Source organism: Synechococcus sp. W70.1 (assembly GCF_047461515.1).
Lineage (GTDB): Bacteria > Cyanobacteriota > Cyanobacteriia > Thermostichales > Thermostichaceae > Thermostichus.
The window spans coordinates 284,669-386,127 of record NZ_JANSHH010000013.1 but is presented as its reverse complement, the minus strand read 5'-3'; the positions used below and the strand labels follow the sequence as shown (position 1 = coordinate 386,127).

Genomic DNA, 101,459 nt, shown 5'->3' with positions numbered 1-101,459 from the left:
CTGGATCGGGAGCTGGCTGTCGGGAAAGTTGAGGCCCTTTCCCTCCCGCAACTTCTTGCCCTGCGGGGCGACTTTGTCCACCTCCAGCACCACCCCTACCGGCTCGATCCCTACGACACGGGCGCCGATTTTGCCGTCGTCGATCCAGACAGTTGCCCCCACCTGCAGGTGCGCCAAGATCTCTGGCGGGGTGCAAGCCACCTGGCAAGAGGGGTCAGAGGTGACCGGCGGCATGGCTGCCGTGAGCAGGAGGCGATCCCCGCGGTACACCTTGGCTTTGCCGGGGGGCATGGCCACCGGGCCCGTGCGGATCTTGGGGCCGGCCAGGTCGAACAAAATCTTGCAGCGCCGTTGAGTCTGGGCTTCGGCCTGGCGCAAGTGGGCCACCATTTTCTCCCACACCAGGGGATCGTCGTGGGCGCAGTTGATCCGGGCCACGTTCATCCCCCGTTGCAGCAGTTGCAGCAGCAGCTCGGGCTGCTCGGCAGCTTCGCTGGGCAGGGTCACCATGATGCGGGCGCGGCGGTGGGGAGAAGGAGGGCCAAACAGCGCCTCAGCATGCTGCTCCAGCGCCATGTCCCCAGCGTAAAACTCCTCATAGCTGGGCCCCTTGTGGCTTAGGCCCTGCGTGGCTGCCAAAGTGGCGATCACCGCATCCAGGGTCTCTAAGACCCGCGATTCACACCGTCCCAGCGAGGACAGTCCCACCGCAGCCAGCTCCAATTGCAGGTTGCGCAGATCGTGTTGGCGTAGCGCCAGGTAGCGCGCCAGGTTGCAGAGGGCTGCAGGAGGGTTCCCAAGGCAGCCCCAGGCGGCCAGGTAGTTCTGGGATCCCTCGACAACCTGCTGTCGTAGCTCCAGGAGCCGCTCCAGCAAACCCTTGAGATGAAAAGAAGCCATGCTGGAACCCAGCCCAGTTCTCTGCCCGCCTAGGTCGATCGTAGGCGGATTGGATTGAGAAAGGGAGGGAATTAACCTTTTGTTCCCCAAGGTTCCGGTCTAAAGTCGTTAACAGCCTTCACCTCTTGGGCGAAGGGCTTGCTGTCCCAACTACCCTTAGGTTGCGTGAAACTCTCCTCTCCCCCCACTCCTTGTTCGGTCAAGCAGTCTTGCCGCAGGCTCTCCCTCGTCTGTGCAGTAGGCCTGATGGATCGCTACATCCTCTCCGAGATGCTCCTGCCGTTTCTCTTTGGGGTGGGGGCGTTTACCACCCTGGTGATGGCCGTGAGCTCTCTGTTTGAGCTGGTGCGCCTGGTGGTGGAGGCGGGGCTATCGATTTCAGTGGCCCTGCAGGTGTTTCTGCTGCGGGCACCGGGGATCATCGTCTTGACGTTTCCCATGGCAATGTTGTTGGCGACGTTGCTGGCCTATGGGCGCCTGTCTGCCGATAGCGAGATCACGGCTCTACGCGCCTGCGGCGTGAGCCTCTACCGCCTGGTGGTGCCGGCTGTCCTGCTCAGCTTGTTGGTAACGGCGCTAACGTTTCTGTTCAACGAGCTGGTGGTGCCGGTGAGCAATCGCCAGGCAGCCTTGACTTTAAACCGCGCTTTGAACCGGCATCCTGACTTTCGCCGCGAGAACATCCTCTACCAAGAATTTGGCGAGATCCTCACGCCGGAGCCCGATGGCAGCTTTTCCCGACGGCAAGGGCTAACCCGTCAGTTTTACGCCCGCAGCTTCGATGGCCAAGAGATGCGCGGCGTGATCGTCCTGGATGTCTCTAACGAGGCTCTCAGTCAAATTCTGCTGGCGCAGCGGGGGCGCTGGGATCCCCGGGAGAACCTCTGGGTGTTTGAGGAGGGCACCACCTACATCGTTTCGCCCGACGGCACCTACAGCAACATCGCCACCTTTGCCCGCCAGGAGCTGCGTCTGTCGCGGGCGCCGCTGGATTTGGCCCAGGAGGTTCGCAGCCCCGAGGAGATGAACATTCCAGAGCTGCGCCGCTACATTGAGGTTCTTGCCAGCTCAGGGGATCTGCAGCGGGTACGCCGCCTCCAGGTCAACCTTAGCCAGAAGTACGCCATCCCCTTTGCCTGTCTGGCCTTCACCCTGATCGGGGCCCCGCTGGGCCTACGACCCCAGCGCACCAGTTCTTCTTTGGGCTTGGGCCTCAGCGTGCTGATTATCTTTGCCTACTATGTGCTCCTGTTTGTCAGCCAGGCGCTGGGGCAGATCGGGACGCTGGGGCCAGAGGTGGCAGCTTGGCTGCCCAACTTCGTCTGCCTAGGCATAGGGGGGGCCTTGCTCTACCGCGCCAACCGCTAGGCTGGCTAGCGCAGCGGGATGAACTCGGTGCGGCCAATGATCTGTTGGCCTTGATCCGAGAGGGCGTAGTTAATGAAGTCAGCCACCACGGGGCTGGTCTTTCGCGGCACCACCAAGAACACGTTGCGGGCCAGCGGGTAGCGGCCACTTTGAATGGCCTCGCGGGTGGGCATCTGGCCGTCGATGGGCACCATCCTCACCGTTTGCTGGTTCTGCACTTGATCCACGGTGCTGTAGGTGATGCCGTCTTCCCCCAGCGCCCGCAGGAGAGGAGTGGTGACGTCTTGGGTGGCGGTGGTGAAGTAAGGGGGGTTGTCGGGGGCAAAGGGCAGCCCCAGCAACACCAGCTCTTGGAAAACGCTGTAGGTGCCACTCTGGGGAGCGCGGTTGAGAACACGAATCCGCCGATCCGGACCGCCCACCTGGCTCCAGTTGGTAATCCGACCCTGGAAGATATCGGCCAATTGCTGCAGCGTCAGGCCGCCCTTGTAGGGGTTGTTGACCCCCACCGCCACCGCCAGCGCATCCTTGGCCACTGGGATGGCCTGCAAACCCGCCTGCACCTCCGTGGCGTTGAGGGGGCGGGAGCTGGCAGCAAGCTGGATGCGGCCCTCCATCAGCGCCTTAAGGCCAGCATTGGAGCCGTTGGGCTTGCCATCCGGGATCCCGTAGGTAATGGGGATGCTGGGGTTGCGCTGGCTGTAGCCAGACTTCAAGGCCAAGACGATGCGGACCATCGTGACGCTGCCATCCATCTGCAGCACCGCCGGGTTGGGCAGGGAAGTGTCCAGGTTAACGGAGCTGGCAGGGGGATTGGGGGCCTGTGCCTGGGGAAGGTTGGGTGCCGCTGGGGCTTGCGGCTGAGCAGTCGGGCTCCCAGAGGTGCGGCTAAGCCAGGAGCTGAGCAAGCCTGAACGATGGGCATACCAGCCGCCCCACCCCAAGATGGCAATCAGGAGAATATAGACAATCGGCGGCGGGCCAGAAGGTCGTGTGGCCATGGAACTCCTCCTGGGGAACGGGGATAACCCTCCTCTGTTGTATCAGCTACCCCCCTCTTTAGGGAGCAAAGTCTCTTACCTCCCGCAACTCAATCACATCGGCACGGGGATCTGCTTGGAGGACCTCCAACTCAATCCAGGCCCCCAGCGGCACCTGCCGCTCCAAGCGCACCGGCACGCGAAAGGCAATTTCATCCAGCATGGCCATCACCAGGTTCTCCTCCTCGCGCAGATAGCCCAGAACCAATGCCCGCCAAGTCTGCCCTGGTCGCTGGCGCAGGTACTCAATGCTCCAGTAGCGCTTGGACTTGCGCTCCACCTGAGCGGCCTCGGCCGTGCCTGGCTCAATGCCTAGCAACACCTGCTGTACCTCGGCTTCTGTCAAGGGCAGGGGATCCCCGCGCAAAAAGGCCTTGATCTGGTAGTGCGCCACCAGATCCAGGTAGCGGCGAATTGGGGAAGTTACCTGGCAGTAGGCATCAAGGCCCAGGCCCGCGTGCCGCTCGGGCTGCGTGGCCACCTCTGCCCGCGACAGACACCGCATGATGGCAAAGGACCTGACCGGCCCCTGGGGGTACAGCTCCAAAACTTCCGGCGGGGGCAGTTCGGGAGCAGGCTGCAGGCGGTAGGGCACTGGGATCCCATGCTGGCGGGCAAAGCGAGCGGCTACCTCGCCGGCCAGCACCATCATTTCCGCCACCATCTGCCGCGCCGGTGTATCCTCAATAACGCGCAGGTGGGGGATCTCGTCGATGACCTTGATGTCCTGCTCCGGCAGGCCAATAGGGATCGCCCCTTGCCCAAGTCGCCAGGTGTAGCGCCAGCGGGCTGCCCGAGCAATGGCTGTCAGCTGCGGCTCTGCCTCCAACTCCAGCATCTCGTCGGCATCGTCGTAGGTGAGGCGGTAGTTTACCTGGATTTGGCTAAGGCAAATTTCGTAGTCGCGCACCGCCCCGTCGCCTCCCAGGCGAATGCCAAAGCTAAGGGCAGGCCGCACCTCCCCCTGCACCAAACTCATAGGACCAGTGGACAGCTCTGGCGGGAACATCGGGATCACCCGCTCTGGCAGGTAGACACTGGTACCCCGCCGGCGGGCCTCTAGATCTAGAGGATCCCCCCACTGCACCCAACAACTGGGATCGGCAATGTGGATCCAGAGCTTCGCCTCGTCCTCCGACCAAAACTCGACGCTGAGGGCATCGTCGATGTCGCGAGTGCTGGCGTCGTCAATGGTGTAGGTGTGAAGATGAGTGAGATCCCGACGCCGATGGGACTCCAGGAAGGGAGGGGGGCCGCCCAGCAAAGTTTGGGTGTAGCGCTCCACCTCTTTGGGGAACTGGGTGGGGATCCCCGTAAGGCGCAGGGCCAGGTTCTCGTGGCGGCTCCACAGTCCCAAAGCCACCAACGCCTCAAAAGCTCCCTGGGGCGTGTCGGGGAATCCCAGGAGCCGCAGCAGGTGGGAAGCCCGCTCGCGATCCGAGGGGGTGAGGTTGTGGGAAAGGTCCTCGTAGTTGCGAAGGCTATCGGGTGCTCCCTGCAGAGCTAAGCGCTCCAACAGCTCCAGACGAGCCCGTTCCGCCGGGGTCCAAGTGTACTTTTGCCCAGGCTGGGCCACCGCTGCCTTTAGGCGGGCCTCAAACTCGGCCTGCTCCTGCTGCCGCTGCTGGGCGACAGCAATTTGATGGAGAATTTCCTTTACCTGTGCCGGCGGGCGCGGCTCGTAGCCTTCTCCCTTCTCCTTAAAGTAAATGTAATCCTCGCTCAAAAGGCGGTAGGCTGCATAGGTGGAGACCGGCGAATCGTCGGAAAACAACAACTGCGCCATCTCCGACAGGCTCAGGGGCCGCCGCTCCTCCTGAACCAATTCCCAGGCCAAAGCCAAGCTCTCGGGATCCAGCTTCGCCTGAACCGCCTGCCAAAAGCTGGGGATGTCGGAAACGGTAAAGTTGGAATTGCCGTTCAGGGCAAACGTAATTTGGCGGGGGTGAACGCTGTAAACCTGCCCTGAGGGCACCTCCAACAGCAGGTTCTTTTTGCCCTCCGTGCCCTGAACTACAGCCAATAGCCGCTCGTTATTGTGGCGAAACTCTACCAGCGTACCCTTTTCCACCCTCTCTACCCAGCCAGGCTCACGCTTGCTGCTCTCAACATTCTCCCCTAGCTCTGCCTTCCTTGACTATGGGAAAAACCCGCCAAGCAAACTTACCCTAAAAGGCTAGGTGGAGGCTGCTAGCTGCCAGGGATCCCAAGGCAGAGCTTGCTGAAGCCCCTCCTAGCTGGTTGAAGAAAACCTATACAAGCCAGTGGAAACCATCAGGAGCAAGGTAGAATCTTGGCCGTAGATTCTGGGTCTCTCCATCTCCAAAAGTTTACCTAGCAAGTCCCGGTCATCTGGGCTTGCCAGCAACGACGAGGTTAGCCGTGGACGCCCCAAAGCGCTTACTGGTTGTTGATGACGATCCCAATCTCGTCCTCCTGGTGAAGGATTACCTGGAGTTTCGCGGCTACGAGGTGGTGGCAGCCAGCAATGGTCTGGAAGCCCTGGAGGTGATGCGCCGCTTGATTCCGGATCTCATCATCTGCGATGTGATGATGCCGGAGATGGATGGCTACACTTTTGTCCAGACCCTTCGCTCCGATAGGGCCACGGATTGGATCCCGGTCATTTTTCTCTCGGCGCGGGGGCAAACGGCAGATCGGGTGCGCGGGCTCAATACGGGGGCAGACGCCTACCTGGTCAAGCCCTTTGAACCGGAAGAGCTGGTGGCGCAGGTGGAAGCTACCCTCAAACGCACGGAGCGCCTGTTGCAAATGCAAGGTGCCCCCGTTCAGCCGGTCATCCAGCTAGATCGAGAAGTTGAGCTTACTCCCACGGAAACCAAGGTGCTCCAGTACGTAGCCAGGGGCATGCCCAACCGCGAGATTGCCGAGGTGATGGGGGTGAGCCAGCGCACCATCGAAAGCCATGTCAGCAACATGCTAGCCAAAACCGGCCTGCACAATCGCACCGAGCTGGCCCGCTGGGCCATAGAAAGTGGTTTGGGCAGAGGCTAAGGGAGCTAAGGACTTGGCAGGAGCGCGGATTCTCAACTTCTCTGCGCGCTGTCTGCGGTTTTGGCGGCAAACTGTAAGGAGGTACCCGCCCTCCTGTGTCGGCTAGGGTCTAGACCTTATGGGATCTCGTCCACCGCGTCCGGCTCGGCCCATTCGCTCCGGCCACTATCCAGCCAAAGAGCTGTGTAGCCAGTGCGGCCTCTGCGATACCTGCTATGTCGCCCACGTCAAAGAGGCCTGTGCCTTTTTAAACCAGCAATTTACCCACCTGGAAGAGCAAACCCACGGGCGATCCCGAGAATCGCTGCGCTCCAAGTCAGCTGCTGTCAGCGATACTGACTACTTCGGCGTCTACGAGGCAATGTACACGGCCCGCAAGCGGGATCCGATCCCTGGTGCCCAGTGGACGGGTATTGTCAGCAGCATTGGCATGAAGGCCCTCAGCAGCGGCCTAGTAGAAGGCGTGGTGTGCGTGCAGGCGGATCCCCAGGATCGCTTTCAGCCGCGGCCTATCTTGGCGCGTACCCCGGAGGCAGTTTTGGCGGCGCGGGTTAACAAGCCAACGCTATCGCCCAACTTGTCGGTCTTAGAGGAGGTAGAGCAAAGCGGCCTCAAGCGCCTCTTGGTCATCGGCGTAGGCTGCCAGATTCAGGCTTTGCGGGCGGTGGAGAACAAGCTGGGCCTGGAGAAGCTCTATGTGTTGGGCACCCCCTGTGTGGACAACGTCAGCCGCGCGGGGCTGCAAAAATTTTTGGAAACCACCAGTCGCTCCCCGCAGACGGTAGTGCACTACGAGTTCATGCAGGATTTCCACATCCACTTCAAACACGAAGATGGCTCGGTGGAAAAGGTGCCCTTCTTCGCCCTCAAGACCAAAGAACTCAAGGACGTGTTTGCCCCCTCCTGCCTCACCTGTTTTGACTACGTCAACAGCCTGGCCGACCTGGTGGTGGGCTACATGGGATCCCCCTTTGGCTGGCAGTGGCTGGTGGTGCGCAACTCGCGCGGGCGGGAGCTCCTGGATCTGGTTTGGGAAGAGCTGGAAACCCAACCGGTGATCTCGCAGGGATCGCGGCAAGCGGCAGTGCAACAGGGGATCCAAGCCTATGAGCAAGCCTTGAGCTTGCCCCTATGGCTGGCTCGGATCTTGGGGGCAGCCATCCAGCGCTTTGGGCCCCGCGGCCTGGAGTATGCCCGCTTTTCCATCGACTCCCACTTTGTCCGCAACTATCTCTATGTGCGCCGCCACTATCCCCACAAGCTGGAGCGGCATGTCCCTCCCTTTGCCCGGCGGATTGTGGAGCAGTATCACCTTCCGAAAGACTGAGGCTCAGCAGTAGCGGATCCCGGCCTCGGCCCAGCGGTCGATGGCCTGCCCTATGCGCTCGCAGTCGGCAATGAGGCTAATCCGCACGTAGCCCTCTCCCCCTTCTCCAAAAGCGTTGCCAGGGGTTACGACCACGCCTGTGGACTCCAAAACCCGCAGGGCAAACTCCGTCGAGCCTTCGGGGGTGCCGTCGGCGGTGCGGGGGGTGGGGATCCAGAGGTACATCGTCGCCCGCGGCGGCTCGATCTGCCAGCCCAACTCCGCCAGGCGGGCAATGAGATAGTCGCGCCGGCGGCGGTAGCGCTCTTTCACCTCCTCCAAGTAGCTATTGGGCAGGCGCAGGGCAGTTTCGGCGGCCTTTTGGATAGCTCCAAAAACGCCGTAGTCGAGGTTGGTCTTTAGGGTGCGCAGGCTCTGGATGATCTGGCGGTTGCCCACCACAAACCCTACCCGCCAGCCGGCCATGTTGTAGGTTTTGGAGAGGGTGTGGAACTCTACTGCCAGGTTCTTGGCACCGGGGATCTGCAGCAGGCTGGTGGGCCGATAGCCGTCAAAGGCCAGCTCGGCGTAGCACAGGTCGTGCACCAAGAGCAGGTCGTATCGGCAGGCAAACTCCACCACTTCTTCAAAAAAGGAGCGGGGCGCCACCGCCGTTGTCGGGTTGTTGGGGTAGTTAAAGTAGAGCAGCCGCGCTTGCTTGGCCACCTCCGGCGGGATCTCCTGCAGGTCAATGAGCCACCCTTTTTCCGGACGCAGCAGCAGCGGGTAGATCTGGCCGCCGGCAATCAGGGGGCCGCGAAAATGGGGCGGGTAGGCGGGGCTAGGCACCAGCACCAGATCCCCGGGATCCACATAGGCCAAGGCCAGGTGGGTCAGGCCCTCTTTGGATCCCAGAAGAGGCAGCACCTCGTCATTGGGATCTAGCTCCACTCCATAGCGGCGCCAGTACCACTCGGCAATGGCCTGGCGGAAGCTAGCTGTGCCCTCAAAGGGAGGGTAGCCGTGGTGGAGGGGATCGGCAATGGCCGCCTGGGCTGCTTCCACCACGGGCTGGGGGGTGGGGCCATCGGGGTTGCCCATGCCCAGATCGATCAAATCCAGCCCCTGCTGGCGGGCGCGGGCCTTGAGCTCGTCCAGCCGGGCAAAGACATAGGCAGGCAGCTTGCGCAGGCGTTGGGCAGGGGCAAGGTTCATAAAGCCACGGAATTGGGGTTAACTGCACAGCTTACCGCCAGAGCGGCTCCCAAGGCAATCTAGAGCAAGGCCAGTCTTGGGCGGCAGGAAAGCCAACGGCTAGGATAGAGATCCAGCTTTGGCTTTCTCAACAGCAGCCGTGCCCTTACCTCTAGTAGCTGTTGTGGGTCGCCCCAACGTGGGCAAGTCCAGCCTCGTCAATCGCATGGCGGGGGTACGGGCGGCCATTGTCCACGACGAGCCTGGCATAACGCGGGATCGCCTCTACCAAGAGGTGGAGTGGAATGGGCGCCGCCTGCGGGTGGTGGATACGGGCGGACTGGTCTTTGGCGACGACAGCGAATTTTTGCCCCATATTCGCCAGCAGGCCATGGCAGCGATGGCCGAAGCGCACGCGGTGATCTTCGTGGTGGATGGCCGCGAAGGGCTGACCCCCGCCGACAAAGAATTGGCCGATTGGCTGCGCAAACAACCCCTGCCAGTGGTGGTGGCCGTCAACAAGTGCGAGTCAGGGCAACTGGGCCTGGCCCAGGCGGCAGTCTTCTGGAAGCTGGGGCTGGGCGAGCCGATCCCCTGCTCTGCCCTCCACGGCAATGGCGTGGCAGAGGTGCTGGAGGCAGTGCTGCCCCATCTGCCGGAAGGGGAGGAAGCCGCAACTGAAGCAGAGCCCATTGCCGTGGCCATTGTTGGCCGGCCTAACGTGGGCAAGTCCAGCCTGCTCAACCGCCTAGTGGGATCCGAGCGGGCCATTGTCAGCCCCATCGCCGGCACCACCCGCGATGCCATCGACACCCTGGTGGAGTGGGAGGGGCAGACCTACCGCCTCATCGACACGGCCGGGATCCGCAGGAAAAGCCGGGTGGAGTACGGGGTGGAGTTTTTCAGCATCAACCGGGCCTTCAAGGCCATTCGGCGCTCGGACGTAGTGCTGCTGGTCATTGACGCCTTGGAGGGGGTAACCGAGCAGGATCAGCGGCTGGCTGGCCGCATTGAGGAAGAGGGCCGCGCCTGCATTATCGTCGTCAACAAGTGGGATGCAGTGGAAAAGGATACCTACACCATCAACGAGTACACCCGCGAGATCCGCGAGCGGCTTTACTTCATCGACTGGGCGCCCCTGTTGTTTGTTAGCGCCCTCACAGGGCAGCGCACCCACAAGATCTTCGCCGAGGTCAACACCGTGGTAGCCGCCCATCGCAAACGCATCCCCACCTCCGTGGTCAACGAAGTGCTGCAGGATGCCCTTGCTTGGCAATCGCCCCCCGCCAACCGCCAGGGCAGGCAGGGCAAGATCTACTACGGCACTCAGATAGCAGAGCAGCCCCCCACTTTCCTCCTTTTTGTCAACGATCCCGATCTCTTCAAAGAAAACTACCGCCGCTACCTGGAAAAACACTTCCGGCAAAACTTAGACTTTGCCGGCACTCCCCTCCGCTTTGTCTGGCGCGGCAAGTCGGAGCGGCGGGTGGCCCAAGAAGTGCGCAAGCTGGAGGGATCCCTGGCCTCCCCCTAGGATTGGAGTTAACCAAACCTCAAAAAAGCCTATGGCTGTGGATCCCAACGTCAAAACTCTAGTGGAAAACCGCCGCGCCCGCTTTGAGTATGAGATCTTGGAGACCTACGAAGCTGGGCTCCAACTCACCGGCACGGAGGTCAAGTCCATCCGAGCAGGCAAAGCCAATCTCCAAGATGCCTTTGCGCTCTTTCGCGATGGCGAGGCCTGGCTGCACAACTTGCATGTTGCCCCCCACGGGACTACCAGCAAGGAGTTCAACCACGATCCCACCCGCCGCCGCAAGCTGCTGCTGCACCGCCGTGAGATTGATCGCCTGCGGGGTTTGGTGGAGCAAAAGGGCTTGACGGTAGTTCCCCTGCGCCTGGTGCTCAACCGCGGCTGGATCAAAGCCCACCTGGGCGTGGCCCGCGGCAAAAAGCTTCACGACAAGCGGCAAGCCATTAAGGAACGGGAGACGCGGCGGGAAATCCAGCGCGAGCTCAAGGGGCGCTAAGGCCTGCCAAGCTCTCGGTAGTTCCGATGGGTAGCTGCCCGGCAACTCTCCGTCAATCGGCTGCAGGGAGACCTCTAGGCTCCAGGGAGAGGGAAAAAGCGCTCGGTGGCCTTGACCCGCTCACACCAGGCGCGGATGTTGGGGAAGGGCTTGAGGTCAAATCCGCCTTGCTCCGCCACGTGGGTATAGGTGAAGAGGGCCAGATCGGCGATGGTGTAGCGGTTGCCCACAAAGAATTCTTTCCCCTTCAGATGGCCTTCCATGATCTCCAAGGCCTCCGTGCCCAGTTTTAGGTTCTGGGCAATCAGCTCGGCGTTGGCCTCGGCCTGGCCAGTCCGCACGAGGAAGCGGGTAGTGGCAATGTAGCGAGCAATGCGGGTTTGTTCAAAAAACAGCCATTTCAGGATCTCAGCCCGCTCTAGCCGCGTTTGGCCATAGAGAGGGGTGTCTTCTGCTAGATAGACCAAGATTGCAGCCGACTCGGCCAAGACCGTGCCGTCTTCTAGCTCCAAGGCCGGGATCTGGCCCAAGGGGTTCTTGGCCAGGTACTCGGGGCGGCGGTTCTCGCCGGTGCGGGAGTTCACCTCAACCGTCTCATAGGGGATCCCCAGCTGCCTCAGAAGTAGCTCCACCTTGTAGCAATTGCCAGAGGTGGGGATCCCGTACAGTCGCAGCATGGTTCTTAGCCTTCCACGGGAAGCATTGCCATTTCCATGATTAGCTGCAACCGCCGCTCTGCTCAATCCCTACGTCTCGAGGCGGTAGCCGAAGTCGCGCAGGAGGTGCTCGGAGCGCCGCCAGTGGGGCCGCACCTTGACAAACAGCTCCAGGTACACCTTGCCGGCAATGAGCTTTTGAATCTGAAGGCGGGCAGCCTGGCCAATTTGCTTGAGCCTTTCCCCTCCCTTGCCAATGAGGATCCCTTTTTGCGAGTCCCGCTCTACGTAGAGGGTGGCCAAGACGCGGGTAACCTTGGGGGTTTCCTCCACCTGGTCGATGGTTACGGCCACCGAGTGGGGCACTTCCTCGCGGGTGTGCAGCAGCACCTGTTCCCGGATGAGCTCCGCCATGATGAATCGCTCTGGCTGATCGGTGACCAGGTTTGGCGGATAGTAGTAGGGCCCAGCCGGCAGCAGGTCGACGGTGACTTGGATAAGGGGTGGCAAGCTGCCGGGATCCAGGGCAGACACCCAAACCACCGGCGCAGCGGGCCGCAGGGCCTGGTAGCTCTCCTGGTGAGCTTGGCGCGTGGCAGCGTCTTTGAGGAGATCGGCTTTGTTGCAGACAAGGATGCAGGGGGTAGTGGCAGGGATCCGCTCCGCAATGAAAGCGTCACCGCGACCTGCTGGCACTGAGCCATCCACCACAAAGAGAACGACGTCCACACTCCCAATGGCGGCCTGGGCGTTGTGCACCAAGATCTCCCCCAGTCGGTGGAGGGGCTTGTGGATGCCAGGAGTATCCACCCAGATGATCTGGGCTTGGGGGAGGGAGAGGATCCCGCGCAGGCGGTTGCGAGTGGTCTGGGCCACAGGGGAGGTGATGGCGATCTTTTGACCTACCAGGGCGTTCATGAGAGTGGACTTGCCCACATTGGGCCGTCCAATGAGCGCCGCAAACCCCGACTTAAACCCTGGTGGGGCCGCGGGGAGGGCAGAGGGCTCCAACCCCCTTATTTGAACGGGCTCCAGCGGGGCTGAGATCTCCTGCTCCTCAAGCGGAGGATGGCCGGCATTCTGCTGCTCTGCTGCCATGGGGAACGCTACCTCGGGTGGACGGGCAAGGACTGGTCAGCCAGCGAAGCCTCGGGGAGGGATCCCAGCTTGGCCAGGGTCGTGCCAGGGTAGTAGAAAGCGAGGATCTCGGCTGCATTCAACCCCCGCCGGGCTAAGGTGTAGGCGCCGTACTGGCTCAGCCCCACCCCATGGCCAAAGCCGCCGCCGATAAAGCGGTAGCCCGCTAGCTCCTTGCCCTGTTTTAGGGGCTCGACGCGAAACAAGGTGCTGTAGAGGCGGGGAAAAGCTAGGCGCACCTGATCCTTGCGCAAAACCAGCGAGTGAGATCCTTGGGGCGTCTGCAGGTCCACTTGCAGCGCCTGAACCCGACCGCTGACCGAGCGCTCCAGAACCTGCAGCCCCTGGATGGTCGTCCACTCGGGGAGAGGGATCCCGAGGTACTCTTGGGCAGCCCGCAGCTGGGCGTTGAGCTCCGCCAGGGATTGGGAGAACTCCCAGCGGAAAAGGCGAGATACCCCTGCTTCATGGAAACCTTCCCGCTGCTCCAGAAAAGCCTTGAAGTCGCTCTCCCGCCGCAAATCAAAGGGCTGAGCGGGCTGGTGGGCGAGGTCAGCGCGGGGGCGCAGGTAAGGGCGCGGCTCGCCGTCCCAAACTTCTTCAAAGCCTGCCGAGATGCCGCCGTTGGAGGAAGAATAGACAGCATCCACCAGCTTGCCATTGTAGGTAAGCACCAAGCCGCTGGTCTGGCGAATGGCCTCATCCGCCCGCGGATGGGTTCCCGTCAGCCCCTTGTAGACCTGGCAGTGGGTGTTGGCACAGAGGTGGTAGTCGTCGACCTGAAAGCGGTGCAGGTTCTTGAGGGCGTAGGTGCGCGCCAGAATTGCCTGGGCAGCCATGGCGGCAAAGGGAGCTCTCGGCCCTACTTCGTGGGGCACCACCCCCCGCAGATAGGTTTCCAGCGGCACGGCGTTGACCACGGTGTAGCTGCCGTAGGCGTTAGGCTGAATGGTAATCGAGCCGGCATAGTAGCGGTCGTTTACCCGCAGATAGCCCGCGTCCGAGGTTACCTGAAGCCGGGTGCGGTGGTAGCGAAAGTGGCCATGCACCCAGCTTAGCTGGGGCTGTTGGCGCCGCTGCTGGACCTCAAGCCGCACCTGGGGGATCCCCTTGGCCTGGGCATAGCGCTGAATCTGGGCCAACTGCTGAGGGGTGTAGGCGCGGCTGGCCCACACTTGCCACTCCTGCGGCTGGGCAATCTCGGTGCGGATCCCTAAAGCCTGCCAACGCTTGGCGCTGGCCTCGGCGCTCTCAAAACTTTTGTGGCTGCTGAGAACAAGGCGGTACACGGTTTCTGGAGTGGCCAAGGCGCGGTTGACGATCCCGACAGTTACGCGCGGAGTGCGCTGCCTCTGGGTGCTGCCGTCGGCCTGGGGAAATTCCAGCGTCAGTAGCGACCCGGTTGGCGCTGCCAACTCCACCTGATCCTGTTCAGAGCGACCAAACTGCTGCAGGATGCCCACCCGTAAGATCGGGTTTTGCGGGGTAGCCACCGTGGCCCAGGTTCCTCGGGGATCCCCTGTGGCGCGCAACGCCAAAGCTGCAAGCAGCACACCCCAGCCGAGCGTGCCCTGGAGAGGAAACCGCCGCTGGGTGGGGGGAGGTTGGTAACTGAGCATCGGCGCTTTATGCTGGTAACGCACCCGTTGATTCTACCTGCATCTTTTTGGCCTACCCCAGCATGGAGGCTTTTTTCTCTTCTACCCCCTCTCCTCTCTGCAAGGGATCCGGCTGGCGACTGGGCTGGGATCCCCGGCGCTCTCCTTTTGTGGCCCTTGTGGGAGGAGAAACCTGGGCGCTGGAGCTAACTCAAGAGGAGTGGCAAGCTTTTGGGCAGGGGGTGTACTGCCTGCAGCGGGATATGGAGGCCATAGCCTCCCAACTGATGGCCGAAGAGAGCCTCACCCTGGAGCAGACCTTCCCCTCGCTAACTTTGATTGCCCACGGCAGCCCCGCTGCCTGGGATCTCTACCTACAGTTGCACCAGGGCCGGCGCGGCGAGGGCTTCTGGCCAGCAGAGGCTGTCCCGGGGCTGTGCCGTGCTCTTGCCCAGTTTCGGGAGCACAGATGACCTAGCAGTTGCTAGGATTGGGAGTTGCCCTGGGACAGCGGCCCCCTTCATGTCGACAGCTTTGGATCTTCAGCTGCACGACTGCCAAGTTCATCCTCCCGACCGTCAGCCGATCACCATTGCCCTAGCCAAGGGAGCTTTGCTAGCCGATGCCATCCGCTGTCTGCAGCAGGTAGGGATCGACTTTAGCCGCTTTTTGGATCCGGCCAATCGCCTCCTGCGCATTGAATCCCCTACCCAGCTCAAGGGACAGCGCTACGCGGCGCTGCTGGTGCGCAACCAGGACGTGCCGGTGTACGTGGAGTACGGCCAGGCCCAGCTGGGGATTGTCGGCTACGATGTCCTGCGGGAGCGCTATGCCGGCAGGGAAGCGGGGGTAGCCCACCTGTTGGACCTAAAGTTTGGCTACTGCCGCATGGTGGTGGCTCTTCCCCAAGACAGCCCCTACACCTCAGCAGCCCAGTTGCCGCCCTATGCCCGGGTAGCTTCCAAGTTTGTCCGCTGTGCCCGCGAGTATTTCGACCGCCTGGATTTGCCGGTGGAGCTCATCTCCCTTGCCGGCTCAGTGGAGCTGGCTCCCCTCACGGGCATGGCTGATGCCATTGTGGACTTGGTGGCCACCGGCCGCACCCTGCGGGAAAATGGCCTGGTGGAGCGGGACTGTCTCTTCGAGAGCACAGCCCGCCTGATTGCCCATCCCACCAGCTACCGGGTCAACCAGCAGCCCATCGGTGAACTGGTGGCCCAAATCCGAGAGCACTGGCTGGGATCTCTAGCGGTTAGCCAGCTTTAGTTCTTGCCCAGTCAAGAAACTTTGCTTGGCTTAGCAAAGAGCGGATTGCGATTGCGTACAATGGGGGCACTGGTTTATTTCCCAAGAGATTCAAAACAGGTTTTTCGAGGTTGATTATGCGGTACCGTCCCCTGCTCGCCATCCTGCTGGCGCTTTGTCTAGGCGTCTTCGCCTTTCGGGCTGAGGCAGCCAAGGCCCCTCTAACCTACGACCAGATCCGCAACACGGGCAAGGCGGCTATTTGCCCGTCGGTCTCGGACAATGCCCGCGGCCGCATTGAGGTGCCCCAGGGCGAATCCCTAAAGCTGACCGATGTCTGCTTCCAGCCCGTGCAAATTGAGGTGGAAGAAGAAAAACGGAACGGGGAAAAAGAGTTTATCAAAGCCAAGAACATCATGATCTCGGCCGCTACCCTGGGGCCGATTAAAGCGGAAGTCACTGCCAAAGAGGGCGGCTTGGAGTTCAAAGTGGTGGATGGGATCACCTTCCAGCCAACCACCGGTCAGTTGCCTCGCCGCGAGCTGGTGCCCTTTTTGTTTAGCGTGAAAGACTTGGTGGCCACCGCTCAAGGGTCGGTCATCGATCCCTCAACGGACTTTGAAGGCGAGTTCTTGGTGCCCGGCTACCGTACCAGCAGCTTCCTCGACTCGCGGGGGCGGGGTTCTAGCACTGGCTACGACACGGCTGTGGGGCTGCAGGCGGCCAAGGAGGACTTTGCGGCCAACCGCAAGGTGGACGAGATTTCCCGGGGGAAAATGTCGCTGCGCATTGCTCGCGTAGATTCCAGCACTGGAGAAATCGCTGGCTCCTTTGTGAGCATTCAGCCGTCTAGTACCGAGCAAGGGGCACTGGAACCTCGCACCGTTCGCGTTCAGGGCCTGTTTTATGCCCGTCTGGCGCAGGAGTCCTAAAAAAGCCTGAGGCAGGCCATTCTAGGGCAGGGGCGGATCCCTGCCTGTTTTTGTGTTCCTGGCAAGGGCGGAGCAATTGCCAACCGAGGAGCGCGACAGGCATGGCCAACTATGACTGGATTGTTGTCGGCGGCGGGATCACCGGAGCAGCCCTAAGCTATGAGTTGGCCCGCCAGGGGGGATCCGTTCTTCTCCTTGAGAAGGAGGCGCTGCCCGCCAGTGCCACCCGCTATAGCTACGGTGGCTTGGCTCATTGGGCTGGAAAAACTCCCCTGCTCAAAGCTCTGGGGGAAGAAGGGATCCAGCGCTACCGCACTCTCTCAGAGGAGCTGGAGGCAGATATTCACTTTCGCGAGCTAGATCTGCTCCTATTGGTTGCTCCTGGCTACTCAGTGGAGGCGGTGGAGGCGGATCTAGCCGACTGTCGCATCCCACCCCAGCGGATTCCGGTGGAGACGGCCTGTGAGCTGGAGCCCCTTTTGCAGCCGGCGGCCCTGGAGGGCGTGCTCTGGGCCCGGCACGGCCACATCCACCCCTGGCTGACGACCCTGGCTTTTCGGAGGGCTTTCCAACGCCTGGGGGGATCCCTGCTTTTGCAAAGCGTAACTGGCTTGCGGCGGCAAGGGCAGCGGGTCACCGGCGTAGAGACACCCGCCGACTTCCACGGGGCAGCCCAGGTGGTGGTGTGCGCCGGCGGCTGGACACGGGCTTTGTTGCGTCAAGCTGGCATCTATGCCCCTATCTACTTCACCCACGCCGAATCCCTCGAGCTAGAGCCTGCGGCAGTGCAGCTGAGAACCATTGTCATGAGCGCGCCGGTGCAGCGCCTGGAGCTGGAGCGGCAGGCGGCTCACCCCGACCGGGATCCCCTCTGGGACAAGCCGGGGCAGGAGCTCTGCCCGCCCATCCTGGATGTCGGGATCCTGCAATTTCTAGACGGCAGCATTCGCCTGGGCCAGATCAGTCGGGTGCTGACGGATCCTCAAGCCCAGCTGGATGCCACTAGCGGCGAAGCGCAAATCCGGGCCCAGGTGGGGCGCTACCTACCCCAGGTGGCCCACTTGCCCGGGCGCTGGTGTCACTGCTTGGTGGCCTTCAGCGGCGATCACTATCCCTTGGTGGGATCCCTGCCCGGCTGGGAAGGGCTACAACTCTTTTCTGGCTTCAGCAGCCCTTTGGCCATCCTGCCGGCCTTAGCCCGCCGCTTTGCCCAGCAGGCGTATGGCCAGGCGGATGAGTGGCTCCCCAGTCTCTCGCCGGCGCGCTTCACTGCGCCCTCCCCCCCTGCCCCTTCTCTTGAGGGAGAGCGGACCCGGAACTGCTTAAGTCCACTCCTCCGCTAGCGCTGTCTCCGGCAAATCTTCCAGGTTAAGCTGCACCTGGCGCTGCAAGGCCAAAATAGCCTGATATTCCTGGTGAATGCTGGCCTGGTATTGGGCAGCTAGAGTGGTGTTGCCTTCGGAAAAGGCCTGCTCCCAGAGCTGCGTCCAGTAGCGGTAGCGCTTCTGGCGAATTTCCAGCTCCATGTTGGCTAGAGCAGCCCGCACCACCAGGCGCGGACGCATCAGGGCCACGCGGGTAGTTTCGTCCTGCCAGAGCAGGTGGCTGAGGCGCTCGTTGAGGGCGTCGTCCTGGGCGCAGAGAGTGCGCAGGGCGGTCAAAAGACCCTCCTCCTCGTCTTCCAGTTCCGGCTGGGCCGAGACCAGCTCCAAGATCCGCTGCCACAGCTCCCGGTGAGGACGGAAACTGAATTGCAGCTCCCGCTCCATCAAGGTTTGGCGGATCTCGCGGCGGTACTCGGCAAAATGCAAGTAGATCTGCAGAAGATGGGACTCGGACTGCAAGAGTTTGGATCCCCGGTCGGCAGCAGGTTGCTGGGGTTTTGACCAGCGGTACTGGCGCACGGCGCGGCGCAGATCCTCTTCCAGATTGCGGCTGAGGCGAGCGCTGCCCCGGCTGAGCAATTCCGCCACTTTGTGGATATACAAGGAGCGCCACTGCCCGCCTAGACCGGCCAGCAGTTGCACCAGCGCTTGATAGGCCTGTTGGAAATCGGCGGCCTGGCTGAGATCCCGACCGGCCAGCACCTGTTCAATCCGCCAGTCCAGCCATAGGGGAGCCTGAGCCAGCAGGGCCTCTAGTTGGGAAGCCGGGTGCTGCCGCAGGAATTCGTCGGCATCTTTCCCAGCGGGAAGGGTGAGGATGCGCAACTCGATTTCCCCCCGCCGCGCCTGTTCTTCAACGGCTTGAATAGCCCGCAAGGCGGCATTCAACCCAGCGCGGTCGGCATCGAAGTTGAGGATGACCCGCTTGGACGGCGTGTAGCGCAGCAGAGCCTTGACCTGGTGCGGCGTCAGGGCCGTGCCCATGGCGGCTACCGCATAGGCAATGCCGGCTTGGTGCAGGGCGATCACATCAAAGTACCCTTCCACCACTAAAACTTGGTCGGCTTTGGCGATGGCCTCGCGGGCAAAGTTGAGGCCATAGACCACCTGGCTCTTGTTGAAAAGCTCCGTTTCTGGGGAGTTGAGGTACTTGGGCTGCTCCTCTCCTAAAGCCCTGCCGGCAAAGCCGATGACCTGCCCCTGCAGGTCAAAAATGGGCAGCATGATGCGGTTGCGGAAGCGGTCGTAGTGGCCTCCTCCCTGGCGCGGCACCAGCAGGCCGGCTTCTTCTAGAAGCTTGACCGGCTGGCGCTTCTGGTTAACCAGGTACTCGTAGAGCGACTGCCATCCGGAGGGAGCAAAGCCGATTTGAAACTGTTGACAGGTCTCTTCGCTCAAGCGGCGGCTATGCAGATACTCCCTAGCCGCCGATCCCACCGGGGAGTGGAGGGCGTGCCGGTAGAAGTCGGCGGCCATGGCCAAGACCTCCAGCAGCTTTTCCTGACGCGAGACCTGGCGTTCGTAGTCTGGGGAGAAGGATCCCTTGGGCTCAGGCACATGGTAGCGGCGGGCTAGCCAGCGCACGGCTTCGGCAAAGGAAAGGCGCTCGGTCTCCATAACAAAGCGGATGACATCTCCCCCGGCGCCACAGGCGAAGCACTTGTAGATCTGCTTGCTGGGGCTGACGTGAAAGCTGGGCTTGTGGTCGTCATGGAAAGGGCAGAGGCCGACAAAGTTTTGCCCCCGCTTGCGCAACACCACTTTTTCGGCCACCACCTCAACGATGTCGGCCTTCTGGCGCACTAACTGGATGAACTCCGGCGGCAGACTGCTCATGGCCCTAGGGATCCTCCACCCTATGGTAGCTGGGGGGACTTGACAGGCTGTCTTTTGACGTGGCCTGACCCGCCAGAGATAATGGTCTAGCTTCAAAAACTAGATTTTTCCATGAACAGTCTTTTGCAAATTGTTGAGAGGAAAATGCGGATCGTTAAACTTTTCTTGCTGCTTTTGCTTGTCGGTGCCGCTGTCTTTTGGAGCCCGCAAGTGGCTTCTGCTGAGCCGGATTTGGCTTTAGGAGCCAAGGTCTTTCAGGCCAAGTGTGTGGGCTGCCACTTGAACGGGCGCAACTCGATAGTGCCGGCTAAAAATCTCTCCCTAGCTGCCCTGCACGAGTACCACGTGGATACGCTAGAGCTAATCCAAGCCCAGGTGCGCAACGGCAAAGGGGCCATGCCTGCTTTTGGCAAGCTCCTCAAGCCAGAAGAGATCGAGGCGGTGGCCGCCTACGTCTTGGATCGCGCTGAGCACAACTGGAGTAAGGGCTAATGGCCCAGGACGAAGTGGCCGTGGCACCTCAGGCGCTGCAGGAGCAGGGCCGTCAAGTCCAGGGATCCCGCTGCCAGCTTCTCTCAGTGGGCATAGGGGCCCATGGGCTGGTGGCGGTGGGCATTTCTGCCCATGGGGTGGTAGCCATCGGTGTGGTAACCCACGGCATCCTCTCCATTGGCCTAGTAGCCATGGGCGCTCTCTCCTTTGGGCTGGTGTCCATGGGCTTGGCCAGCGCCGGCCTGGTGTCCATGGGTCTCTCCAGTTGGGGCCAGCACAGCATGAGCCTGATGGAATCCCACGGATCCCATCGCCATCCCTAAAGATTGGAAAAAAGGAGATTGGAAATGGGTCTGCAAAGTTACTTAGCTCTAGCCAGAAAATCTCTGCTGGCTTTGGGCATGAGCTTTCTGCCTCTTTCTTCTGCCTGGGCTCATGTTACCGTCCATCCCCAAGAAGCGCCGGCAGGCAGCTACACCAAGCTCACCTTTCGCGTAGCCCATGGATGTGATGGCTCCCCAACCAAGCGCTTGCGGGTGCAGATCCCAGAGGGATTTGTTTCCGTGAAGCCGATGGTGCACCCTCTGTGGAAAATCGAGACGGTCAAAAGGCCGCTGAAGACCCCATACGAGTCCCACGGGAAGATGATCACCGAAACGGTTGCCGAGGTGATTTGGAGTGGCGGCTCGCTGCCCGATGGCCTCATGGATGAGTTCAGCATCAGCGCCAAGCTGCCGAATCGGCCCGGCGAGGTCATCCCCATCCCGGTGATCCAGGAGTGCGAAAAAGGCATGCACCGCTGGATCCAGGTGGCGCAGCCGGGCGAGGATCCCAAGAGCTTGCCGGAGCCGGCCCCGCTGCTGAAGCTGACAGGTGGAGGTAGTGGACAGGGTCATGGTCACGGCAGTCGCTAGGCGGCCTGCTGGGCAGGATGTCTCGCCCTAGAAGGGTCTTTGCTGGGATTTGGGCTGGGATCCTCGGCTTCTTGCTGTGGACGGCTGGGATCTCGCCCGCTTTCGCCCATGCCAGCTTGCTCTCCACTTTCCCGGAAGATGGAGCGGTGCTCCAGGAAGCGCCGACGCAAGTGCGGCTGGTTTTCAATGAGCCGGTGCAGCTTACGCAGCTCCAGGTTTTGGACGGAAATGGACAGGTATTGCCCCTGGAAAACCTGGTGAGCAGGGGCGAGGCGCTTCAGGGGGATTTGCCCCAGGGAATCCCAGCGGGGGTTTACCTTGTCAGTTGGCGGGCCATTTCCGCTGATTCCCATCCGGTGAGTGGCTCGTTTGTCTTCCAGGTGGGGACTGCAGATCCAGAGCTGGTTCAAGCGGTGAGGGCGGCCCACCTCCGAAGAAGGGATCCCCTATATTGGCCGCTGGTAGGTGTGCGCTGGGGGATCTACCTGGGCAGCCTCTTTGTGGTGGGGGTGTTGGGCTGGTGGCGGCTGTTGCAGGGGCGTTCGAGCGTTTTGGGGGCAAATGGAATAGAGCTCTCTGTTCGCGCCAGCAGGACGGAGTCCTTTAAGGCCTGGGCTTTCGTGGCAGCTTGGCTCACCCTTAGTTTGACTCTGGTGGCCTTCAGTTTGCACTTGGCCCAGCTTTACCCCCACCTCAATGGGCAAAAGCTGCTGAGTGTGATGCTTTCTCCCTACGGCTGGGGTACGGCACTGCGGCTAGTGGGGCTAGGAGTTCTGATCTGGGCCTGCGAGGGAGGTGCCGCCTGGGCCAGCAGTGTGGGCTCGGTGTTGGTCATTGGATCGTTTCTGCCCATTGGCCATGCCCTCACGAGCGAGTATCCGGCAGGAACGATGGCGCTGCTGGGGCTACATCTAGCCGGCTCGGCTTTTTGGCTAGGGGGGCTATGGGGGCTGGAGCGCTTGCTGAGCAGGGAATCTGCTCCCTACCCATCTGTAGGCACTATCCAACGGTTTTCTGACGTAGCCACCTGGGCAGTGCCGGGGCTTATCCTAGCGGGGGTGGGAATGGCTGGGATTCACGGCGGCTGGGACTGGGATCATCCCTATGGGCGATACCTTTGGACCAAGCTGCTGATAGTGCTAATGATGGTGGGGCTGGGCGCCCACAACAAGTTTCGGCTGGTGCCAGCATTACGGCAGGGTGGGCAGGCGGTGGGCCGGTTGCTACGCCAGATCGTCCGCCTGGAGCTGGTGGGACTGATCCTGGTGCTGGCCCTGACCAGTTTTTTGGTAGCTCAAGCTCCGCCTGGACAGGAGAGGAGCTCCCCTGCAGAGCCGTCTTGCCAAGAGGAATTGAGCTGGCCAGAAGGCAGCCTCTCCCTGCGGATCTTGCCCTGTCGACCCGGCAACAACCGGGTTCAAGTGGAGGTTAAAAAGATCCCAGCCCAGGAGCTGAACTTGGCCTTTTCCCTGCCCGAACGCGGGATCCCACCTCTGCGCCGACAAATGCTGCCGAAGAAGCCCGGCCAGTTTGCGGTTGAGAATGTGCCCCTGACATTAGGGGGAGAATGGCAGATTGAGGTGCGACTCTTGATCAGCGACTTTGAGGAGCGGCGTGGGCAAATCAGAGTTGTCCTGTAGGGGCAAGTGAAGGGATCCCTGCCGCTGCTTCCAAGAGCCGTCCGTCGTAGTCCTGCAGCTGGAGAGCCGTTTGGAAGTCCTGGCAAGCTCCCTGCCAATCGCCGAGGGCAAGACGGGCCAGGGCGCGATTGAGGTAAAGCTTGAAGTGGGCGGGATCCAGAGCGATGGCTTGGGTGTAATCCTGGAGGGCCGCTGCAAAATCTCCCTGTTGGGCATGGGCCCAGCCGCGGTTGTTCAGGGCCAAGAGGCGCTCCTGGGGCTCTAGCTCCAGTTGCAGTAGTTGCGTGTAGTCGGCCAGCGCTTTGTCGGTCTCCCCCCTTTGATCCCACAGCAGGGCCCGCCAGAAGAGAGCCTGGCGCTCCTGGGGGTTCAGGAGCAGCGCCTGAGTGTAGTCGGCAATGGCCTGCTCCGGCCGGTTGGCCTGGCGGTGCAGATCCCCCCGCTGACAGTAGGCCAGGGCGGCATCAGCTAGCCCCCAGTCGCAGTTGCAGCTCAAAGCCTGGTCAAGATCGGCTAGCGCTGCCTCTTGGTTGCCCAAAGCCAGATGTACCGCCGCCCGCAGGGCAAATCCCTGAGACGCCTGCGGCTGCTTTTGGATTAGGGCAGTGAAATCCGCTAGGGCCCCTTGCCAGTCCCCCAGCCGTTGCCGCGCCATGCCCCGGCGCAGATGGGCACTGGCTAGCAGCTCTGGTTCAGCTTGGGCTGCCGCCTGCAGCACCTGGGAGAAATCCGCACAGGCTGCCGGCCAATCTTCTCGGTCGAAATGGGCCTGGCCACGGTGGAAATAGAGCTGCAGGTTGTTCGGATCCCGCTCCAGGGCAGCCGTGTAGTCCTGCAGGGCCGCCAAGGGATCCCCCAAAAGCCTGTGGACCTGCCCGCGGCTGCTGTAGGCCCTGGCATCGCTGGGATCCAAAGCAATGGCCTGGTTCAAGTCGGCAAGAGCCGCTTCCAGTTGGCCCAGATCCAGATGAGCAATCCCACGGTTGAGGTAGACCTTGGTCAGCTGGGGATCCAACTCCAGGGCGCGGTTGAAGTCGGCTAAGGCGCCTGCCGGATCTCTCAACTCCTGGCGGGCCAGCCCTCGGTAGAAATAGGCCGGCGCCAGCTCCGGGTTAAGGCGGAGCGCCTGTTCGCAGTCAGCCAGCGCTGCCTCCAGGGCGTTGTTGCCCAGGTAGGCTATAGCCCGCTGCAGATAGAGCTCCGCCTGCGCTGCCATCCCTGCCTCAGAGGCCCCAGCAGGCTGCAGCGCAATGGCTTGGGAAAAATCCTCGATGGCCCCCTGGGGATCCCCCAAAGCTTGGCGGGCTAGGCCGCGGTGGTAGTAGGCCTTAGAGTGGGCGGGATCCCGCTGCAGCGCCTGGGTGTAGTCTTCAATCGCTCCCTGAAAGTCCAGCAACTGCGCCCGCGCCACGCCCCGGTTGAAATAGGCTTCCACATCCTGGGGATCTCGTTGGATGACCTCGGAAAAATCGGCCACAGCCCCTTGCGCATCTCCCAGATGGCCGCGCACCACGCCGCGGTTGAAATAAGCCCGTACTTCCTCGGGATTGAGCTCAAGGGCGCGGGAATAGTCCTCGATGGCCTTTTGGTTTTGCTCGAGCTGCCGGTAGGCGTTGCCGCGGTTGTAGTAGGCCACGGCCCAGTTGGGGTTGAGGTGGAGAGCGTGGGTGTAATCGGCAACTGCCCCCTCATAGTCCCCCAGCCGGTAGCGGGCGATGCCGCGGTTGACATAGGCACGGGCATCCCCTGTCAGTTGAATGGCCTGGGTGAAGTCCTCCACAGCTCCTGCCCAGTCGCCACTTTTGTAGCGGGCACTGCCCCGCTGGCTATAGGCGCGGCCATTCTGGGGATCCAGTTGGATGGCCAACGTGTAGTCGGCAATCGCCCCCTGCAGATCCCCTTGGCGAGCTTTTTCCTGGCCGCGGGTTACCAAGCGCATCGCCAAGAGCTGATCCACCGAAAGCTGGGAAAGAGCAGGCGCTACACCTTCGGTGGGGGTAGGCAGGAGAGGCCGCAGCGCCTCCATTACCTCAGCCGCCGATTGAAAGCGCTCCTGCCAGCGGGGACAGACCATGCGATCCAGAATCTCCGCTAGGGCATCGCTAACCGGTACTAGATCCCGCCAGAGGAGCTGGCCAGTACACGGATCGTCTGGGATCTTGGTGGGGGGACGGCCGGTGAGCGCCTGAATGGCCAGCACCCCAACCGAATAGATATCGCTGCAGGGCTGGGGCTTGCCGCTGAGCTGTTCCGGGGCCATGTAGCCCACTGAGCCAATCACCGTCGCCAACTGGGTTTGGCCAGGGGCAGGGCTGCCTAGCCGTCCCACCTCCTTCACCGCCCCAAAGTCAATCAGCACCAGCTTGCCATCGGCGTCGCGGCGCATCAGGTTGGCTGGCTTGATGTCCCGATGCACAATTTGACGGGCATGGACGTAGTGGAGGATCTCCAGAATCTCCCACAGCAGCTTGACGACCTCCGCCTCGCTTAGAGGCTGGCCAGCCACCAGCTCTTGGCCGAGATCGTGCCCAGCAATGAACTCCTCAACCAGGTAGAACTCCTGATCCTGCTCGAAGTGGGCCAAGAGGCGGGGCACCCGGTCGTAGTTGTTGAGCCGGTTGAGAACCTTGGCTTCCCGCTCGAACAGCTTGCGGGCCGTGGCCAGGGTGTAGGGATCGGTGGAGAGGGGGCGCAGGCGCTTGACCACGCAGGGAGTATTGAAAGTGTCGCGATCCACCGCTTTGTAGGTAACCCCAAAGCCCCCCTGCCCCAAAAGGCCGAGGATTTCGTAGCGTCCCCGCAGAAGGGTTCCCGGCTTAACCTTGTCTTCCATAGCCCAGCTTGCCCCGCTGTGACCTTGGTCACAGCAAGCTGGCTCGATTCTGCCACAAGCTGCTCCCCTGCAGCGAGCTTGCCCCTAGTCCTGCACGTACTCTTCGCCGGAGATGAGGGCCGCCTCTGCCTTCTGGAACTCCCGCCCCAGGTAGGCAGCGTGGCTAAGCTGGGAGACTACCTTCTCGCTTTCCTTTTCAAAGATCTGGACACACAACTCTTTGGCCGTCCGCCCAACGTACACCCGCTGCGGCGGGCGATTGACTGGCCCTCGCGCTGGGATCACCGCTCCAGTCTCCGGGTCAGTGGCTAGACCCCGCTCGTTGATCACGGTGCTGTAGTACTTGGCGCAAATGAGCTGCTGCTGTCGATCCACATAGATGACAAAGTAGCCTGCCGGGTCTAGCTCCAGGGGCCGGCGGGAAAGCTGGTCATCAATGCGGCGCACCTGCTCCCGCAGAGACTCAGAGGAAAAAGACGACATAGTAAAGTTGCCAAGAAGCTAGCAAAACGGGTGCCAAAAACGTAGCCAAGACTACCTTCATTATCCCTATTGTGGCCGAGGAATGGGATCCCTTGCTTCAGGAGAAGTCTTAGGGTTTGCCAGTGCTTTTTCAAGCATTGGCAGTTACTTAAAGCCTTGGCAAACTCAGCGAAAAGGCGGATGCTTGCAGGTGGAAGGTGAGATTACCGTGGAAGCAGTGAGCGAGCGACAGTCTTTGCCAAAATGCACTCGGCTGAAGCTGAGAGGCTTGGGGGGGTTGGGATCCCTGAGGTAACCCCTCCAACGGAGAAAGGGGGAGCTGGTCACCTCCTCATCGTGGGCAATCAGCGCGACAGCCGCCTGTTGCTGAGGAAATTGCTGGAGAGCAGTAGCTACCAGGTCAGCGAGGCGGAAAACGGCCAGCAGGCCCTGCAAATGGTGCAAACCCTGCAGCCGGATCTGATTTTGTTGGATGTGATGATGCCGGGGCTCGACGGATTTGAGGTCTGTCGGCGCATCAAGGCCAATGGGGAGACGCGCTTGATCCCGGTGGTGCTGATGACAGCCGCTAGCGACCGCAAAAATCGCCTGCGGGGCATTGAGGCGGGGGCCGATGATTTTCTCGGCAAGCCCTTTGACGAGGCGGAATTGCTGGCGCGGGTGCGTTCCCTCGTTCACCAGAAGCATTTGAACGAAGACTTGGATCATGCCGCCCAAGCTTTATTTGCCATTGCCCGCATTGTGGAAAGCCGGGATCCCATCACTGGGGATCACTGTGAGCGCCTGGCACAACTGGCCAAAAGCTTTGGCGAGTTTCTCCAGCTACCCCGTCCTCTAATCAAGGTGCTGACCTGGGGAGGCTACCTGCACGATATCGGCAAAGTGGGTATACCTGATGCGATTTTGGGCAAAACGGGCAAGCATACGCCGGAAGAGTGGGAGGTGATGAAATCCCATGTCTTGATTGGAGAGGAGATCTGCCGCCCGCTGCGCACCCTGAGAGATGTGCTGCCCCTCATCCGCCACCACCACGAGCGTTGGGATGGCAGCGGCTATCCCGATGGCCTCAGGGGAGAAGGGATCCCGCTGGTGGCCCGCGTCTTCCAGATTGTCGATATCTACGACGCCCTCACCTCGGAGCGACCCTACAAGCGCGCCTTCACCGTTCAAGAGGCCATGGACATCCTGCGGGAAGAAACAGCCAAGGGCTGGCGGGATCCCTACTTGGTGGAGCGTTTCTTCGAGTTTCTGCAGTCACGGCTGCCCCAGTTGAAGTAGACTAGGCCCAGTAGGCTCCTCAAGGCAAATCCTTTGGCAGGCGCAGATCCTCTACGGCGCTGTGTAGGCTGCCGCCAATTGTTTCCCCGCTCCCAGTTATGGCGGCTGGTTAGGCAATACGACACTCACCAGGTGCTTTTGGGCAGAGGCATGGGTCGTTCTGCCTACCTATGTCGCCGGCTAGAATGCTTGCAGGCAGCCCGGCGGAGGCACCAGATGAGTAGAGCCCTCAAGGCGCCGGTGCCCGACTCGCTGTGGCAACTGCTGGAGCAGGAATTGCTGCGCAGTTCTGAGGCAGAAAGCCTCCAGGAGACATCAGTCCCAGAGGGGCGAGTCTCAGAGCAACCTCAGTAGCCCTGAATCGGTCAAGGTACCGGGTTCACTCCGTTCCAGCTACACGGTAGCCCCTCTTAGCTGTCAGAATGGGGCTGGGGGGGGTCGGCCGTGGCCAACTTCTGGGAACTGTAGAAGGGCTATCCTAAAAAGGCACTGTCGGTGTTGCTTCCTGCCCTAGTTGCCTATGCCCCCCGGCCCTTTTGGACTTAGATTCCCCCTGGAATTATGCTGCAGCAGGTTTAGTCTCAATCCGTTAATTGAGGTTGATTCAACTCCTGTAAAACTGACAAGGAGAGAGGAGCAGAGGCAAGCAGAGGAATGACCGACAAAGTTCGACTGTACGACCTTGCCCGCGAACTGGGGCGTGACAATCGCGAGGTGCTGGAGGTTTGTGAGCAGCTGGGGATCCCTTTCAAGAGCCACAGCAGCACCATTTCCCTAGAGCAGGCTGAGTTGGTGCGTAGCAAGCTGGGCAAGTCCCCTATTGTGAAACCACCTCGCCCGCGGAGCAAGCCGCAAGGAAGCTCGCCAGCTGAGCCGGCGGCGGAAGCCAAGGCGAGCGAGCGCCCTCAGGCTATTGTTGGCATTCGCCGGCCCGCTCCTCCTCAGCAGCCAGCCCCCTCTAGTGAAGCCAGTCCTCCCAAAACGCTGCTGCAGCGACCTGAGCGTATCCCTCCGCCAAAAGAGGCTCCTGCAGTCAGCCCGCCGCAGCCACCAGTTGCTCGCGTGGGTGAGACAAGGCCACAGCCGACGCCCCCTCCAGCTCGACCTGAGCCGGCTGTAGCCAAAGCAGCTAGCCCCCAGGCTGGCCCTGCTCCGGCGGCTAAGCGCCCAACGGTGCTCCCCCCTCCACGACGGCCTGAGTCGCCTCAAGCGGCTTCCGAGCCCAGCCCTGCTCCTGGTCCTGCAGAAGCGAAGGCTTCTCCTCCCCCAACTGCCCAGCAACCGCGTCCCCAGCTTGTGGGCCCACCGGTTCGCCCTGCCAGTCCTCCCGAGCGCCAGCCAGCAGCTCCCAAAAAGGAAGACAGCCCCAGCCAAGTGGAGGAGGCTCCCCGTCCCCAGCGGCGGCTGGAGTTGGTGGGGCCCCCCACCCGTCCTACGGCTAAAACGGTTTCCGCCGAGTCAGCATCCTCTCCCCCCTTGCCAGAAGGGATCTCCACTCCCGTGCTGGTCGAGGCTCCTGGGCGGCCTGCCACGCCCAAGGTCAAGCGCAAGACGGTGGAAGAAGAGGAGGATGAGGAGCTAAAAGCCCTCGAACGGCGATCCAGCCGCAGCCAGGCCGAGCGCAAGCGCAAACGCAGACGCGAGGAAGGAGATGGAGATGGCTTGGATTTGGATTCTCTGACGGCGATCTCCACCGTCAAGCAAGCGCAGCTAAACGCCATCCAGCCCTTGCCCCGTCCCACTGCCAAGCCCCCTGCCCAGCGCCCGCCGACAGCGGCTGTTTCAACCCCGCGCCCTCGGCCAGCTGCTGAGCGCTCCCCGCAGCTATCCACCTCTGCTAAAACTAGCCCCCCTGAGGAGACGGCGGAATTGCCGCCGCAAGAGAAGGTTCTGGTTCTTGAGGGCAGCCTCAGTGTGCAGGAATTAGCCCAGCGCCTGCGGGTGTCGGGAACTGAGATCATCAAAACCCTCTTCTTCAAGGGGGTGAAGGTAACCATCAACCAGGTTTTAGACGAGTTGCTGGCTGAGACGGTGGCCAAAGAGTTGGGCTATGAGATCCGCCGGCCGGAGACGGAGCCCAAAGCTAGGAAAAGCGAGATGCTTGAGTTGGAGGACATTGACCATCTGGTGCCCCGTCCGCCGGTGGTCACCATCATGGGTCACGTGGATCACGGCAAAACCACTTTGCTCGATGCCATCCGCCACACTAACGTGGCCCAGCAAGAAGCCGGTGGGATCACCCAGCGCATTGGCGCCTACCACGTGGATGTAGACTTTGAGGGCCAAAAGCGGCGCATTGTTTTTCTGGATACTCCTGGCCACCAGGCCTTCACGGCCATGCGCGCCCGCGGCGCCAGCGTTACTGACATCGCTGTCCTGGTGGTGGCTGCCGACGATGGGGTGCAGCCGCAGACGCTGGAGGCCATCAGCCATGCGCGGGCAGCCCAGGTGCCCATCATTGTGGCCATCAACAAGATTGACAAGCCCGGCAGCCAGCCGGAGCGCGTCAAGCAGCAGCTGGCAGAGCATGGGCTGGTGCCGGAGGAGTGGGGTGGCGACACGCCCATGGTGCAGGTCAGCGCTCTCACCCGCCGCAACCTAGACGCCTTGCTTGAGATGATCCTGTTGGTAGCGGATGTGGCGGAGCTGCAGGCCAACCCCAATCGTCCCGCTCGCGGCACTGTCATCGAGGCCCACCTGGACAAAGCGCGGGGGCCAGTGGCCACTCTATTGGTGCAAAACGGCACCCTGCGGGTGGGGGATACGCTGGTGGCGGGCGCAGTGTTTGGCCGCGTCAAGGCAATGATGGACGACCGTGGCCAACGGCTACAGGAGGCCGGGCCCTCTTCAGCGGTACAACTGCTGGGCTTGGAGGAGGTGCCGGCGGCAGGGGATGAGTTTCAGGTCTACAGCGATGAGAAAGAAGCACGCCGCATTGCTGAGGAGCGGGCGGAGGCGCTGCGGCAGAGCCGCTTGCAACAGGCGTCGCTCTCTCGCCGCGTCAGCCTGGCTAGCATTTCAGCTCAAGCTCAGGAAGGCCAGCTCAAAGAGTTGAACCTGATCCTCAAAACAGATGTCCAGGGATCCGCCGAGGCCATCCAGACGGCCCTGCAGGATCTGCCGCAAGAGGAGGTGCGCCTGCGGGTTCTTCTGGCAGCTCCTGGGGAGATCACCGAGACTGACGTGGATCTGGCAGCAGCCAGCGACGCCATTATCTTGGGCTTTAACACCACCTTTGCCCCTGGCGCGCGGCGGGCTGCCGACGAGAAGGGGGTCGATGTGCGCGAATACGACATCATCTACAACCTGCTGGACGACCTGCGGGCAGCTATGGAAGGCCTGCTGGAGCCGGAGGAGGTAGAAGAGCCGCTGGGCCAGGCGGAAGTGCGCAAAGTCATCCCCATCAGCCGCGGCACCGTTGCCGGCAGCTACGTGCTCTCCGGCAAAGTGCAGCGCAATGCCCTGGTGCGGGTTCGCCGCAAAGGAGAGGTAGTCTACGAGGGGCGCCTCGACTCTCTCAGACGCTTCAAGGACGACGTGCGGGAGGTAACTGCCGGCTTCGAGTGTGGGATCGCCATCGAGAAGTTCGACGCCTGGCAAGAAGGGGACATTATCGAGGTCTACCAGATGGTTACCAAGCGGCGGACCCTAGCGCCTGCCTAGTCATTTGGGCGGCCTCCCCTCCCAGCGGGAGGATTTGCTCGAGAACAGTGGAGGCAGTTGTCAAGGGGAAGGGAGGAATGCAACGGAGCCAGCGATTGAGTCAGATGTTGTTTGTAACCCTGCGGGAGGATCCTGCCGAAGCAGAGCTGGCCAGCCACAAGCTGCTGCTGCGAGGCGGCTTTATCCGGCGGCTCTCCTCCGGGATCTACACCTATCTGCCCCTGCTCTGGCGGGTGCTGCAGAAGATCTCGAACATCATTCGGGAAGAGATGAACGCCATTGGGGCCCAGGAGTGTCTCTTGCCCCAGTTGCAGCCAGCGGAGATCTGGCGGGAGTCGGGCCGCTGGGAGGTGTATACCCAGGCAGAAGGGATCATGTTTGCCCTCGAAGACCGCCAGGGGCGCGAGCTGGCCCTGGGCCCCACCCACGAAGAGGTGATTACCCTGCTGGCCCGGGATCTCATCCGCTCCTATCGCCAGTTGCCGCAAATCCTCTATCAAATCCAGACCAAGTTCCGCGACGAGATCCGACCTCGCTTTGGCTTGCTGCGGGGCCGGGAATTCCTCATGAAAGACGCCTACTCCTTCCACGCCACTGAAGAGAGCCTGCGCCAGACCTACCAGGATATGTACCGCGCCTACAGCCGCATCCTGCGTCGCTGCGGGCTACAGTTTCGCGTGGTGGAGGCCGATGCGGGCGCCATTGGCGGGCCCTCGGCAATGTCCCAGGAGTTCATGGTGCTGGCTTCTGCCGGGGAAGACGAGATCCTCTACACCCCCGATGGCTCCTATGCTGCCAATGTGGAGAAAGCCGTCTCCCTTCCGCCGCCGGCAGGCGAGTCTCCCTACACAGCCTTCCAGGTTCTGGATACGCCGGGAACGGAAACCATCGAGAAGCTGGCGGCTTTCTTGAAGATCTCCCCCACTTTGATCGTCAAGAATGTGCTCTACCAGGCCCTTTACGACAACGGCCTGCGGGTGGTGGTTTTACTAAGCATCCGCGGGGATCAAGAGGTCAATGAAGTGAAATTGGCCAACCACCTCAACCGTCTGGCGGAGCGCTACCAAGCCAAGAAGCTGCTCAAACTCACTTTGGCAGATGCTGAGATCCAAAAAAGCTGGCAAGGGGATCCGGTTCCCGTGGGCTACATTGCCCCTGACCTGCCCGATAGCTGCCTGGGCCCGCAGGAACACTTTGCCCCCAAGATTTTGCGCCTAGCTGACCAGACAGCAGCCTCGCTGAAGAACTTTGTAACCGGTAGCAACCAGGTGGGGCGACACGTGGTGGGAGCCAACTGGGGGGAGCAGTACCCCTTGCCGGAGGTGGTTGACGTGCGCAAAGCCCAACCAGGAGATCGCTGTCTATTCAACCCTGACCAGGTGCTCCAGGGGGCAAGGGGCATTGAGGTTGGCCATATCTTCCAGTTGGGCCTCAAGTTCTCGCTGCCGCTGCGGGCTACCTTTGCCGACGAGCACGGCGCCGAGCAGCCGCTGTGGATGGGCTGCTATGGCATTGGGGTATCGCGACTAGCCCAGGCGGCAGTGGAACAGTCCCACGACGCCAACGGCATCATCTGGCCGGTGGCCATTGCCCCCTACCACGTGGTGGTGGTAGTGCCCAACACTGCTGACCCGGAGCAGATGCAGGTGGCAGAAAAACTGGTGCAAGAGCTGGACGCTGCCGGTATCGAAACCCTCTGGGACGACCGGGATGAGCGAGCCGGCGTCAAGTTTAAAGATGCCGATCTCATCGGGATCCCCTATCGCCTAACTACGGGGCGCAGCCTCAAGCAGGGCAAGGTGGAATTGGCGGAACGGGCCACCGGTCAGGCCGTAGACCTTCCCATCGAAGCGGTGGTGGCTACCCTGAAAGAGCGCCTTGCTGCTGCTCTAGCGGTGCCCGACTGAGGAGTTGCCTTGCAGCGGTTTTTTCCCTATGATGGGATATGTCTCGATCCTCGGTAGCTCAGCGGTAGAGCGGTCGGCTGTTAACCGATTGGTCGCAAGTTCGAATCTTGCCCGAGGAGCTTGCTAGCTGAAATCTCAAGCCAGGGGGTATAATGCCCTCTGGCTGTTTCTTCGTCACGTCTTCCGAGGGTATTGGCTGTGATCGACCTGTCGCGGATCCCTGCCCAACCAGAGCCAGGCTTGCTCAACCTTTTGATCGAGATCCCTGGCGGCAGTAAGAACAAGTACGAGTTTGACAAAGAGATGGGCGTGATGATCCTAGACCGGGTGCTTTACTCCTCGGTGCAGTACCCCTACGACTACGGCTTTGTGCCCAACACGCGGGCAGGGGACGGGGATCCCTTGGATGGCCTGGTGATCATGGATCAGCCGACCTTTCCGGGGTGTGTGATTGCGGTGCGCCCGCTGGGCATGCTGCAGATGATCGACGCGGGGGAGCCGGATGAGAAGTTGCTGTGTGTGCCGGCTAAGGATCCTCGCTACGCTTCCGTAACCAAGTTGGAAGATATTGCCCAGCACCGCCTGGACGAGATTGCTGAGTTTTTTGCCACCTACAAGCGCTTGGAGAAGAAAGAAACCCAGATTCTGGGCTGGAAAGGCCTGGCCGAAACCGAGGCCGTTATCGCCAGCAGCATTGCCGCCTGCCAACAGCCCAAGTAGCTCCCCAGGCTTTCCAAGCTGGAGCTGCCGTCGAGGGCGCTGGCCAGTCAGCGCCAAGTTCTCCAGGTTCTTTGAGCTAGCCTAGGTTTAGACGCGACGGCTTCTTCTATGGCGGATATCCTTTACCACCTGGAGCAGTGGGCAGCGGAGCTGGTTCAAGGTCAATTGCAGCACCTCTCTCCCCTGAGCCTGCTGGCAGTGGGTCTAGCAGGTCTGGTTACCAGCCTTTCTCCCTGTATGCTCTCCATGGTGCCGGTAATCATTGGCTACATCGGCGGCTACACTCCCAGCGCCCCCGCAGCGGCCGGAGAGGTGCGCCGGCAGGTTTGGGTGCAATCCCTGGGCTTTGCCGTTGGTGTGGCTTTGGCCCTCAGCCTGCTGGGCTTGGGAGCCGCCTTGCTAGGCCGGGTTTACGGACAAACCACCCCCTTTAGATCTCTAGTAGCGGGCGGGATCGCCATCCTCATGGGCTTGAACCTGCTGGAGGTCGTCCCCTTGCGCTTTCCCAGTTGGTTTAACGGGTTGGAGATCCCTGGCGAGTGGCCCAGACTAGGCCGGCCGGTGTTGCTGGGATCCACCTTTGGTCTAGCAGCCTCTCCCTGCAGTACGCCAGTTTTGGTGGCCTTGCTAGGCTGGGTCTCCACCACAGGGCAGCCCTGGGTGGGGGGTGGGCTACTGCTGACCTACGCCCTAGGGCTGGTCTTGCCGCTGCTGTTGGCGGGGGTGTTTACCGGCGCGATTAAGCAACTGCTGGCCCTGCGGCGCTGGTCGGGCTGGCTTACCTATGCCAGTGGCCTGGTGCTGGTGGGGTTCGGCACCGTCACCATCCTCTCGGCTTGGACCTAGGGGAGCTTGTATGTCCAAGGATTCTGCCCCGCTGGCGCGGTGGCTTTCCCCCCTGCGGCGCTATCTGCGCCATGAACTGCTGCCGCTGCTGGCGGATTTGCGGCTAGCCATTGGCCTTCTCTTGGCAATTGCTGTTTTCAGTGCCATCGGCACGGTAATCGAGCAAGAGGAAACGGTGGCCTTCTATCGGGCCCACTACCCTGAGCAGCCGGCCCTGTTTGGCTTTCTCACCTGGCGGCTGATCCTCAAGCTGGGGCTGGATCACGTCTATCGCACCCCTTGGTTTCTGGCTCTTTTGATCCTACTTGGCAGCAGCCTGGCTGCCTGTTCTCTCACGCGCCAATGGCCGATGCTCAAGGTGGCCCGTCGCTGGAGCTACCTCACCCGCCCCCCTTCCTTCCAGCGGCTGCCCTTTTGGACCTATCTGCCCAAGCAATCCCTGCAAGGATTGCCGCAGCGGCTGCGCCAAGGGGGCTACGCTGTGTTTCAGGAGGGATCCTGCCTCTACGCCCGCAAGGGGTTGATTGGGCGGTTTGGCCCCATCTTGGTGCATGCTAGCCTGCTGCTCATCCTGTTGGGGGCCATCTGGGGCAGCCTTGCTGGCTTCAAGGCCCAGGAGCTGATTCCCAGCGGCGGGGTTGCCGCCATCGAACACATCACCGGCGCAGGGGATCTGGCTCGTCTGCCCATCTGGCAGATTCGGGTCAACCGCTTCTGGATTGACTATGCTCCCGACGGGCGGGTGAAGCAGTTTTATTCTGACCTCTCCATTCTGGCTGGGGGCCAGGAGGTCAAACGCCAGACCATCTCTGTCAACCATCCCCTCTCCTACCAGGGTGTGACCCTCTACCAGGCCGACTGGAGCATCGATAGCATCCGCATCCGCCTCAACAACAGCCCCCCCTTCCAGATCCCAGTGGTGCGGGTGCCCAACCAGGCGGGCAACAAGCTCTGGGGCGCTTTTATCCCCACTCGGCCAGATCTTAGCGAGGGCCTGACGCTGTTACTGCCGGATCTGCAGGGGACAGCTCTCCTCTACGACACCGAGGGCCAGTGGATAGGATCCCTGCGCCAGGGCATGAGTCTAGCTCTCGACGAAGTTGCCCCGCAGCGCTTCCCCAACCGCCTTACCCTGCACCTGGATGAGGTTATCGGTGCAACCGGCCTGCAGATTAAATCGGATCCAGGGATCCCCCTTGTCTACCTTGGGTTTGGGCTGCTGATGCTGGGAGTGGTGATGAGCTATTTCAGCTACAGCCAGGTTTGGGCCCTGGAGACGGATGCAGGACTCTACCTAGGGGGCAAAACCAACCGCGCCCTAGTGACCTTCGAGCAGGAGTTTGCCCGCCTGGTGGAGCAGCAAAGGCTTGCCTCCTTTCCTTCGGGGGAGAAAGAGTCCCACCCTGCCCAGGCCAGCCTCTAGGCTCTCTGCCTACGAAAAAAATCTTGGGGCAACTATGGCTTTTTCTCCTGCGCTGGCGGCTTTTCTTTCCAGCCAAGCCACTGCTATCCCCATCCAAACTCCCTCGACCGTTGCGGAACTGGCTCAAATCCTCAGGGAGTGCCAGGGGCGGAAGGTGCTGCCGCTGGGGCAGGGGAGCAAGTGGGGATGGGCCCCTTGCCTGGAAACAGTGGATCTCATCCTCTCCACCCGGGGGCTGCGCCGCCTCATTGACCATGCGGCTGCCGACCTGACCGTAACAGTAGAGGCCGGCATGACCTTGGCGGAGCTGCAGCAGATCTTGGCCGAGCAAGGGCAATGGTGGCCGGTGGATCCCCTTTACCCTAACTGGGCCACAGTGGGCGGCATTATCGCCACCGCCGATACGGGCTCGCTGCGCTGGCGCTACGGCAGCATTGGCGACCTCGTGCTGGGCATCACCTGGGTGCGGGCCGACGGGGAGGTGGCTAAAGCAGGGGGACGGGTGGTTAAGAACGTAGCCGGTTACAACCTGACGAGGTTGTTTACTGGATCCCTGGGCAGTTTGGGGATCCTGACGCAGGTAACCCTGCGGCTCTATCCTTTGCCGGCGGCCCAAGCAACCTTGCTGGCCACAGGAGCCCTGGCCGACTTGGAGGTCCTGGCTCGGCAGGTGCTGAATGCGCCGGTCAGCCCAGCGGGGGTGGATCTCTGGCTAAGGGGGGAGGGATCCCAGCTCTGGATCCACTTCCACGGCTCGGAGCGGGTAGTTGCCCAACAGACGGCTCTGGTGCAGCGGCTAGCTCCTGCGGGATTGAGCTGGCAAGAGGTAAGGCCTGGGGCTCCGCCTCCGCCCTTGCCCCGTTCGGGGATAGTGTTGGCCAAGTTTGGCTGCTTGCCCAGCCAAAGCCTGGCAACTCTGGAGCAGTTCCAATCCCTTTTCCCTAGCGCGCAGGTGCAACTGCACCGCGGCTGCGGATTGGGGCGAGCCTGGATCCCTCAGCCTGACCAGGGATCTCTGCTGCAACTGCAGCGCCATCTCCAGGCTGCGGGGGGGTTTCTTGTGCTCTTGGAGGCGCCGCCGGCTCTAAAAACCGCCCTAGCCCCCAACTTTGGCCCGACAGCAACCTTGATGCAGAGGCTGAAGCAGCAGTTTGACCCGGCTGGAATTTTCGGCCCCCGTTTAGTCTAACTGCTTAGGAGCGCCCCTCCCATTCCCAACATCTCCAGCAAGGTTCTAGCAGCATCTTGGCCAGAGAGCCAGGCCCCTTCTACGCGACCTCCAGCGCACCAATCGCCAGCGCACACCAGGGGGAGTCTCTTGCCGGAACCCGTAGGAACGTAGGTGCCAAGGCTGGCTAGACCTATCGCCTCCCCAGGAAGAGCGTAGCGCCAGCGGTGAACCTGGATCCACTGCGGCGAGGCCAGCCAGGATCCCAAGCGCTGGGCGGCATGGGCCAGCAGCTCTCGACCGGCCTTTTCCAGCTCCTCAGGCGCGGCCTCGAGATACAGCGACGACCACTCCGCTCCCCCGTGCAAAACCACCAGCGGCGGCAGGGGCTGGGGCCGCTTGCTGCTGTCTAGGGCCACCCAAGCCAATAGGGGATCGTCCAAACCCTTGATCCCTTTCCAGGGGGGCAGCGGCGTGTCTTCGGCGTAGCTGGCCAACACGGCAACGCAAGGCTGGTAGGCAGCGGATTCCAGAAGGGATGACAGGTTGTCCCCAGGAGCAATCTTTCCTCGCAGCAAAGGCAGCAACTGGGGAGCGGGGATGGCCATCACCAGGGCCGCAGCCTCGTAGCACTGGCCATCTTCGGCTTGCACTTGCCAACTGGTTGGCTGGGGCTCGAGGCCCACTACCCGAGTTTGGGTGTAAACCGCTAGGGGAGCAGCTAGCTGCTTAGCCAGCGCCGTCATGCCCTGGGGAGAGACATAGCGCGGCTTCTGGTCGTTGGCATTTTCTAGGTGCAGCCCTTCCTGATCCAGCAGATGCAAGGAACGGGTCCACTCCCTCAGCAGTCCTAGGCCCAGGAGCTCCCTGACCCAGCGATAGAAGCCATCGGAATCGGCAGTCAGGTACTGCGCTCCGTGATCTACGGGCACTGTCTGTCCAGCGTGCTGAACCCGTCGAGTGGCCATGCGCCCGCCAAGGCCTGCCGATTTCTCCAGTACCAGAACCTGCAGCCCTGCCCGCAACAGTTGCCGTGCGCAGGTTAAGCCGGCCACCCCTGCTCCGACAACAATGACATCCGCTGACTTCCGGTCAGCCGGCGCAGGCGACGGCCCTGCCTCTGGGGGATTTGCGTCCGACATACAGGGAGTCTAGGAGCTGCCAACGGATCCTAGCTGTTGCTCTTGCCAAAGGGGTTGTTACCCCTCTCGCCAAAGAGCTTGGCTTCCCCCTTGATGGCAGCCTTGATGATGTTGTAAGCGGCCCAGCTTACAGCTAAAACAACAGGAGCCAGAATGAGCAGGGGACGGAGATCCATCTCCATAAGCCTTATCCTCTCCAAGGGCAACACAACCTACGTCCAGGATAAACCCAATTGACGTTCCCCCCAGCCCCCAAGGGCGGGGATGCTTTCAAGGGTGCGCTGGGCAACACCTCCTCTATGGCGCTGAAGCCTGCTTGCGCTCCTTGGGCCCTGGGCCTTAGCTGGCGGCAGCCTTGGTTAAGCCGGCTCCGCTTTTGACGCTAGGGATCCCTGCAGACGGATAAGCTCGATCGGCAGGCCATCGGGATCGGCAATGAAAGCCACCTCGTAGGTTTGAGACCCAATTTTCTGGCATTGAGGCGGCAACACCACGGTTAGGGGCCCTTGCGCTTGTAAATGCTCTAGGTAGGTGGCCAGGGATCCCCATTCGGGGCCCACCTCAAAAGAGAGGTGGTAGTAGCCCACATAGTGGGGATCCCCAAAGGGATCGGGGGCAGGGTGGGGCTGGGGTACCTGAATCAGCTCCAGACGGCCCCAGGGACCGCGCATCCAGCAGGCCAAAGTGATCCCGGCAGTGAACCGTTCTTCCACTGCAAAGCCCAGCCTCTCGTAGAAGGCCATGGAGTGGAAGATATCGGCGGTGCGAATTGAAAAGTGGTGCATGGTCAGGATTGTCCCCAGATCTGGAAAGTCTTAGGAGGAGGCCTAGCGAAAGCCGCCTAGTCAAGCGCAGGCAGACTTGCTACGCTCCAGAGAAGAGTCCCTGATTCTTGAGCAACTCTTACAGCACGCCCTAGCCCGCCAAAAGTGGGGGGCGCGATAGCTGCAGTCAGTCTTTTTAGACCTCATCATGCCCAAGCTGGTCATTGTTGAATCTCCTACCAAAGCTCGTACCATCCGCAGCTTCTTGCCCGCCGACTATGAGGTGCAGGCCTCAATGGGGCATGTGCGCGATCTGCCCGAGTCGGCTGCCGACATTCCCGAGGAGGTGAAAGACCAAGAGTGGAGCCGCCTAGGGGTCAATGTCCACGCTAACTTCGAGCCTCTCTACGTGATCCCCAAAGACAAAAGAAAGGTGGTCAAGGAGCTGAAGGAGGCGCTCAAGAAAGCAGATGAGCTGATCCTGGCCACCGACGAAGACCGGGAGGGAGAAAGCATCAGTTGGCACCTGCAACAGGTGTTGCAGCCCAAGGTGCCTACCCGCCGCATGGTGTTCCACGAGATCACCCGCGAGGCCATTCAGGAGGCCCTGCAAAATTGTCGCGAGGTGAATGAGCAACTGGTGCGGGCCCAAGAGACCCGCCGCATCCTGGATCGCCTGGTGGGCTACACTCTGTCGCCGCTGCTGTGGAAAAAGATTGGCCCCAAACTCTCAGCCGGGCGGGTGCAGTCGGTGGCGGTTAAGCTCTTGGTGGATCGGGAGCGGGAGCGGCGGGCCTTCAAGAAAGCTTTCTACTGGGATCTCCGAGCAGAGCTGCAGTCAAAGGGCGCTGGTTCGGCAACGGTTTTCCCGGCAGAGCTGGTGAGCCTGGGTGGCAAGCGGCTAGCCAGTGGACAAGACTTCGATCCCAGCACGGGGCAGCTGATAGCCGGGCGAGAGGTAGTGCTCTTGGATCAAGCCCAGGCGGAGTCCCTGCGGGAGCGCTTAGTGGGGAAAGTCTGGGTGGTCAGCTCTGTAGAAGAGCGCCCCTCCATCCGCAAGCCCGCCCCTCCCTTCACCACCTCCACGCTGCAACAAGAGGCCAACCGCAAGCTGCGCCTGTCAGCCCAGCAGACGATGCGCATTGCCCAAAAGCTCTACGAGGAAGGCTACATCACCTACATGCGCACCGACTCGGTGCATTTGTCAGAGCAGGCCATCCGTGCTGCCCGCGCCTGCGTGGAGGCGATGTACGGCAGGGAGTACCTCAGCCCTGAGCCGCGGCAGTACACCACTACAACCAAAGGGGCCCAAGAAGCCCACGAGGCCATTCGCCCTGCTGGCTCGGAGTTTCGCCTGCCCAGCCAAACCCCGCTCACGGGGCAGGAGCTGGCCCTCTACGACCTCATCTGGAAGCGTACCGTCGCTAGTCAAATGGCTGAGGCGCGGCAAACCCACACGGTTGTGCTCATTACGGTCGACGAGGCGGTTTTCCGGGCCAGCGGCAAGCGCATTGACTTCCCCGGCTTCTTCCGCGCCTACGTAGAGGGATCCGACGACCCAGAGGCGGCTTTGGAAGATCAAGAGGTGCACCTGCCCCTGCTGCAGGTAGGGGAGCAAGTGGACTGCCTGCGGCTGGAGCCGGTGGTTCATGAAACCCAACCTCCGCCTCGCTACACCGAAGCCTCCCTGGTGAAGGTGTTGGAAAAGGAGGGCATTGGCCGGCCCAGCACCTATGCCACCATCCTGAGTACCATCCAGAGTCGGGGCTACGTGAGGTTGATGGGAAGCGCCCTTGTGCCCACCTACACGGCCTTTGCCGTTACCGAGCTGCTGGAAAAATACTTCCCCAACCTCGTCAACGTCCACTTCACTGCCGAGATGGAGCAAACCCTGGACGACATCGCCTCCGGCCAGGCAGAGTGGCTGCCCTATTTGCGCCACTTCTTCCTGGGTGAGCAGGGCCTTGAGGGGCAAGTGAAGGCACGGGAGCTAGAAATTGACCCCAACCTGGCTCGCTCCATTCACCTAGAAAACCTGCCCGCCAAGATTGGTATTGGCCCCTACGGACCCTATGTGGTGGTCGAAACCGAAGCAGGAGAGGTACGTGCCAACCTACCTGAGGATATTCCCCCTGCCGACTTGACCCTTGAACACATCGAGGAGCTCATCCGGCGCAAGCAGGAAGGCCCCAAGCCCATCGCCTTCCACCCAGAGACCCAAGAGCCGATCTATGTGATCCCGCAGGGCCCCTACGGACCCTATGTGCAGTTGGGGGAAGTTTCTGAGGAAAACCAAAAGCCTAAGCGCGTCTCCCTGCCCAAAGGGCTAAAGCCGGAGGACGTCACTCCAGAGATTGCCCTGGGGTTGCTCAGCCTACCCCGTACGTTGGGCGAACACCCCAAATCGGGGAAAAAGGTGCAGGCCGGTATTGGCCGCTTCGGCCCCTACGTGGCTTGCGACGGGGAGTTTCGCTCGCTGCCCCCCGATGAGAATGTCCTGACCATTAGCTTGGAGCGGGCCCTGGAGCTGTTGGCCCAGCCCAAAAAGAGCCGCAGTCGCGCCTCGGCCAAACCCCTAGGCGAGCTGGGATCCCACCCCGAGGATGGCAAGCCCGTAACTCTCCACGACGGCCCCTATGGGCTCTACGTCAAGCACGGCAAAGTCAACGCCTCGCTGCCCAAAGATCTCTCCCCTGCAGCCGTGACCCTGGAGATGGCTCTGGAACTGCTGGCGGAAAAAGAGGGCAAGGCCCAGGCAAAAGCCAGCCGACCAGCGACGGCCAAGCGGGCCAAGAAGGCTGAAGCTGCTCCCCAGAAGCAACAATCCCCTCCCACCCTGCTGGAGGCTGTCTCCAAAGCTCGGGCTTGAGCGGTGGGGGTAGGGGCAACTTGCTGGCTAACTCGGCTTGTTCTGCAAGGAAACTAAGCAGCTTGTTCAAAAATGCTCCGAACCAAGCTGCTAATGATGGAGAGGGCAATTGCCCCAACCAGTGCCCAGCCAAAGTTGTCAACCTTGAAGGCGTCACCGGCAAGCTTGTCGGCAATGAGCAAGCAAATGGCGTTCAAAATTAGGGAAAACAGACCAAAAGTGAAGATCGTAAGCGGTAGGGTAATCAACTGCAGGAGTGGCTTCACCAAGCTATTCACCAAACCAATGGCTAGCGCCGCTACCAAGGCACCTCCAAACCCGGAGACGTGGATCCCAGGCAAGAGCCAAGCCAAAATCATCACGCTCAAGGCTGACATCAGCCAGGTGGCTAAAAGAGCTGCCATACCTTCTCCCTTCCCTCGCTGGGGCATCCGTTTCGCCCTCTATGCTATTTCAATGTGAGACATCTCGGAGGCCGGCAGCTCCTCGGGACTGTACGTTTGCAGGGCCAAGGCATGGATGCTCTGCCCCATCTGCTCGGCTAGGGCGGCGTACACTAGGCGATGGCGCTGCAAAAGCGTTTTGCCAGTAAAAAGAGGCGACACCACCTGTACGCGGTAGTGTCCTCCCGCTCCCTGGTGCCGTCCCCTATGGCCAGCATGGCGGTGCAACTCGTCCTCCACGTGGACGTAGAGAGCTTGCAGCTTTTCAGCCAGGAGCTGCCGCAGGCCATCCAAGGTGAGCATGGGATCCCTCAAGGTTAAGGATCAGCCTTGGCAAAGGCGGCTTCCACCAGGGGGCGCAGCTCGTTGCGGGCATGCATCTCCTGGAGAATGTCACAGCCGCCAATGAACTCCCCGTTGATATAGATTTGTGGGAAGGTTGGCCAGTTGGAAAACTCTTTGATCCCTTGCCGAATTTCCGGATCCTCGAGCACGTTAATAGCTGTGTAGGGGAAGCCCAAGCTGTCCAAAATGCGCACAGCTGTGTAGGAAAACCCACACATGGGCATTTCCGGGGTGCCCTTCATGTAAATCAGCACCTTGTGGGTGCGAATTTGCTCGCGGATTTTCTCTTCCAAAAGAGGGTCTAGCATAGCCGCCTGCAAGTTAAGCACTAGCCGTGATCTCATTTTCGTTCACTTCTAGGTGGCTTGACATTCTCCCTGCCCTTTAGGGCAGGGATTCTTTCTCAGACAGCAGGATGCCTCCTACTGGCTGAGCTACAAAGCGCTCCGCGCCGCCATAGGCGAAAGAGCATGAGGCTTAAACCTCAACCCTATGGGGGATGCCATAGCCCCAACTACTGGGCCTAAGCCCAGATACGTTTAGCCGTGCGCTGCACCCTCCTATGAATGGGTGGAGCAATTCTCGCATTCTAGCAAAAGCCGCCCTCTCGCGCTCTTCGGTCCGGAGGCCTTAAGGGCGGGGCTTGAACCCAGTTTTCTTGGTCAACAGGTGTAGGCTGCCAGGGATCCCTCCCACTGGCAACAAAAAGTGCTAGAAGGGGAGAAGTGGAGGTTCCCTATCGGAGGCCGTTCATGCTGACTGAGGCCAAGCAGTCGGCGGCAGAAAGCTCCCAACTAGACAGAGGTGAGGCTCCCCCCTCCAGCCAGCCAAAGCCAAAGCTGGGGTTCTGGCAGCAATTTTGGGAAGATGTCGACTGTGTCTTTGAGCGGGATCCGGCAGCTCGCAACCGCTGGGAGGTCCTCCTCACCTACCCAGGCGTCCATGCCTTGTTTCTGCACCGCATCGCCCATTGGCTGTGGCAGCGGCGCTGCTTCTTGCTGGCCCGGCTGATCAGTTCTATTTCCCGCTCCCTCACCTTGATTGAAATTCACCCAGCAGCCCGGATTGGACGGCGCTTTTTCATCGACCATGGCTGCGGCGTGGTCATCGGCGAGACTGCGGAAATTGGCGACGATGTTACCATCTATCACGGCGTTACCTTGGGGGGCACCTCTTGGACAAAGGGCAAACGGCATCCTACCCTGGAAGACGGGGTAATCGTAGGCACAGGAGCGAAAATCCTTGGCCCAGTCCGCATTGGCGCTAGAGCCCGCATTGGAGCCAACGCCGTCGTGATTCACGATGTGCCCCCTGGGATGACGGTGGTTGGGATCCCAGGCCGGGCAGTCCTCCCACCCCATCAACGCCGCATCCCCGCCCACGGCATTGACCTCGACCACCACCTCATGCCCGACCCCGTAGGACGGGCAATCGAGCAGTTGCTGCACCGCATTCAAGAGCTGGAAGCCGAGGTAGCCCACCTCAAGCAAGAGCGGGAGCAGGCCCGGCAAGAACAGGTTAGAGGCGAATAAGCAGCAGCCGTGCAAGAGGTTTCTTGGGGGGATCCCCTGCCATTGTCCAAGGCAGATCTTGGGATCCCGGCTTTAGCCGGGGGAACTGTCAGCAAGTGCCTCCTGGCTGTCCACCACTCGTCGCAGCACGCCGTTGACGAAAGCGGCAGCCTCTGGATCCCCATACTTTTTGGCCAACTCTACAGCTTCGTTGATGGCGACCTTAACGGGGCTGCTGGCCAGTATTTCCATCTCCACCACCGCCAGGCGCAGGATATCGCGCTCGATCCGCCCCACCCGCTGCAGTTGCCAGCCCACCAAGACCCCCTGCAGGCGCGCATCGATAGCTTCCTTGTGGGTGTGCAGGGCAGTCAACAGTTGCAGGGCATAGGCGCGCACCTCCGGCGCTTGGACAATGTGCAACAGCTCCGGCATGGAGAGGGCAGCCCCCAGGCGGTTGACGGCCTTTTGGGACAACTGAACAACTTCCTCCAGGATGTGGCGGACGCTCTGCAGCCGCTGCTCCAGGTGCTCTAGGGCTTGACCCGCGTTGCCGAGGGCCACCTGGGCTTGGTAGACCAGCTCCGGCAACTCCTTTGGCACAGCGACCTCCTGCAAAGCCCTTTCCAGACGCTGCAGCTGCCGCTGGGCCTGCTGAAGACGGAGAGCCAGGGAACGGGATCCGCTCTCCTCCTTCGCCTCAGAAACGGCCAACAACAGGGGATCGCTCTCCTGCAACAGGCGGTCGCTGCGCTGGATCTCCGCTGCTGCGGTTGCAAGAGTTTCATGGGTTTCTTCCTGCAAGGTGCGGATAGCTGCCAACAGCAAATCTTCCAATTGTTTTTCGCTGAGTTTGGCCGCCGTGGTCGGCAGTTGGCTGACCCCCAGCAAGGCCAGTTCGCGGGCAACACGCCGAGGTTGCATGGCAAAACACCCATGGCCTGTAACGACTGCCCCCGTGGGCTTAGCTATGTTAGCAGGCCGTGGGAGGGCTGGACTGGGGCTAATTGAGCCCGAAACTGTGCCTGAGCACGCGAAAGGCCAAAGCTGGGCTCTGCTCTCTGCCATAGGAAGATTGGGTAGAGACCGAGAGGGTCAGCCGCCGTTTGCTGCGGGTGATGCCCACATACAGCAGCCGCAACCGCTCGGCAGCCAAGTCCAAAAAGGCCTGTTCGGTAGGAGAGTTGGCCTGCAGATCCCAGTAGCTTCTGGGGCTGAGCTGCCGCAACTGGGCTAGGGCTTCTGCCTTCATATCGACGTCTTCCAAAAACCTCAGCCCCACCGGTCGCTCCTCGTAGTGGGTAGGAAACTCGTAGGCCGACACCTGGGGGATGAAAACCTGATCCCACTCCAAACCCTTGGCCCGGTGCAGAGTGGCAACCGTGATCGTGCCCGGCTCGGGGTTGAAGGCCAAGATCTCCGAGGGCAGGTTGTGGAGGCGGCGATCCAGAATTACCTGAAACTCCTGGGCAACTTCTTGCCAATCGGTCTCGGGCAGGGATCCCAGCACCTGCTCCAGCTGGTTGAGGACATAGCAACCCACAAACAGCTCTTCCGGCTTGCGGTAGAGGCTTTGGACAATGACATTCAGCACCTCCGGCCAGGGAGACCGCCCGGCCCGCAGCCAACTGGCCAGGGTGCGCAGCAAGCGGCCCAAGTTCTGCCAAGAGGGGCTCTCAGGCAGCACGGGAGCTGGATCAAACTGGGGAAAGAGCAGCCGCTCCGGCAGCGAGGCGCGGATCCAGCCCAGCATCGGCTCCAGCTCAGTTCGCGAGATCCCGGCCCAATCAGCCAGGCGATCCACTGCCGCAGCCAGCCGAGCAGAGGAAGTGGGCTCGGCCAACCAGTCAATTACCCCCTTGAGCTGCAGCAGCACCCGTCGCTGGCTGGGGCTGCCCCGCAACAGGTCGACAACCCGCTCCCCTCCCATTTCCCGCAGGTAGTCGAGGGCCTTGCCCCCCAGCTCGTTGGTGGTCACCAGAATAGCCACTGTCTGGTCGGGGAAGGTTTGGGCGGCTGCCAGAGCCCACTGGGCCACCTCCTGCAGCTCCCGCTCGGGGGTGCCGCTGACGCAGCGAAACTCCACCTGTCCTTCGCTGGCTGGGGGATTTGGGCTGCCGGCACTGGCTGGGCGAATGGGCTGGGGGGCCAGGGCAGTGCGCAGGGCTGGGATTGGGTGTTCCCGAGTAACCCAGTCCACCAGACGGTTGGCTAGCTCCAGGATCTGGGGAGCGCTGCGGCTGGACTCCTGCAGGGAGATGATCTGGGGGCTGGCCTGACAAAAGGCGCGAAACAGCCGTGGCTCAGCCGTGGTGAAGGTGCCCATGATGCTCTGGCTGGGATCCCCTACCCGCACCAGGTTGCCCGTGCGCTGGCTGAGCAGCCGCAGCAGCTCTTCCTGCAGGGGGGAGCTGTCCTGGGCCTCGTCCTCGAACAGGTAGTCGTACCAGCTTTGCACCTGCTGCCGCAGCTCCGCGTCGCGCTCCAGCAGATCCATGGCCTGCCAGCCCAGGTCGTCATAGTCCAGCTGGCCGCGGCGGCGCAGCTCCGCTTGGTAGGCATCGTACACAGGAGCCGCCCAGCCTAGGTAGCCCTCGCGAGGGAGCGCCTCCGGCCCTAGGCGGAGATTCTTGGCCGTGCTAATTACCGCCTGCACCATCTCCTGGAAGCTGCGCCGGAACCGCCGCCGGTTTTGGGCTACCTTTTGGGGGAAATTCTCATCAGTAGGGATCAAGGGCTCCCAGAGGTGGGTGTGGGAGTTGAGCCAGGCGCGGCAAAGGCGGGTGAGGAGGCGCTCCTGCTCATACCCCTCCAAGATGGACAGCTCTTCCCAAGGGCCTGGGGCCTCCCGCAACACCCGCAGTGCCAGCGAATGCAAGGTAAAGGCTTGGGTAAAGCGATCTGGGTAGCCCGCCTCCTGCAGGCGTTGGTTGATACGGCGCAGCAAGTTAACCCGAGCCGAACGCATGTAGGTAAACACCCCGATGCGCTCCGGTGGGACGCCGCGCTTGAGGATGAGATCGACAATTAGCAGCTCCAGGATAAACGTCTTGCCGCTTCCTGGAACAGCGGAAATCCCCAGTGGCCCCGATTGATAGGCCAAGACTTGTTGCTGCTCTGGACGTAGGATGAGCTGGGGGAAAGGAGAAGCTGCCACGCCCTGCCTCCCTGTCTAGTTGAGGATAAAGGTCTCGATGGCCACCGCCACCCCATCTTCAGTAACAGGAGGGGCAACCCAATCGGCATAGGGCAGCAAGGCCGGCGAGGCATTCCCCATGGCCACCCCGATCCCTGCATACCGCAGCATCTCGATGTCGTTGTCGCCATCGCCAATGGCCATGACCTGCTCTGCCGACACCCCCAACACCTCTTCTGCCAAAAAGCGCACTGCATTGCCCTTGTTGACTGCCGGGTGGGTGGCTTCCAAGAAAATGGGCTCTGACCGCGTGAGGTAGAGCTGCTCGGGAGAATACCGCTGCCGCAGGGATCTCTGGAGTTCCTGCAAAAACTCCGTATCTTCCGAAACCACCAGGATCTTGGTGGGTCTTTGCCCATGTTGGGCAGGAGAAAAGATCTGAAACGGCACCTGCGAGCGCTCGGCATAGGCGCGGCTCAAGGGGTTGAGCTCCCGCAAGTAGAGCTGGTCGTCGATGTAGAGGTGCACCCCCACCGGCAGATCCTGCAGCAGCTGCAACAACTCTTCAGTCAGCGACCAGTCCAAGCACCAGTGCTTTAACGTCTTTTGGCTATCGGGATCGCGAATGAGTGCCCCCTGGTAGCTGCAGAGCGGCATATCGGCTCCAATCTCATAGTGAAATCGCTCGGCAGAACAATGCATCCGACCGGTGGCAATGGCCACCCGCACGCCTGCGGCTTTGGCCCTTTGAATGGCTTGCCGCACTGGCTCCGAAACCTGGTTGGAAGGCCCCGCCAGCGTGCCATCGATGTCCAACACCAATAGCCGAATCTTCCTCTGGGCCAAGGGCTGAAGAGATCGCTCTTGAACTGGCACTTCCACTTGCATTGCTCCTCCTCTTGACCGCCTGCCGGCCCCTATTTGCCCATGGGTTAGGGGTCTAGTGCCCACCTCTAGGGGGCTCGCTACAGATTGTAATGGTCTGTAATGCTCCAAGCTGCTGGTTAAGCGGAGCGCGTCCTTGGCCTCTAGCGCCTGAGGAGAAAGCCTACAATTGAGTAAGGACTAGCCCTGTGATGGATAAACTGTGAACATGCTGAAACAAATTGGTCGCACCTGCCGCTCTCTGTTGGCTCTTGCCCTGGCTTTGATCCTGGCTTTGGCCCCTGTGAGCGCTGTCTGGGCGCGCAGCGGTGGCCGCATTGGCGGCGGCTCTTTCCGCTCCCCGACCTTCTCGGCTCCCCGCTCTGTCGGCCCTCGCTCGGCTCCCGTGTACCCCAGCTATGGCGGGGGGTTTAGCTTTCCGCTGGTGGTGCCCTTGTTTTGGGGAGGCGGTGGCAGCCTGCTGGCGTTGCTGCTCTTGATTGGGGCCGGTAGCTTTCTAGTGCGCAGCTTGCGCTCGGCTGTTGCCGAAGAAGAGGAAGTTGGCGACCCGCAGGTAACCGTTGCCCAAGTGAAGGTGGGCCTACTGGCCAGCGCCCGCCAACTGCAAAAGGAGATCAATGCGCTGGCTCTGGAAGCGGATACCCAGTCGCCAGAGGGGCTGAGCCAATTGTTGCAAGAGGTTAGCCTTGGCTTGATGCGCTACAGCGACTACTGGGCCTATGGCTATGCCGAGGCGGAGAAGCTGCCCCTCTCCCGCGCCGAATCCCTGTTCTATCAAGCCTCTTTGCAAGAGCGGAGCAAGTTTAGCGCCGAAACCCTCACCAACCGCAACAACCAGATCCAGCAGCTTCCTCAAGCAGCTCTGCGGCGGGCGGCTGCCGGGATCCCCGAGGTTGGCGAGTACCTGGTCGTCACTCTACTGGTTGCGTATCGCGGTAACTTAGGTACACTACCTGTAGTTAAGTCCGTGGCAGAGCTGCGGCAGTGGCTGATGCAGTTGGCCTCCATCCCTGCCGAGCGGATTGTGGCCATCGAGGTGCTGTGGACGCCGCAGCTAGAAGGAGACACCCTGTCGGCAGAGGCGCTGTTGACCGAGTACCCAGAAATGCGGCTCCTCTAAGGTCGCTGGGCTAGGGAGACGGCGGTCGGCGGCTGGGGTGTTTCAAGCCGCGGGCTCCTTGACGTCCAAGGTAGGGAGGGCCTGTTTCCGTGTCTGGGTTTGATGCTTCAGCAGCCAGGAGCCGTTGTTCTCCGTGGGCCTTGTCCAGCTACACAACTCAAGCAGACTCTCTACTGGATGAGCTCTTGGAGAAGTTGGAGCAAAGCCTAGAGGAAGAGGGGGCGGAGGAGTATCCCTATTGGGGTACACGCCCCCCTTTGCTTCCCCGCCGTTCTTCAGCGAGAGGTGGACTGCTGCTGGGCTTGGCTTCGGCAGCCGCGCTGGTGGCAGGTCTGGCCTTTTGGATGACCCTGGACTCTCGGCCACGGGTTTTCTCCCCAGCTGCTTCTGTACCGACGAGGGATCCCGGCCACGAGAGGCCTGAGCCTGTCTACTTTGCTTCCCTACCAGCCCAAGAGCTCTCCTTAGCTTTGAAGGATGAAAGCCCTCCTAAGTTGCCTGAAAAGGTTCCGTCTCAAGAGCCAAGAGGGAAGAAGCCGGAGGCGCCCTCGGCAAGGTTGACAGCGGCCACCAGTCCCCCGGTTGCCCTGGCAGCCGGCCCTCCCCCTTCCGCTCGCGTGTCTAATCCGCCCGCACGGATTCCGCCTCCAGCACCGCCGCAGATGAAATTGGTGGGGTTGATCCACGATCCAGGCGCTCCCAAGGCCTTGATCTTGGTGGACAAAGTGATGCGGCAGGTGCCGGTTGGCCAGAGGGTGAAAGGCGAGTGGCGGGTCACCTCCATCAGCCCCCACGGGGTGGCCGTGAGCAATGGTGTCCGCAGCGTTACCCTGCAGTTGGGGTTACCTCAGTCAATTTAGGAGGGAAGCGCACAGATGGCAGTGGGCAGGCTGGGGAAAGGGAGCCGTCGCAGGGCGGGGATTGCCTGCGTGTTGGGATATGTCTGTCTCAGTCTGCTGGCCTGCCGCAGCATGCCTCCTGCACCGGAAGCCTCAAAGGGGATCCCGGCGGCCTACGCCGATCGCCCCCAGCTGCAGGGCAAGGCAGTGGTGGAACTGGAAATCGAGACCGCTGAAGGCCTAGGGCGGGTGCTTCTAGAGATCCGCGGCGATGCGGCGCCTCTTACGGCTGGCCAGTTTGTCGACTTAGTGCAGCGGGGCTTCTACAACGGCTTGACTTTCCATCGGGTGGAGAAAGATCCCCAACCGTTTGTGGTGCAGGGAGGAGATCCCCGAGGGGACGGCACCGGTGGCGCCACCGAGCCAGGCAGCAACCGCCTGCGCACTATCCCCTTGGAAATCCAGGTGCGCGGAGAACCCTACCCCCGCTACAACACTTTGATTGAGGATCCCGTAACCCTGAGCAAGCTGGTTTTGCCCCATCGTTTGGGGGCGGTGGGCATGGCCCGCTCCAGCCCTCTGGATTCGGCCTCTTCCCAGTTCTATATCGCCCTCTCTGCTCTGCCAATTTTGGATGGGCGCTATGCCGTGTTTGGCTATGTCACCAGTGGCATGGAGTGGGTGGAGCGCATCCAGGTGGGAGATGTCATCCGCTCGGCGCGGGTACTCGAAGGGGCGGAGCTGCTGCGGGTGCCGGGAAGTCCAAAGCCAGCTGCAAACTAGGGATCTCGGCCGTTCCCTTGCCAAGAGGCCGCCGTTTCCAGTTGCCAACACCCGATTGGGAAGTGTAGGACAAGGCGCGGCTTGTCCTGCAAAAGTTATCGGCTCCCCTCCGCCGGATTTAGCGCACCAGATCGAGCAGACGGGCGAAGTAGAAGCGGGTTTGAATGGCTTGTCGTTGCTGGACTTTCCAGCCCCACCCGACAAGGTGGCTGACCAAGGTGGCCTCGCGGTGGAGGTAGGCACGGGTGGTTTTGGTGGATCCAGGGAAGAACTCCCCTACTTTCTTGAGCAGCGTCAGCCAGGGGCTTTTGGGAGCAAAGCTGAAGATCAGGCGGGACTTGGCCAGGCTGGTCAAGTGCTTAAGCATGCGCAGGGCGTCGGCTTCGGGGTAGTGGATCATCACGTCCAGGCAGATGACAACATCGTACTGCCCCGTTAGCTCCTCCAGATCCAAGACCTGAAACTGGGGGTTGTCCAGGGATCCCAGCTCGATCTGCTGCCGGCGACGTGCTTCGTTGACCATTTGTTCGGAAATGTCGCTGGCAAACACCTGCGCCCCACGAGCAGCCAGAGGCAGGCTAAGGCTGCCCACCCCACACCCGGCATCGCAAATGCGCAAACCGGAGGGATCCCCCAGCCACTGCAACACCGTTTCAATCGTGCGGGCATGGCCCAGTCGGATGTCCTTTTGGACGAAGTTGACTTCCTCTTCGCCGTAGATGCGGCGCCAGCGCTCGAAGCCAACGGTGTTGAAATAATTGCGGACAATGGTTTTTTCTTGCATAGAACCCACCGCTGCCCTGCCTCTGCAGGGAAACCTCCTCTGCAGGGGGCCTTTCTGCCCAATTTTACCCCGAAGCCGCTGCCGCCACTTTTGGAGGCGCTGCTACCAGAAAGCCAGCGTTCCTATCAGGCTGGCGAACCCAGCGGAGAAGACCGAGATGCAGGCAAGGCTGAGCGAGTTGCAGCCGCTCTCTGCAGGGCATCTTGCAAGATCCGGTCTACCAGCTCTGTAAACGTCCAGCCCAGAGCCGCCGCTGCCTCAGGACAGAGGGAGGTAGGAGTCATGCCAGGCAAGGTATTCACCTCCAGCACCCAGGGGTTCTCGTCGGCGTCCACCCGCAGATCCACCCGCGCCAAACCCTCGCACCCCAGCACCCGATAGGCCTCGAGGCCCACGGCCTCACAGCGGGCTAATCCTGACGAGCTGAGGGAACAGGGGATCAAGTGCCGCGAGCCGCCGGGGGCGTACTTGGCTTCGTAGTCGTAGAAATCCCCCCGCGCCGGGATGATCTCAATGGCCGGCAGAACTTGGCCGGAGAGAATAGCAAGGGTAATCTCCTTGCCAGGAATGTAGCGCTCCAGGAAAACCCGCGCTGAGATCGAGCGGGCCAACTCCAGCCCCTGGGCAAACGACTCCTCATCCTGCACAATGCTGATCCCCAGCGTCGAGCCACTGTTGCTGGGCTTTACCACCAGCGGCGATCCCAAGCGCGCCGCACACTCAGCCCAGGAGAGCGGCTGTGCCTCATCCCAGACCAACCAGTCAGGGGTAGGGACCCCTTCGGCACGAAAGATCTGCTTGGAGACCAGCTTGTCCATAGCTAGGGCGCTAGCCAGCGGCCCGGATCCCTGGTAGGGCAGGCCCAGCCAGTCCAGCATCCCCTGCACCACACCATCCTCGCCACCCGGACCATGCAGGGCAATCCAGACGAAGTCGCAGCCAGATTGCCGTTCCTGCCAGAGACGCAGGGGCAAATCCTCCTCCGGGTCGATGAGCTTGACCCGATGCCCCAAGTCCTCCAGAGCCCGCTTGCAGGCTCTCCCTGTCACTAGGGAGATCTGCCGTTCTGCCGAACGGCCTCCCGCTAGTACAACAATGTTCATGACTCCTCCCCACCTCCAAAGCTTTCCCCAGCATTGCCCCCTCTCCTGGCTAGAGGGTGGGACGGCGGCGGCGTAAAAACTCGGGGATGTCCAACCCCCCAGAAGGCGGGGGCTCAGGCTCAGGGGGCTGCCGCGGGGGTGGCTCTGAGGAGGGCTTGCGCGTTCCCACCGAGTTGGCTGTGGAGGTCTTCGCCGCGGGAGGGCTAGCAGCCGATCGCGAGCGGTCAAAACCTGTGGCGATAACGGTGATGCGCACCTCGCCTTGCATGCGCTCGTCTTGCACCGTGCCAAAGATAATGTTGGCCTCTGGATCTACAGCCTCGGCGATGATCTCCGCTGCTACCGTTACCTCGTGCAACGACAGATCCAGTCCGCCCGTGATGTTGAAGAGTACGCCCTTGGCCCCCTCGATGGAGGTTTCCAAAAGGGGAGAGGACACAGCAGTAATGGCGGCTTCGCGGGCACGGGACTTACCGGATCCCATCCCAATGCCCATCAGGGCAGTCCCGGCGTCGGCCATGACGCTGCGCACATCGGCAAAATCCACGTTGATCATGCCGGGGATGAGAATGATGTCCGAGATACCTTGCACTCCCTGGCGGAGGACATCATCGGCGACGCGAAAGGCTTCGTGCACGGGGGTTTGCTCAGAGATTACCGAGAGCAACTTGTCGTTGGGGATTACAATCAAGGTATCCACTGCCTCCTGCAGGGCTTGGATCCCTTCTTCAGCTTGCTTGGCGCGCCGCTTGCCCTCAAAAGAAAAAGGCCGCGTCACCACTCCCACGGTCAGGGCGCCGCTAGCCTTGGCAATCTGGGCCACCACCGGCGCTCCCCCTGTTCCTGTGCCCCCTCCCATGCCAGCAGCAATGAAGACCAGATCTGCCCCTTTGAGAATGGCGGCAATTTCCTCGCTGGACTCCTCGGCCGCTTTTTGACCAATGGCCGGATTGCCGCCTGCCCCTAGTCCACGAGTTAGCTTTTGCCCGATTTGCAGACGGTTTACTGTTGGCGCTGAGGATTGGGCAAGCGCCTGGGCATCGGTGTTGATGCTCCAAAACTCGACGCCCTTGAGATTACTAGCTGCCATCCGGTTGACTGCGTTGCCACCTCCTCCCCCCACCCCCACGACCTTGATTTTTGCGGCATTGCTCAGCATGCTTTCCTCTGGATAACCTGCCGCCTTAGTCTGAGCCCCGTTCCCTTCAAAGTTGGCTGCCAGCCCTTCGCCCGTGGAGGGCTTGCTGGAGTAGGAGGAAGCTGAGTGGGCCTGCTCCAGACCCTGATCAGGACTAGGGGAGGAGGTATAAGACCAACTGGATGGCATATCAGCTCTCAGGATATCTTTATTATCCTAGCCAATGCTAAACATCCTAGCCGATCCTAAGGCAACTCCCCTTCTTTGCCAATGTTAAAAACGTTTTTTGCCAGGTAACAGCTTCCAAAAGGCCTCACTGGGATAGTCTAGGCTCTTTTATGTTCGCTACTTTACTTACGCATCCCCCCTTGAAGTTGAGCTTTCTAGGAATGCTAACTTGCCTACGAACCCATATGCTCTACAGTACATAGAGCTGAAGGGGATAGACCGTTGCCCTTAAAACAGGCTGGTGTCTTCCTGTAAGCTAATCTCTGCTTAGAATACTAGCTCTTGAGGTGAACTGACTCTCGATGAGGCGGCAAATTTGCTGGGCGGCTGTGCCGTCACCGAAGGGGTTTTTGGCTTGTGCCATGCGGGCGTAGGCTTGAGGGTCGGTAAGCAACTCCCGAGCCGCCTCCAGGATTTTTTCGGGGTGGGTGCCGACCAGGCGGGCGGTGCCAGCAGCAATCGCCTCGGGGCGTTCAGTGGTTTGCCGCAGCACCAGCACCGGCTTGCCCAGGGCAGGGGCCTCTTCTTGAATGCCACCCGAATCAGTGAGAATGAAAGTACAGCGCTGCATGGCGCTTACCCAGCAGGGATAGTCCAAGGGATCAGTGAGAAAGACCCGCTCCTGGGATCCCAAAAGCGCTTGCAGGGGCTCCCGCACGACTGGGTTGGGGTGGAGAGGTAAAAGAATAGCCGTATCAGGGAACTCAGCCAAAAGTCGCAGGAGAGCCTTGGCAATGGCTTGAAGGGGATCCCCCCAGTTTTCCCGCCGGTGTATGGTAACCAGCAAAACGCGATAGCGCTCCCAGTCTAGGCCGGGGATAGGACAAGGGATCCCAAGGGAAGCCACCTGCTGTAGCGCATCGATGACGGTGTTGCCCGTGCAGTAGATGGATCCCACCACGTGGCTGCGCTTGAGGTTTTCCACGGCCTGCGGCGTGGGGGCAAAGTGGAGGGTAGCCAACTGGGAGATGAGGCGGCGGTTGGCCTCCTCGGGAAAAGGGTGGTAAAGATCGTCGGTGCGCAGACCGGCTTCCACATGCCCCACGGGAATGCGTTGGTAAAAAGCAGCCAGGGCGGCAGCAAAGGCTGTGGTGGTGTCACCCTGAACCAAAACCAGTTGGGGCTGTTTCCCCTGCAAGTAGGGTTCTAGGCCGCGCAGGGTGGCTTCGGTAATATCAGCTAGGCTTTGGCGAGGCCGCATGATCCCCAAGTCCCAGTCCGCCTGGAGGCCAAAAAGCCGCATCACCTGATCCACCATCTCTCGGTGTTGCCCCGTCAGGACGACCTCGGTGCGCAGGTAGGGACTGGCCCGCAGGGCCTGGATCACTGGAGCCAGCTTAATGGCCTCGGGCCGCGTACCCAAGATTACAGAAACCAGAGGAGGGGAAGCCATGGGATCAAGGGCAATGGACTAATCTGCTCTGGAGGGCCTTTGGTCGGCAGGGTTCTCAACAGAGACTATAGCCGCCCTTGTCGTGAAGACCTGCCCCACTTTAGCTCTGTCAACAGGCAACCTGGTGGCAGCTCCACCTCCACCCGCCCACTAGAACAGATGAAGAGGGATCCTGCAGCCCCCGAAGTCGAAGCGGAGGAACAAGAATCCCTCTCTTTAGGTTAGGTTTTAACGATCTTCTTTCAGCTTTTATCGCACAAAATGATAGTAGAAATGTTGGCTGTGGGAGAAGGCAAAGCTACTGCTAGGCTTAAATCCACTCCATTTCGTCACAGATGAGAGTAAACACCGTTGCGCAAGTGGCCACCAGCAGCGAGAAGAGAAGGGGCTTGCCGTGAGCTATGCAAACCCCAGCAGCCAAGGAGGCGCCAACAGCAGCAGAAAAAGTGCGGCCTGCCCAATTACCCTTGGAGGGTTTGTCAAAGGGGTTAAACTTGTTAGACATTTCAACCCAAGAGAAGGTAAAGAGTGTTTCCCAGAGTCTGTTTCAGGCTACCATCCTCAGAGGCTATTTCGGCATGATTCAGAGCTGTTCTCAATATTTCTTCGCCTAGGCTTCAATCTTTCGTAAAATTGCACTCAGGCGCTCGTAACCCTCCCGCCGCAGCCAGCTCAACTGCCGCCCTGCCTGCACTAACCAGTGGCGATCTCTAGGGCTGGCGGATGACAGCAACCACCAACTCCTTGTTGGGAATGCCGTTGAGGCGCAGCAGGGTGTACAGAAACTACTCCCACATCTTGCCCTCAGAGCAGGAATAGGGACGGGCGCGGAAGTCGCTAAAACTTGGGGCTGCTGCTCCCGCTTCCCCCAGAGGGAAGGGGGGTGGGGAGATGGTTCGGGATCGCATCCTGCCGCCACTAGGGAGCTTCTCCTAGGGTGGGCTGAGCCAGAGTTTACGCTAGCTCTGGTTGCTGGTGGCGGGTATGGGCTCGTTGCAGGGCCTGTCGCACTGCGGCAAAGCCAGTTCCGCCGGGGCTAAGCCGCGCAGCCACAACCTGACGGGGATCGATGGCCGTGAAGATATCCTCCTCAAAGGCCGGGTGAAAGCTTTTCCAGCGCTCCAGGGGCAAATCCTTTAACAGGATCCCTTCCGCAAGACAGGTGCGCACAATCCGCCCCACCAGGTCGTGAGCAGTGCGAAAAGGCACTCCTTTGCGCACCAGGTAGTCGGCTACATCGGTGGCATTGGAAAAGTCTGCCTGCACCGCGGCTTCCAGGCGCTGGGTTTGGAACTGGATCCCTTCTCGCAGGAGGATCCGCATCGCCTCTAGGCAGGCTTTGACAGTATCGACAGTATCAAAAAGCCCCTCCTTGTCCTCCTGCAAGTCTTTGTTGTAGGCCAGGGGCAGCCCTTTGAGGGTAACCAGGAGGGCTTGCAGATGCCCAAACACCCGCCCGGCTTTGCCCCGCACCAGTTCTGCCACGTCGGGGTTTTTCTTCTGGGGCATAAGGCTAGAGCCGGTAGCACAGGTATCAGTGAGGGTGACAAAGCCAAACTCCTGCGAGGCCCAGAGGACGATCTCTTCGGAGAGGCGGCTGAGGTGAACCATGATCAAGCTGGCGGCGGCGTGGAACTCTACGAGGAAGTCGCGGTCGCTCACTGCATCCAGGCTGTTGGCACTGATGCGCTCAAACCCCAGCAGATGAGCAACAAACTGCCGGTCGATGGGCAGGGAAGTGCCGGCTAGCGCCCCAGATCCCAGGGGACAGACGTTGACCTCCTCCCGCACTCGCCCCAGCCTTTGCCAGTCCCGCCAGAACATCTCTTCGTAGGCCAAAAGGTGATGGGCTAGGCTAACGGGCTGGGCCCGCTGCAGGTGAGTGTAGCCGGGCAGGATTGTCTCCACGTGCTGGCTAGCCAACTCCAGCAAAACCCCTCGCAGCTCCCAGAGAGAATGGCGGATGACGTCAATTTGATCCCGCAGGTAAAGGCGCAAGTCGGTGGCCACTTGGTCGTTGCGGGAGCGGCCGGTGTGCAGCTTTTTCCCCACCTCCCCTACCAACGCTACCAGCCGGCGCTCGACGGCGTAGTGGACATCTTCAGCCTCTGGGCCAGGCTGAAAACTCCCCTCGGCTGCCTCCTTCTGGATCTGCTCCAGCCCTTGCCGAATTTGCTCCGCCTCTTCCCGGCTCAGGATGCCGCAGGCCCCCAGCATCTGCACGTGGGCCAGGGATCCGGCCACCTCGTAGGGCAAAAGGCGAATGTCAAAGCCTATGCTGGCGTTGAAGCGGGCAATTTGGGGGTGTAGGGATCCCTCGAAGCGGCTGCTCCAGGGACGGGGGGTGGAAGGTGAGGTTGGCTCAGGCATAGGAACCAGATGACTGCCGTGGAAACAAAAGCCTGCCTTGCAACGGCTAGAAGACCCCTGCCAAAGCCCACCTAGCCTTAGTGGGAGCTGGTGATGCTCTTGAGCATGTAGCCCGCCACCAGCCCTATCAGAAGCGCCCAAATTTGGCCTGATTCCACAAAGTTGTTCCAACCTTTGCGGATATCGCCTAGCACATCTTGGCGGAACACCTGGGCAACGATGGCCTTTGTCTGCAATGCGGGCGGAGCTGGCAGGTAAGAGGAAGTGAAGTTCATGCCCATACCTCCGGTAAAGCTCAAGTAAAGACGGACAAATTCCCCTAGGTAGAGAGTACTGTAAACTCTGCGCGTCACACTAGGGCAGGTGAGGTTCCGTCCCACTAGCGCAAACGGTAGCCCTACCCTTGGCCATCCAACTACAGACCTTCTGGAGCTAGGCGGCCTCAGGCTCCGGCAACACCTTCAGCACCACCAAGGTGGTATCGTCCACCGGCATAGGTCGCAGGGAAATTTCCTCCCGGAACAGGAGCTCTAGCTCCACCGCTGGCTCTGGGACAACAAAGTGGACTCCCTGGCGGCCTCGGAAAGCATCCATCTGCGCAAAGAGACTTTCCAGGATCTCCTCTGGCGACTCGTAGCAGCTGGCAGCCCGCTGGATAGCATCCATTAGACCGGCAGTCTCCAGCCGCTCCCCGCGGGTATTGGCAACCTCAATATAGCCATCGGTGTAGTAGACTACAACATCTCCTGGCTGCAGTTGCACACAGCTTTCTGAGTATTGGCTGTGCTCCTCCAAGCCAATCAGCGCCCCTTCTGTATCCAAAGGCTGAATCTCACGGGTGCGGGCCTGCCACCAGAGGGGAGGGTTGTGGGCGGCGTTGCCAAAGCACAGGCGACGGGAGCAGGGATCGTACTCCGAGTAAAACAGGCTGATAAAGCGACTGGAGTTTTTGAGATCGCTGTACATGGCCCGATTGAGATGTTGGAGAACGCGGGCCGGCGAGTGGCCGTTAAGAGCTTCTGCCCGCACCATGGCGCGGGTCATGCTCATTAGCAGCCCGGCAGGTACACCTTTGCCCATGACATCCCCAATGACAATCGCTAGGCGAGAGTCTGCGGAGGGCTCAGGCGGTTCCGCCCGGTTGCTGGCCGGCTCTGCAGAGGCAGGCCCCCTCGGGATCTTGATGAAATCGTAGTAGTCGCCCCCCACTTTGCTGGCTACGCGGCAGCGGGCTGCCAGTCGAATGCCCCGAACTTGGGGGTATTGGCGGGGCAACAGTTGGGTCTGGATGTAGGAGCCGATCTCCATTTCTTTTTCCAGGGCCATTCTGCGGCGCAAGGCTGTCCGCAGGCGCTCATTCTCGATGGCTACACCCGCTTGGTCAGCCACTAGGCGCAAAAGTTGCTGGCGAGGCTCGGTCCAGTGGTAGTTGGGCTGGCGGCTGAAGACGTACAAGCGACCCTGGACAGAGTTACGGATCAACAGCGGCGTGCCAAATAGGCGCCCATCCGGCCCCAGGCTCTGGCGCAGACGCTCGTCCAGAAGATGTTCAAGAGCTGGGATCTTCACCGCCAAGGATCCCTCTAGTTTGAGAAGAGGCTCCTGAGCCGATAGGGCCTGGGCAATCTGCTCCATCTCGGCGCGAATCTGCTCGCGGCGCTCGAGATCGAAACAGTGCAGTTGATCCAGTTGAATAGTGCCGTTGGGGTTAAACAACACCAGCGCTCCCCCCTCAGCCCCAGTGAGTTGGCTGGCCACAAAAGCCGTGAACTCCAGGATCTGGTTGAGGTTATTGAAGGAGCGCAGGGCAAAAGCCAATCCTCCCAACAAGTACAGCATCGACTGCTGGTCTGCCCCCGCTTCAGCTTTGTTGGCCCGGCTGGGCAAGAGGGCTGGCGGCTCCTTCTCCTTGGCAGTACCAAGCCTAGAGCGGGGATCCTCCTGCCCTGAGCTGGGAGTGCTCGGGTCGGTTGTGGACGGCAGCGAGGCAGGCAGAACTTTGGGAGGAAGCAAGGAGTCCGACCAGGACAAACCTGCTCGCCCGGCGGGCGGCTGGGCCGGTAAAGCTTTTTGCGGGCTGTGCTCCTCCATGCGGAAGGTAGAGCCAATCCCTCAGAAACATAACGATGCAGTCTAGCAAAGATAGCACAAGCTCTACCCCGTCTTCTCCCAAGAGCTCTGCCTGAGTTAATGTTGTCGAGGTCATTGGCGGCTACGCCCTTCTGGGCTGACGGGATCCCTGACACACCTCTCGGTAGAGCTGTTCCAGGCGGCTGAGGTTGTGGCTGAGGGTGTAGCGCTCCAGAACCCGTTGGCGGGCTTTCATTCCCAGCAGTTGGGTAAACTCCCGCTGATCCCGCAAGAGGGGCAATAGCGTTTGCAGCTCCACCGTCACTCGGCTTGGATCCAACAGGATCCCGGCTCCGTCTGCCAGAACCTCGCCATCGGCGCCGACGTCAGTGGCCACCGCCGCTACCCCACAGGCCATCGCCTCCAACAGCGACAAAGACAGCCCCTCGATCAAGGAGGGGAGAATGAACACGTCGGATCCCCGCAAGATCTCAATGCGCTCCTGCTCGTCGGCAACATAGCCCAGCCAGTAGATCCCGTGCTGGCGGGTGTAGAAGGGCTTGAGGGTATTGAGCAGGGGTCCATCCCCCACAATGAGCAGGCCGCACTTTTCCCCCATTTGAGCCTGCTTCCAGGCTTTGAGCAGGGCCTCGACATTCTTTTCCGGCGAGATCCGCCCTTGGTAGACGAAGACCCGCTCTAGCCCTAGCCGTTGCTTGAGGGTGGAGGGCCCCGGCGAATACTTGTCAACATCGACGCCATTGGGAATGACCACCACCTGCTCGCTGCCCACCCCCAGTTTGACCAGGACCTGGCGCTGCGTTTCCGAGAAGACGATGGTGCGATCGTAGTGGGCCAAACAGGGGGCATAGAGCTGATAGGCCAAGTATTGGGTGCGGGAGGCGATGTTGCGCCGCCGTCGGTCAAAAGCTGGGTGGAAAGTGGCCACTAGGGGCTGGTTGAGCTCAGCACAGATCTCCGGCAACGCAAAATCAATGGGCGAAATGGTCAAAGAAGCATGCACCAAATCCGGCTGCAATTCCCGCAGGGCTTGCTCCAGCAACCGCCGGGCGTTGGGAGCCGGGATCGTGTAGATCTGCGACTTGTAGAGACAGGGCAGAGAGACATCCCGCCCCTCCAGCTCGGCACGCCAGTTGCTCCCCGGACGGGATCCCCCCTCAGCGGCGGCCTCTTCGTTGGTGAAGTGGAAAAAGCTCACCTGATGGCCCCGCTCCAAAAGGCCGTTGGTTACCTCGCGGCTGTAGGTGACGTTGCCACAAAAGGGTGTTTTCTTGCCTATCCAGGCAATGTGCATGGGTGGATCCCTACGCTGCTAGAACGGTTAAACCTCCCATAAGGTTAGCAGACGCGGATCCTCGCTTTGCTTGCTGCCTGGCGGGGGAAAGCTAGCACCAGCCCGACAGCAGGACGGCGCGTAGCTATGGGGCTGCTCCTAAGCTCTGCCTTGCACTGCCGTCAGCGGCGCGGAGGGCTTGGGGAGGCCGGCACCGCTGCTGGGAAGGAGCAACTTAGCTAGAGCTGGCGAAGAAGTCAAGCCTCTCTATTCAACAAACTCCAGAAGTACATTCCTGCCGACGCATTTAAGACTGCCAGGGCAAGAAACGTCCAGGAAAGGCCCAGATAGGTTTCCGCTACCCCTGTCAACACCAGCGGCAAGCTGAGGGCAATGTTAACGGCATTGTTGAGCAACCCAAACACCTTGCCCCGCAGATGTTCAGGAGTTTCCTCCTGGAGCAGAGTTTGCATCGGCACCGCCACCAAAGCCCCCCCACAGCCCAGCAGGGCAATCCAGGCTAAGCTGGGAAACAGCTTCCTCTCTGTCCACGACAAAGCCACCAGCGCCAGAGACAGCAGGAGGGATCCCAGCCCGCTCCAGGCCCGACGGCTTACTCCTCGGCCTATGTGCCCTACCCAAAAGGCGCCAATCCCCATGCCTAGACCGGCAGCAGCCAGCAACACTCCAAACTGATCGGCTTCCAGCTCCGCCATCACCTCCGCCATCCGCACTGCCAAGACCGCCAGCGCCGCAAACAGCGAGTAGAGCACCACCATCTGCAGCAGGGCTGCGCGGACCAGGGGCATTTGCCCGATGTACTGTAGGCCCAGCTTGAGATCTTCCCAGAGATGGGGAGCTTCCCAGGAGCGGGAGTCTAGCTTCTCGTGCGGTTGCAACAGCAGCAGCAGGGATCCCGCCAAAAGGTAGGCTCCCCCCACCAACAGCTCTGGCCCCACCTCCCAGCCAGGCAACCAGGCGCGCACCCAACGATCCGCCAGCGTCAACAGCGGCTCGCCAATGGCAAAGCCGACAACCAGCGAAGCCATCATCGTCGTAGTGTAGAGGGAGTTGGCCGCCAACAGCTCCCGCCTGGGCAGGATTAGCGGCAGAGTGGCCTGCTCGGCAGGGGCAAAAAACTGGGTCAAGACAGAGACGGCAAAGCTAATCAGCAGCAGCCCGCCAAAGCCCAAAGAGATCCCTGGCCAAAGGTCACGCCCCGCCGTCAGCCAGAGCAGCAGCGGCAGCAGCAGCACTAGGATGCCGCGCACCACGTTGGAGAGCACCAGCACGGCCTTCTTAGGCCAGCGATCCACGAATACCCCTGCCAAGCTGCCCAACAACACTGCCGGCAGGGTAAAGGCCAGCATAACCGCCGCTACCCAGCCGCTGATGGAAGCCCCCTCTGGCTGAAACCGCTTGGAGGTCACCCCAATCAGCAGCACCAACAACACCTTGTCGGCCAGCTGGGAAAACACCTGCCCCATCCACAGCAGCAGGAAATTGCGTCGGCCCAGCACAGCCGCGAAGTTTCCCAGGCCTGTCCCTGAGAAAGGGGGATCCGCCTGTTCTAGCTTCTCCGTTGGGCTGTTCTCTTTGGGATCCTCGGGAGGCGGCTCTGGCAAGGGATCCCCGGCTGGGCCCCCTGGCAAGCTAGAGGCGGGGCTTGTTATCGGCTCAAGGGGAGAACCCAGCTCCTCTGACTTCAGCGTCTCCATAGCCGCTGTTGACACTAAGTAGAGCTCCGCTCCCTCTTGCAGCCAGTCCCTTCGTTGTTCCCAAGTCATGGTGCCCCCGCCCAGCCTATCTCCCTCTCCCACCTTTCCTGCTGCCCGACAGCCTTGCTGCTACTGGAGCGGGAGAGGTGCCCTAAGCCCTAATCTTAAATTTTGACCTAGCCTGCAATCAAACCCGCCTCTCCGGCCACCTTTAGGGCAGCTCACCCCTCGCTGCCCAGCTTGTCCTTCTGGGCGCAGCAAGGTGCCAAGGCAGCAATGGAGACAAGCCTCTCAGCTTTCCGACAACGACAGGGAGCGCAAGGGATCCGGAATCGACTCACTGGGGGCCACAAAGCTGCCCTTTTCCACAAAGCCAAGGCGCACCGCCAGCCAGCGAATGAAATGCTCGTTAGTCGAGACCACTGCCCCCAGCGGCTCCTTCAACTTGTTGCGCAGGGGTTTTAACTCGGGAGCTTCCATGAAAGCTGGCTGGGGCACCCAGTGGAAATCAATGGGGCGATGCTGCTCCGCGTAATGTCGCCGACGCTCCTCCAGCACCTCCTCCAGAGGTTCAGACCGCAAAAAATCTAGACTGCCAACGATGAAGTGATAGGTAGTGGGCTCAGTGGCAGGCATACTTTCGGAGCTTTCCTACTGCGAAAAGGATAGAACCTAGCTGCCAAAGTCCAGCTTCTTAAATTCAGCCAGTCAGTGGGTGGCCTTGAGCAGATAGGGGGCCGGGTCGCGAGAGCTACAGTGGGGCTGACAGGCCTCCAACTGCTGGAGGACAGGCAACCGTGCCATCACCTCCTCAGGGGGCATAGGGTGTTCTGCTGCCTGCTTGAGGGTAGCAAGAGCCTGCGCTGCCCATTCCCGTGCCCAGGGGGGAGTTGAAGGAGTCTCCCCCTGCTCCAGCAGCTCCTGGCAGAGGGCTGTCGATCGCTCCAAGTCGCCACTGCCCTGATAGGCTATGACCAGGGCCACTCGAGCCAGAGCACATTCCTCCGAGCTTACCCTGGAGCTACTGCGTTCCCCCTGGCGCGGCGAGCTTCCTTGAATCGAGCAGCAGTAGCAGAAAGACTCAAGAAGGTTGATCGCCTCTAGGTAGCGCTCCTGCTTCAGTGCAGTGATGCCGGCACGGAGGGATCCATAGGGAGGAGACATGAGCCTAAGTAAAGGAATGGATACCAACCACCTTCCCGCCCAAGGGCTTGGTGGCCTGGCTTCATATCATATCCAAGTTTGGTGTCTGCTACTACTATACCCCTAGGTAGACTTCTGCGAATCTCTTCTTAAGCTTTTGGCAAGGGCGCTCAACTCTTACGGGCCAAGAGGTAAGTGCTAACGTAGTGGGTTTCTCGGCGCAACACCTCACAGCCTGCCCGCTGCAGGCGCGCTCCCAGATCGTCGCGGATGTAGTCGCGGTAGTAGGGCTCGTGGAAGGTTTGCGCAAAAGCTTCCATCGTCTCCTCCAGCTCCGGCGAATCCAGCAGCTGCACCGAGTCGCAGACGACAACCACGCCCCCTGGCTTCACCACCCGGCTGATCTCGTTGATGACGTTTTGCCGAACTGGACCAGGCAGCTCGTGGAAAAGAAAAACGCTGACAACTGCATCGAAGAAAGCGTCAGCGTAGGGCATGGCCTCGGCGTTGGCGCGAATAAGCTGCGGCAGCTCCCCGGGCAACTCCTGCAACAGCCGGTTGGCCTTGCGCAGATAGGCAGGAGAAAGATCCAAGCCATACAGCGCCGCCTTGGGCAGGGATCCCCGCAAAAGACGCAGCATCCGCCCTGTGCCACAGGCTACGTCGAGGATGTGGGGAGCAGATAGGTTGGGATCGAGGGCATCCTTGAGCAGGCGGATCACCCGTCGCCGCATCGCATCCGCCGTACCCCCAAACAGCAACTCCACCTGCAAGTCGTAGAGCTCAGCCGAGCGATCGCTCAGGTAGCCGTTGGTTTGGTAGTGGAAGTTCTGAAGGTAGTATTTTGGGTAGCCCTCTGTGGAGATGTCTGGAGAAAACTCTTGGTAGCGCCGGCCGTGTACCCGTCGGGCAATCTGGGGCAGTTCCAACCACACCGCTGGGTAATAGCGGGCAAAGTCCAGCCAGGGGTTGTCGAAGAGAAGCGCGTGAGGGTAGTAGCCTGCTTCCGCATCTTGCCAATCAACTTCTAGAAGTCGCTCGTAGCGAGCCCGCAACTCCTGCAAAGTAGCTGCGCTCACCTTCACCCGCTCCCGTGGTGGCAGAGGCTTGCCGGAGACAAAGCTCTGCAGGTCCCTGAGGGCAGAGAGCATCAGTTCGGCAGCTTGGGTGGAGAGAGCCTTGTGGGCAAAGCCGAAGAGGTTTTTGCCCCACTGAAAGGCACGGTAAGCAGCCTCCCCCACCGGCGATGGGATAGGCAGCGACAGCTCGGGGCTTAACTGGAAGCTCATGACCCTGCCAGTGCAAACGGGTTCTTAACGTTTGTTTACAATGCGATAGTAGATTATAGCAAGGCGGCCAGGGTGGGCTGACAACCGCTAGGCGGCAAGAGAAGCCGGCAAATTGGATCCCTGAGCACAACCTCCGCCAAGCAGGAGAGTACTCTAATGGTGGGTTTCCACTTGCCTCCTGAGCTCAAGGAAGGGGCAGATCAGGCTGAACTGATGGGAAAAGCCATGACGACCAAAACGGTGTTGGTCATTGACGATAGCATCATGATCCGCAAGATGGTGGCCAGCATCCTGGCTGACCATTTCCAGGTGCTGGAGGCCAAAGACGGACCGACGGGCTTGGAGGTCGCCAAAAAGCATCACCCCGACCTGATCCTGCTGGATTTTGTCATGCCCAAGATGGATGGCTACGACACCCTCCAAGCCATCCGCCGCGAAGACAGTCTGAAAAATACCCCCGTTATCATGATGTCGGGGATGAAGGAACAAGTAACGGCCCGCATCCCTGAGCCTTTTGTCGACTTCGATTTTATCGAAAAGCCGTTTGAAGCGGAGACTCTTCTGGCTCAAATCCAAAAGGCCCTGCAGGTGACTCCTGCGGCGGCAGCGGAGCCGGGATCGGAAACCAACACCCAGTTGCTCTTGAACAAGCTCACCGCCATCGAGACGCTGCTTATCCAAGGTACGGAAAACCTGATCCAGCGGGAAGTAGTGACGCGGCTTGCCAACCTCAACCAGCGCCTAGATCGTCAGGAGTCTCACAGCGCTAACCTAGAAGAGCAAATCCGTAAGCTCACCAGCGAAGTGGAACGGCACAGCCAGGGCTTAGCCCTAATCGTCAAAGAGCTGCGGCATATCCGTAAACTATTGGGGGGTCTTGATGGCTGAGCAAAGCTTTGAGCGCGCCTACCGACACCTGGATGCGGTGACGGCCCTGTTCGTGGCGGTGCTGCTCATCTCCAACATCGCCTCGGCCAAGATCGTGCTCTTGGGGCCCTTTACCTTCGATGGCGGCACCATTCTTTTCCCCCTCAGCTACATTTTCGGCGACATCCTCACCGAGGTCTACGGCTATGCTCGCTCGCGGCGGGTGATCTGGCTGGGGTTTTTCTCGGCAGCCCTGATGTCCGTGACCTTGATGATCGTGGGATCCCTGCCGGCAGCCCCTGATTGGCCCCACCAGGAAGCCTACGACCAGATCCTCGGCCTTACCCCCCGCATTGTGCTGGCCAGTCTAATTGCCTACTGGAGCGGCAGCTTTGCCAATGCCTATGTGCTGGCGCGCCTGAAGGTGTGGACGCGGGGACGCTGGCTGTGGACGCGCACCATCAGCTCGACCATGGTGGGCCAAGCGGTGGATACGGGCCTGTTTATTCTCATCGCCTTCTGGGGGGTGTTCCCTGGTCTTATGGGCCTCATCGTCTCCAACTACGTGTTCAAGTGTGCCGTTGAAGCAGCCTGTACTCCCCTCACCTACGCCATTACCGGCTGGCTGAAGCAGCAAGAGCAGGAGGACTACTTTGACGTGGCAACGGACTTCAACCCTTTCCGAATCCAGGTTGTATCCAAATAAAGCTGCTCCCTTGCCAGGCGGGCCAGAGGGAGGGGCCCCAGTTTTGGTATAGTCAGATCCTATCTACCCTGCTGCCGGTGCGCAGTGAGTAGTCGCCCGCTGTTGCTGGGAGCTTTTATCCAAAACAGAACCTTTGGGAGGGATCCGTAAAGATGATGCTCATTTTCCAAATCGCTCTGTTGGTGCTGGTGCTCTACAGCTTGCTGTTGGTGGTGGCGGTGCCGGTGCTCCTTAGCTCGGCCAGCGACTGGAGCCGGGCCAAGAATGTCCTTTTGGTGGGATCCCTGCTCTGGGTGCTGATGGTACTCGGGGTGGGGGTACTTAGTTTCTTGAAGTGATCCCTCCAGCGGGATCCTTCGACACCCATCCCCCAAGCTTCTGGATGTTGTAGGGCATTAGGGCGGCGAAAAAACTGCGCATTCCCGCACCCAACTGAGCTCTGGGCGCTCTTGTTAGAAGGGCTCTCCTCTGGTCCTTGATTCACTGGACAATCAGCCACTTTGTGGCATAGCCAACCTCCTGTCTTGACGTAGATGGGCTGAGCTAGTAGGCTTGCGGGTACATCTTTTCTGGGAGGCACTTTGCATAGGCTGAAGTTGGCTCCGTCTTTAGCCGGTGTGCCTTAGGTGGGCAAGGAGCACCTACCTGCAGCTCGCGGGGAAGTTACGCCTGTGGAGATCCCTCTGGCGGGGTGGTAGGGGTAAACTCTGCCACTAGCTACGGGTCGTGAAAGCAGGAAGAAAGCGTCAACCTGGAGCAAAAGTCCGCTTTTGTCCAGCGTTGTATAAGTCTTTCAGAGCGGATCTCACCCCCTTACAATAGACAGCAACATCTTCATGGCCTTGCTGCTTGCTCAGTCGGCAGCAGGGGTTGCTTGAGTCGAAGTCTTTCGGGAAGCTTGGGTGTTGAGAGCGGTGAAGTATTCCCAGAGTCTTTGCTTGCCTTGGCTGGGGGCAAGGTTGGCTTTGGCAGGCCTAGTGGGATCCCTGCTGTTGCTCCCTTCGGCAAGGGCGCAGTCGGGCTTTGTCATCACTGGCAGCAAGGGGGTGCCTGTCCTCAGCTATCGGCTGGATTTTCGCGGCATTCGCGGCCAGCTGGATCGCTATCGCCTGAAGATCCCACCCCAAAATGTGGCAGTGGCAGAGGTGCAGATCAAGGCGGATAGCAATTTCGATGCCGTCATCGACCCGAAGAATGTGCGCCTAGAGGCGGAGGGCAAGCCGGTGGAGCTGGCGGAAGTGTACTGGAACGAGGAGTTTCGCTCTTTGGAGGTGGTAGCCCGTCAACCCATTGCCGCCGGCCAGGAGATCCGCTTGGTGCTCTCCAATGTGCGCAATCCTTCCGCTGCTGGCATCTACCGGGTAGAGGCGCGGGTGCGGGGGACAGAGCCCAACCCCCTCTTCCGCAAGGTGGGCAACTGGCTGATTACCATCGACGATCCCGAGCGGCTCACGTTCTAAGGGGAACTCTCCTCCAGACGGCAGCCTGGTCTATCGAGAGAGACGGTCTTTGGTGCTGGCCGACCTCTGGTATCCCAATTGGTGGCAGGCCCTGCTCTTAGGCATGGTGCAAGGGATCACCGAGTTCCTGCCCATCAGCAGCACAGCCCACCTGCGGGTGTTTCCAGCTTTGCTGGGCTGGCCAGATGCGGGAGCTTCGTTTGCGGCGGTGATCCAGCTGGGCAGTCTGGGAGCAGTGTTGATCTACTTTGCCTCTGACCTGCGCCAGTTGCTCCTTGGCTCCTGGAAGGCTTGGCAGGAGCGAGACTTCCAGCAGGAGTCTTGGCGGCTGCTCACGGGGATCCTGGTGGGAACGTTGCCGATTGGGGTGGCCGGATGGGCCGTCAAGGCCATTTGGGGATCTCCGCCCCGCCAGTTGTGGGTGATCGCTGCTGCCGCTATTGGCTTGGCCCTGGCTTTGGGCTGGGCGGAACGGGTGGGGAAACGCCGGCGAGGCCTAGACAGCCTAGGCATTTGGGACGGGATCTGGGTGGGGCTGGCCCAGGCCTTGGCTTTGATCCCAGGGGTATCCCGCTCCGGCGTGACGCTGACGGCGGCTCTGTTGCTCGATTTGCAGCGCTCGGCTGCCGCCCGCTACTCCTTCTTGCTGGGAATCCCCGCTCTCTTTTTGGCCGGGGTGGAAGAGTTTGTCTCCGAGTTCAGAACAGAGGCGCTGCTAGCGCAGGGGCTGGGGGCGCTCTCGGCCTTTGTCTTCTCCTACTGGTCCATCGATTGGCTCATTCGATTTTTGCAGCGCAGCAGCACCTGGCTGTTTATTGTCTATCGGATTAGTTTTGGCCTGTTCATTTTCTTGGGGCTGGCGCTGGGGTTCTTGCAACCTTAGACCGACTTCTGTCCCCGCAGAATCTGCAGCGCTTTGGGCAGGTGCTCCGCTAGGTGGGCCGGATCCACCCCCGTCGGACCCCGCTCCCCCACCAGCTGGATAGCTGCCTGGGCATGCCACCACACCCCGGCACAGGCGCAACTCAGTAGCTCTGAGATCCCCATCGCCTGACCCAGTTGGGCCCTTCTGCGCGCCACTAGTCCACCAATTAAGCCAGTTAAAACATCGCCGCTGCCGCCGCGAGCCAAAGCTGGTGTGCTCTCCGGGTTTACCCAGCATTCCCCTGTGGGAGAGGCGATTATCGTCCGTGCCCCCTTCAAGACCACCACCGCCCCACTCTGGGCTGCTGCCTTTTGGGCTGCCTCGAGGCGATCCTCAAGCGAGATCCCAGGAAAAAGCCGGCGAAATTCCCCCAGGTGCGGGGTGAGGATAGCTTGGATCCCGTTTTCTGGCAGGCGCTCCACCCCCATCTCCGCTAAGGCATTGAGGCCATCGGCGTCGATCACCCAGGGGATCCCGGCCCAATCCCGCAGCAAGATCTCCAAAAGCAGCTGGCGGGTTTCCCCGAGGCCCGGCCCCACCGCCACCGCCTGGAAGGGCTTCTCAGCTACTAGCGGCAAAGAAGGGATCCCTTCCCAGTGGTGCACCAACACCTCCGGCAAAGCGCTGTGGATGATCCCCTTTAACTCCGCCGGCACCACTAGGGTTACCATGCCCACGCCGCTGGCACGGGATCCCAGGCCGGCCAACACTGCCGCCCCGGCATAGGCCGTCGAGCCTGCTACCAGCAGCAGGGATCCCTGGCGGTACTTGTGGGTGTCCAAGGGCGGGTCGGGGGGGAAATGGAGCCAGGGTTGCAGCAACAACTGGGGAACCGCCTCCGCCGGGCAGGCCCAAGGGGGGATCCCAAAATCAATGCGATGCAGCCGTCCTACCCAAGGCAGAGCTGCCTCCTGCCACAGGCCCCGCTTCCAGAGGCCCAGGGCATAGGTATGGCTGGCGCGGATACAGCAGCCCCAGATCTTGCCTGTCTGGTCGTTGAGGCCAGAGGGCAGATCCAGGCTGAGGATGGGAATGCCGCTGCCGTTGGCCCACTCCACTGCCTCTGCCCAGGGATCCCCCAGGGGTCGGTTTAGGCCAATGCCAAACAGGGCGTCAATCAGTAGATCGCAGTCGGCCAACTCCTCCAGCCGATCCACAAACTCCGCCCCCAGCGCCCTGAGATAGCGAGCGTGGTCGGCAGTCAGGGGCTTGAGATCATCCGGCTTGCCCAGCCAAACCTTCACCCCCTTTTGGGCCAGCCGCAGCTCTCGTCCAACCACCAAGCCGTCGCCGCCGTTGTGCCCTGTCCCGCAGAGGATGCCGATGCGCTGCGCATGGGGGAAATCCTGCCGCAACTGGGCAAAAACGGCCAGGCCCACCTTTTCCATGAGAGCGGCCACAGGCATGCCGGCAGCGAAGATCTGCTCCTCGAGGCGCCGCATTTGGGCCGAGCTGACTAGGGCAGTGGAGGGGTCAAAGAGGGGCAGGGCGCCGCGCCGCTGGGGCGAACAGGGCACTGTCATCGCAGTCATGGCTGAGGAGGACTTAGGGAGCTTAGCTCGATCACGTTCCCGTCGGGATCCCGAACAAACAGCGCCGTCCGCCCGGAAGCGCTTGGCTGCACCTCGTAGCCTGCCTGCAGCAGGCGGGCCTTTACCGCTTCCAAGTCTTCCACGCCCAGCGCCACATGGGGAAGGCGCCCCCACTTCGCCTTGCTGCCCCCACTGGCTGGCTGCCCTTGCCCAAGCGGCTCCTCAGTAACAATCAAGTGAATCTGAGAGGAGCCCACCTGGTACCAAGCGCCGGGAAAGTCAAAGGGAAACCGTTCTGCTTTGGGGAGCCCGAGCACCGTCCCGTAGAAATGCTCGGCTCTGGTCAGATCGCTAACCCAAAGGGCAGTATGTAAGTGCTGATAGGCAGGCATGACGCTAGGTCTAATGAAGTTCTTCTCTGAGGGTCTGTTCCGCCTGTGCGCTAAGTTGGAGCTAGGGCAACGAGTGTTTGGCCTTGCCCAGGGGTTGGTCTATGGGATCCCGCACCAAGTTTTTCGGCACTGTCCTGGCTATGCTGGCCGCCAACAGCATCTATATGCAGTTGCAGCAGCTTGCCCTGCGGCTAGAAGAAAAGGTGAAGCCAGCTCCCTCAGAGCAAGCCTCTCCAGAGCCTCAGAGCAACGCGCAGCCGCCGGATCGCTGAGAGCCTCTGGCCCAAGTTTTCCGGAGGGTGCAACTGGCCAGGGCCGGCTTTGTCGGGATCCCCTAGAAGCCGGGTGGTGCTTTGCAAAGGGGATCAAACTCCGTACCATAGAGGAGCAGGCTCCCCTGTTTTGCGGTTTACACCTTGGGTACTCACCATGACTCAGCCCTCAGCAGCTTCTGGGCAAAAGCCGATTGTCGTCGCCCCTTCTATTCTTTCAGCCGATTTTAGCCGCTTGGGGGAAGAAGTGCGGGCAGTGGACGAGGCGGGGGCCGACTGGATCCACGTAGATGTGATGGATGGCCGCTTTGTGCCCAACATCACCATCGGCCCGCTGGTGGTGGAAGCGCTGCGCCCGGTTACGGCCAAGCCTCTGGATGTCCACCTGATGATTGTGGAGCCGGAGAAATATGTGGCCGACTTTGCCAAGGCGGGGGCCGACATCATCTCCGTTCACGCCGAGTCCAGCTCCACCATCCACCTGCACCGCACCCTCAGCCAAATCAAAGATCTGGGCAAACAGGCAGGTGTGGTGCTCAACCCGGCCAGCCCCCTGGAGCTGATTCAGTACGTGCTGGATCTGGTGGACCTGGTGTTGATCATGAGTGTCAACCCTGGCTTTGGCGGCCAGAGCTTCATCCCGGCGGTGGTGCCCAAGATTCGCCAGTTGCGGGCCCTGTGCGACGAGCGGGGCTTGGATCCCTGGATCGAGGTGGATGGCGGCATCAAGGCCAGCAACGCCTGGCAGGTCATCGAGGCGGGGGCCAATGCCCTGGTGGCGGGCTCAGCCGTATTCAAGGCCAGGGACTATGGGGAAGCCATTCGCGCCATTCGCCACAGCCACCGCCCCGAGCTGGTGACGGTTTAGGGCTTTCTTCCCGTAGGCCGGCAACGCTGCAAGCAGCCCCAGCTTAAGCCCTAGCCCGCGCAAAGCTTTAGCGCAGAGCGGCCGTCTTCTTCTGGGCAGCGACAGGGGAGGCACCTGCTTCAGCTTGACCCAGGCAGTGAGGAGGCGCAGAGGGGGGAACGAGCGGCTGAGGCGAGGTAGGGCTGAAAAAAACCTGGCAGAAGGGCAGGCGGCTGTTGCGCTGAATGTCGGCAAGGTAAGGGGGAGGGATGGTGCCCCAGTAGGCTCTTAGGACATGCTGGTCGGGATCCTCTGGCAGCACCTGGTAGTGCAACATTAGGCGGTTATCGGGGAACCAGGCGCGAACAAGCCTTTGCAGTTGCCTGAAATTGAAGCCTGGCTCTTCCGGATTGTAAATGAGGTGCATCCCCACTAGCCGCCCGCCCATGAAGTAGGCCTCTACATAAAACCCGCGGGCATAGAGGGGGGGCTCTGAGGGATCGCGCGACGGAGGGGCATCCGGCGGATAGAGGGCCTCACCGCCCGGTCGCAGTTGCCAGCGGCTCCAGCGGGGATCCTCTCGGTCGCTGGAAATAGTCTCCCAGTTGTTGGCGTGGGCGTAGCCTAAGAAGCGCTCCTCCACCATGCCTAGATAAAGCATCTCCATCTGCAAGGAGGGTCGGGCCCGCGTTTGCAACAAGGGCAGAGTGCGCACTTCTCCTTGCTTGAGCACCAAAACTTCCGCCAGGGCTGGACAAGGTTTCCACGCCAGCAACGCCGCTAGGACCTCTGCCCCAACTGCCCGGCCCAGGTAGCCGAGACCAGGCTTGACCAAGGCAAGCAGCCATGGGGCTAGCCTCGGGAGCTGGAGAGACAGCCTAAGCTGAGTGTCCAACCCAACAAAAGCTGGAACGTAAGATGAGATCACCGCAATTTCAAAGAGCCCAAAGCTGTTAGGAAGTCTATTCTAGCCACAGAGCTAAAGCCTTTTAGAAATTTTGTTGACTTGCATAAATTTTTGCAGGTTCTGAATGTCTGCCACCCAGTACAACAAGTAACACTTCCGGCATGGTAACTCCAGGCCTAATTGTTATTGCCGGCCCCACCGCCACTGGCAAGTCACGTCAGGCGCTGCTGCTGGCCCAGCGGCTGGGATCCCCTCTGCTGAATGCCGACTCTCGCCAGGTCTACCGGGAGTTCGACATCGGCACTGCCAAGCCTACCCCCGCTGAGCGGGCCCTCTGGCCGCACGAGTTGATGGACTTTGTGGATCCCCGCCACACCTACACCGTGGCCGAGTTTCAGCAGGCGGCCCAGTCGCGCATTGCCGAGGCCCATCGGCAGGGACAGACTCCCATTCTGGTAGGGGGGACGGGGCTCTACATCCAATCCATTACTGCAGGGTTGGGGATCCCGGCAGTTCCGCCGCAGCCCGAGTTGCGCGCTCAACTAGAGACGTGGCCGCCCGAGATCCGCTACGCCTGGCTGCAGCAGTTGGATCCCGTTGCCGCCGAGCACATCCATCCCCATGACACAGTGCGCACCCTGCGGGCTTTGGAGATCATCTACACCACCGGCAAGCCAGCTTCCCGCCTGAGGCAGGCCCATCCTCCCAGCTACCCCATCCTCATCTTGGGGCTGCGCTGCCCAATGCCCCGTCTGGAACAACGCATTGCTCGGCGCACGGCAGAAATGCTGGCAGCAGGCTGGATTGAGGAGGTGAAAACGCTGCGGGAGCGCTACGGGCCAGACCTGCCCCTCTTACAAACCTTGGGCTACGCGGAGATTGGCGCCTACCTAGAAGGGCGGATCCCAGAAGCGGAGCTACAGCCTTTGATTGTGCGGCGCACCCGCCAGTTTGCCAAGCGGCAGATGACCTGGTTTCGGGCCATGCCAGGGATCCAATGGCTGGACTGCGAGGCCGAGGATCTGCCGGAGCAAATCTGGAGCCGGGTTACGGCGTGGATGGCCGCTCAGACCAGCGCTGAAACCAGTCCTGCCGTCGCTGCGCGTCCGCCCGCCGATCCGTAAGGATCTCCAACACCCGCACCCCCTGGGCCGGCAAGGGATCCAAGGCTTGGGCCAGCTCCTCCCAGGTCTCTATCCGCCGGTGGAGGATGCCATGGGCCTGGCAGAGGAGGGCAAAATCCACGGCCTGGGGGGTGGCAAAGTAGGTCTCAAAGGGAGGGTTGGGCTCCTGGCGAGCCGCCTTGGCAATGGGCAAGAGCTCAAAGATACCGCCCCCCTGGTTGTTGATGAGAAGAATCGTCAGGGATCCCTGAAGGCATTGGGCAAGACGCAGGCCACCACAGTCGTGCAAAAAGGCCAGATCCCCGGTCAGCACCACCGTCGGGCGCTGGCGATGGGCCACCCCAAAGGCGGTCGAGAGGATGCCGTCGATGCCGTTGGTGCCGCGGTTAAAGTAAGGCCGGATATGGCGGTCGTTGGGTGGCCAAAACCACTCCACATCCCGCACCGGTGTGCTGTTGGCAATAAATAGCGGCGTCTCCGGCGGCAGGTGATGGGCCAGCCACCAGGCAATCTTGCCCTCAAACCACTCCGGCAGAGCTGCCAGCAGCCGATCCAGCTCAACCCGAGCTTTTGCTTCCGCCTGCAGCCAGGCTTGCAGAAAAGCGGTTGTTTTGGCTTTGCCTACTGGGATCCCTGCCGCCACCTCCTCCAAGGCAAAGGGCAAGTGGGTCGTGGAGTTGTGGAGAGGATCGGCGTTCTGGGGCCGAGGGTCGAGCAGCCAGGTGCGGGGTCGGGCTTGGGCCAGGGCTTGCCGCAGGGCCTTGCTGGTGGGCAAGGGTCCCAGTTGGATGACCTGCTCCGGCCAAAGATGGGGCTGCTCTCCCTGGAGGAGAAAATCGTAGGTGGTGATGAGGTAGGGGTTAAGGGAAGCGTAGTTGCGCAGGGGGGAAAGGCCTTCTGCCAACACCGGCCAGCCCAGGGCTAGGGCCAGACGGGCCACCGCCTCAGCGTAGGCGCGGGGATTCGCCGCTTGGGCCGGCCCTGCCAAGATCGCTCCCCGCTCACAGCTGCACCACTCCTGCCAAAAGGAAGCCCTCTCCATCTGAAGACTGCCCCGCAGCGCCTGGCAGGAAGATCCGGCCGGAGCAACCCCCCGAAAAAAGCTCTTCTCAAACTCCGGATTTTTCTGCCAACGGGCCAGGGGCGCGGTGCTGCCGTCAGCAATGGGAGCCAAGGGCTCCCGCAAAGGCACGTTGAGATGCACTGGACCCGGGAAAGGGTAGAGGGCACGCTCCCAGGCGTGAATGACGGTCTGGCGCAGGTAGGCCAGAGCTTCTAGGTCGGCGCTGGGCAGGGCTAGCTCCGCCTGCCAGTTGGGGTAGTGGCCGTAGAGCTTCACCTGGTCGATGGTCTGCCCGGCACGGCAGTGGCGCAGCTCCGGCGGCCGATCCGCCGTCAAAACCAAAAGCGGCCAACCACTTTCTGCTGCCTCGATGAGAGCGGGAAAAAAATGGGCGCCGGCACTGCCAGAGGTACACACTAGCGGGATGGGCTGCCGTAGCTGCTGGGCCAAGCCAAGGGCAAAGAAGGCCGCCGACCGCTCATCCAGCACCGGAATGGCCTCGATCTCAGGGTGCTGCGCCAGAGCATAGGTGAGGGGGGCAGAGCGGGATCCCGGACACACCACGGCCACTCGACAGCCCAGCCGGCTCAAGGTCTCGGCCAAAACGGATCCCCAGAGGGTGTTGAGGTTGCGCCAGTCCAGCCGTTGAGGGCAAGGCGTGTCAGCCATTCCAGCCACAAGAGGTAGCGGAAAAGAACCCAAAATGGGCACATCCTGTTACTGTAGGCCCATCGACCACCCCGGGGAAGCCCCCTCTCCTATCCACCGCTTGTTATGGCCTCCTGCCGACAGGAGGAGCCGGAGGTTGGTCAAGTTTCTCGAAGGGGGGAATAATGTTTATCGACCTTTGCTGCAGCCAAGCAGGAGCGCTCATGCCCAGAAAACCCGATGGCTACCTCGTTCACATCATGCTGGAAGGGGGTCAGACCCTGCAGGTACGGGTCAAGGAAGCCAGAGAATACACAGAGCTGATCAACCAACTGATGGTGGGTGGGGACGAGTTCATCACCTTGCCCAAGCAAATGGACAATGAGTACATGATCGTGCGCCCCCAGCGGGTGGCCGGTGTGTCGGTGGAGGCAATCTACAACTCCAGCGTTGGTATTGACTTGTAGGAATCCCAAGAGCCAAGCCAGGGATCGCGCCCGAAACCCCCAGCCTTGAAGCTGGGGGTGCTAGGAAGGCTTTCTACAGACTTAGATTTAGGATTGCAAGGCCGAGAAGACTATTTCTCCGGTGGCAGGAGGACTTTGTCAATGACGTGGATAATGCCGTTGGAGGCTTTGAGATCGGGGGTTGCCACCTTGGCGTCGTTGACCCGGATCCCATCCTTGACGGAGATCTCCACCGGCACTTCAGCAAGGGTAGTCACCTTACCGGCCTTTAGATTTTGAGAGGGAAGCTCGCCAGACACGACATGGTAGCTGAGCACTCGCTTCAATTTCTCCTTGTTTTCTGGCTTGAGCAAGTCGTCTAGCGTGCCTTTCGGCAGGGCCGCAAAGGCTTCATCAGTAGGGGCAAAAACGGTGAAGGGGCCCTTCTCAGAGAGCGTCTTCACCAGGTCAGCAGCCTCCAGGGCTTTGAGCAAGGTGGAAAAGGAACCAGCCTCAGCAGCAACATCCACAATGGTTTTGGCTTTTTGGGCAGGAGCCGCAGTCTTCGCGCTTGCAGGCGCTGGGCTAGGGCTGGGGCTGCTAGCCTGGACTCCGGGAGCTGCAGCCAACACCGTGGCCGAGGCAACGGCTAAAGAGAGCGTGAAGAGCTTACGAACCATGGAATGTAACCCTCCGTAAAGAGTAGGTCTACACTCCTTTACGACGGACAGCCTCTGGCTCGAGTTCCTTACTTCCCGTGGTGGAGCTGCTAGCTGTTTAGGCGTTGCCCCTGCGGCTTGCCGAGGGATCGCCGCTGCTTTCGGCTGGGTTGGGACTGGTCAAATCGTTAAGGCGGCGCAGGATCCCCCATCCCTGCAGGGCTTCCAAGAGGGCCTCCCGCACAACGGCCACGGTTTCTTGGTCAAGGGCCAGGCGCAGATAATCCACTGCCAGCCGAGTTTGTTCGGGATCCAGATGGGGCAGGCGGCTCTGCAGCCGGCGTACCCCCAGCAGCCGCCTGTAGGGATCGGGGGAAGCAATGTCGCTAAGATCCCGCTCCCATTGAGAACGCTGCCGCTCTTGCCGGCGGCTGAGCCACTCCCAAAACAGCAGTGACAGCAGGGCAAAGGTGGCTAGCCCCTGCACAATGGCGCCCGTGGCCAGCCAGCGCTGGTTGGCTTCTGCCCAGATTGAGACCACAAGGTAGGTGCCGAGGGTGGCGGCTGCCCCACCAGTAACGGCTAGCAAAAGGGAGCGGTCAGCTTGGCGAAACCAAGCCTGCCACTCCTGCCAGCGGCGGCTAAACTCAGGGCTGCAAGCCGCGTACACCCCTAGCATCACCCCAGTGCCCACTGCTAGGGAAAGGGCCAGGCGCCAGTGCCAAAAGGCTAGCCCCGCCAACGCCAAGCCTGACACCGTCAAAACCCGCCCCTGCGATCCCCCCAGCAGCCACCCCGCCGCCTGGGCTCCCCTTTCCTCTGCCCCTTTCTGAACCCGCTGAAGATACTCCTGCCAGGATCCCTGGCCAGAAGAGGGGCGACTGGATCCCTTCTTCACCGCCGGCAACTCTCCCAACTTTTTCTCTGCCAAGACAGGTCAACGCTTTAATTATGCTCTGTCGGCAGAGCGGAGATAGGCTTTCCACCCCTGAGCTTGCAACTGGGCATTTTTCTCCTGCACAGCCTGCTTGAGGTTTTCCCGGTAGGCAAGCACCCGCTGTAGCAGTTCAGGATCCCCGCTGGCTAGGATCTGCACCGCCAAGAGACCGGCGTTATAGCCGTTGCCAATGGCTACGGTAGCCACGGGGATCCCCTTGGGCATCTGCACTATCGAATACAGGGAGTCCAGCCCCTGCAGGGACTGGCTGAACACCGGCACCCCGATGACTGGCAGAGGGGTAAGGGAGGCTACCATCCCCGGCAGATGGGCCGCCCCGCCAGCGCCGGCAATGATGACGCGGATGCCGCGGGTGTGGGCACTGCGGGCAAACTCCACCATCGCTTCGGGGGTGCGGTGAGCGCTGAGGATCTGGAGGAGATAGGGGATCCCAAACTCCTCGCACACCTGAGCGGCGGGGGCCAAGGTGGGCAGATCCGAATCGCTGCCCATCACGATGGCGACAAGAGGGGAGTCTTCCATGGCTTGCTGGCCCGTCGTAGCCGATCCATAATCGCATAGCCCAGCCCTGTCAAAACCGGGGGGGGCTCAGCCAGCAGCAGGGTGGCTGCCCCTTCGTCCAAGCGGCGCAGGCTGGCAAAGAGAGCCCGCGCTGCCGCAGTGGGATCCGGCCCCAGGCATTCAAAGGTCAGCGCAACTCCCGGCCAGTGGTGGGCAAAGCTTTCCGCCAGCGCCTGGGCATCGGCTGAGAAACTGAGGACGCCCAGGTGGGCATGTTCAGCTGTCTCCTGCCGCAACCGCTGCCACTCCTCAGGGCGGAGCTGGTCAAAGGCAACAGGCAACAACCAGAGGGGCTTGGTGGGGGCGTAGTGGCTGCTAAGCCCTCCCGGTGCCTCGGGCCTTAGGTTGCTGTCCGGTGCAGTCTGGAGGGGCAGGCCGAGATGAGCTTCCAGCACTTCCCGCGGGATCCCGCCAGGGCGCAACAGCGTGGGCGTGCCGTCAGGGCTGAGCTTAAGCACAGTCGATTCCAAGCCCACGCTGCACTCTCCTCCGTCCAAAATGTAGGGGATCCGCCCCGCCAACTCGGCATAGACCGCCTGGGCGGAGGTGGGGCTAAGGCGGCCAAAGCGGTTGGCGCTGGGGGCAGCTAGAGGCACCTGAACTGCCTGCAGCAAAGCCTGGGCCACGGGGTGGGCAGGCATCCGCAGCGCCACTGTAGGCAAGCCAGTGGTGACGAGATCCAGCACCCGGGGTCCCTTGGGCAGCACCAGCGTCAGCGGGCCCGGCCAGAAGGTGTCGACAAGGGATCCCAGCCGAGCGCGGGCGGCGGCAGTAAAAGCCGACAGATCCACCAGCTCCCCGTCCAGCGCCTCAAGGCAGACCCCAGCTGGCAGGTGCAAGATCAGGGGATCGAAACGGGGACGCTCCTTGACAGCAAAGATGGTGGCCACCGCCTGTTCGTTGAAGCCGTGGCCCGCCAGGCCGTACACCGTCTCCGTAGGCATGGCTACCAGTTGACCTTGCCGCAGGGCTTCAGCGGCTAGGGCAAGGTGCTCGGGGGTGGGGGGAAGAATCTGCGTTGGCATTGGGCAAGCTGGGGATCCCCTTCCTACCTCCATTGTCAAGCCAGGGGGAGGGCAATGTCTCCTTCTGCAGCTCAGCGCTTGCTCTCTTCCTCCACGTGGGTGTGCAGCACCCTGCCGCGTAGGGTCTTGCCCAGCCAGGGAGTGGCCTGCGAGTGGGAGCGGAGCGTGGCTGCCGAAACTGTCCAGGTATGGGTTGGATCAAAGAGCACCCAATCGCTGCCGGGCTCCAGGCTGGGCGGCTCCAACCCCAGGCAGCGGGCCGGGTAGAGGCTAAGGGCCGACCAGAGCTGTAGCGCCGTCAGCGCTCCCGTCTCCACCAGGTTCTGCCACAGCAGCGGCAGGGCCAGCTCCAGACCCATGGCCCCAGGGGGTGCGTCGGCAAAGGGCAGGGTCTTCTCCTCGTAGGTGTAGGGGGCATGATCGACGGCAATGCCCAGGCTACCGCTGCGGATCCCAGCGATGAGGGCCTTCCGGTCGGCGGCGTGGGGAAGAGGAGGCAGTAGGCGCAAGTTGGGATTGTAGCCACTCTCGAAGACAGCTTCCTCAGACAGGAGGAGGTGCATCCAGGTGGTACTGGCGGTAACCGGCAGCCCCTCTGCCTGCGCCTGCTGGATAAGCTCCAGGCTGCGGGCCTGGCTGAGGCGCATCACATGCACTGGCGGCGGCGAGGGAACGCTGCGCAGCACTTCCAGGAGGCGGGCTAGGGCGGCGGTCTCGGCACTGGCTGGGATGCCCTTTAGCCCCAGCCGCAGGGCCCACACCCCCTCGTAGAGACTGCCCGAGCCAGCCAGGGTGGGATCCCAGGCCCAAACCAGCAGGGGCTTGTTCCAGGGCCGCAAGTACTCCAGAGCTTGTCGCACCAGGGCCAGGGAGCGCAGCGACTCTGCTCCCCCAAGCCGGGTCACAAAGCCAATGGCTCCAGCGCGGGCCAGCTCTCCCCAGGGGCTGGGAGCTTCTTCCCGCCCACCCAAGCTCAAGGCAGCCCAGGGCAGCCAGCGAGGATCCCCAGGCCGGCGACGATAGCGACCTAGCTGCTCTGGCTGATCCAGCACGGGAAAAGCTGCCGTCCCCGCAAGAGGAGTGGGCAGCAGGCCAACTTGGGTAAAGCCGCCTGCCCGCGCCGCTGCTGCCAAGGAAGTGAGAGTCTCGCGGCCAGCGGAGAGGCCATTGTCTTCCAGCTCGCCACTAGAGGTGTACAGGTCGATCAGGCCTGGGCCCAGCACCCAGCCGGCGGCGTCCAGACGGGGGATCTTGGCGGGGATTGCCGTTGCCTCGACAAGCAGGAGGCGGCCCCGACGTAGCCAAACGTCAGCCACGCCATCGCGCTGGCGGCAGGGATCCAACAGGCGTACCCCTTGGAGGCAAATGTCTGGCAAACCCAGGTCGGCAAGAAGAGGGGATCCCATCTTTTACCCCCTAGAGAGCGCCCGCCGTGGTGCAGTCGAAAATCTGGCCGGACAGGTGGGTGGTGAGGTTGAGCACTCTTAAGACTGGGGCACCCTCCTTTCCTTCCGGGTAGTCGATGACGGTAATGCCGCCATTGCCTTGCTTGAAGATCCAAAAGGCATGGGGAGAAAGGTCGAACAACTGGCAGATGATGGCTTTGTTGATGGCATCATGGGCTACCACCACTGCCGTACCTTCAGGAAACTGAGCAGCAGTAGTGGCCAAAATTTCTTCCCAGGCTGAGCGGGTGCGGGCCCAAACTTGGTAGAGATTTTCCCCGTTGGGCATCTGCACAGCCGCAGGATCCCGCTGCCAGCGCTCCAGCTCGCCGGGGTATTGGGCCTCCACCTCGCTCTGCAGCTTGCCCTCCCAGTCGCCGTGGCAGATTTCTTGCAGCTCCACCATTGGACGCAGGATGAGGTTGGGGTGGTAGCGGCAAATGGCATCAGCAGTAGCCCAGGGCCGCTTGAGGGGGCTGGAAAAGGCTAGATTCAGCGGCTGGTCCGCCAGAAATTCGGCTACCTTGGCTGCCTGCTCCTCACCGGTGGCGTTGAGGGGGATATCCCGCTGCCCCTGGAAGCGTTGCTCCCGGTTCCACTGCGTCTCGCCATGGCGCACGAGCAGAATGCGCATCCCCTGCTTGCGCTGGGGCAGGGATTGGCCCAGGTGGGCGGTGATGTTCCAGGATTCCAGTTGGGGTGGCCCCCCCAGACCCTGGGGAAAGTTGAGGACGCTAATGGCACAGTTGTTTTGCCCCAGGCGGTGGTAGTGGACTGGCCCCAAGCCAATGGCCGTGCTGACCAGGGCACGGTTGAGGCCGCTGTGGCCGACGATAAGAACGTTGAGGGGATGCTTAGGATCCCCCCCCCGCTCTGAGCGGGGATCCGCCTGCACCTGCTCAGCCAACTGTTGCCAAAAGCGCTGGGCTTGCTGCCAGAGATCCCGCACTGGAAAGCGTCCCCCTAGCTCCAGCTCGTCGGGATGGTACCGCCATCGGGAGTACTCTTCTGGGTACTTTTCCTTCACCTCGGCAAAGGTCAGGCCTTCCCACTCCGTTAGGTCGATCTCCCGCAGCTGCTCGCTAATCAACAAAGGGACTCCCGCTCGCTCCTTGAGAAGAATGTGGGCAGTGTCGAGGGCGCGGGAGAGAGGGCTAGAGTAGACATAGTCCAAAGGGATCCCGGTCAGGACCTCAGCTACCCGTTGCGCCTGCGCTTCTCCACTGGGGGTGAGGCGAGAGAGATCGGAGCGGCCTTGGATGCGGTTTTCGACGTTGAAGGTGCTCTCACCGTGGCGCACAAGCAGGATGCGCAGGGCAGGCTGAGCCATCGTTTGCACCGGTTGAACTCGAGAACACCTTACTAGAGTATCGCCTAGGGCCCTGCTGTGGGGTTTGGCTGGCCTCCCTAGAGATGAGCCGCTCACAAAGGGGTAAGCCGCGCTAGGAAAGCCCCCTCCGCCTCCTGGTAGAGAATTTGTCCTTGCCAGCCGTTGGCGTGGGCATAGTGCAGCAGGGTTTCTGGGTCCACAAAAAGCCAGGGGAAAGGATCCCCGCGCCGGCCGTTGTATTCAGCCACAAAGTTCACTACCTTGGTTTCTGCTTTCCCCCCCTCTAAGTCCCTAGGAACGGTCGGCTCTGGATCTGGCAGCAGATCCTCCAGAGGCGCCGAGTCGCCCTCTTCGCTGAAGTCGCTGAGCTCGGTGGAGTCCACAAGCAACTGGCCGGTGGGCTGAATCCAATGGCGAGCCCGGCACAAAAAACGCTCCAACCCCGCTAGGGATCCCAATAGGCCAGCGCCGTTCATCAGCAACAGCAGCGTGTCGAAGGGCTCTTCCGGCCCTGCCCAGTGGAACAGGTCGGCAGCAATGCGGCAGCGCACTCCCCGTTCGGCCATGATCTGCAACGCCACCGGCGAGCGATCCAAAGCGGCCACCGCCAACCCTTCTTCCTGCAGCAGCAGGCTGTGGCGGCCTGTGCCAGCGCCCAGGTCCAACACCCGACCCCGACAGAGATCCAAAGCCAGGGCCTCCACCTCCGGCAGCTCTTGGGTGAAGAACACCTCGGGGGAGACCACCTGGGGCTCTTCCGCCAGAGGGATCCCCTCCAGACTGTAGGCGTACAAGCGCAGGGATCCCTTGGCCTGGCCGCGGTGCCAGTCCCATAGGGCTTGCTCTAGGGGATCCTGAAGTGGGTAATTCTCGACAGCCTTTATCATGGAAGGGGAAAGCTAAACCATTGACCCGATGGCCATCGTCGCCTTTCTTTACGGTGCCGCTATCGTCCTTTTGCTGATTGCAGCAGTGGTTTGGGCAACATCTCGGCAGTTCAATGTGGAGACCGAGACGCAGATCGGAAGAGCCCTCCGAGACCTCATCCGTTCCCATTTCCATTGTGGAGCAGCTAGAGCGCCAATACCGCAACAGCCCTTCCTACCGTCCCGATCCGTGACATACTCCCGCACTCATGCTGATGCATAGTCGGAGATCCTTAGAGATCCTTGGAAAGATGACTTTTGAGGATTCCTGAGGATACAAGCAGTGTCTTTGCTGGCCAAAAGCTAGCGTTTTCTCTCATATATGGTTGCCAAGTCTCCACCACCCATTGTCTACATTGCCTTGGGGCTATTGCTACTCTGGGGCGGTCATCGCGCTTGGCAGGCGGGCTATGTTCGCTGGCCGGAAGGCATTTCTCTACCGCCAGTATCACTGCCAGGGTTGGGGGGTGGAGCACAAGATCTGCTCCTGACCAGCGGCGAGCGCACCTTGTTTGCCGATAGCAGCCCCACGGCCACGGCAGCGGCGGAGCTATTACGCCAAGGTAACCTCAGCGCGGCCATCTCGGTGTTGGAGATGGGGCTGCAAAGCAACCGCAACGACCCGGAAGCTCGCATTTTCTTGAACAATGCCCGTGCCCAGCAGCAGGGCAGTCCCTTGAGCCTGGCGGTGGTGGTGCCCATCTCCAGCAACCCCAACCGCGCCAAAGAGACCCTGCGCGGGGTGGCGCAAGCTCAGGAGGAGCTTTTCCAACAGGGGGGAATCGGAGGACGGCTGCTGCGGGTAGTGATTGCCGACGATGGCGATAACCCTGAGCAAGCAGCAGCGGTGGCCAAAGCCCTGGTGGCGCAGCCTGAGATCTTGGGGGTGATTGGCCATAACACCAGCGACGCCACCCTGGCTGCAGCCGAGGTTTATCAGCCTGCCGGCTTGGCGATGATCTCCTCCACCTCCACCAGCACTCGCATCAGCATGCTGGGGGATGCCATTTTTCGCACCGTGCCCTCGGATCAAGTGGCCGGCACACAACTGGCCCGTTATGCTCTCAACACGTTGCGGCTGCAAAGGGTGGCCATCTTCTACAACCCCAACAGCGCCTACAGCTCCAGCTTGCGCGATGCCTTTGCCTCCACCCTGACCAGCGAAGGGGGCATCGTGCTGGCGGAGTTCGACTTATCGGCGTCGGACTTCAACCCCCAGGCCAGCCTGCAAAGGGCCGTCGGCCAAGGAGCCCAGGTAGCTTTTTTAGCTCCCACGGCTTCCGTAGCCGAAAAAGCGCTGGCTGTAGCCCGCGAGAACGCTGTAGCTGGTAAGCCCCTTGCTCTTCTGGGCGGCGATGTGCTCTTCAGCCTCACCACATTGCAAGAAGGGGGAGCAGCGGTAGAGGGCTTGGTGGTGGCGGTACCCTGGCATCCCCAGGTGCCGCGCAACCGCGAGTTTGCCCAGAAGGCAGCCCAGCTCTGGGGAGGGCAGGTGAGCTGGCGCACCGCTCTGGCCTACGACGCCACCCGGGCTTTTTTGCGAGCCATCCAGCAGGGATCCCCCAGCCGCAGCGCTGTGCTCGCCGCCCTGGGCGACCCGAACTTCCGCTTGCCGGACGGCGCTTCCGGAGAAGTGCGCTTCTTGCCCTCCGGCGACCGCAATGCTCCCCATGTGCTGGTGCGGGTTGAGCCCGGCAACCGCTCCGGTACCGGCTACGATTTTGTGCCTCTCCCCTAGGGATCCCGGCAGACGCTACAGTGGGGGATGCTCTCAATCTCCTCAGAATCGAATGGATCCCATGCCCACTCGGATCACAGCCTGCTTTCAGGCGCTGCGCAGCCGTGGTGAAAAAGCCCTCATCCCCTACCTCACCGCTGGGGATCCCGACTTGGAAACCACCTTTGAGGCTTTGCAGGTTCTGGATCAGAGCGGCGCCGATCTTATCGAGCTGGGGGTACCCTACTCGGATCCCCTCGCCGATGGGCCAGTGATCCAAGCAGCAGCTAGCCGTGCTCTCCGGCGGGGCGTGACCTTGGGCGCCATTTTGCAGGGTCTGCGGGGCCTCTCGCTGCAGGCCCCTCTCATCCTCTTTACCTACTACAACCCCATCTACCAGCTCGGCATTCCCACCTTTGTGCAGCAGCTGCGCCGGGCCGGCTGTGCCGGCTTAGTCGTCCCCGACCTACCCCTAGAAGAGGCTGAACCCCTGCGGGAAGCGACGCAGGCAGAGGGGATCGACCTCATCTTACTGGTGGCCCCCACCAGCCCCCCTGAGCGCATGAGGCGCATCGCCCAACACTCCAGCGGCTTTGTCTACCTGGTCAGCACCACCGGCGTTACCGGCGAGCGATCCACTCTGGAGCAGCGGCTCCCCGCCTTGCTGCAGCAGTTGCGCCAATCCACCTCCCTGCCGATTGGGGTGGGCTTCGGCATCTCTACCCCTGAGCAAGCCCGCCAGATCGCCCTCTGGGGAGCAGATGCAGCTATTGTTGGCAGCGCCTTTGTGCAGCGGCTGGCCAGAGCTCCCACCCCTGCCCAGGGGCTGCAACAGATTGCCTACTTCTGCCGCGATCTCAAGGCTGCCCTGCAAGGAGTGGGAACTCTGCACCTTTGACGGCTGCAGCCGGAGCCCTCAAAGGGAATGAAACAAATATTTACATCCTTTTAGCCCCCTGCCGGCCAATTCCCTGCTCGCTGGACTCTAGAACTGGAAACTCGGCAGCCGACTAGACCTTTCGGTGTCGGCTTGTTTGTAAATCTTCACAAAATCCTCATCGCTCCCGCGCTATAAAATTGACCTGGATGCTCGGCTGTCTGAAGGTTGCAGGAGTTCTCGACCGATCTCAAACTCTGGGGCTTCAGTGGGGGAGTTTCAAGCAACCTCCACGGGATCCCCGGTTTTTGGGAAACGGATTCCGCATCCAGCAAGGCTCGGTAGCTGGCTTTTGAGAGGATCAGCCAGTCGCTCATCCTTGACTTTGGAAAAAAAACAAAAGGAGATCCATTATGCAAGACGCCTTTACCCGGGTGATTACTCAGGCAGATGCACGTGGGGCTTTTCTAAGCGAACAAGACTTTGCCCGTTTGGAAGCTTTGGTGGCAGAAGGCAACAAGCGCCTGGATGCCGTCAATCGCATGACCAGCAACGCTGCCCAAATTGTGGTCAACGCAGCCCGTTCTCTGTTTGCCCAGGAGCCAGATCTCATTGCTCCTGGCGGTAACGCCTACACTAACCGTCGCATGGCTGCTTGCCTGCGCGACCTTGAGATTATCCTGCGCTACATTACCTACGCCACCTTGGCAGGGGACAGCTCAGTGCTGGAAGATCGCTGCCTGAACGGTCTGCGAGAAACTTACATTGCCCTGGGGGTGCCCACCAGCTCCATGGCCAATGCCATTGCGGCTATGAAGAGGGAAGCCCTGGCCAAGATTATGGATCCAAACGGCATCACCCCTGGCGACTGCTCAGCAATCCAAAGCGAAGTGGCCAGCTACTTCGATAAGGCGGCTGCTGCCATTCTGTAAGGTATCTCGGTTTTCGGCGAGGGTCAGTTTCTTTCATAGCCAGCCGAGAATCTAACGGGGCAGTAAAGGAGCTGCCTGTTGGTTGCTTTTACTAACAGTCAACGTATTGAGGAGTTGCAAATGAAAACCGTTATCACCGAAGCAATTGCCGCTGCTGACAATCAAGGGCGCTTTCTCAACGCCAGCGAGCTGCAGGCGGTGAGCGGTCGCTACCAGCGGGCTGCTGCCTCTCTAGAAGCGGCTCGGGTGTTGACCCAGAACCAGCAGACGCTGGTGCGCGAAGCGGTGCAGGAAGTGTTCAAGCGCTTCCCCTACTTGAGCCAGCCGGGTGAAATGGGGCATGGCGAGGTCTTCCAGGCCAAGTGTGCCCGTGACATCGGCTACTACCTGCGCTTTATCACCTACTCGCTGGTTGCCGGTGGCACTGGTCCTCTCGATGAATACCTGGTGGCCGGTCTGCGGGAAGTGAACCGCGCTTTTAACCTTTCCCCCAGCTGGTACATTGTGGCTCTGCAACACATGAAGAGCCGTGCTCTGGGCATGCTGAAGGGCCAAGCGGCCAATGAAGCTGCCATCTACTTCGATTACGCCATCAACGCCCTTAGCTAGGGGAGGCTAAGCTAGGGCTCCTTAGGCAGGGGAGCAATTCCTTCTAGCAGTTTGCCTGGCAGGCAGCAGCCTGGAGAAAGCCGGGTTGCTTGCCTGCAGGCTCAAGCCAGAGGGAAGGCATTCCTAAACTTGCTGCAAAGCAGCTTGATAGCGCTTTGGAAAAGCTCCTTTTTGCCCATGCGACTTTGATAAGCGGGAGTGTTAACAGCGGGGGAAAGCCATGTTTGGTCAAAGCACCAGCAGCCCGGAAGCTCTAACGGAAGCCGGTAGCCGGGTTTACAAGATTGAGTACACTGGCCTCCTTAACCCGCCCGATGCCCTGACCACCTCAGCGAAGGTACGCCGCAGCACTGCTACGCTTACAGTTCCCTACAGCCGGCTGTCTGCTGAGATGCAGCGCATTCTCCGGATGGGTGGCAAGGTTCTCCGGGTTACTCCTCTTACGGGATCTCCTACTTCCCAGTGAAGGATCTGGCTGCGCTGGAGCGTGGCTCTGGGCAAGCAGTCGTTGAGAGAGCTGCCCTAGTTACATGAACGGTTCGGCAACAGCTCGCATAGCCTCCAACACGGCGGTGCTGCCCCAGCAGCTTACCTGGGAGCAAGCAATAGCTTGGCTGCAAGGAGACGATCCGCAGGATCGCTACTATGCAGCCTGGTACCTGGGCACGGCTCGCGAGGCGCGGGCAGTGGAGCCTTTGCTGTTGGCGTTGCAGGACGAGCGGGATCGCACGGCGTTGGGAGGCTATCCGCTGCGGCGTAGTGCCGCTAAAGCTCTAGGGCAAATTGGCGATGTCCGGGCGGTACCTGGGCTAATTGAGGCGCTTAGCTGTAGCGATTTGCTGGTGCGAGAAGAGGCGGCCTACGCTCTAGCCCAGTTGGGAGATAAACGGGCGGTGCAGCCTCTTTTAGCTTTGTTAAGGTCGCAAGAGGAGCAGCCTTGGGAGGCTTTCATTGAGGCGCTGGGCCACCTCAACGCCACAGAAGCGGAAGCAGCCATTCGGCCCTTCTTAGATCACCCCTCAGAAAGAGTGCGCTCGGCAGCAGCTTGGGTACTCTATCGCTTTACCCAAGCGGAGGAGCTGACCCAGATTTTGGTGGCGCTGCTAGCCCACCCTAACTTTAGCTTGCGCCAGGCGGCCCTCTTTGATCTGGCTGAATCGGGCTGGCTGGCGGGGGCATCCCTGCTGGCAACCGCCAACGTAGCCCTCAACCTGCGCCTCAATGCTTTAAAGCGGCTGTTTGACGTGGCCTTGCAGTTGGGGTGGGTGCCGCCAGATCAGGTGGCAGCGGCAATTATCCCCCAGCTGGACAAGCTGTTTTAGACCTGGAACCTCTAACCTTACTACCTTAGCTTCTAGGCTGGTCATGTCCTCTTCATCAGCTGCACAAGGGCTTCCTCCTGCTGTGGCCCAATTGGCTACCCAGCTGGAGCAGGCCACTTCAGAGGCAGAGCTGCTGGGGGTGGTGCGAGCCCTGGGATCCCTAGGACAGGTAGAAGGGATCCCCCTGCTCATTCGCGCTTTTGGCTTCAACCGTCCTGCTGTAGGGGAGGCGGCTCTGGAGGAGGTGCTGCGCTTTGGAGAAGCGGCAGTACAGCCCTTGCTGGCCAACATTGACGGCTTTGACTACGGGGCGCGGGCCTACTCGGTGCGAGCTTTAGCCCGCATTGGCCATGGGGATGCCTACCCCTTTTTGGTCGAGGCCATTGTGGCCGATTTTGCCCCCAGCGTGCGGCGGGCAGCAACGCGCGGGCTGGGACGGGTGGCTGCCCAGCGACCCCTGTCCGATCAAGAGCAAGCTTTGCAGCTACTGCGGCAATGCCTGGGAGATGCCGATTGGGGAGTGCGCTATGCCGCTGTTGCAGCCCTAACGGATCTAGCCCGCCTGGGGGAACTTTCTCTGCGAGCTGCTGCCGAGGCAGCCCTTCAGATAGCTTTGCAGGATGCGGATCCTCTGATCCCTCTCCGCGCCCGCCTAAGCCAGCAGGAACTGGCTAGGGAGGCGTAGGCTCTTTTCTTTGTTGTTTGTTTCTTGTTAGGAGCACAGCCTATGTCTCTTCCGTTGATTGCCGATCGCCCCACTACGCAAAACGAGCGGGTAAACCGCTACTTTGTACCCAGCGACGAAACTCCGCCCGTCTACCGCCTCGATGACCCGGCGGGCATTGAGAATGTTATCCGCGCCGCCTACCGCCAAATCTTCAGCGAGCACCTGATGCTGGAGAGCTACCGGCAGAAAGCGCTGGAATCCCAGCTGCGCAATGGAGCAATTTCGGTAAAAGAGTTTATCCGGGGCCTGGGCAAGTCGGAGGTCTACCGCGACTTGGTCATGGTTCCCAACGACAACTACCGCTTCGTTGAGATCACCTTCCAGCGCTTCCTGGGTCGGCCCACCTACAGCCAAATGGAGCGCATCAAGTACTCCATCATCCTGGCCACCCGCGGCCTAGACGGCTTTATCGACGCCATTGTCGATAGCGAGGAGTACGACGCTGCTTTTGGGGACGATGTGGTGCCCTACCAGCGCCGCCGCCTTTCGGAGAAACCGACCAACTTGGTTACCCCCCGCTACGGAGCCCGTTGGCGGGATATCTCCGGCGTGAGGCCCTCGGCTCGGGAGGTGGTGCGCACCTATCGGGTTGTTCGCTTGCCTAAGCCCGGCGATCCGGAGAACTTCCTCAACATGGCTCGCATGCTCAACCCCAAGCCGGCAGCGCGGCAAAACATTAGCGTCTTCGATCTGAAGATCCCCGACATGACCACCAACCGTCGCTAGCCCTAGACAAGCTCTCTAGGACAATTGCTTGCGGGACTGCCGGGCCGATGCTCCGAGGCTGTTTGGCTGGGGGGGCTCGGCAGTTCGGTTGCGGCAAGATTCGTTATAATCTGGGTGATGCTTCTTAACACTTGGGCTGCATGAGGAATCCCGTTGTGCGAGCTTTTTTCGTCGGCAAAGCAGTGGCCGATGTTCTGCGCGAGCGTTGGGAAGGCGCTCTTGCCGACCTTGCTGCGGAGGTGGGCAAGCTGTGGGCAGAGCTGCAGGAGAGCTGGCAGACTTTTGCCCAGGATGTCATGGCCCGAGCTGAGGCGGAAGCATCGCTAGCTACCCAAGAGATGGCCTCGTCCACCTACAAGGTGGAGGATTTGCAGGCAACTCTAGATGACCTGCGGGCCGAGGTGGCGCAGCTACGCTCTGAGTTGCAGAAGTACCGGAATCGAAGCGCTTGAAGGCAAGCACAGCAAAGGGATCCAAGCCTGCTAAGCCCTACACCGCCTACCGGTGGGCCCGAGAGAACTACAGCCGCTGGGGCCGTCTTTTCGACATCTGGCGCTTTGTGCTGACCTGGCTCTTCTATCTCTGGCTGGATCAGCAGGCCTGGAGCTATGGGGGGCAGCCCACGCCAGAGCGAAAGGCTAAACGCCGCCGCGCCCGAGCCATTTGGATCCGCGAGACGTTGCTCCACCTCGGCCCTACCTTTATTAAGGTGGGGCAGTTTTTCTCCACCCGCGCCGATCTCTTCCCCTCCGAGTACGTCGAGGAGCTGTCCAAGCTGCAGGATCAGGTGCCCGCCTTTGGTTACGAACAGGTGGCGGCCATCGTGCAGCAGGAGCTCGGCAAGCCCATTGAGCAGATTTACAGCTACTTCGATCCCACCCCTTTGGCAGCAGCCAGCTTGGGGCAAGTGCATCGCGCCAAGCTGAAAAGCGGCGAAGAAGTGGTGGTGAAGGTACAGCGACCGGGCTTGGTGCAGCTATTTACCATTGACCTGGAGATCGGTCGCGGCATTGCTGAGTTTTTTCAGCACCACACCCCGTGGGGTGGAGCGGGCCGCGACTGGCTTGGCATCTACGAAGAGTGTCGCCGCACCCTCTGGGAGGAGGTGGACTATCTCAACGAGGGCCGCAACGCCGACACTTTCCGCCGCAACTTTCGCGACATGCCCCAGATTGCTGTTCCCAAGGTGTACTGGCGCTACACCTCCCCCCGTCTGCTGACATTGGAATACCTGCCAGGGATCAAAATTAGCGACTACGAGGCACTGAGCGCGGCGGGATTGGATCGCAAGGCTTTGGCCCGCTTGGGGGCGGAGGCCTATCTGCGGCAACTGCTCAAAGACGGCTTTTTCCACGCCGATCCCCACCCTGGCAATATTGCCGTCAAGCCAGATGGCACGCTGATCTTCTACGACTTCGGTATGATGGGGCGCCTTCGTCCCGGCATCAAGGAAAAACTGGCAGATATGCTAGCAGCAGTGGTGGCCAAGAATGCCGACCAGGTGGTAGCCCTGTTGGTGGAGCTGGGTGTTCTAGTACCCACTGCCGATCTGGCACCAGTACGCCGCTCGGTGCAGTACCTTCTGGATCACTTCCTAGACAAACCCTTCTCCAGCAAGCTGGACGAGATCTCGGTGGCGGCCCTCAGCGAAGACCTCTACGAGCTGGCCTATGAGCAGCCGTTTCGCTTCCCCGCCACCTTTACCTTTGTCCTGCGAGCCCTCACGACCCTGGAGGGGCTGGGAAAAGGGCTGGATCCAGAGTTTAACTTTATTGAGGTGGCCAAGCCTTTTGCAGAGGAGCTCATGAACAGTAGCCACCCGGAGAGGGAAACCCTGCTGGCTCAGGTCAGCCGCCAGGCGGTAGAGTTTACCAGCACCAGCCTCAGCCTGCCCCGCCGCCTGGAGACGGCCTTAAGTAAATTGGAACAGGGGGAGCTGCGCCTGCGGGTTCGCTCCAGTGAGACGGAACGCCTGCTGCGTCAGCTCAACTCGACGGGCTGGGGCACCACTTACGCGGTGCTGTTTGCAACTTTTTTTCTTAGCGCCACGCAGCTATTTTTGGCTGGGCATGCTACTTTAGCGATGGTCACCCTGGCCTTGGCTGTCTTGGCCGCCGCGGCGCTGCTCAGGGTACTCTTAAAGGCAAAGGAATTGGATCGGCTGAGGTGATGCGACGCTATGCTGGCGCTACGGATCCGGGCAAGGTTCGCAGCGGCAATCAGGATGCTTACTACTGCGATCCGGAAGGTCGCTACTTCATCGTTGCCGATGGCATGGGTGGACATGCAGCAGGAGCCGTAGCCAGCCAGCTGGCAGTTGAGACCATTCGAGCCTATTTGGATCGAGGCTGGGAGATGGTGCCGGCGCCCAAGCTCCTTAGCGAAGCAGTGGAAGCCGCCAACGAGGCCATTCTCAAAGATCAGCGGGAAAACCCGCAACGGGCAGACATGGGCACCACTGTGGTGGTGGCGATGGTGGATCCCAAAAACAATTGCTGGAGTGCTCACATCGGCGACTCCCGCCTCTACCGCCTGCGCGGATCCCAGCTGCAGCAGATGACGGAAGATCACACGCTAGTCGCCCGCTCGGTTCGCCAGGGGGAGTTAACCCAAGAGCAGGCCCGCATCCACCCCTGGCGGCACATCCTTGAGCGCTGCCTGGGCCGGCCTGACACAGGGCCACCTGCTATCCAACCCATTACCCTGCTTCCTGGGGATCGCCTCCTGTTGTGCAGCGATGGACTAACCGAGGAGCTGGACGACGAAGTCATTGCCGAATATTGCTTGAAGGTGCCAGACTTGGAGCAGCTTGTCCTCGAGTTAATCGAGGCAGCCAAAGAGCGAGGAGGTCGGGACAACATCACGGTCGTTGTTGCCGAGTACGCGTGACGTCCTCCCCTCAATCAAGGTTGGCCTTACCCCAAAATCCAACGAGTGGGAGTTGCGCTGGCAGTGAAAAGCAGGGGCTTGCCAGTCATCTCCCCGGCAAACCCCTACTTGTCGAAGACAGCAGCCCAGTCTTTAGCTCTTCGGCTCAAACACCTTCAAGTCTACGATCTTCCCGCCCTTGAAGGTCCAGTGGGCAAAGGTTCCGGCTACGTCTCCCTTTTCATCGAAGTCCAGCGAGCCAGAAGCGCCAGTGTAATTGATGTCTTCCCCTTTCTTCAGCAGCTCCACCGCCTTGGCCCACTCGCCAGGCAGGATTTCGGTGCCAGGGGGATTGGCCACTTGCCGCAGGGCATCGCGGATAGCAGTGCCATCGGTGCTGCCTGCTTTTTGGATGGCCAGAGCCAGAAGGAAGGCAGCATCGTAGGCAGTGTCGATGTAGGGAGTGGGGGGCACTTCCCCGTAGGCACCTTTGTAGGCTTGAACAAAGCTCTGGTAAGCCTTGGTGTCAGTGCGGGCCTGGGGCGAAGTGCCAATGGATCCCTCTAGCTTATCTGCCCCCACCTGGGCAGCCAGATCAGGAGAGCGCATGCCGTCTGTTAAGACAAAGCGCTTAAATAGCCCCCCTTCCAAGGCTTGCCGCAAGATAACCGCGCCGTTTTCTGGATAGCCAATGACCACCAGCGCCTGGGGGTTCCCTTCCTTGAGCTGATCCAGCTCGCCGCGGTAGGAAGCTTTGCCTGGCTCGTAGGGGACGGCCTTGGTGATCTTGCCCCCCCGCTTCTCAAAGGCAGCCTTGAAACTGTCGGCTAGACCCTGGCCGTAGTCGTTGTTGATGTAGATAACAGCCAGGCGATCCAGCTTCTCTTCACGGGTAATCTGCGCTAGGGCTACCCCTTGGAAAGCATCGGAAGGAACGGTGCGGAACAAAAAGTCATTGTCGTCCAAGGTGGTGATGGTGGGCGCGGTAGAGGCCGGTGAAATTTGCGGAATCTTGCTGGGAACCGTTACTGTCGTGGCCACCGGAATGGTAACGCCACTGCCCAAAGCGCCAACAATGGCGGCCACCTTCTCCACGTTCACTAACCGCTTGGCCGCATCAATAGCCGGCTGGGCTGACGTCTGGTCATCCGCTTCCACCACTTGAACTTGAGATCCGAGGACGCCGCCAGCTTCGTTGATCTGCTTGAGGGCCAGCTTGATGCCCTTGAGGCAGTTTTCCCCATAGGCCTGCAGGTCGCCCGTCAAAGACAGCAGCGCTCCTATCTTGATCGGGGCTTTGGCTGCTTGCTGAGCTGTGCTTGGCAGCAGGGTGGTGGCCAGCGCCGCTGCCGTCAGGGCTGCCGCCGTCGCGAAGGCCCGCCGGGTCAGTTTGTGCATGGGAGACATAACCAAGAACCTCCAATGAGCTCCAATGAGGGAATAAAACTGCAATTCTCAAAGGTCGGTGGTATAGAGGTAGACGCTGGCCCACCTCAAAGGGTTCCCTCCAAGAGCCAGCCCAACCCCCGCGGAAGGGCTTCTTGGCAAACCTACCCGCATTTGGTTAAGCAAGCTTCTTTACCCTACGACGAAAGCTCATAAAATGGTGAATCCATTAGGGAATGGAGCTTTCCCAGGGTAGCGGTGTGATCGTTATTGACGACATCTCCAAACAGTTTGGCGGCGTCAATGCCCTAGATCACTGTTCCTTCCGCATCGAAGCTGGTCGGATCACGGGCTTGATTGGTCCCAACGGGGCGGGGAAAACAACTCTTTTCAACATCATCGCCGGTTTTATTCGGCCCAATAGCGGACGCATCTGGCTAGATGGGGAAGACGTCACGGGCTTGCCTCCCCACCAGTTGTTTCAACGTGGGCTGGTGCGCACCTTCCAGATCCCGCGGGAGTTTGGCCGCATGACTGTTCTGGAAAACTTAATGGTTGTTCCTCCCCATCAGGCTGGAGAAAACCTATTTAACGCCTGGTTCCGCTGGCGGCGAGTACAGCGGCAGGAGCGCCAGCTTCAGGCTCGGGCTGAAGAAGTTTTGGAACGGCTCAACCTCATCCACCTGCGGGATCAACTGGCAGTCAACCTTTCGGGCGGGCAAAAGAAGCTGCTGGAACTGGGACGCACCCTGATGACCGATGCGCGGGTCATCCTCTTGGACGAGCCGGGGGCTGGGGTCAACCGCACGTTGCTGGCAGACCTAATCCGCTTTATTGAGTACCTCAACCGCGAGCGCGGCTGCACCTTCTGCATCATTGAACACGACCTGGATCTGGTGACCCGCCTTTGCCACCATGTGGTGGTCATGGCAGGGGGAAGGGTGTTAACCCAAGGATCCATGCAGGAAATTCGGCAAAACCCTGCCGTGCGCGAGGCCTATTTGGGATCCATCGCTTTGGCAGATGCCCTCAGCTCGGGGCCAGCCTCCACCCTCTCGCCGGAGGGATCCCCGCCATGACTCCTTTGCTCGAGATTCAAGATCTCTACAGCGGCTACCGCGGCGTGGACATCCTCAAAGGGATCCGCCTCAAGGTCAACCTGGGGCAAATCGTGGTGATCATCGGCCCCAACGGAGCGGGCAAATCGACAGTGCTTAAATCCCTCTTTGGGTTGGCCACCATCCGCTCGGGCCGAGTGCTGTTCCAAGGTTCTGACATCACGCATCTTGCTGCCGAGCAACTGGTGCGGCGGGGGATCGGCTTTGTGCCTCAGACCAACAATGTCTTTCCCTCCCTCACCGTCGAGGAAAACCTGGAGATGGGGGCCTTTATCCGACGAGACGACTACACTGCCCAACGGGAGCGGGTTTACGAGCTGTTTCCGCCGCTAAGGGAAAAGCGAAAGCAAGCGGCGGGATCCCTCTCCGGCGGGCAGCGGCAGATGCTAGCCATAGGGCGGGCGTTGATGGCGGAGCCGCAACTGTTGTTGCTGGATGAGCCGACAGCCGGCCTGTCGCCGCTGTATGTCGAGCAGACCTTTGCCCTCTTGCAAGAAATCAACCGCCTTGGCGTCAGCATCCTGATGGTGGAGCAAAATGCCAAGCAGGCCCTGAGCTTAGCGGACTGGGGCTACGTCCTCTCGATGGGAGAAAACCGCTTTGAAGATACTGGCCCCAACTTGTTGCGCAACCCCCAGGTGCTGGAGCTGTTTTTGGGGGGCTGAGACAGGAGCTAAGCAGAGCTAGCTAGTTGCAGCTGGCGCAGTTGGGCTGCTTGCTTGAGAAGAGCTTCCACGAAGCTCATCGCTTCCTGGGCGGAGTGGCCGGCAGCCAGTTGGGCCAGTTCTTCCCGGCGCTCCTTTTCTCCTAGAGGATCCACCCGCACGCAAGTTCGCCCTTCTTGCACCACTTTGTGAACCCGCAGGTGGTGATCCGCTAGGGCAGCAATCAAGGGTTGGTGGGTAACGCAGAGAACTTGGTGGCTACGGGCAAGCTGGTGCAGTTTGGCGGCAATGGCCTGTGCTACCTTGCCGGATACGCCGACGTCGATCTCGTCAAAGACCAGAGTAGCCACCGGATCGACGCGGCTGAAGACTGCTTTTAAGGCCAGGAGAAAACGGCTCATCTCGCCGCCGGAGGCAATGTCGGCTAGCGGTTGCAGGGGCTCCCCAGGGTTGGGACTAAACCAAAAGCTCACCTGATCCACCCCTTCGGCAGTGGGAGATCCGGCTTGAATCTGCACCTGGAACTGCACGCCGCTCATCCCCAGGGGTCTGAGTTCCTGCAGCAGGGCTCTCTCCAGTTTCCGGGCTGCCTGCTGCCGCAGTTGGGAGAGCCTCTGGCAGTGGTGCTCCAGCTCCTGGGCTGCTTGGTTCAGCTGCGCCTCTAGTTCCTCCAAGTCGGTGCTCTCGTCCCGCAGGCGGGCTAGCTCCACCTGGACCCGCTCCGCATGAGCCATCACCTCCGCCAAGGTGGGGCCGTATTTGCGGCAGGCCTGGCGCAGTTGAGCTAAGCGCCGTTCAATTTTGCTTAACCGACTGGGATCGGCCTCCAGGGCCTCGCTGTAGCGCAGCAGCTCCCGCCCCGCTTCCTCTACCTGCACGAGGGCGTTGCTAACCATTTCCGCCAAGGGGGCAAGCTCGGGATCCCGTTGAGCCATGCTCCGCAGCAGCCGCTCGGCCTGGGCCAAGAGATCGGCAATGGCTGGCGAGCCGCTGTCATTTTGGTAGAGCAGTTGGTGGGCGGCATGGCTTTGCTGCCGCAACTCCACCCGGTGGACTAGGCGCTCCCGCTCCCGCTCCAGTTTGCTCAGCTCCTCGGGATCCTCCAGGCGCAGGGCAGCCAGCTCTCGGGCTTGCAGCTCTAATAGATCTAGACGCTGCAGGCGCAGTTGTTGAGTCTGCTGCCGGGACTCCATTTCAGCTTTGAGCTGGCTCCAGGTCTGGTAGCAAGCTGCCACCTGGGTCCGTGCCCGCAGCAGCTCTTCGCCGCCAAAGGCATCCAGCCAGCGGCGCTGGGCTTGGGGAGACTGAATTTGAGCCGTTTGCCCTTGGGCAGTGATCTCCAGCAGTTGGGAGCGCAGCCTGAGCATCTGGGCTTTGTTGACCACCACCCCGTTGACTCGCAGGCGGCTGGTGAGCTTGCCGCTACGCACCACCAGTTCGCGGCTGCAGACCAGGCCCTCTTCCAGGGGCTCGATCTGTTCCTGCTCTAGCCAGGCTTCCAGATCGGCATTGGGTTGAAAAATAGCTTCCACTAGGCCCCGCTTGCTGCCACTGCGCAAAGCCCGCGCTGGCCCGCCCAAAGCCGCATCGAGGGCCTCGAGAATAATGGACTTGCCTGCCCCCGTTTCCCCGGTAAGCACGTTGAGCCCTGCCCGAAAGGGGATCTCCAACTGCTCAATCAGGGCGAAGTTTTCAATCCGCAACAGGCGCAGCATACCCCACCTGCCCGACGCGTCGCTAGCAGTGGCTAGGGCAGTTCTGTCTCAGGTTAGCGCAGCTGCTCCTGGAGCGAGGTTAGAAAGGGAGGTGCCCTTAAGTCTCCGGCGTTTCCCCTGGTTTATCGACTTGCTCGGGCGCTGTGTCGAGGGTTTCGGGGGTTGCCGTTACCTCCTGAGCAGGAGGGCTAGGCTCGGCTTCTGGCTCTGGGGCAGCAGGGGGGATCCCGGCTTCAGGTTCAGAAGCAGCAGCGGTGGAGGGAACGGCTTCTTCTTGCTTTTGCCGCTCGTAGCGGCGCCGCTTGAGGGCTTCGTCCACCCAGACATAGACCAAGCTGAGAAGGGAGAGCCCTGCCGTTGCCACTAAAACCCAGAGTAGAGTGTTGTCTATCGCCATTAGGTGCAATCCACCAAACGCTGCTGCCTGTGGAGAAATGCTGCTTCCTGAATCTTACCGTCGAAGCTGCTTTGCCCAATCTTAAAAGACGGGATCCACACTTTTGCCATGCGCTACCTCAAGTTTTATAAACCCTACGGCGTGCTCACCCAGTTTACCGACCCGGCAGGGCGCCTCACCCTCAAGGCCTTCATCCCAGTGCCCAGCGTCTATCCAGTGGGGCGGCTAGATCGCGATAGCGAAGGACTGCTCTTGCTCACCGATGACGGCCAGCTCCACGCCCGCCTGATCGATCCCAAATTTGGCCACAAGCGCACCTACTGGGTGCAGGTGGAAGGGATCCCTACGCCGCAGGCTCTGCAACAGTTGCAAGAGGGAGTGATCATCCAGGGGCGAAAGACCCGACCGGCTGAGGTTAGAGTTCTGGCCGAGGAGCCGGATCTGCCACCGCGGGATCCGCCCATTCGCTTTCGCCGCTCCATCCCCACCACCTGGCTGGAGCTGACGCTGCGGGAAGGTCGCAATCGCCAGGTGCGCCGCATGACTGCTGCGGTCGGGATCCCAACGCTGAGGCTGGTTCGGGTAGGACTGGGCCCCCTTTCCCTAGCGGGGCTGGCTCCTGGCCAGTGGCAAGATCTCAGCGAGGCGGAGTTGGCCCACTTGCGGCAGTGCTGTTTTGGCCAGTCGCGCCGTCCTCGGCTCGGGCGGGAGTTAGGCTTACAGCACTCCCTTTGAGCTAGGGATCCCATCTTGTCGGCGCGGATCCCGTTCTACGGCCATGCGCAGGGCGCGGGCAAAGGCCTTGAAACTGGCCTCGACGATGTGGTGGGCATTGAGACCCGCCACCTGGCGGATGTGCAGGGTAAGCTGGGCGTGGTTGGCCACCGCCTGGTAAAACTCGCGCACCAACTGGGTCTCGTAGCGGCCAATGCGTTCGACAGTCAGCTCCAGACCATAGCTGAGGTGGGGGCGCCCGGAAAAGTCCAGCACTACCTGCACCAAGGCCTCATCCAAAGGCGCCCAAAAATGGCCAAAACGGTAAATGCCGCGCCGATCCTGCAGCGCCTGCGCCAGCGCCTGTCCCAGGGCAATGCCCACGTCCTCATTGGTGTGGTGGTCGTCGATGTGCAGATCCCCCACGGCCTTGATCTGGAGATCAATTAGCCCATGGGTGCTGAGCTGAGCCAGCATGTGGTCCAAGAAGGGGATCCCAGTGTCGATCTCGTACTGCCCTCTGCCATCGAGGTTGAGATGCACTTGAACGTCCGTTTCGTTGGTGCGGCGGTGAACCGAGGCCGTCCTGGGCTGCAGTAGGCGGGGGGAGTCGATGGCTGTCATGGCAAGGGTAGGGGAGCACTAGGAAGTCCCAGCTCTAGGATCGCACAGGTAGGGGTGTCAGAATCAGCGTCTTTGGCAAGGGGGGCAGGCGGGCTCAGGTTGCAGAGGGGGAGAGTGTTCCTTGCAGGATTGGCAGCAAGTTCAACGGGCCCTCAAGCAGTACTGGGGCTACGAGGCGCTACGCCCACCTCAGGAGCAGGTCATCCGCGCCTTGCTGGAGAAGCGGGATGCGCTGGTGGTGTTGCCGACGGGTTTCGGCAAGTCTCTGTGCTTTCAACTGCCGGCTCTGCTGCAGACAGGGCTGACCCTGGTGGTCTCGCCTCTGATTGCCCTGATGGAAGATCAGGTGCAGGATCTCTGGAAGCGCCGTCTGCCGGCGGCCTGTTTGCACAGCGAGCTGGATCCGGCTCTGCGCAAGCGGGTGTTGCGGGCTTTGGAGGAGAACCGGCTGCGTCTACTGTATCTGGGGCCGGAAACCCTCTTCAGCCCGCCAGTCTGGGAGCGGCTGCAGCAGGTGCCCCTCAACGGCCTCATTGTTGACGAGGCGCACACCTTGGTGCACTGGGGGGGATCCTTCCGGCCCGACTACCGCCGTCTGGGGTTGGTCCGCCCTGCCCTGGGCCAGCCTACCTTTCCCATTGCCGCCTTTACCGCCACTGCCGATCCCGAAACCCTCAGCCGCCTGCGCCACATCCTCGACCTGCAGAATCCGGAATGCATTCGCGCTGACCCGCTGCGAACCAACATTTCTCTCAACGTGGCGGTGGCCTGGAGCCCAGCGGATCGCCGTCGGCGCCTGCTGCGCTTTCTGGCGGAAAACCCCGGCTCGGGCCTGGTGTACGTGCGCACGCGACGGGATGGGGAGGAGCTGGCCGAGTGGTTGGGCCGCCACAACCAGAAAACCGCCACCTACCACGGCGGCCTGGAGGCGGGATCCCGCCGTCGGCTGGAGCGGGTCTGGCTGGAGGGCGAGCTGCGCTTTCTGGTCTGCACCAACGCCTTCGGCTTGGGGATCAACAAGCCCGACGTGCGCTGGGTGCTGCACTTTCACCCGCCCCCCAACTTAATGGACTACCTGCAGGAGGTGGGTCGAGGCGGGCGGGATGGCGGCCCTTGCCAGGCCCTGATGTTGGTCTCCGAGCCGACAGGCCTCTTGGATCCCACCGATCGCCAGCGCCAAGCCTATTTCTATTCCCAGCAGGAGCGCTTGCTGGCCCAGGCGCGGCGTTTGCTGCAAACGCTGCCCCCCCAGGGATCCTACGCCGACTTGCCCCCCGGAGAGACGCGGGTGGCCCTGGGCCTGCTGCAGGAGATGGGCTGTCTGCACTGGCCAGATCCCTTTCACTTTCAAGTGCTGCACCGCCGCTGGCAGCCGCCGCCGCGCCAGGATCCCTGGCGGGGGATGGACGACCTCATCCACAGCCGCGGCTGTCGCTGGCAGGTCATCCTGCGGCATTTTGGCTACCCTGAGAACCAGCCTGGTCTGCCCTGCGGCACCTGCGACCGCTGCCGGGCTTCCCAAAGGCGCTGATGGGTGCTTGCCCAGCCTTGTGGCCAGCGATAGGATCCCCTCGCTGAGGCTTTCCTGGAGTG

At 61.0% G+C, this 101,459-nt stretch carries 97 protein-coding genes and 1 tRNA gene; 51 read left to right on the top strand and 47 right to left on the bottom strand.

From position 1 onward, the window contains the following. On the bottom strand, positions 1-900 hold a 900-nt coding region (locus NW808_RS03900), incomplete at its 3' end, for a pyruvate kinase (RefSeq protein WP_414420351.1). Positions 901-1,146: 246 nt separating this feature from the next. On the opposite strand from NW808_RS03900, the gene NW808_RS03895 reads away from it, so the two are divergent. Further along, a complete protein-coding gene (locus tag NW808_RS03895) occupies positions 1,147-2,268 on the top strand; it encodes an LptF/LptG family permease (RefSeq protein WP_414420350.1) in 1,122 nt (373 codons plus the stop codon). A 5-nt stretch (positions 2,269-2,273) separates the two neighbouring features. On the opposite strand, the gene NW808_RS03890 is transcribed toward NW808_RS03895, so the two are convergent. Further along, positions 2,274-3,269: a phosphate ABC transporter substrate-binding protein gene (locus NW808_RS03890; RefSeq protein WP_414420349.1), complete on the bottom strand. Its 996-nt coding sequence runs from the start codon at positions 3,267-3,269 to the stop codon at positions 2,274-2,276. A gap of 58 nt (positions 3,270-3,327) precedes the next feature. After that, positions 3,328-5,379, bottom strand: a complete 2,052-nt coding sequence (locus tag NW808_RS03885) for a ribonuclease catalytic domain-containing protein (protein WP_414409613.1) — start codon at positions 5,377-5,379, stop codon at positions 3,328-3,330. Between the two features lie 311 nt (positions 5,380-5,690). Here NW808_RS03885 and NW808_RS03880 point away from each other — a divergent pair, with 311 nt between their 5' ends. Both NW808_RS03880 and NW808_RS03875 read left to right on the top strand, forming a co-directional pair. Then, complete coding sequence (locus NW808_RS03880) at positions 5,691-6,323, top strand: response regulator transcription factor (protein ID WP_414420348.1); 633 nt, start codon at positions 5,691-5,693, stop codon at positions 6,321-6,323. Between the two features lie 118 nt (positions 6,324-6,441). Next, positions 6,442-7,650: a Coenzyme F420 hydrogenase/dehydrogenase, beta subunit C-terminal domain gene (locus NW808_RS03875; RefSeq protein ID WP_414420347.1), complete on the top strand. Its 1,209-nt coding sequence runs from the start codon at positions 6,442-6,444 to the stop codon at positions 7,648-7,650. A 3-nt stretch (positions 7,651-7,653) separates the two neighbouring features. Here NW808_RS03875 and NW808_RS03870 read toward each other — a convergent pair whose 3' ends face one another. Beyond that, a complete protein-coding gene (locus NW808_RS03870) occupies positions 7,654-8,844 on the bottom strand; it encodes an aspartate aminotransferase (RefSeq protein WP_414420346.1) in 1,191 nt (396 codons plus the stop codon). A gap of 139 nt (positions 8,845-8,983) precedes the next feature. Between NW808_RS03870 and der the strand changes: the two genes are divergently transcribed. Then, positions 8,984-10,357, top strand: a complete 1,374-nt coding sequence (gene der / locus NW808_RS03865; RefSeq protein ID WP_414420345.1) for a ribosome biogenesis GTPase Der — start codon at positions 8,984-8,986, stop codon at positions 10,355-10,357. A 31-nt stretch (positions 10,358-10,388) separates the two neighbouring features. After that, positions 10,389-10,853: an SsrA-binding protein SmpB gene (gene smpB / locus NW808_RS03860; RefSeq protein ID WP_414393409.1), complete on the top strand. Its 465-nt coding sequence runs from the start codon at positions 10,389-10,391 to the stop codon at positions 10,851-10,853. Positions 10,854-10,927: 74 nt separating this feature from the next. On the opposite strand, the gene NW808_RS03855 is transcribed toward smpB, so the two are convergent. The 3 genes from NW808_RS03855 to NW808_RS03845 form a co-directional block, all read right to left on the bottom strand. After that, positions 10,928-11,530 (bottom strand): glutathione S-transferase family protein, encoded by a 603-nt coding sequence (locus NW808_RS03855; protein WP_414393407.1) that lies wholly within the window; start codon positions 11,528-11,530, stop codon positions 10,928-10,930. Between the two features lie 69 nt (positions 11,531-11,599). Beyond that, positions 11,600-12,607, bottom strand: a complete 1,008-nt coding sequence (gene era / locus NW808_RS03850; protein WP_414393405.1) for a GTPase Era — start codon at positions 12,605-12,607, stop codon at positions 11,600-11,602. 8 nt (positions 12,608-12,615) lie between these two features. Continuing rightward, positions 12,616-14,265 (bottom strand): SpoIID/LytB domain-containing protein, encoded by a 1,650-nt coding sequence (locus NW808_RS03845; protein ID WP_414420344.1) that lies wholly within the window; start codon positions 14,263-14,265, stop codon positions 12,616-12,618. Positions 14,266-14,327: 62 nt separating this feature from the next. Here NW808_RS03845 and NW808_RS03840 point away from each other — a divergent pair, with 62 nt between their 5' ends. From NW808_RS03840 to NW808_RS03825, 4 genes are all read left to right on the top strand, one after another. Further along, positions 14,328-14,717 carry a DUF1818 family protein gene (locus NW808_RS03840; RefSeq protein ID WP_414420343.1) on the top strand — a complete coding sequence of 130 codons (390 nt, stop codon included), beginning with the start codon at positions 14,328-14,330 and terminating at the stop codon, positions 14,715-14,717. A 49-nt stretch (positions 14,718-14,766) separates the two neighbouring features. After that, positions 14,767-15,510, top strand: a complete 744-nt coding sequence (hisG, locus tag NW808_RS03835) for an ATP phosphoribosyltransferase (RefSeq protein ID WP_414393400.1) — start codon at positions 14,767-14,769, stop codon at positions 15,508-15,510. Positions 15,511-15,626: 116 nt separating this feature from the next. After that, the gene (locus NW808_RS03830) at positions 15,627-16,421 is read left to right on the top strand and encodes a photosystem II manganese-stabilizing polypeptide (protein WP_414393399.1); all 795 of its coding nucleotides are present in this window, start codon (positions 15,627-15,629) and stop codon (positions 16,419-16,421) included. Between the two features lie 101 nt (positions 16,422-16,522). Continuing rightward, on the top strand, positions 16,523-17,764 hold the full coding sequence (locus NW808_RS03825; RefSeq protein ID WP_414420342.1) for an NAD(P)/FAD-dependent oxidoreductase: 1,242 nt from the start codon (positions 16,523-16,525) through the stop codon (positions 17,762-17,764). Here the strand turns inward: NW808_RS03825 and dnaG are convergent. Continuing rightward, complete coding sequence (gene dnaG, locus NW808_RS03820; RefSeq protein WP_414420341.1) at positions 17,744-19,642, bottom strand: DNA primase; 1,899 nt, start codon at positions 19,640-19,642, stop codon at positions 17,744-17,746. The genes NW808_RS03825 and dnaG overlap by 21 nt on opposite strands. Positions 19,643-19,786: 144 nt before the next feature. Here dnaG and NW808_RS03815 point away from each other — a divergent pair, with 144 nt between their 5' ends. From NW808_RS03815 to NW808_RS03800, 4 genes are read left to right on the top strand one after another with little or no spacing between them, the layout of a single operon-like run. Next, positions 19,787-20,134 carry a c-type cytochrome gene (locus NW808_RS03815; RefSeq protein WP_414393791.1) on the top strand — a complete coding sequence of 116 codons (348 nt, stop codon included), beginning with the start codon at positions 19,787-19,789 and terminating at the stop codon, positions 20,132-20,134. Further along, entirely contained in the window at positions 20,134-20,457 is a 324-nt protein-coding gene (locus NW808_RS03810; RefSeq protein WP_414409623.1) for a hypothetical protein, read from the top strand. The genes NW808_RS03815 and NW808_RS03810 overlap by 1 nt, the downstream gene beginning before the upstream one ends. A 24-nt stretch (positions 20,458-20,481) precedes the next feature. Further along, positions 20,482-21,048 (top strand): YcnI family protein, encoded by a 567-nt coding sequence (locus tag NW808_RS03805; RefSeq protein WP_414420340.1) that lies wholly within the window; start codon positions 20,482-20,484, stop codon positions 21,046-21,048. Positions 21,049-21,065: 17 nt separating this feature from the next. After that, positions 21,066-22,688, top strand: coding sequence for a copper resistance CopC/CopD family protein (locus tag NW808_RS03800; protein ID WP_414420339.1), 1,623 nt, complete (start codon positions 21,066-21,068; stop codon positions 22,686-22,688). Here NW808_RS03800 and NW808_RS03795 read toward each other — a convergent pair. Both NW808_RS03795 and NW808_RS03790 read right to left on the bottom strand, forming a co-directional pair. Then, positions 22,672-25,521, bottom strand: coding sequence for a tetratricopeptide repeat protein (locus NW808_RS03795; protein ID WP_414420338.1), 2,850 nt, complete (start codon positions 25,519-25,521; stop codon positions 22,672-22,674). The two genes, NW808_RS03800 and NW808_RS03795, sit on opposite strands and share 17 nt — an antisense overlap. Positions 25,522-25,605: 84 nt before the next feature. Beyond that, positions 25,606-26,004 carry a DUF4346 domain-containing protein gene (locus NW808_RS03790; protein ID WP_414405420.1) on the bottom strand — a complete coding sequence of 133 codons (399 nt, stop codon included), beginning with the start codon at positions 26,002-26,004 and terminating at the stop codon, positions 25,606-25,608. A 243-nt stretch (positions 26,005-26,247) separates the two neighbouring features. Between NW808_RS03790 and NW808_RS03785 the strand changes: the two genes are divergently transcribed. The 9 genes from NW808_RS03785 (at position 26,248) to NW808_RS03745 (ending at position 37,030) form a co-directional block, all read left to right on the top strand. After that, positions 26,248-27,282 (top strand): HD domain-containing phosphohydrolase, encoded by a 1,035-nt coding sequence (locus tag NW808_RS03785; RefSeq protein ID WP_414420337.1) that lies wholly within the window; start codon positions 26,248-26,250, stop codon positions 27,280-27,282. A gap of 33 nt (positions 27,283-27,315) precedes the next feature. Further along, the gene (locus NW808_RS03780; RefSeq protein WP_414393383.1) at positions 27,316-27,636 is read left to right on the top strand and encodes a YlxR family protein; all 321 of its coding nucleotides are present in this window, start codon (positions 27,316-27,318) and stop codon (positions 27,634-27,636) included. 300 nt (positions 27,637-27,936) lie between these two features. After that, on the top strand, positions 27,937-30,945 hold the full coding sequence (infB, locus tag NW808_RS03775) for a translation initiation factor IF-2 (RefSeq protein ID WP_414420336.1): 3,009 nt from the start codon (positions 27,937-27,939) through the stop codon (positions 30,943-30,945). Between the two features lie 77 nt (positions 30,946-31,022). Then, a complete protein-coding gene (locus NW808_RS03770) occupies positions 31,023-32,852 on the top strand; it encodes a proline--tRNA ligase (RefSeq protein WP_414420335.1) in 1,830 nt (609 codons plus the stop codon). 47 nt (positions 32,853-32,899) lie between these two features. Continuing rightward, positions 32,900-32,971 (top strand) — tRNA-Asn (locus NW808_RS03765). 82 nt (positions 32,972-33,053) lie between these two features. Further along, a complete protein-coding gene (locus tag NW808_RS03760; RefSeq protein ID WP_414393789.1) occupies positions 33,054-33,572 on the top strand; it encodes an inorganic diphosphatase in 519 nt (172 codons plus the stop codon). Positions 33,573-33,680: 108 nt separating this feature from the next. After that, a complete protein-coding gene (locus NW808_RS03755; protein ID WP_414420334.1) occupies positions 33,681-34,418 on the top strand; it encodes a cytochrome c biogenesis protein CcdA in 738 nt (245 codons plus the stop codon). 10 nt (positions 34,419-34,428) lie between these two features. Next, positions 34,429-35,841, top strand: coding sequence for a cytochrome c biogenesis protein (locus tag NW808_RS03750; protein ID WP_414420333.1), 1,413 nt, complete (start codon positions 34,429-34,431; stop codon positions 35,839-35,841). A 34-nt stretch (positions 35,842-35,875) separates the two neighbouring features. Further along, positions 35,876-37,030: an FAD-binding oxidoreductase gene (locus NW808_RS03745; RefSeq protein WP_414420332.1), complete on the top strand. Its 1,155-nt coding sequence runs from the start codon at positions 35,876-35,878 to the stop codon at positions 37,028-37,030. Here NW808_RS03745 and NW808_RS03740 read toward each other — a convergent pair. The 3 genes from NW808_RS03740 to NW808_RS03730 form a co-directional block, all read right to left on the bottom strand. After that, the gene (locus NW808_RS03740; protein WP_414420331.1) at positions 37,027-38,151 is read right to left on the bottom strand and encodes an NAD(P)/FAD-dependent oxidoreductase; all 1,125 of its coding nucleotides are present in this window, start codon (positions 38,149-38,151) and stop codon (positions 37,027-37,029) included. The genes NW808_RS03745 and NW808_RS03740 overlap by 4 nt on opposite strands. Positions 38,152-38,180: 29 nt before the next feature. Then, positions 38,181-38,333: a photosystem II protein Y gene (locus NW808_RS03735; protein ID WP_414393370.1), complete on the bottom strand. Its 153-nt coding sequence runs from the start codon at positions 38,331-38,333 to the stop codon at positions 38,181-38,183. A gap of 177 nt (positions 38,334-38,510) precedes the next feature. Further along, a complete protein-coding gene (locus tag NW808_RS03730) occupies positions 38,511-38,936 on the bottom strand; it encodes a VOC family protein (RefSeq protein WP_414420330.1) in 426 nt (141 codons plus the stop codon). A gap of 187 nt (positions 38,937-39,123) precedes the next feature. Here NW808_RS03730 and topA point away from each other — a divergent pair, with 187 nt between their 5' ends. Beyond that, complete coding sequence (topA, locus tag NW808_RS03725; RefSeq protein WP_414420329.1) at positions 39,124-41,784, top strand: type I DNA topoisomerase; 2,661 nt, start codon at positions 39,124-39,126, stop codon at positions 41,782-41,784. Positions 41,785-41,837: 53 nt separating this feature from the next. Here the strand turns inward: topA and NW808_RS03720 are convergent, their stop codons facing one another. The 3 genes from NW808_RS03720 to grxD are packed head-to-tail and all read right to left on the bottom strand — an operon-like array spanning position 41,838 to position 42,880. Beyond that, entirely contained in the window at positions 41,838-42,188 is a 351-nt protein-coding gene (locus NW808_RS03720; protein ID WP_011429463.1) for a phage holin family protein, read from the bottom strand. Between the two features lie 39 nt (positions 42,189-42,227). Beyond that, positions 42,228-42,530: a BolA family protein gene (locus tag NW808_RS03715; RefSeq protein ID WP_414420328.1), complete on the bottom strand. Its 303-nt coding sequence runs from the start codon at positions 42,528-42,530 to the stop codon at positions 42,228-42,230. A gap of 14 nt (positions 42,531-42,544) precedes the next feature. Continuing rightward, on the bottom strand, positions 42,545-42,880 hold the full coding sequence (gene grxD, locus NW808_RS03710; RefSeq protein WP_414409719.1) for a Grx4 family monothiol glutaredoxin: 336 nt from the start codon (positions 42,878-42,880) through the stop codon (positions 42,545-42,547). 444 nt (positions 42,881-43,324) lie between these two features. Here grxD and cysE point away from each other — a divergent pair, with 444 nt between their 5' ends. Continuing rightward, positions 43,325-44,104 (top strand): serine O-acetyltransferase, encoded by a 780-nt coding sequence (gene cysE, locus NW808_RS03705; protein ID WP_414405409.1) that lies wholly within the window; start codon positions 43,325-43,327, stop codon positions 44,102-44,104. Between the two features lie 72 nt (positions 44,105-44,176). Here the strand turns inward: cysE and nusB are convergent, their stop codons facing one another. From nusB to NW808_RS03690, 3 genes are all read right to left on the bottom strand, one after another. Beyond that, positions 44,177-45,007 carry a transcription antitermination factor NusB gene (nusB, locus tag NW808_RS03700; protein WP_414420327.1) on the bottom strand — a complete coding sequence of 277 codons (831 nt, stop codon included), beginning with the start codon at positions 45,005-45,007 and terminating at the stop codon, positions 44,177-44,179. 79 nt (positions 45,008-45,086) lie between these two features. Beyond that, complete coding sequence (locus NW808_RS03695) at positions 45,087-47,240, bottom strand: ATP-dependent helicase (protein WP_414420326.1); 2,154 nt, start codon at positions 47,238-47,240, stop codon at positions 45,087-45,089. 15 nt (positions 47,241-47,255) lie between these two features. After that, a complete protein-coding gene (locus NW808_RS03690) occupies positions 47,256-48,107 on the bottom strand; it encodes a Cof-type HAD-IIB family hydrolase (protein WP_414420325.1) in 852 nt (283 codons plus the stop codon). Between the two features lie 205 nt (positions 48,108-48,312). Between NW808_RS03690 and NW808_RS03685 the strand changes: the two genes are divergently transcribed. The 3 genes from NW808_RS03685 (at position 48,313) to NW808_RS03675 (ending at position 50,846) form a co-directional block, all read left to right on the top strand. After that, positions 48,313-49,224, top strand: coding sequence for a DUF1517 domain-containing protein (locus tag NW808_RS03685; RefSeq protein WP_414420324.1), 912 nt, complete (start codon positions 48,313-48,315; stop codon positions 49,222-49,224). Positions 49,225-49,781: 557 nt separating this feature from the next. Continuing rightward, entirely contained in the window at positions 49,782-50,084 is a 303-nt protein-coding gene (locus tag NW808_RS03680) for a hypothetical protein (RefSeq protein ID WP_414420323.1), read from the top strand. 15 nt (positions 50,085-50,099) lie between these two features. Next, complete coding sequence (locus tag NW808_RS03675) at positions 50,100-50,846, top strand: peptidylprolyl isomerase (RefSeq protein WP_414409640.1); 747 nt, start codon at positions 50,100-50,102, stop codon at positions 50,844-50,846. Positions 50,847-50,964: 118 nt separating this feature from the next. Here the strand turns inward: NW808_RS03675 and bchM are convergent, their stop codons facing one another. From bchM to NW808_RS03610, 13 genes are all read right to left on the bottom strand, one after another. Then, on the bottom strand, positions 50,965-51,630 hold the full coding sequence (gene bchM / locus NW808_RS03670) for a magnesium protoporphyrin IX methyltransferase (RefSeq protein WP_414393348.1): 666 nt from the start codon (positions 51,628-51,630) through the stop codon (positions 50,965-50,967). A gap of 125 nt (positions 51,631-51,755) precedes the next feature. Continuing rightward, entirely contained in the window at positions 51,756-52,733 is a 978-nt protein-coding gene (locus NW808_RS03665; RefSeq protein ID WP_414420322.1) for a D-alanine--D-alanine ligase, read from the bottom strand. Positions 52,734-52,782: 49 nt separating this feature from the next. Beyond that, entirely contained in the window at positions 52,783-53,892 is a 1,110-nt protein-coding gene (gene ftsZ, locus NW808_RS03660; RefSeq protein WP_414420321.1) for a cell division protein FtsZ, read from the bottom strand. Positions 53,893-54,355: 463 nt separating this feature from the next. Further along, positions 54,356-55,492 carry a non-hydrolyzing UDP-N-acetylglucosamine 2-epimerase gene (gene wecB, locus NW808_RS03655; RefSeq protein WP_414409644.1) on the bottom strand — a complete coding sequence of 379 codons (1,137 nt, stop codon included), beginning with the start codon at positions 55,490-55,492 and terminating at the stop codon, positions 54,356-54,358. A 310-nt stretch (positions 55,493-55,802) separates the two neighbouring features. After that, positions 55,803-55,997, bottom strand: coding sequence for a hypothetical protein (locus NW808_RS03650; RefSeq protein ID WP_414409645.1), 195 nt, complete (start codon positions 55,995-55,997; stop codon positions 55,803-55,805). Between the two features lie 449 nt (positions 55,998-56,446). Then, on the bottom strand, positions 56,447-57,862 hold the full coding sequence (gene argH, locus NW808_RS03645) for an argininosuccinate lyase (RefSeq protein WP_414420320.1): 1,416 nt from the start codon (positions 57,860-57,862) through the stop codon (positions 56,447-56,449). A 77-nt stretch (positions 57,863-57,939) separates the two neighbouring features. Then, complete coding sequence (locus NW808_RS03640; RefSeq protein ID WP_414411475.1) at positions 57,940-58,215, bottom strand: hypothetical protein; 276 nt, start codon at positions 58,213-58,215, stop codon at positions 57,940-57,942. A gap of 79 nt (positions 58,216-58,294) precedes the next feature. After that, complete coding sequence (locus tag NW808_RS03635; protein WP_414409648.1) at positions 58,295-59,701, bottom strand: PP2C family protein-serine/threonine phosphatase; 1,407 nt, start codon at positions 59,699-59,701, stop codon at positions 58,295-58,297. Positions 59,702-60,074: 373 nt separating this feature from the next. Beyond that, a complete protein-coding gene (locus NW808_RS03630; protein ID WP_414393335.1) occupies positions 60,075-61,247 on the bottom strand; it encodes a glycosyltransferase family 4 protein in 1,173 nt (390 codons plus the stop codon). Positions 61,248-61,483: 236 nt separating this feature from the next. Continuing rightward, on the bottom strand, positions 61,484-63,013 hold the full coding sequence (locus NW808_RS03625; protein WP_414420319.1) for an MFS transporter: 1,530 nt from the start codon (positions 63,011-63,013) through the stop codon (positions 61,484-61,486). 222 nt (positions 63,014-63,235) lie between these two features. Beyond that, a complete protein-coding gene (locus NW808_RS03620; protein WP_414409650.1) occupies positions 63,236-63,580 on the bottom strand; it encodes an MgPME-cyclase complex family protein in 345 nt (114 codons plus the stop codon). A gap of 72 nt (positions 63,581-63,652) precedes the next feature. After that, positions 63,653-64,108: a hypothetical protein gene (locus NW808_RS03615; RefSeq protein WP_414420318.1), complete on the bottom strand. Its 456-nt coding sequence runs from the start codon at positions 64,106-64,108 to the stop codon at positions 63,653-63,655. 149 nt (positions 64,109-64,257) lie between these two features. After that, complete coding sequence (locus NW808_RS03610) at positions 64,258-65,376, bottom strand: class I SAM-dependent methyltransferase (protein ID WP_414420317.1); 1,119 nt, start codon at positions 65,374-65,376, stop codon at positions 64,258-64,260. 225 nt (positions 65,377-65,601) lie between these two features. On the opposite strand from NW808_RS03610, the gene NW808_RS03605 reads away from it, so the two are divergent. The 5 genes from NW808_RS03605 to NW808_RS03585 all read left to right on the top strand — a co-directional run bounded on the left by NW808_RS03605 (position 65,602) and on the right by NW808_RS03585 (position 69,292). Then, positions 65,602-66,264 (top strand): response regulator, encoded by a 663-nt coding sequence (locus NW808_RS03605; protein ID WP_414420316.1) that lies wholly within the window; start codon positions 65,602-65,604, stop codon positions 66,262-66,264. Continuing rightward, entirely contained in the window at positions 66,257-66,949 is a 693-nt protein-coding gene (locus NW808_RS03600) for a queuosine precursor transporter (RefSeq protein WP_414411468.1), read from the top strand. Before NW808_RS03605 ends, NW808_RS03600 begins: the two co-directional genes overlap by 8 nt. Positions 66,950-67,101: 152 nt before the next feature. Further along, on the top strand, positions 67,102-67,287 hold the full coding sequence (gene psbZ, locus NW808_RS03595) for a photosystem II reaction center protein PsbZ (protein WP_414409653.1): 186 nt from the start codon (positions 67,102-67,104) through the stop codon (positions 67,285-67,287). 564 nt (positions 67,288-67,851) lie between these two features. Then, entirely contained in the window at positions 67,852-68,409 is a 558-nt protein-coding gene (locus NW808_RS03590) for a DUF2808 domain-containing protein (protein WP_414420315.1), read from the top strand. Positions 68,410-68,461: 52 nt separating this feature from the next. Beyond that, positions 68,462-69,292 (top strand): undecaprenyl-diphosphate phosphatase, encoded by an 831-nt coding sequence (locus tag NW808_RS03585; RefSeq protein WP_414420357.1) that lies wholly within the window; start codon positions 68,462-68,464, stop codon positions 69,290-69,292. Here NW808_RS03585 and NW808_RS03580 read toward each other — a convergent pair. Continuing rightward, the gene (locus NW808_RS03580; RefSeq protein ID WP_414420314.1) at positions 69,289-70,866 is read right to left on the bottom strand and encodes an NAD(P)H-hydrate dehydratase; all 1,578 of its coding nucleotides are present in this window, start codon (positions 70,864-70,866) and stop codon (positions 69,289-69,291) included. The genes NW808_RS03585 and NW808_RS03580 overlap by 4 nt on opposite strands. Then, positions 70,863-71,258 carry a VOC family protein gene (locus NW808_RS03575; RefSeq protein WP_414420313.1) on the bottom strand — a complete coding sequence of 132 codons (396 nt, stop codon included), beginning with the start codon at positions 71,256-71,258 and terminating at the stop codon, positions 70,863-70,865. Before NW808_RS03575 ends, NW808_RS03580 begins: the two co-directional genes overlap by 4 nt. A gap of 101 nt (positions 71,259-71,359) precedes the next feature. Here NW808_RS03575 and NW808_RS03570 point away from each other — a divergent pair, with 101 nt between their 5' ends. After that, positions 71,360-71,530, top strand: a complete 171-nt coding sequence (locus NW808_RS03570; RefSeq protein ID WP_414420312.1) for a hypothetical protein — start codon at positions 71,360-71,362, stop codon at positions 71,528-71,530. Positions 71,531-71,687: 157 nt separating this feature from the next. Continuing rightward, complete coding sequence (rpe, locus tag NW808_RS03565; protein ID WP_414420311.1) at positions 71,688-72,398, top strand: ribulose-phosphate 3-epimerase; 711 nt, start codon at positions 71,688-71,690, stop codon at positions 72,396-72,398. A gap of 67 nt (positions 72,399-72,465) precedes the next feature. Here rpe and NW808_RS03560 read toward each other — a convergent pair whose 3' ends face one another. Next, positions 72,466-73,212, bottom strand: coding sequence for a hypothetical protein (locus NW808_RS03560; protein WP_414420310.1), 747 nt, complete (start codon positions 73,210-73,212; stop codon positions 72,466-72,468). Positions 73,213-73,445: 233 nt separating this feature from the next. Here NW808_RS03560 and miaA point away from each other — a divergent pair, with 233 nt between their 5' ends. Continuing rightward, on the top strand, positions 73,446-74,408 hold the full coding sequence (gene miaA, locus NW808_RS03555) for a tRNA (adenosine(37)-N6)-dimethylallyltransferase MiaA (RefSeq protein ID WP_414393310.1): 963 nt from the start codon (positions 73,446-73,448) through the stop codon (positions 74,406-74,408). On the opposite strand, the gene menD is transcribed toward miaA, so the two are convergent. Further along, a complete protein-coding gene (gene menD / locus NW808_RS03550) occupies positions 74,332-76,140 on the bottom strand; it encodes a 2-succinyl-5-enolpyruvyl-6-hydroxy-3-cyclohexene-1-carboxylic-acid synthase (protein WP_414420356.1) in 1,809 nt (602 codons plus the stop codon). The genes miaA and menD overlap by 77 nt on opposite strands. 203 nt (positions 76,141-76,343) lie before the next feature. On the opposite strand from menD, the gene NW808_RS03545 reads away from it, so the two are divergent. After that, positions 76,344-76,586, top strand: a complete 243-nt coding sequence (locus NW808_RS03545) for a hypothetical protein (RefSeq protein WP_414393306.1) — start codon at positions 76,344-76,346, stop codon at positions 76,584-76,586. Positions 76,587-76,696: 110 nt separating this feature from the next. Here NW808_RS03545 and NW808_RS03540 read toward each other — a convergent pair whose 3' ends face one another. The 7 genes from NW808_RS03540 to NW808_RS03510 form a co-directional block, all read right to left on the bottom strand. Further along, a complete protein-coding gene (locus NW808_RS03540; protein ID WP_414420309.1) occupies positions 76,697-77,245 on the bottom strand; it encodes a fasciclin domain-containing protein in 549 nt (182 codons plus the stop codon). A 97-nt stretch (positions 77,246-77,342) separates the two neighbouring features. Then, entirely contained in the window at positions 77,343-78,155 is an 813-nt protein-coding gene (locus NW808_RS03535) for a hypothetical protein (RefSeq protein ID WP_414420308.1), read from the bottom strand. Between the two features lie 18 nt (positions 78,156-78,173). Next, the gene (gene purE, locus NW808_RS03530) at positions 78,174-78,704 is read right to left on the bottom strand and encodes a 5-(carboxyamino)imidazole ribonucleotide mutase (protein WP_414405382.1); all 531 of its coding nucleotides are present in this window, start codon (positions 78,702-78,704) and stop codon (positions 78,174-78,176) included. Further along, on the bottom strand, positions 78,674-79,768 hold the full coding sequence (locus NW808_RS03525; RefSeq protein ID WP_414420307.1) for an L-threonylcarbamoyladenylate synthase: 1,095 nt from the start codon (positions 79,766-79,768) through the stop codon (positions 78,674-78,676). The genes purE and NW808_RS03525 overlap by 31 nt, the downstream gene beginning before the upstream one ends. Before the next feature lie 71 nt (positions 79,769-79,839). Continuing rightward, a complete protein-coding gene (locus NW808_RS03520) occupies positions 79,840-81,174 on the bottom strand; it encodes a dihydroorotase (protein WP_414420306.1) in 1,335 nt (444 codons plus the stop codon). Between the two features lie 10 nt (positions 81,175-81,184). Further along, the gene (locus NW808_RS03515) at positions 81,185-82,543 is read right to left on the bottom strand and encodes a histidine phosphatase family protein (protein WP_414420305.1); all 1,359 of its coding nucleotides are present in this window, start codon (positions 82,541-82,543) and stop codon (positions 81,185-81,187) included. 92 nt (positions 82,544-82,635) lie between these two features. Beyond that, positions 82,636-83,430: a class I SAM-dependent methyltransferase gene (locus tag NW808_RS03510; RefSeq protein ID WP_414420304.1), complete on the bottom strand. Its 795-nt coding sequence runs from the start codon at positions 83,428-83,430 to the stop codon at positions 82,636-82,638. 361 nt (positions 83,431-83,791) lie between these two features. Between NW808_RS03510 and NW808_RS03505 the strand changes: the two genes are divergently transcribed. The 11 genes from NW808_RS03505 (at position 83,792) to NW808_RS03455 (ending at position 93,268) form a co-directional block, all read left to right on the top strand. Next, a complete protein-coding gene (locus NW808_RS03505) occupies positions 83,792-85,207 on the top strand; it encodes an ABC transporter substrate-binding protein (protein ID WP_414420303.1) in 1,416 nt (471 codons plus the stop codon). A gap of 61 nt (positions 85,208-85,268) precedes the next feature. Beyond that, positions 85,269-86,084 (top strand): tryptophan synthase subunit alpha, encoded by an 816-nt coding sequence (trpA, locus tag NW808_RS03500; protein ID WP_414420302.1) that lies wholly within the window; start codon positions 85,269-85,271, stop codon positions 86,082-86,084. Positions 86,085-86,476: 392 nt separating this feature from the next. Beyond that, positions 86,477-86,995 (top strand): phycocyanin subunit beta, encoded by a 519-nt coding sequence (locus NW808_RS03495; protein ID WP_414393286.1) that lies wholly within the window; start codon positions 86,477-86,479, stop codon positions 86,993-86,995. A gap of 120 nt (positions 86,996-87,115) precedes the next feature. After that, complete coding sequence (locus NW808_RS03490; RefSeq protein WP_414359365.1) at positions 87,116-87,604, top strand: phycocyanin subunit alpha; 489 nt, start codon at positions 87,116-87,118, stop codon at positions 87,602-87,604. Positions 87,605-87,824: 220 nt separating this feature from the next. Next, positions 87,825-88,070: a phycobilisome linker polypeptide gene (locus NW808_RS03485; protein WP_414393284.1), complete on the top strand. Its 246-nt coding sequence runs from the start codon at positions 87,825-87,827 to the stop codon at positions 88,068-88,070. Positions 88,071-88,134: 64 nt separating this feature from the next. Next, the gene (locus tag NW808_RS03480; protein WP_414420301.1) at positions 88,135-88,926 is read left to right on the top strand and encodes a HEAT repeat domain-containing protein; all 792 of its coding nucleotides are present in this window, start codon (positions 88,135-88,137) and stop codon (positions 88,924-88,926) included. A gap of 43 nt (positions 88,927-88,969) precedes the next feature. Beyond that, complete coding sequence (locus tag NW808_RS03475; RefSeq protein WP_414393280.1) at positions 88,970-89,611, top strand: HEAT repeat domain-containing protein; 642 nt, start codon at positions 88,970-88,972, stop codon at positions 89,609-89,611. 42 nt (positions 89,612-89,653) lie between these two features. Beyond that, a complete protein-coding gene (locus NW808_RS03470; protein WP_414420300.1) occupies positions 89,654-90,379 on the top strand; it encodes a phycobilisome rod-core linker polypeptide in 726 nt (241 codons plus the stop codon). A 140-nt stretch (positions 90,380-90,519) separates the two neighbouring features. Continuing rightward, positions 90,520-90,831 (top strand): DUF6825 family protein, encoded by a 312-nt coding sequence (locus NW808_RS03465; RefSeq protein WP_414420299.1) that lies wholly within the window; start codon positions 90,520-90,522, stop codon positions 90,829-90,831. Continuing rightward, positions 90,828-92,549, top strand: coding sequence for an ABC1 kinase family protein (locus NW808_RS03460; RefSeq protein ID WP_414420298.1), 1,722 nt, complete (start codon positions 90,828-90,830; stop codon positions 92,547-92,549). The genes NW808_RS03465 and NW808_RS03460 overlap by 4 nt, the downstream gene beginning before the upstream one ends. Further along, positions 92,549-93,268, top strand: coding sequence for a Stp1/IreP family PP2C-type Ser/Thr phosphatase (locus NW808_RS03455; RefSeq protein WP_414409720.1), 720 nt, complete (start codon positions 92,549-92,551; stop codon positions 93,266-93,268). Before NW808_RS03460 ends, NW808_RS03455 begins: the two co-directional genes overlap by 1 nt. 132 nt (positions 93,269-93,400) lie before the next feature. On the opposite strand, the gene NW808_RS03450 is transcribed toward NW808_RS03455, so the two are convergent. Then, entirely contained in the window at positions 93,401-94,654 is a 1,254-nt protein-coding gene (locus NW808_RS03450) for an ABC transporter substrate-binding protein (protein WP_414420297.1), read from the bottom strand. 215 nt (positions 94,655-94,869) lie between these two features. Between NW808_RS03450 and NW808_RS03445 the strand changes: the two genes are divergently transcribed. Together NW808_RS03445 and NW808_RS03440 are read left to right on the top strand one after the other, a co-directional pair. Continuing rightward, on the top strand, positions 94,870-95,712 hold the full coding sequence (locus NW808_RS03445; RefSeq protein ID WP_414420296.1) for an ABC transporter ATP-binding protein: 843 nt from the start codon (positions 94,870-94,872) through the stop codon (positions 95,710-95,712). Next, positions 95,709-96,416 (top strand): ABC transporter ATP-binding protein, encoded by a 708-nt coding sequence (locus NW808_RS03440; RefSeq protein WP_414420295.1) that lies wholly within the window; start codon positions 95,709-95,711, stop codon positions 96,414-96,416. Before NW808_RS03445 ends, NW808_RS03440 begins: the two co-directional genes overlap by 4 nt. 8 nt (positions 96,417-96,424) lie before the next feature. Here the strand turns inward: NW808_RS03440 and recN are convergent, their stop codons facing one another. After that, the gene (gene recN / locus NW808_RS03435) at positions 96,425-98,131 is read right to left on the bottom strand and encodes a DNA repair protein RecN (protein WP_414420294.1); all 1,707 of its coding nucleotides are present in this window, start codon (positions 98,129-98,131) and stop codon (positions 96,425-96,427) included. Positions 98,132-98,228: 97 nt separating this feature from the next. Then, complete coding sequence (locus NW808_RS03430; RefSeq protein WP_414420293.1) at positions 98,229-98,528, bottom strand: hypothetical protein; 300 nt, start codon at positions 98,526-98,528, stop codon at positions 98,229-98,231. Between the two features lie 108 nt (positions 98,529-98,636). On the opposite strand from NW808_RS03430, the gene NW808_RS03425 reads away from it, so the two are divergent. Continuing rightward, on the top strand, positions 98,637-99,263 hold the full coding sequence (locus NW808_RS03425) for a pseudouridine synthase (protein ID WP_414420292.1): 627 nt from the start codon (positions 98,637-98,639) through the stop codon (positions 99,261-99,263). Here the strand turns inward: NW808_RS03425 and hisB are convergent. Next, positions 99,246-99,866 (bottom strand): imidazoleglycerol-phosphate dehydratase HisB, encoded by a 621-nt coding sequence (gene hisB / locus NW808_RS03420; protein ID WP_099812743.1) that lies wholly within the window; start codon positions 99,864-99,866, stop codon positions 99,246-99,248. The two genes, NW808_RS03425 and hisB, sit on opposite strands and share 18 nt — an antisense overlap. A gap of 121 nt (positions 99,867-99,987) precedes the next feature. Between hisB and NW808_RS03415 the strand changes: the two genes are divergently transcribed. Beyond that, on the top strand, positions 99,988-101,397 hold the full coding sequence (locus NW808_RS03415) for a RecQ family ATP-dependent DNA helicase (protein ID WP_414420291.1): 1,410 nt from the start codon (positions 99,988-99,990) through the stop codon (positions 101,395-101,397). Positions 101,398-101,459 lie beyond the last annotated feature (62 nt).

Bases quoted from the DNA above. Each gene is read 5' to 3' on its own strand.
- topA (WP_414420329.1), top strand. From the start codon at position 39,124: ATGCCCAAGCTGGTCATTGTTGAATCTCCTACCAAAGCTCGTACCATC.
- NW808_RS03825 (WP_414420342.1), top strand. From the start codon at position 16,523: ATGGCCAACTATGACTGGATTGTTGTCGGCGGCGGGATCACCGGAGCA.
- NW808_RS03575 (WP_414420313.1), bottom strand. From the start codon at position 71,258: ATGCCTGCCTATCAGCACTTACATACTGCCCTTTGGGTTAGCGATCTG.
- NW808_RS03635 (WP_414409648.1), bottom strand. From the start codon at position 59,701: ATGCTGTACTTGTTGGGAGGATTGGCTTTTGCCCTGCGCTCCTTCAAT.
- NW808_RS03450 (WP_414420297.1), bottom strand. From the start codon at position 94,654: ATGTCTCCCATGCACAAACTGACCCGGCGGGCCTTCGCGACGGCGGCA.
- NW808_RS03515 (WP_414420305.1), bottom strand. From the start codon at position 82,543: ATGGCTCAGCCTGCCCTGCGCATCCTGCTTGTGCGCCACGGTGAGAGC.
- NW808_RS03890 (WP_414420349.1), bottom strand. From the start codon at position 3,269: ATGGCCACACGACCTTCTGGCCCGCCGCCGATTGTCTATATTCTCCTG.
- rpe (WP_414420311.1), top strand. From the start codon at position 71,688: ATGACTCAGCCCTCAGCAGCTTCTGGGCAAAAGCCGATTGTCGTCGCC.
- NW808_RS03495 (WP_414393286.1), top strand. From the start codon at position 86,477: ATGCAAGACGCCTTTACCCGGGTGATTACTCAGGCAGATGCACGTGGG.
- NW808_RS03895 (WP_414420350.1), top strand. From the start codon at position 1,147: ATGGATCGCTACATCCTCTCCGAGATGCTCCTGCCGTTTCTCTTTGGG.
- era (WP_414393405.1), bottom strand. From the start codon at position 12,607: ATGGCAGCAGAGCAGCAGAATGCCGGCCATCCTCCGCTTGAGGAGCAG.
- bchM (WP_414393348.1), bottom strand. From the start codon at position 51,630: ATGCAAGAAAAAACCATTGTCCGCAATTATTTCAACACCGTTGGCTTC.
- NW808_RS03800 (WP_414420339.1), top strand. From the start codon at position 21,066: ATGTCTCGCCCTAGAAGGGTCTTTGCTGGGATTTGGGCTGGGATCCTC.
- menD (WP_414420356.1), bottom strand. From the start codon at position 76,140: ATGGCTGACACGCCTTGCCCTCAACGGCTGGACTGGCGCAACCTCAAC.
- nusB (WP_414420327.1), bottom strand. From the start codon at position 45,007: ATGCAACCTCGGCGTGTTGCCCGCGAACTGGCCTTGCTGGGGGTCAGC.
- NW808_RS03685 (WP_414420324.1), top strand. From the start codon at position 48,313: ATGCTGAAACAAATTGGTCGCACCTGCCGCTCTCTGTTGGCTCTTGCC.
- ftsZ (WP_414420321.1), bottom strand. From the start codon at position 53,892: ATGCTGAGCAATGCCGCAAAAATCAAGGTCGTGGGGGTGGGGGGAGGA.
- NW808_RS03445 (WP_414420296.1), top strand. From the start codon at position 94,870: ATGGAGCTTTCCCAGGGTAGCGGTGTGATCGTTATTGACGACATCTCC.
- psbZ (WP_414409653.1), top strand. From the start codon at position 67,102: ATGATGCTCATTTTCCAAATCGCTCTGTTGGTGCTGGTGCTCTACAGC.
- NW808_RS03605 (WP_414420316.1), top strand. From the start codon at position 65,602: ATGACGACCAAAACGGTGTTGGTCATTGACGATAGCATCATGATCCGC.
- NW808_RS03840 (WP_414420343.1), top strand. From the start codon at position 14,328: ATGGAGGCTTTTTTCTCTTCTACCCCCTCTCCTCTCTGCAAGGGATCC.
- NW808_RS03620 (WP_414409650.1), bottom strand. From the start codon at position 63,580: ATGCCTGCCACTGAGCCCACTACCTATCACTTCATCGTTGGCAGTCTA.
- NW808_RS03845 (WP_414420344.1), bottom strand. From the start codon at position 14,265: ATGCTCAGTTACCAACCTCCCCCCACCCAGCGGCGGTTTCCTCTCCAG.
- NW808_RS03465 (WP_414420299.1), top strand. From the start codon at position 90,520: ATGAGGAATCCCGTTGTGCGAGCTTTTTTCGTCGGCAAAGCAGTGGCC.
- NW808_RS03815 (WP_414393791.1), top strand. From the start codon at position 19,787: ATGCGGATCGTTAAACTTTTCTTGCTGCTTTTGCTTGTCGGTGCCGCT.
- NW808_RS03570 (WP_414420312.1), top strand. From the start codon at position 71,360: ATGGGATCCCGCACCAAGTTTTTCGGCACTGTCCTGGCTATGCTGGCC.
- NW808_RS03425 (WP_414420292.1), top strand. From the start codon at position 98,637: ATGCGCTACCTCAAGTTTTATAAACCCTACGGCGTGCTCACCCAGTTT.
- NW808_RS03795 (WP_414420338.1), bottom strand. From the start codon at position 25,521: ATGGAAGACAAGGTTAAGCCGGGAACCCTTCTGCGGGGACGCTACGAA.
- NW808_RS03440 (WP_414420295.1), top strand. From the start codon at position 95,709: ATGACTCCTTTGCTCGAGATTCAAGATCTCTACAGCGGCTACCGCGGC.
- NW808_RS03505 (WP_414420303.1), top strand. From the start codon at position 83,792: ATGGTTGCCAAGTCTCCACCACCCATTGTCTACATTGCCTTGGGGCTA.
- trpA (WP_414420302.1), top strand. From the start codon at position 85,269: ATGCCCACTCGGATCACAGCCTGCTTTCAGGCGCTGCGCAGCCGTGGT.
- NW808_RS03690 (WP_414420325.1), bottom strand. From the start codon at position 48,107: ATGCAAGTGGAAGTGCCAGTTCAAGAGCGATCTCTTCAGCCCTTGGCC.
- argH (WP_414420320.1), bottom strand. From the start codon at position 57,862: ATGCCTGAGCCAACCTCACCTTCCACCCCCCGTCCCTGGAGCAGCCGC.
- NW808_RS03745 (WP_414420332.1), top strand. From the start codon at position 35,876: ATGGCTTTTTCTCCTGCGCTGGCGGCTTTTCTTTCCAGCCAAGCCACT.
- NW808_RS03480 (WP_414420301.1), top strand. From the start codon at position 88,135: ATGAACGGTTCGGCAACAGCTCGCATAGCCTCCAACACGGCGGTGCTG.
- NW808_RS03625 (WP_414420319.1), bottom strand. From the start codon at position 63,013: ATGACTTGGGAACAACGAAGGGACTGGCTGCAAGAGGGAGCGGAGCTC.
- NW808_RS03470 (WP_414420300.1), top strand. From the start codon at position 89,654: ATGTCTCTTCCGTTGATTGCCGATCGCCCCACTACGCAAAACGAGCGG.
- NW808_RS03715 (WP_414420328.1), bottom strand. From the start codon at position 42,530: ATGCTCACCTTGGATGGCCTGCGGCAGCTCCTGGCTGAAAAGCTGCAA.
- purE (WP_414405382.1), bottom strand. From the start codon at position 78,704: ATGGAAGACTCCCCTCTTGTCGCCATCGTGATGGGCAGCGATTCGGAT.
- dnaG (WP_414420341.1), bottom strand. From the start codon at position 19,642: ATGAGCAGTCTGCCGCCGGAGTTCATCCAGTTAGTGCGCCAGAAGGCC.
- NW808_RS03600 (WP_414411468.1), top strand. From the start codon at position 66,257: ATGGCTGAGCAAAGCTTTGAGCGCGCCTACCGACACCTGGATGCGGTG.
- cysE (WP_414405409.1), top strand. From the start codon at position 43,325: ATGCTGACTGAGGCCAAGCAGTCGGCGGCAGAAAGCTCCCAACTAGAC.
- NW808_RS03490 (WP_414359365.1), top strand. From the start codon at position 87,116: ATGAAAACCGTTATCACCGAAGCAATTGCCGCTGCTGACAATCAAGGG.
- NW808_RS03830 (WP_414393399.1), top strand. From the start codon at position 15,627: ATGCGGTACCGTCCCCTGCTCGCCATCCTGCTGGCGCTTTGTCTAGGC.
- NW808_RS03675 (WP_414409640.1), top strand. From the start codon at position 50,100: ATGGCAGTGGGCAGGCTGGGGAAAGGGAGCCGTCGCAGGGCGGGGATT.
- NW808_RS03650 (WP_414409645.1), bottom strand. From the start codon at position 55,997: ATGTCTAACAAGTTTAACCCCTTTGACAAACCCTCCAAGGGTAATTGG.
- NW808_RS03510 (WP_414420304.1), bottom strand. From the start codon at position 83,430: ATGATAAAGGCTGTCGAGAATTACCCACTTCAGGATCCCCTAGAGCAA.
- NW808_RS03770 (WP_414420335.1), top strand. From the start codon at position 31,023: ATGCAACGGAGCCAGCGATTGAGTCAGATGTTGTTTGTAACCCTGCGG.
- grxD (WP_414409719.1), bottom strand. From the start codon at position 42,880: ATGCTAGACCCTCTTTTGGAAGAGAAAATCCGCGAGCAAATTCGCACC.
- NW808_RS03720 (WP_011429463.1), bottom strand. From the start codon at position 42,188: ATGGCAGCTCTTTTAGCCACCTGGCTGATGTCAGCCTTGAGCGTGATG.
- NW808_RS03475 (WP_414393280.1), top strand. From the start codon at position 88,970: ATGTCCTCTTCATCAGCTGCACAAGGGCTTCCTCCTGCTGTGGCCCAA.
- infB (WP_414420336.1), top strand. From the start codon at position 27,937: ATGACCGACAAAGTTCGACTGTACGACCTTGCCCGCGAACTGGGGCGT.
- NW808_RS03855 (WP_414393407.1), bottom strand. From the start codon at position 11,530: ATGCTGCGACTGTACGGGATCCCCACCTCTGGCAATTGCTACAAGGTG.
- smpB (WP_414393409.1), top strand. From the start codon at position 10,389: ATGGCTGTGGATCCCAACGTCAAAACTCTAGTGGAAAACCGCCGCGCC.
- NW808_RS03875 (WP_414420347.1), top strand. From the start codon at position 6,442: ATGGGATCTCGTCCACCGCGTCCGGCTCGGCCCATTCGCTCCGGCCAC.
- NW808_RS03580 (WP_414420314.1), bottom strand. From the start codon at position 70,866: ATGACTGCGATGACAGTGCCCTGTTCGCCCCAGCGGCGCGGCGCCCTG.
- NW808_RS03740 (WP_414420331.1), bottom strand. From the start codon at position 38,151: ATGTCGGACGCAAATCCCCCAGAGGCAGGGCCGTCGCCTGCGCCGGCT.
- NW808_RS03665 (WP_414420322.1), bottom strand. From the start codon at position 52,733: ATGAACATTGTTGTACTAGCGGGAGGCCGTTCGGCAGAACGGCAGATC.
- NW808_RS03485 (WP_414393284.1), top strand. From the start codon at position 87,825: ATGTTTGGTCAAAGCACCAGCAGCCCGGAAGCTCTAACGGAAGCCGGT.
- NW808_RS03785 (WP_414420337.1), top strand. From the start codon at position 26,248: ATGCACTCGGCTGAAGCTGAGAGGCTTGGGGGGGTTGGGATCCCTGAG.
- NW808_RS03540 (WP_414420309.1), bottom strand. From the start codon at position 77,245: ATGGTTCGTAAGCTCTTCACGCTCTCTTTAGCCGTTGCCTCGGCCACG.
- NW808_RS03790 (WP_414405420.1), bottom strand. From the start codon at position 26,004: ATGTCGTCTTTTTCCTCTGAGTCTCTGCGGGAGCAGGTGCGCCGCATT.
- NW808_RS03545 (WP_414393306.1), top strand. From the start codon at position 76,344: ATGCCCAGAAAACCCGATGGCTACCTCGTTCACATCATGCTGGAAGGG.
- NW808_RS03805 (WP_414420340.1), top strand. From the start codon at position 20,482: ATGGGTCTGCAAAGTTACTTAGCTCTAGCCAGAAAATCTCTGCTGGCT.
- recN (WP_414420294.1), bottom strand. From the start codon at position 98,131: ATGCTGCGCCTGTTGCGGATTGAAAACTTCGCCCTGATTGAGCAGTTG.
- NW808_RS03520 (WP_414420306.1), bottom strand. From the start codon at position 81,174: ATGGGATCCCCTCTTCTTGCCGACCTGGGTTTGCCAGACATTTGCCTC.
- NW808_RS03810 (WP_414409623.1), top strand. From the start codon at position 20,134: ATGGCCCAGGACGAAGTGGCCGTGGCACCTCAGGCGCTGCAGGAGCAG.
- miaA (WP_414393310.1), top strand. From the start codon at position 73,446: ATGGTAACTCCAGGCCTAATTGTTATTGCCGGCCCCACCGCCACTGGC.
- NW808_RS03750 (WP_414420333.1), top strand. From the start codon at position 34,429: ATGTCCAAGGATTCTGCCCCGCTGGCGCGGTGGCTTTCCCCCCTGCGG.
- hisB (WP_099812743.1), bottom strand. From the start codon at position 99,866: ATGACAGCCATCGACTCCCCCCGCCTACTGCAGCCCAGGACGGCCTCG.
- NW808_RS03430 (WP_414420293.1), bottom strand. From the start codon at position 98,528: ATGGCGATAGACAACACTCTACTCTGGGTTTTAGTGGCAACGGCAGGG.
- NW808_RS03630 (WP_414393335.1), bottom strand. From the start codon at position 61,247: ATGCACATTGCCTGGATAGGCAAGAAAACACCCTTTTGTGGCAACGTC.
- NW808_RS03755 (WP_414420334.1), top strand. From the start codon at position 33,681: ATGGCGGATATCCTTTACCACCTGGAGCAGTGGGCAGCGGAGCTGGTT.
- NW808_RS03455 (WP_414409720.1), top strand. From the start codon at position 92,549: ATGCGACGCTATGCTGGCGCTACGGATCCGGGCAAGGTTCGCAGCGGC.
- NW808_RS03735 (WP_414393370.1), bottom strand. From the start codon at position 38,333: ATGGAGATGGATCTCCGTCCCCTGCTCATTCTGGCTCCTGTTGTTTTA.
- NW808_RS03610 (WP_414420317.1), bottom strand. From the start codon at position 65,376: ATGAGCTTCCAGTTAAGCCCCGAGCTGTCGCTGCCTATCCCATCGCCG.
- NW808_RS03870 (WP_414420346.1), bottom strand. From the start codon at position 8,844: ATGAACCTTGCCCCTGCCCAACGCCTGCGCAAGCTGCCTGCCTATGTC.
- wecB (WP_414409644.1), bottom strand. From the start codon at position 55,492: ATGGCTTCCCCTCCTCTGGTTTCTGTAATCTTGGGTACGCGGCCCGAG.
- NW808_RS03615 (WP_414420318.1), bottom strand. From the start codon at position 64,108: ATGTCTCCTCCCTATGGATCCCTCCGTGCCGGCATCACTGCACTGAAG.
- NW808_RS03525 (WP_414420307.1), bottom strand. From the start codon at position 79,768: ATGCCAACGCAGATTCTTCCCCCCACCCCCGAGCACCTTGCCCTAGCC.
- hisG (WP_414393400.1), top strand. From the start codon at position 14,767: ATGTCGACAGCTTTGGATCTTCAGCTGCACGACTGCCAAGTTCATCCT.
- NW808_RS03730 (WP_414420330.1), bottom strand. From the start codon at position 38,936: ATGCACCACTTTTCAATTCGCACCGCCGATATCTTCCACTCCATGGCC.